Source organism: Actinoplanes sp. NPDC051346, from assembly GCF_040682215.1.
GTDB lineage: Bacteria > Actinomycetota > Actinomycetes > Mycobacteriales > Micromonosporaceae > Actinoplanes.
On the sequence record NZ_JBFBAJ010000001.1, the window covers coordinates 67,363 to 174,050 of the forward strand.

88 protein-coding genes are annotated in these 106,688 nt (G+C 71.2%); 65 read left to right on the plus strand and 23 right to left on the minus strand.

All coding sequences use genetic code 11. The features are described from left to right. Positions 1–170 precede the first annotated feature (170 nt). Positions 171–569, minus strand: coding sequence for a MerR family transcriptional regulator (locus AB0M36_RS00315; RefSeq protein WP_364150108.1), 399 nt, complete (start codon positions 567–569; stop codon positions 171–173). Between the two features lie 1,061 nt (positions 570–1,630). Here AB0M36_RS00315 and AB0M36_RS00320 point away from each other — a divergent pair. From AB0M36_RS00320 to AB0M36_RS00350, 7 genes are all read left to right on the plus strand, one after another. Next, complete coding sequence (locus AB0M36_RS00320) at positions 1,631–3,160, plus strand: amino acid permease (RefSeq protein ID WP_364150111.1); 1,530 nt, start codon at positions 1,631–1,633, stop codon at positions 3,158–3,160. A 73-nt stretch (positions 3,161–3,233) separates the two neighbouring features. Beyond that, a complete protein-coding gene (locus AB0M36_RS00325; RefSeq protein ID WP_364150114.1) occupies positions 3,234–4,580 on the plus strand; it encodes a glutamine synthetase family protein in 1,347 nt (448 codons plus the stop codon). Positions 4,581–4,591: 11 nt separating this feature from the next. Next, positions 4,592–5,953: an aldehyde dehydrogenase family protein gene (locus AB0M36_RS00330; RefSeq protein ID WP_364152142.1), complete on the plus strand. Its 1,362-nt coding sequence runs from the start codon at positions 4,592–4,594 to the stop codon at positions 5,951–5,953. Then, a complete protein-coding gene (locus AB0M36_RS00335; RefSeq protein WP_364150117.1) occupies positions 5,919–6,728 on the plus strand; it encodes a 3-oxoacyl-ACP reductase in 810 nt (269 codons plus the stop codon). The genes AB0M36_RS00330 and AB0M36_RS00335 overlap by 35 nt, the downstream gene beginning before the upstream one ends. Positions 6,729–7,158: 430 nt before the next feature. Continuing rightward, a complete protein-coding gene (locus AB0M36_RS00340; protein WP_364150119.1) occupies positions 7,159–7,872 on the plus strand; it encodes a gamma-glutamyl-gamma-aminobutyrate hydrolase family protein in 714 nt (237 codons plus the stop codon). 285 nt (positions 7,873–8,157) lie between these two features. Further along, positions 8,158–8,907, plus strand: coding sequence for a gamma-glutamyl-gamma-aminobutyrate hydrolase family protein (locus AB0M36_RS00345; RefSeq protein ID WP_364150122.1), 750 nt, complete (start codon positions 8,158–8,160; stop codon positions 8,905–8,907). A 216-nt stretch (positions 8,908–9,123) separates the two neighbouring features. After that, a complete protein-coding gene (locus AB0M36_RS00350) occupies positions 9,124–12,714 on the plus strand; it encodes a SpoIIE family protein phosphatase (protein WP_364150125.1) in 3,591 nt (1,196 codons plus the stop codon). Here the strand turns inward: AB0M36_RS00350 and AB0M36_RS00355 are convergent. Continuing rightward, positions 12,701–13,018 carry an STAS domain-containing protein gene (locus AB0M36_RS00355; RefSeq protein ID WP_364150128.1) on the minus strand — a complete coding sequence of 106 codons (318 nt, stop codon included), beginning with the start codon at positions 13,016–13,018 and terminating at the stop codon, positions 12,701–12,703. The genes AB0M36_RS00350 and AB0M36_RS00355 overlap by 14 nt on opposite strands. 87 nt (positions 13,019–13,105) lie before the next feature. Between AB0M36_RS00355 and map the strand changes: the two genes are divergently transcribed. Continuing rightward, on the plus strand, positions 13,106–13,963 hold the full coding sequence (gene map, locus AB0M36_RS00360) for a type I methionyl aminopeptidase (protein ID WP_364150131.1): 858 nt from the start codon (positions 13,106–13,108) through the stop codon (positions 13,961–13,963). Here map and AB0M36_RS00365 read toward each other — a convergent pair. The 3 genes from AB0M36_RS00365 to AB0M36_RS00375 are packed head-to-tail and all read right to left on the minus strand — an operon-like array spanning position 13,960 to position 15,598. Then, positions 13,960–14,673: a nucleotidyltransferase domain-containing protein gene (locus tag AB0M36_RS00365; protein ID WP_364150134.1), complete on the minus strand. Its 714-nt coding sequence runs from the start codon at positions 14,671–14,673 to the stop codon at positions 13,960–13,962. The two genes, map and AB0M36_RS00365, sit on opposite strands and share 4 nt — an antisense overlap. Positions 14,674–14,732: 59 nt before the next feature. Continuing rightward, the gene (locus AB0M36_RS00370) at positions 14,733–15,155 is read right to left on the minus strand and encodes a DUF4439 domain-containing protein (protein WP_364150137.1); all 423 of its coding nucleotides are present in this window, start codon (positions 15,153–15,155) and stop codon (positions 14,733–14,735) included. Then, entirely contained in the window at positions 15,152–15,598 is a 447-nt protein-coding gene (locus AB0M36_RS00375; RefSeq protein ID WP_364150140.1) for a hypothetical protein, read from the minus strand. Before AB0M36_RS00375 ends, AB0M36_RS00370 begins: the two co-directional genes overlap by 4 nt. Positions 15,599–15,839: 241 nt before the next feature. Here AB0M36_RS00375 and rimP point away from each other — a divergent pair, with 241 nt between their 5' ends. The 10 genes from rimP to truB all read left to right on the plus strand — a co-directional run bounded on the left by rimP (position 15,840) and on the right by truB (position 27,289). Then, the gene (rimP, locus tag AB0M36_RS00380; protein WP_364150143.1) at positions 15,840–16,517 is read left to right on the plus strand and encodes a ribosome maturation factor RimP; all 678 of its coding nucleotides are present in this window, start codon (positions 15,840–15,842) and stop codon (positions 16,515–16,517) included. Then, positions 16,514–17,530, plus strand: a complete 1,017-nt coding sequence (gene nusA, locus AB0M36_RS00385; protein WP_364150146.1) for a transcription termination factor NusA — start codon at positions 16,514–16,516, stop codon at positions 17,528–17,530. The genes rimP and nusA overlap by 4 nt, the downstream gene beginning before the upstream one ends. Before the next feature lie 52 nt (positions 17,531–17,582). Further along, positions 17,583–17,891 carry a YlxR family protein gene (locus AB0M36_RS00390; protein WP_364150149.1) on the plus strand — a complete coding sequence of 103 codons (309 nt, stop codon included), beginning with the start codon at positions 17,583–17,585 and terminating at the stop codon, positions 17,889–17,891. 107 nt (positions 17,892–17,998) lie between these two features. Beyond that, positions 17,999–21,058 (plus strand): translation initiation factor IF-2, encoded by a 3,060-nt coding sequence (infB, locus tag AB0M36_RS00395; protein ID WP_364150152.1) that lies wholly within the window; start codon positions 17,999–18,001, stop codon positions 21,056–21,058. Between the two features lie 64 nt (positions 21,059–21,122). Continuing rightward, complete coding sequence (locus tag AB0M36_RS00400) at positions 21,123–22,148, plus strand: SAM-dependent methyltransferase (protein ID WP_364150154.1); 1,026 nt, start codon at positions 21,123–21,125, stop codon at positions 22,146–22,148. A gap of 54 nt (positions 22,149–22,202) precedes the next feature. Beyond that, the gene (locus AB0M36_RS00405) at positions 22,203–22,496 is read left to right on the plus strand and encodes a DUF503 domain-containing protein (RefSeq protein WP_364150157.1); all 294 of its coding nucleotides are present in this window, start codon (positions 22,203–22,205) and stop codon (positions 22,494–22,496) included. Positions 22,497–22,908: 412 nt separating this feature from the next. Then, a complete protein-coding gene (gene rbfA, locus AB0M36_RS00410) occupies positions 22,909–23,379 on the plus strand; it encodes a 30S ribosome-binding factor RbfA (protein ID WP_364150160.1) in 471 nt (156 codons plus the stop codon). Continuing rightward, a complete protein-coding gene (locus AB0M36_RS00415; RefSeq protein WP_364150162.1) occupies positions 23,376–24,413 on the plus strand; it encodes a bifunctional oligoribonuclease/PAP phosphatase NrnA in 1,038 nt (345 codons plus the stop codon). Before rbfA ends, AB0M36_RS00415 begins: the two co-directional genes overlap by 4 nt. A 526-nt stretch (positions 24,414–24,939) precedes the next feature. After that, a complete protein-coding gene (locus AB0M36_RS00420; protein ID WP_364150164.1) occupies positions 24,940–26,259 on the plus strand; it encodes an MATE family efflux transporter in 1,320 nt (439 codons plus the stop codon). Positions 26,260–26,407: 148 nt separating this feature from the next. Then, a complete protein-coding gene (gene truB, locus AB0M36_RS00425) occupies positions 26,408–27,289 on the plus strand; it encodes a tRNA pseudouridine(55) synthase TruB (protein WP_364150167.1) in 882 nt (293 codons plus the stop codon). A gap of 20 nt (positions 27,290–27,309) precedes the next feature. On the opposite strand, the gene AB0M36_RS00430 is transcribed toward truB, so the two are convergent. Further along, complete coding sequence (locus AB0M36_RS00430; protein WP_364150170.1) at positions 27,310–27,720, minus strand: response regulator; 411 nt, start codon at positions 27,718–27,720, stop codon at positions 27,310–27,312. Continuing rightward, on the minus strand, positions 27,717–30,341 hold the full coding sequence (locus AB0M36_RS00435; RefSeq protein ID WP_364150173.1) for a response regulator: 2,625 nt from the start codon (positions 30,339–30,341) through the stop codon (positions 27,717–27,719). The genes AB0M36_RS00430 and AB0M36_RS00435 overlap by 4 nt, the downstream gene beginning before the upstream one ends. A gap of 81 nt (positions 30,342–30,422) precedes the next feature. On the opposite strand from AB0M36_RS00435, the gene AB0M36_RS00440 reads away from it, so the two are divergent. From AB0M36_RS00440 to dapB, 6 genes are all read left to right on the plus strand, one after another. Then, positions 30,423–31,355 (plus strand): bifunctional riboflavin kinase/FAD synthetase, encoded by a 933-nt coding sequence (locus AB0M36_RS00440; protein WP_364150175.1) that lies wholly within the window; start codon positions 30,423–30,425, stop codon positions 31,353–31,355. A 160-nt stretch (positions 31,356–31,515) separates the two neighbouring features. Continuing rightward, the gene (gene rpsO, locus AB0M36_RS00445; protein WP_023561775.1) at positions 31,516–31,785 is read left to right on the plus strand and encodes a 30S ribosomal protein S15; all 270 of its coding nucleotides are present in this window, start codon (positions 31,516–31,518) and stop codon (positions 31,783–31,785) included. A gap of 193 nt (positions 31,786–31,978) precedes the next feature. Next, a complete protein-coding gene (locus AB0M36_RS00450) occupies positions 31,979–34,321 on the plus strand; it encodes a polyribonucleotide nucleotidyltransferase (protein WP_364150178.1) in 2,343 nt (780 codons plus the stop codon). Between the two features lie 8 nt (positions 34,322–34,329). Then, positions 34,330–35,661: a pitrilysin family protein gene (locus AB0M36_RS00455; RefSeq protein WP_364150181.1), complete on the plus strand. Its 1,332-nt coding sequence runs from the start codon at positions 34,330–34,332 to the stop codon at positions 35,659–35,661. Between the two features lie 146 nt (positions 35,662–35,807). Then, entirely contained in the window at positions 35,808–36,776 is a 969-nt protein-coding gene (locus AB0M36_RS00460) for a phosphatase PAP2 family protein (protein ID WP_364152145.1), read from the plus strand. A gap of 31 nt (positions 36,777–36,807) precedes the next feature. Further along, on the plus strand, positions 36,808–37,566 hold the full coding sequence (dapB, locus tag AB0M36_RS00465) for a 4-hydroxy-tetrahydrodipicolinate reductase (RefSeq protein ID WP_364150183.1): 759 nt from the start codon (positions 36,808–36,810) through the stop codon (positions 37,564–37,566). Here dapB and AB0M36_RS00470 read toward each other — a convergent pair. Both AB0M36_RS00470 and AB0M36_RS00475 read right to left on the minus strand, forming a co-directional pair. After that, positions 37,555–39,531, minus strand: a complete 1,977-nt coding sequence (locus AB0M36_RS00470; protein WP_364150185.1) for a glycogen debranching N-terminal domain-containing protein — start codon at positions 39,529–39,531, stop codon at positions 37,555–37,557. The two genes, dapB and AB0M36_RS00470, sit on opposite strands and share 12 nt — an antisense overlap. 3 nt (positions 39,532–39,534) lie before the next feature. Further along, entirely contained in the window at positions 39,535–40,095 is a 561-nt protein-coding gene (locus AB0M36_RS00475) for a GNAT family N-acetyltransferase (protein WP_364150188.1), read from the minus strand. A gap of 102 nt (positions 40,096–40,197) precedes the next feature. Here AB0M36_RS00475 and AB0M36_RS00480 point away from each other — a divergent pair, with 102 nt between their 5' ends. From AB0M36_RS00480 to AB0M36_RS00505, 6 genes are all read left to right on the plus strand, one after another. Further along, positions 40,198–41,421, plus strand: coding sequence for a crosslink repair DNA glycosylase YcaQ family protein (locus AB0M36_RS00480; RefSeq protein WP_364150190.1), 1,224 nt, complete (start codon positions 40,198–40,200; stop codon positions 41,419–41,421). A gap of 96 nt (positions 41,422–41,517) precedes the next feature. Next, complete coding sequence (locus AB0M36_RS00485) at positions 41,518–42,099, plus strand: DUF2752 domain-containing protein (protein ID WP_364150193.1); 582 nt, start codon at positions 41,518–41,520, stop codon at positions 42,097–42,099. Between the two features lie 87 nt (positions 42,100–42,186). Then, complete coding sequence (dapA, locus tag AB0M36_RS00490; RefSeq protein ID WP_364150196.1) at positions 42,187–43,083, plus strand: 4-hydroxy-tetrahydrodipicolinate synthase; 897 nt, start codon at positions 42,187–42,189, stop codon at positions 43,081–43,083. 17 nt (positions 43,084–43,100) lie between these two features. Next, positions 43,101–44,789, plus strand: a complete 1,689-nt coding sequence (locus tag AB0M36_RS00495) for a ribonuclease J (protein ID WP_364150198.1) — start codon at positions 43,101–43,103, stop codon at positions 44,787–44,789. A gap of 90 nt (positions 44,790–44,879) precedes the next feature. Further along, complete coding sequence (locus tag AB0M36_RS00500; RefSeq protein WP_364150201.1) at positions 44,880–46,226, plus strand: S1 family peptidase; 1,347 nt, start codon at positions 44,880–44,882, stop codon at positions 46,224–46,226. 79 nt (positions 46,227–46,305) lie between these two features. Further along, a complete protein-coding gene (locus AB0M36_RS00505) occupies positions 46,306–46,710 on the plus strand; it encodes a DUF2784 domain-containing protein (protein WP_364150204.1) in 405 nt (134 codons plus the stop codon). Here AB0M36_RS00505 and AB0M36_RS00510 read toward each other — a convergent pair. After that, positions 46,639–47,055: a YbjN domain-containing protein gene (locus AB0M36_RS00510; protein ID WP_364150207.1), complete on the minus strand. Its 417-nt coding sequence runs from the start codon at positions 47,053–47,055 to the stop codon at positions 46,639–46,641. The genes AB0M36_RS00505 and AB0M36_RS00510 overlap by 72 nt on opposite strands. Positions 47,056–47,141: 86 nt before the next feature. Here AB0M36_RS00510 and AB0M36_RS00515 point away from each other — a divergent pair, with 86 nt between their 5' ends. The 7 genes from AB0M36_RS00515 to AB0M36_RS00545 all read left to right on the plus strand — a co-directional run bounded on the left by AB0M36_RS00515 (position 47,142) and on the right by AB0M36_RS00545 (position 55,044). Further along, a complete protein-coding gene (locus tag AB0M36_RS00515) occupies positions 47,142–49,715 on the plus strand; it encodes a DNA translocase FtsK 4TM domain-containing protein (protein ID WP_364150209.1) in 2,574 nt (857 codons plus the stop codon). Between the two features lie 26 nt (positions 49,716–49,741). After that, positions 49,742–51,226, plus strand: a complete 1,485-nt coding sequence (gene rimO, locus AB0M36_RS00520) for a 30S ribosomal protein S12 methylthiotransferase RimO (protein WP_364150212.1) — start codon at positions 49,742–49,744, stop codon at positions 51,224–51,226. After that, positions 51,223–51,822: a CDP-diacylglycerol--glycerol-3-phosphate 3-phosphatidyltransferase gene (gene pgsA, locus AB0M36_RS00525; RefSeq protein WP_364150214.1), complete on the plus strand. Its 600-nt coding sequence runs from the start codon at positions 51,223–51,225 to the stop codon at positions 51,820–51,822. Before rimO ends, pgsA begins: the two co-directional genes overlap by 4 nt. A gap of 62 nt (positions 51,823–51,884) precedes the next feature. Beyond that, complete coding sequence (locus AB0M36_RS00530) at positions 51,885–52,373, plus strand: CinA family protein (protein ID WP_364150217.1); 489 nt, start codon at positions 51,885–51,887, stop codon at positions 52,371–52,373. A 177-nt stretch (positions 52,374–52,550) separates the two neighbouring features. After that, positions 52,551–53,096: a helix-turn-helix transcriptional regulator gene (locus tag AB0M36_RS00535; protein ID WP_364150220.1), complete on the plus strand. Its 546-nt coding sequence runs from the start codon at positions 52,551–52,553 to the stop codon at positions 53,094–53,096. A gap of 281 nt (positions 53,097–53,377) precedes the next feature. Beyond that, on the plus strand, positions 53,378–54,229 hold the full coding sequence (locus AB0M36_RS00540; protein ID WP_364150222.1) for a PspA/IM30 family protein: 852 nt from the start codon (positions 53,378–53,380) through the stop codon (positions 54,227–54,229). A gap of 53 nt (positions 54,230–54,282) precedes the next feature. Continuing rightward, positions 54,283–55,044: a hypothetical protein gene (locus AB0M36_RS00545; protein WP_364150225.1), complete on the plus strand. Its 762-nt coding sequence runs from the start codon at positions 54,283–54,285 to the stop codon at positions 55,042–55,044. A 7-nt stretch (positions 55,045–55,051) separates the two neighbouring features. Here AB0M36_RS00545 and AB0M36_RS00550 read toward each other — a convergent pair whose 3' ends face one another. Further along, positions 55,052–55,882, minus strand: a complete 831-nt coding sequence (locus AB0M36_RS00550; RefSeq protein WP_364150227.1) for a DNA-formamidopyrimidine glycosylase family protein — start codon at positions 55,880–55,882, stop codon at positions 55,052–55,054. A gap of 48 nt (positions 55,883–55,930) precedes the next feature. Then, positions 55,931–56,716: an SAM-dependent chlorinase/fluorinase gene (locus AB0M36_RS00555; RefSeq protein WP_364150230.1), complete on the minus strand. Its 786-nt coding sequence runs from the start codon at positions 56,714–56,716 to the stop codon at positions 55,931–55,933. A gap of 81 nt (positions 56,717–56,797) precedes the next feature. Here AB0M36_RS00555 and AB0M36_RS00560 point away from each other — a divergent pair, with 81 nt between their 5' ends. The 3 genes from AB0M36_RS00560 to AB0M36_RS00570 all read left to right on the plus strand — a co-directional run bounded on the left by AB0M36_RS00560 (position 56,798) and on the right by AB0M36_RS00570 (position 58,680). Further along, a complete protein-coding gene (locus tag AB0M36_RS00560; protein WP_364150233.1) occupies positions 56,798–57,727 on the plus strand; it encodes an LLM class F420-dependent oxidoreductase in 930 nt (309 codons plus the stop codon). Positions 57,728–57,819: 92 nt separating this feature from the next. Next, positions 57,820–58,413 (plus strand): GNAT family N-acetyltransferase, encoded by a 594-nt coding sequence (locus AB0M36_RS00565; RefSeq protein WP_364150236.1) that lies wholly within the window; start codon positions 57,820–57,822, stop codon positions 58,411–58,413. Positions 58,414–58,491: 78 nt separating this feature from the next. Continuing rightward, entirely contained in the window at positions 58,492–58,680 is a 189-nt protein-coding gene (locus tag AB0M36_RS00570) for a hypothetical protein (protein ID WP_364150239.1), read from the plus strand. Between the two features lie 111 nt (positions 58,681–58,791). Here the strand turns inward: AB0M36_RS00570 and AB0M36_RS00575 are convergent, their stop codons facing one another. After that, entirely contained in the window at positions 58,792–63,342 is a 4,551-nt protein-coding gene (locus AB0M36_RS00575) for an ATP-dependent helicase (protein ID WP_364150242.1), read from the minus strand. A 175-nt stretch (positions 63,343–63,517) separates the two neighbouring features. On the opposite strand from AB0M36_RS00575, the gene AB0M36_RS00580 reads away from it, so the two are divergent. The 7 genes from AB0M36_RS00580 to AB0M36_RS00610 all read left to right on the plus strand — a co-directional run bounded on the left by AB0M36_RS00580 (position 63,518) and on the right by AB0M36_RS00610 (position 71,756). Continuing rightward, positions 63,518–64,348, plus strand: coding sequence for a DUF4397 domain-containing protein (locus AB0M36_RS00580; protein WP_364150245.1), 831 nt, complete (start codon positions 63,518–63,520; stop codon positions 64,346–64,348). Continuing rightward, the gene (locus tag AB0M36_RS00585) at positions 64,345–65,004 is read left to right on the plus strand and encodes a class F sortase (RefSeq protein WP_364150248.1); all 660 of its coding nucleotides are present in this window, start codon (positions 64,345–64,347) and stop codon (positions 65,002–65,004) included. The genes AB0M36_RS00580 and AB0M36_RS00585 overlap by 4 nt, the downstream gene beginning before the upstream one ends. A gap of 60 nt (positions 65,005–65,064) precedes the next feature. Next, complete coding sequence (locus AB0M36_RS00590) at positions 65,065–66,783, plus strand: protein kinase (protein ID WP_364150251.1); 1,719 nt, start codon at positions 65,065–65,067, stop codon at positions 66,781–66,783. A 118-nt stretch (positions 66,784–66,901) separates the two neighbouring features. After that, positions 66,902–68,401 (plus strand): M28 family peptidase, encoded by a 1,500-nt coding sequence (locus AB0M36_RS00595; RefSeq protein WP_364152148.1) that lies wholly within the window; start codon positions 66,902–66,904, stop codon positions 68,399–68,401. Between the two features lie 99 nt (positions 68,402–68,500). Beyond that, entirely contained in the window at positions 68,501–69,868 is a 1,368-nt protein-coding gene (locus AB0M36_RS00600; RefSeq protein WP_364150254.1) for a hemolysin family protein, read from the plus strand. Next, complete coding sequence (locus AB0M36_RS00605) at positions 69,865–70,926, plus strand: hemolysin family protein (protein WP_364150257.1); 1,062 nt, start codon at positions 69,865–69,867, stop codon at positions 70,924–70,926. Before AB0M36_RS00600 ends, AB0M36_RS00605 begins: the two co-directional genes overlap by 4 nt. Before the next feature lie 23 nt (positions 70,927–70,949). Next, positions 70,950–71,756, plus strand: coding sequence for a sporulation protein (locus AB0M36_RS00610; RefSeq protein WP_364150259.1), 807 nt, complete (start codon positions 70,950–70,952; stop codon positions 71,754–71,756). Positions 71,757–72,815: 1,059 nt separating this feature from the next. On the opposite strand, the gene AB0M36_RS00615 is transcribed toward AB0M36_RS00610, so the two are convergent. Beyond that, positions 72,816–74,057, minus strand: coding sequence for a bifunctional pyridoxamine 5'-phosphate oxidase family protein/GNAT family N-acetyltransferase (locus AB0M36_RS00615; protein ID WP_364150261.1), 1,242 nt, complete (start codon positions 74,055–74,057; stop codon positions 72,816–72,818). Positions 74,058–74,103: 46 nt separating this feature from the next. Here AB0M36_RS00615 and AB0M36_RS00620 point away from each other — a divergent pair, with 46 nt between their 5' ends. From AB0M36_RS00620 to recA, 4 genes are all read left to right on the plus strand, one after another. Further along, positions 74,104–75,450 (plus strand): aminotransferase class I/II-fold pyridoxal phosphate-dependent enzyme, encoded by a 1,347-nt coding sequence (locus AB0M36_RS00620; protein WP_364150263.1) that lies wholly within the window; start codon positions 74,104–74,106, stop codon positions 75,448–75,450. An 89-nt stretch (positions 75,451–75,539) separates the two neighbouring features. Next, a complete protein-coding gene (locus AB0M36_RS00625; protein WP_364150266.1) occupies positions 75,540–76,202 on the plus strand; it encodes a UdgX family uracil-DNA binding protein in 663 nt (220 codons plus the stop codon). 303 nt (positions 76,203–76,505) lie between these two features. Beyond that, a complete protein-coding gene (locus AB0M36_RS00630) occupies positions 76,506–76,706 on the plus strand; it encodes a DUF3046 domain-containing protein (RefSeq protein ID WP_364150269.1) in 201 nt (66 codons plus the stop codon). Positions 76,707–76,904: 198 nt separating this feature from the next. Then, a complete protein-coding gene (gene recA, locus AB0M36_RS00635) occupies positions 76,905–77,951 on the plus strand; it encodes a recombinase RecA (protein WP_364150272.1) in 1,047 nt (348 codons plus the stop codon). A gap of 468 nt (positions 77,952–78,419) precedes the next feature. Here recA and AB0M36_RS00640 read toward each other — a convergent pair whose 3' ends face one another. Next, positions 78,420–78,758 (minus strand): hypothetical protein, encoded by a 339-nt coding sequence (locus AB0M36_RS00640; protein ID WP_364150275.1) that lies wholly within the window; start codon positions 78,756–78,758, stop codon positions 78,420–78,422. A gap of 423 nt (positions 78,759–79,181) precedes the next feature. Between AB0M36_RS00640 and AB0M36_RS00645 the strand changes: the two genes are divergently transcribed. After that, entirely contained in the window at positions 79,182–79,913 is a 732-nt protein-coding gene (locus AB0M36_RS00645) for a regulatory protein RecX (RefSeq protein ID WP_364150278.1), read from the plus strand. A 175-nt stretch (positions 79,914–80,088) separates the two neighbouring features. Here AB0M36_RS00645 and AB0M36_RS00650 read toward each other — a convergent pair whose 3' ends face one another. Continuing rightward, positions 80,089–80,670 carry a dihydrofolate reductase family protein gene (locus AB0M36_RS00650; protein WP_364150281.1) on the minus strand — a complete coding sequence of 194 codons (582 nt, stop codon included), beginning with the start codon at positions 80,668–80,670 and terminating at the stop codon, positions 80,089–80,091. An 840-nt stretch (positions 80,671–81,510) separates the two neighbouring features. On the opposite strand from AB0M36_RS00650, the gene AB0M36_RS00655 reads away from it, so the two are divergent. The 3 genes from AB0M36_RS00655 to rny all read left to right on the plus strand — a co-directional run bounded on the left by AB0M36_RS00655 (position 81,511) and on the right by rny (position 86,376). Next, positions 81,511–82,299 carry a hypothetical protein gene (locus AB0M36_RS00655; RefSeq protein WP_364150284.1) on the plus strand — a complete coding sequence of 263 codons (789 nt, stop codon included), beginning with the start codon at positions 81,511–81,513 and terminating at the stop codon, positions 82,297–82,299. Between the two features lie 574 nt (positions 82,300–82,873). Next, the gene (locus AB0M36_RS00660; RefSeq protein WP_364150287.1) at positions 82,874–83,812 is read left to right on the plus strand and encodes a hypothetical protein; all 939 of its coding nucleotides are present in this window, start codon (positions 82,874–82,876) and stop codon (positions 83,810–83,812) included. An 839-nt stretch (positions 83,813–84,651) separates the two neighbouring features. Further along, positions 84,652–86,376 carry a ribonuclease Y gene (gene rny, locus AB0M36_RS00665; RefSeq protein WP_364150290.1) on the plus strand — a complete coding sequence of 575 codons (1,725 nt, stop codon included), beginning with the start codon at positions 84,652–84,654 and terminating at the stop codon, positions 86,374–86,376. A 216-nt stretch (positions 86,377–86,592) separates the two neighbouring features. On the opposite strand, the gene AB0M36_RS00670 is transcribed toward rny, so the two are convergent. The 4 genes from AB0M36_RS00670 to AB0M36_RS00685 form a co-directional block, all read right to left on the minus strand. Beyond that, positions 86,593–87,507 (minus strand): amino acid ABC transporter permease, encoded by a 915-nt coding sequence (locus tag AB0M36_RS00670; protein ID WP_364150293.1) that lies wholly within the window; start codon positions 87,505–87,507, stop codon positions 86,593–86,595. Then, the gene (locus AB0M36_RS00675; protein ID WP_364150296.1) at positions 87,504–88,178 is read right to left on the minus strand and encodes an amino acid ABC transporter permease; all 675 of its coding nucleotides are present in this window, start codon (positions 88,176–88,178) and stop codon (positions 87,504–87,506) included. The genes AB0M36_RS00670 and AB0M36_RS00675 overlap by 4 nt, the downstream gene beginning before the upstream one ends. A gap of 157 nt (positions 88,179–88,335) precedes the next feature. After that, a complete protein-coding gene (locus AB0M36_RS00680) occupies positions 88,336–89,190 on the minus strand; it encodes a glutamate ABC transporter substrate-binding protein (protein ID WP_364152151.1) in 855 nt (284 codons plus the stop codon). Between the two features lie 54 nt (positions 89,191–89,244). Then, complete coding sequence (locus AB0M36_RS00685) at positions 89,245–89,991, minus strand: amino acid ABC transporter ATP-binding protein (RefSeq protein ID WP_364150299.1); 747 nt, start codon at positions 89,989–89,991, stop codon at positions 89,245–89,247. Positions 89,992–90,236: 245 nt separating this feature from the next. On the opposite strand from AB0M36_RS00685, the gene AB0M36_RS00690 reads away from it, so the two are divergent. The 3 genes from AB0M36_RS00690 to AB0M36_RS00700 are packed head-to-tail and all read left to right on the plus strand — an operon-like array spanning position 90,237 to position 93,614. Then, complete coding sequence (locus AB0M36_RS00690; protein ID WP_364150302.1) at positions 90,237–90,617, plus strand: hypothetical protein; 381 nt, start codon at positions 90,237–90,239, stop codon at positions 90,615–90,617. A gap of 37 nt (positions 90,618–90,654) precedes the next feature. Then, positions 90,655–92,145: a tRNA (N6-isopentenyl adenosine(37)-C2)-methylthiotransferase MiaB gene (miaB, locus tag AB0M36_RS00695; RefSeq protein WP_364150305.1), complete on the plus strand. Its 1,491-nt coding sequence runs from the start codon at positions 90,655–90,657 to the stop codon at positions 92,143–92,145. A 41-nt stretch (positions 92,146–92,186) separates the two neighbouring features. Further along, a complete protein-coding gene (locus tag AB0M36_RS00700; protein WP_364150308.1) occupies positions 92,187–93,614 on the plus strand; it encodes a GGDEF domain-containing protein in 1,428 nt (475 codons plus the stop codon). 114 nt (positions 93,615–93,728) lie between these two features. Here the strand turns inward: AB0M36_RS00700 and AB0M36_RS00705 are convergent, their stop codons facing one another. Next, positions 93,729–94,937, minus strand: a complete 1,209-nt coding sequence (locus AB0M36_RS00705; RefSeq protein ID WP_364150311.1) for a DUF349 domain-containing protein — start codon at positions 94,935–94,937, stop codon at positions 93,729–93,731. A 172-nt stretch (positions 94,938–95,109) separates the two neighbouring features. Here AB0M36_RS00705 and miaA point away from each other — a divergent pair, with 172 nt between their 5' ends. The 4 genes from miaA (at position 95,110) to AB0M36_RS00725 (ending at position 98,579) form a co-directional block, all read left to right on the plus strand. Next, positions 95,110–96,033: a tRNA (adenosine(37)-N6)-dimethylallyltransferase MiaA gene (gene miaA / locus AB0M36_RS00710; RefSeq protein ID WP_364150313.1), complete on the plus strand. Its 924-nt coding sequence runs from the start codon at positions 95,110–95,112 to the stop codon at positions 96,031–96,033. Positions 96,034–96,041: 8 nt separating this feature from the next. Further along, a complete protein-coding gene (dapF, locus tag AB0M36_RS00715; RefSeq protein ID WP_364150316.1) occupies positions 96,042–96,884 on the plus strand; it encodes a diaminopimelate epimerase in 843 nt (280 codons plus the stop codon). Beyond that, positions 96,884–97,687: a glycerophosphodiester phosphodiesterase family protein gene (locus tag AB0M36_RS00720; protein ID WP_364150319.1), complete on the plus strand. Its 804-nt coding sequence runs from the start codon at positions 96,884–96,886 to the stop codon at positions 97,685–97,687. The genes dapF and AB0M36_RS00720 overlap by 1 nt, the downstream gene beginning before the upstream one ends. 112 nt (positions 97,688–97,799) lie before the next feature. Further along, entirely contained in the window at positions 97,800–98,579 is a 780-nt protein-coding gene (locus AB0M36_RS00725; protein ID WP_364150322.1) for a hypothetical protein, read from the plus strand. A gap of 268 nt (positions 98,580–98,847) precedes the next feature. Here the strand turns inward: AB0M36_RS00725 and AB0M36_RS00730 are convergent, their stop codons facing one another. After that, positions 98,848–100,305, minus strand: a complete 1,458-nt coding sequence (locus AB0M36_RS00730) for an NAD-dependent malic enzyme (protein ID WP_364150325.1) — start codon at positions 100,303–100,305, stop codon at positions 98,848–98,850. A gap of 174 nt (positions 100,306–100,479) precedes the next feature. Here AB0M36_RS00730 and hflX point away from each other — a divergent pair, with 174 nt between their 5' ends. After that, positions 100,480–101,874, plus strand: a complete 1,395-nt coding sequence (gene hflX, locus AB0M36_RS00735) for a GTPase HflX (protein WP_364150328.1) — start codon at positions 100,480–100,482, stop codon at positions 101,872–101,874. A 260-nt stretch (positions 101,875–102,134) separates the two neighbouring features. After that, complete coding sequence (locus AB0M36_RS00740) at positions 102,135–104,090, plus strand: hypothetical protein (protein WP_364150331.1); 1,956 nt, start codon at positions 102,135–102,137, stop codon at positions 104,088–104,090. Positions 104,091–105,091: 1,001 nt separating this feature from the next. Here the strand turns inward: AB0M36_RS00740 and lexA are convergent. Continuing rightward, positions 105,092–105,814 carry a transcriptional repressor LexA gene (gene lexA, locus AB0M36_RS00745; protein WP_364152154.1) on the minus strand — a complete coding sequence of 241 codons (723 nt, stop codon included), beginning with the start codon at positions 105,812–105,814 and terminating at the stop codon, positions 105,092–105,094. A 411-nt stretch (positions 105,815–106,225) separates the two neighbouring features. Between lexA and AB0M36_RS00750 the strand changes: the two genes are divergently transcribed. After that, entirely contained in the window at positions 106,226–106,483 is a 258-nt protein-coding gene (locus AB0M36_RS00750) for a LysM peptidoglycan-binding domain-containing protein (RefSeq protein ID WP_364150334.1), read from the plus strand. The last annotated feature ends 205 nt before the right edge of the window (positions 106,484–106,688 follow it).

Below are 106,688 nucleotides of genomic sequence, written 5' to 3' on the forward strand. Positions count from 1 at the left end.
CCGGTTGGTCGCGGTGCTGGTGGGTCCGGTGCCGGTCGGGCCGCGGAGTGCCGGTTGGTCGCGGTACTGGTGGGTCCAGTGCCGGTCGGGCCGCGGAGTGCCGGTTGGTCGCGGTACTGGTGGGTCCAGTGCCGGTCGGGCCGCGGTGCTGTGGGGTCGCGGTGCTGGGGCTATGGCGCGGTGGGGGAGTGGTCGGTGCGGGGTGTGGGGTAGTAGCTGGTGGTAGCGATGTCGGGGTGTGTCGGAGTGGGGATGTTGGCATCGTGGTCGGCGGTGAGGGTGCCGCCGAGCTCGATGATCCGGCGGTGGGCCGCCGCGAGCCGGTCTTCCAGGGTGACGATGCGGCAGGCGGCCGTCAGGAGGATCCCCTCGTCGAGGAGATGGCGTACCCGGCCGGCCAGCCAGAGCTGATGCCGCGAATACCGCCGATGGCCGCCCAGTGAGCGCTGAGGCTCGATCAACCCGGCCGTTCCCAGGCTGCGCAGGAATGCGGGCGTCACGCCGAGCATGTCGGCGGCACGTCCCATCGTATACGCCGGGAAGTCGGCGTCGTCGAACGCAGTACTCATCGAGCCTTCCGAAGGGGGACGACACATAGGGGGCGACGTGCAAGGGAGCGACACAAGGGGCATACACAAGGACGCGGGTGAGGGGAGGTCGCTGGGAGGACGAGCCTGGGAGGCAGGCGGCTGAGGGAGAGCGCTGGGGGCGGCTGGGAGGACGAGCCTGGGAGGCAGGCGGCTGAGGGAGAGCGCTGGGGGCGGCTGGGAGGACGAGCCTGGGAGGCAGGCGGCTAGAGGGACGCGACTGGAAGCAGGCAACTGGGGACGCGAAGACCGAGGCGGCGCGACCAAGAGCGAGACATAGTCCAAGGCCCCGGCGGGTTACCGGGGCCTTGGTTCTTCAATTCTGGTGCCGACCGTCGTCGGCACGGCCGTTCCGCCTGCGTGCCGCTAGCGGACGGCCGGAGTGATGGGCATCGGCTGCGATCACCTCTTGTCGATTTGGGGACGTGGTGATTACGCGTTGCTGCGGTATCTCGTCCTCCTTAACCAACTCAGGGTCTGTGCCAGTTGCGTGCCGGCTGTGCGTGGCCGACCACCCGATACTAGGCCCGCCACGTGTCAATTTCTAGACTCGCCGCTGTAGATTTTTCGGCCGAGAAGCTGAGCAAGCCGAGAAGCTGAGCAAGCCGAGAAGCTGAGCAAGCCGAGAAGCTGAGCAAGCCGAGCAAGCTGACGGAGTCAGGAGCGGAGCGACCCGAAAGCCGAGGAGCGGCAGCGCGGGGCGGGCGCATGGCACAGCGCATCGCTGTGTCGAGAGAGAGGTGACCGCGCCCCGCGCCGCCGCGGGTGGGAGCGCCGTGCGGCGGCTCCCGGGTGTTCGCGATGCCTGCCGAGGGCTCGCGCGCCGTGGTGCGGCGTCAGAACACCGGCAGGGCCGCGCGTGTCTCGCGGGTGAGCCCGCGTCGCGCATTGGTTGACCCTGACATGCGTACGAGTGTGCGTGTTGTGCTTCGCGCTGGGCAACGCAATTACGGGGACTCATTGACGGCTGTCGCGCCACGGGTGGATCATCACCCAACGGCGGTGGCCCAGGTCACAGCTGCCACTCGGTCTAGGGAGCCTGTATGAGCGCTGACCCTGTCCCCAGCACCGACGAAGAACGGCTCGCCCAGCTCGGCTACCAGCAGGAACTGCATCGCCGACTGTCCGGCTTCTCGAACTTCGCGGTCTCCTTCTCGATCATCTCGATTCTCGCCGGCGCGATCACGTCGTACGGCGTCGCCATGAACGCCGGTGGGCCGCTCGCCATTACCCTCGGGTGGCTTTTCGTCGGGATCATGGTCACCTTCGTGGCGTTGGCGATGGCGGAGGTCTGTTCCGCCTATCCGACCGCGGGCGCCCTCTACTGGTGGGCCGCCGCCCTTGCCAAACGCAACAAGGCCGCCTGGGCCTGGTTCGTCGGCTGGTTCAACTTCCTCGGCGAGGTCGCCGTCACCGCCGCGATCGACTTCGGTGCGGCGATGACCACCGCCGCCTTCCTGGGTCTGACCTTCGACATGGAGGTGACCGCGCCGCGGATCTTCCTGATCTTCCTGGTCATCATCGTGGTGCACGGCCTGCTCAACACGTTTGGCGTGAACCTGGTCCGGTTGCTGTCCGATGTGAGTGCTTGGTGGCATCTCGTCGGGGTCGCCGTCATCGTTGTCGTGCTCGCCGTCGTGCCTGACAACCACAAGCCGATCTCGGAGGTCTTCTTCGAGGTGCAGAACTCCACCGGCTTCACGTTCGCCGGTGCGGGTGCCTATGCCGTTCTCGTGGGGCTGCTGATGGCGCAGTACACGTACACGGGATATGACGCTTCGGCGCACGTGGCGGAAGAGACCCACGACGCGGCGCGGGCAGCGCCGCGCGGCATCGTGATGTCGGTGGTGGTCTCGGTCATCGCCGGCTTCGTCTTGCTGGTCGCCATCACGTGGTCCATCCAGGACTACGAGGCGGAGCGTACGACCCTGCTCGGCCTGCCGCCGGCCCAGATCTTCATCGACGCCGTCGGACACGACCTCGGGACCTTCCTGCTGTTCATCTGCATGGTCGCGCAGTGGTTCTGCGGCATGGCATCGGTCACCGCGAACTCGCGGATGGCGTATGCCTTCGCCCGTGACGGCGCGCTGCCCGGCTCGCGGTTGTGGAAGCAGGTCAACCCCCGCACGGGTACGCCGACGAACTCGATCTGGCTCTGCGTGACGCTGAGCACCCTCCTGGTGCTGCCGTCGTTGTGGAACACGACCGCCTACCTGGCGGCGACGTCCATCGCCGTCATCGGCCTCTACATCGCTTACGTCGGCCCTGTGCTCCTGCGGCGGCTCAGCCCGGACTTCCAGCCGGGTCCGTGGCATCTTGGCCGGTGGAGTGCGCCGATCGGGTGGATCGCCATCGTCTGGGTCGGGATCATCTGTGTGCTGTTCGTCCTGCCCACGACCAGTCCGGTCACGGCCAAGACCTTCAACTACACGATCGTCGCCGTACTGGTCGTCGTCGGCGCCGCGGGCGTCTGGTGGTTCGCGAGTGCGCGGAAGTGGTTCACCGGGCCCAAGCAGAACCTCATCGAGAAGGCGGCGCACGGCGAGCAGACCATGCCGACCCCACCGGAGTGATCATCCATCGTCGGGCCGGGTCCCCGGCCCGGCCCGACGAGAAATGTCAGCCCCATGCGATAGGACTGCACCCATGGAACTCGAGGACCTCGCCGTCGCCGTCGACAACGGCAGCATCGACACGGTGCTGCTCGCACTCACCGACATGCAGGGCCGCCTGCAGGGCAAACGGCTACACGGCCGCTACTTCATGGATGAGGTGGTCTCCGGAGGCAGCGAGGGCTGCAACTACCTGCTCGCGGTCGACGTCGACATGAACACCGTCGGCGGTTACGCGATGTCGTCGTGGGACAGCGGCTATGGCGACTTCGTCATGCGCCCCGACTTCGACACGCTGCGGCCGGTGCCGTGGCAGCCCGGCACGGCCATGGTCCTTGCCGACCTGGAGACCACCGACGGCCAGGCGGTTTACGCCTCGCCCCGACAGATCCTGCGCCATCAGCTCGACCGGTTGGCCGCGCACGATCTCACCGCGTTCGCCGGGACGGAGCTCGAGTTCGTCCTCTTCCGCGACACCTACGAGCAGGCGTTCGCGAAGAACTACCGCGATCTTCAACCCGCCAATCAGTACAACGTGGACTACTCGCTGCTCGGCACCGCCCGGGTGGAGCCGCTGCTGCGCCGCATCCGCAACGACATGGCCGGCGCCGGGCTGGTCCCCGAGAGCGCCAAGGGTGAGTGCAACTTCGGGCAGCACGAGATCGCCTTCCGCTATGCGGATGCGCTCGCCTGCGCCGACAACCATGTGATCTACAAGAACGGGGCCAAGGAGATCGCCGCCCAGGAGGGCATGGCGCTGACCTTCATGGCCAAACCCAACGCCCGCGAGGGCAACTCCTGCCACATCCACTTCTCGCTGCGGGGGCGCGACGGCCGTTCGGCGATGCTCGGCGACGGTCCCGCCCACCTGTCGGTCACCGGGCAGCGGGTGCTCGCCGGACTGCTCGCCACGATGCGGGAGCTCAGCCTGCTCTTCGCGCCGAACATCAACTCCTACAAGCGATACCAGCCGGGCTCCTTCGCGCCGACGGCGCTGCGGTGGGGGGTCGACAACCGGACCTGCGCCCTGCGGATCGCCGGGCACGGCCAGGGCATGCGGGTGGAGAACCGGGTGCCGGGCGGCGACGTGAACCCCTATCTCGCCATCGCGGCGCTCGTCGCCGGCGCGCTGCATGGGATCGAGAACGACCTGTCCCTCGAGGACGAGTTCCAGGGCAACGCCTACGACGACGGCGCCGCGCCCCGGGTGCCGACGACGCTGCGCGACGCCCTGGAGTTGTGGGAGCGTGGACCGGTGGCTACGGCGGCGTTCGGGAGCGAGGTGGTCGCGCACTACGCGAACATGGCCAGGGTGGAGCTGACCGCCTTCGACGCCGCGGTCACCGACTGGGAGCTCCGCCGAGGCTTCGAAAGAATGTGAGTGGGTGAGTGGTGGACAGCAGTGAGGTGCTCGATCCGGCGAGCGGTGGGGTGCTGGCGACCGTGCAGGCGTTCGGGGTGGCGGAGACCGATGCCGCGATCGAGCGGGCACAGCGGGCTTTTCTGTCGTGGCGGCAGGTGGCGCCGGGGGATCGGGCCCGGTTGCTGCGGCGGTTCGCCGCGGTCGTGGACGAGCATGTCGAGGAGCTCGCCGGGCTCGAGGTGAGCAACGCCGGGCACACGATCGGCAACGCGCGCTGGGAAGCGGGCAACGTTCGCGACGTTCTCGACTATTACGCGGCCGCGCCGGAGCGGCTGTCCGGGCGGCAGATTCCGGTGCCCGGCGGCATCGACGTGACCTTTCATGAGCCGCTCGGCGTGGTGGGCATCATCGTGCCGTGGAATTTTCCGATGCCGATCGCCGGGTGGGGGTTCGCGCCGGCGCTGGCCGCGGGTAACACCGTCGTGCTCAAGCCGGCCGAGCTGACCCCGCTGACCGCGATCCGCCTCGAAGAGCTGGCGTTGGAAGCGGGGCTGCCCGAGGGCGTGTTCACGGTGGTGCCGGGCAAGGGCAGCGTCGTCGGGCAGCGGTTCGTCGCGCATCCGGCCGTGCGCAAGGTCTGCTTCACCGGGTCCACCGAGGTCGGAAAGTCGATCATGGCGGGCTGCGCCGATCAGGTGAAGCGGGTGACCCTCGAGCTGGGCGGCAAGAGCGCCAACATCGTCTTCGCCGATGCCGATCTCGAACGTGCCGCGGCCGCCGCGCCGGGCGGGGTCTTCGACAACGCCGGGCAGGATTGCTGCGCACGGTCGCGGCTGCTCGTGCAGGAATCGGTGTACGAGCGGTTCCTCGCGCTCCTCGAGCCGGCCGTCAAGGCCTTCCGGGTGCAGGACCCGAGTCTCGACACCGCCGAGATGGGTCCACTGATCTCGGCCGCCCACCGGGACAAGGTGGCCTCCTACACCGCCGCGGCAGAGGTGGCCTTCACCGGCGAGGCGCCGAGCGGCGACGGATGGTGGTTCCCGCCGACCGTCCTGCTCGCCCGCTCGTCCAGCGATCCGCACTGGCGCGAGGAGGTCTTCGGGCCGGTGCTGTCGGTCATGCCCTTCCGCGACGAGGCCGAGGCGATCGAGCTGGCCAACGACACCGAGTACGGGCTCTCCGGCTCCCTCTGGACCCGCGACCTCGGCCGGGCGTTGCGCATGGCGCGGGCCGTGGAGACCGGCAACCTCAGCGTCAACTCGCACTCGTCGGTGCGCTACTGGACGCCGTTCGGTGGGATGAAGCAGTCCGGGCTCGGCCGTGAGCTGGGCCCCGACGCGCCACTGAGCTTCACCGATGTCAAGAACGTGTTTATCTCGACGGACAGCTGAGAGGGTCGGCGTGGAACGTTTGCAGGATCGGGTCGCCGTTGTCACCGGGGCCGGCAGCGGCATCGGGCTCGCGACCGTGCGGCGGTTCGCCGCCGAGGGTGCCAGGGTGGTCTGCGTCGACATTTCGCCGGACGCGGGCAAGGCCGCCGCCGATGAGGTGGGCGGCGAGTTCGTCGCCTGCGACGTCAGCGACGAGGAGGCGGTGCGGGCACTCTTCGACGGGGTGGCCGAGCGGCACGGCCGGGTGGACATCGCCTTCAACAACGCGGGCATCTCCCCGCCCGATGACGATTCCATCCTGGTCACCGGGATCGAGGCCTGGGAGCGGGTGCTCAAGGTCAACACCACCAGCGTCTTCTTCTGCTGCAAGTACGCGATTCCGCACATGCGGCGTCAGGGGAAGGGCTCGATCATCAACACGGCGTCGTTCGTCGCGCTGCTCGGTGCGGCGACGTCGCAGATCGCGTACACGGCGAGCAAGGGCGGCGTGCTGGCCATGACGCGCGAGCTCGGCGTGCAGTTCGCCCGCGAGGGCATCAGGATCAACGCGCTGTGCCCGGGGCCGGTGGCGACGCCGCTGCTCATGGATCTGTTCGCCAAGGATCCCGAGCGTGCGGCCCGGCGGCTCGTGCACGTGCCGATGGGCCGCTTCGCCGAGCCGGAGGAGATCGCGGCGGCGGTCGCCTTCCTGGCCAGCGACGACGCGTCGTTCATGACGGCCGCCCAGTTCGTCGTGGACGGCGGCATCACCGGGGCCTACGTGACGCCGCTGTGAGTCACGATCTGGCACAGCCAATCCGTGATGGTTTGTTTAAAACGATCAGTCCGGGGGCACCGATCGTTCACGCGCTGCTCAGGCAGCGCGCAGGGGTCGAATCCCCGCCGGTGCACGCTTCGATCGCTGCGCCGGTGGGAGGCACGGGCCCGGGCGCGGCGCCAGCCCTCAGGGACCGGCGTCGCGCGCTCGTGTTGTCGGGAGACCACGCCGACCACGCGGCACAACCACCGCCGAGCTCGCCGGCCAGCCGCCGCGCCTGCACGACCGCCAGGTCAGGCCCTAAGCCGGCCAGTTGCCGCGCCTGCACGACCGCCGGGTCAGGGCCTAAGCCGGCCAGTTGCCGCGCCTGCACGACCGCCGGGTCAGGGCCTAAGCCGGCCAGTCGCCGCGCCTGCATCACCGCCGGGTCAGGGCCTAGGTTGGCCTGATGCGTCCCGTCATTGGCATCACCACCTACGTGGAGCCCGCCAGCTGGGCGGTGTGGCATGACCTGCCCACCGCGCTGATTCCCCACGACTACGTGGCCGCCGTGACCGCCGCCGGCGGCCGGGCGGTGCTCCTGCCGCCCGACGACCTCGACGCCGACGTGCTGCGGGTTCTCGACGGCCTGGTGCTCAGCGGCGGCGCCGACCTCGACCCCGAGCTGTACGGCGCCCGCCCGCAGCCGCTGACCGTCACGCGGCCCGACCGCGACTCGGCGGAGTTGCTGCTGGCGCGGGCCGCACTCGACCTCGACCTGCCGGTGTTGGGGATCTGCCGGGGAATGCAGCTCCTGGCCGTGGCCGCCGGCGGCTCGCTGCACCAGCATCTCCCCGACGTGCTGGGCCACGACCGGCACCGGCCCGCTCCCGCCGTCTACGGGCGGCAGGAGGTGCGCTTCACCGAGGGCAGCCGGATCGCCGGCCTCATGGGTGAAGACCGCGAAGTGCACTGCTACCACCATCAGGGTGTCGCCGACGCCGGCTCGCTGACAGTCACCGGACACGCGGACGACGGCGGAGTGGAAGCGGTCGAGGACCCGACGCGGTCCTTCGTCGTCGGCGTCCAATGGCATCCGGAAGTGACGCGCGACAAACGGTTGTTCGGCGCGCTCATCGCAGCCGCGTCCCGCCGCGGGGGACTTGCGCACCCGATGGGGTGAACGACGGAATTCGCCGGAATTCGTAGGCCGCCGACCGTGTTGGAAATGAGCGCCGCTCCCCACTCGTCGACGACGATGTCGCTGGCCGGGGTCTGGCTGGTGTGGGGTGATTCGGACGGAATCGGCCGGATGGGAACGCCGTGACGGCGCGAGGAAAACGTCGGTGATCAACAGATTGCGACGGGCGGCGATGGGTTATGGAAAAGCCGACCGCCCAATTCCCCCTAAGGCCTCGCATTCGCCGGCCGATAGCGAAGACCTGGAGACCCGAGGAGGTTCGCACGTATGCGCAGGCCTTTGATCGGACTGACCTCGTATGCCGAACACGTGAAGTACAACGGCAACGACGTCATGGCCGGGATGCTCCCCATGTCCTACGTCAAGGCCGTGCACGCCACCGGCGGGCGAGCGGTTCTGATCACCCCCGACGATCCCGACACCGACGTGATCGAGTCGCTCGACGGCATCGTCTTCGCGGGCGGCGGCGATGTGGACCCTTCGCACTGGGGCGCCGAGCCGCATCCGGCGACCGATACCGACCCCGTCCGCGACCTCTCCGAGCTGATGCTGATGCGGGCCGCGCTCGACGCGGACCTGCCCGTCCTCGGGGTGTGCCGGGGCATGCAGCTGATGGCGGTCGCGACCGGCGGATCGCTGCACCAGCACCTTCCCGACCTGGTCGGCCACGACCGGCACCGAGCCTCTCCCGGCACTGACCCGCTCGCAGCGGACTCCTCGTCGTTCGGCCGGCACGACGTCGAGGTGCGGCGCGGCTCGCGGGCCATGGCTCTGCTCGGGTCGCACCTCACCGTGAATTCCTTCCACCACCAGGCGGTCGATGATCCCGGCACCTTCACGGTCAGCGGCTGGTGCCCCGACGACCGGATCGTGGAGATCCTCGAGGACCGCGACCTGACCTTCGCCCTGGGCGTGCAGTGGCACCCGGAGCGGACCCGCGACCTACGGGTCTTCGCCGCGCTGGCCGAGGCAGCCGCCCGCCGCTCGGGACTGGGCCGGTCAAGCCTCGCCGCCTGATCCCGCGCCCGCCGCGCTCGGGACTGGGCCGAGCAAAAGACTGGGCCGAGCGAGGAACTGGGCCGAGCAAAAGACCGCGCCGAGCGAGCCTGATCCCGCGCCCGCGACCGGCAGGGGCCGGGGTTGCCAGGCGGGCGCGGCTGGTTACCGTTACCGTGCAATTTTCACCAGCGCTGTGCCGATCACGACCGGTCCAGCACCAGTTCTGGAGGATGCATGGGCGGCGCCCTGCCGGAGCGGCTCCGGATGGCGTTCGAGCGCGGCGGCGAGATGGGCCGCCGGATGCTCGCCCTGGACTGGGCGGCCACTCCGCTGGGCGTACCCGCGCGGTGGCCCGAGGAGCTCGCCAACGCCGTGGCGACGATGCTCGCCTCGAAGGCGCAGATCGTGCTCTTCTGGGGGCCCGACCACTGCGCGCTCTACAACGACGCGTACATCACCACGATGGGCAGCAAGCATCCCGGACACCTGGCCCGCCCCGGGCGGGAGATGTGGGCCGAGACGTGGTCGCTGCTGCAGGACCTCTTCGACGGGGTGACCGCGGCCGACGAGGCGTACTACGCCGCCGACCATCCGTTCATGCTCGAGCGGTACGGCTTCCTCGAGGAGACGTACTTCGACATCTCGTACGACCCGATCCGCCGCGAGGACGGCACGGTGGGCGGCGTGTTCTGCATCGTCAGTGACACCACCCGGCGGGTGCTCGCGGACCGCCGGGTCCGGACGCTCAGCCGGCTCGGCTCCCTGCTGGCCGATTCGCCGGATCAGGCGGCGCTCGGCGCCCAGGCGGCGCGGGTTCTCGGCGAGAACCGAGGCGACGTGCCGTTCGCGGCGCTCTATCTGGACGACACCGCCGACGATGGCGTCCCCCACGGGACGCTGCGCCGGGTCGTCGAGGAAGTCATACGCACGAACCGGCCCGCCGAGCTGCCGGTCGTCGCGGTCACGGGCTCGCCGCCGCCGTCGGCCGCGGACCAGGCCCTGGTGCTGCCGGTCGGCATGGGCGGCAGCGACGTCGGCGTCCTCGTTGTCGGGATCAGCCGCTACCTGGCCCTGGACGGCGGGTACCGGGACTTCCTGGATCTCGTCGCCGCGCAGATCTCCCGGGCCGTGACGAATCTGCGGACGTACGAACAGGAACGCCGCAGGGCCGCCGAGCTGGCCGCGCTGGACGCGGCGAAGACGAACTTCTTCTCGAACGTCAGCCACGAGTTCCGGACCCCGCTGACCCTGATCCTGGGCCCGCTCGAGGACCTGCTGGCGAGCCGGGGCCTCGGCGACGAGCTGCGGGACCGTCTGCTGCCGATGCAGCGCAACGGTCTGCGTCTGCTGAAGCTGGTCAACACCGTGCTCGATTTCTCGCGGCTGGAGTCGGGGCGGCTGCGCGCGGCGTACCTGCCCACCGACCTTGCCGACTATACGGCGCGATTGGCCAGCACGTTCCGCTCGGCCGCCGAGCGGGCCGGTCTGGACCTGCGTGTCGACTGTCCCCCGCTGAGCGGGCCGGTCCACGTCGACCGCGAGATGTGGGAAAAGATCGTCTTCAATCTGCTCTCCAACGCCGTCAAGTTCACCCGGTCGGGCGGCATCACCGTCCGCCTCGGCGAACGGTTCGGCTCCGCGGTGCTGGAGGTCGAGGACACCGGCATCGGCGTCAGCGAGGAGGATCAGCAGCTGCTGTTCGATCGCTTCCACCGGGTCACCGGGACCTGGTCGCGCAGCCACGAGGGTACGGGCATCGGCCTGGCCCTGGTCCGCGAGCTGGCCGAGATGCACGGCGGCACGGCGACCGCGCGCAGCGAACTCGGCGCCGGGAGCACGTTCACGGTGACCCTTCCGCTCGGCACGGCGCACCTGCCCGCCGATCGGATCGTCGACGAGCGCACCGCGGCCTTGCCCGACGAGCAGGCCCGCCTCTATGTCGAGGAGGCGCACTGGTGGCTCGGCGACACGGGATCGGAACCGGGCCCTCCGGCGCCGCCCGGCGAGGTGGAGGACGGCCGCCGGGGTCGGGTGCTGCTCGTCGACGACAACGCCGACCTGCGGGACCACGTCGCGCGGCTGCTGAGGCCGTACTGGGAGGTCACGACCGCCGTCGACGGCCAGGAAGCCCTCGAGCAGGCCCGATGCGAGCCGTTCGACCTGGTGCTCACCGACGTGATGATGCCGCGGCTGGACGGGTTCGGCCTGATCAAGGCGTTGCGCGCCGACGAACGTACGCGGGACGTCCCGATCGTCGTGCTCTCCGCCCGGGCGGGCGAGGAGTCCTCTGTCGAGGGACTGTCCGCGGGTGCCGACGACTATCTGATCAAGCCCTTCTCGGCCCGCGACCTGACCGCACGCGTACGGGCCAATCTGGAGCTGGGACAGCTGCGCCGACAGATCATCAGCCGGCTGCGCGGCCTGGTCGACGCGGCGGCGGCGGTCAACACCGTGCGGACCACCGCCGAGGTGCTCGAGGTGGCCGCCCGGCATGTCGCGGCGATGACCTCGGCCGGCCGGGTCGTGATGACCGCGCCCGGGGCCCGCGCCGAGGTGGTCGGCGGCGGCACCGGGTCGGCGGACCCCGACACCGTTCTGCCGTTGCCGGACACCGCGGGTGCGACGCTCGGCGAGCTCATGGTCTGGTCCGGTGCCGACGGCGAGCTCGAGCCGGTGCTGCTGACCCAGCTGGCCCGCCTCATCGGCCTGCGCCTGGAGAACGCCCGCCTCTACGAGGCCGAGCACCGGATCGCCAGCACGTTGCAGCACAGCCTGCTGCCGCAGTCGCTGCCGCGGGTGCCGGGTGCGATCGTGGCGAGCCGCTACCTGCCCGGCAGCAGCGAGGCCGAGGTCGGCGGCGACTGGTACGACGTCATCCAGGTCCCCGGCGACCAGCTCTTCCTCGTCATCGGTGACGTGGTCGGCAAGGGGGTGCAGGCCGCCGCGGGGATGGGACAGCTGCGCAACGCGCTCCGGGCGTACATTCTGGAGGGTTTCGACTGCGGTGAGGCCTTGACCCGCCTCAACCGGCTGGTGGACAACCTGGGTCGGCGGCAGTTCGCCACCGTGGTGTGCGTGCGTTTCGATCCGCGGACGCGGGAGCTGCACTACTCCGCGGCGGGACACCCGTCGCCGGTGCGTGCCGCGTCCGGGCAGGAGGGCGAGTTCCTCTACACCTCGGCGTTGGGGCCACCGATCGGGGCGCTGGCGGCCTCGACCTATCCGACGCTGCGGGCCGAGCTGGCACCCGGCGACCGGCTGCTGCTCTACACCGACGGCCTGGTGGAGGACCGGCGGCAGGGCATCGACAGCGGTCTCGCCGAGCTCCGCGCCGACCTGGCCAAGCCGGCCGACCACGTCGAGGATCTGCTCGACAACCTGCTGACGAAGGCGGCCCGGCACAGCCGTCGCGACGACATCGCGCTGCTCGCGTTGCAGGCCACCGAGCCGCGCGAGTTCGTGCTGCGGCTTCCGGCCGATCCGACCCGGCTCAGCGTGCTGCGCCGGCGGCTGGAGGACTTCCTCACCGGCAACGAGGTGCCGGAGAACGACATCTTCGACCTGATGGTGGCGATCTCGGAGGCGGCGGCGAACGCGATCGAGCACCCGATCGACCCGGTCGAGCCGATGATCACGGTGCGGGTCTCGGTCGACGAGGAGGCGGTGACCGCGACCGTCCGCGACACCGGCAGGTGGCGTCCCGCGACCGGGCCGAGCTTCCGCGGCCGGGGGCTGGCGCTGATCGGCGCCCTGTCGGAGCTGACGGTGACCCGCTCGGAGACGGGCACCTCGGTGACTCTGCGCCGGCCGGTCAGTCGCGCCTGACCAGCCAGGGCTGCCCGCTGAGGCCGGAGATGTCGAGCACCCGCCGGACCTGCGCGGAGGCGATGACCTCGAGGGCGGTGGGGAAGCGCTCGGCGAGTCGGATCAGCGTGTGGATCGCCGCCGAGTCGAAGAAGGTGACACCGCGCAGGTCGAGCGTGACGGCGCGGGCGTCCTCGTCGGTCGCCGCCTGGAACATCCCGTCCGCGGTCAACATGTCGACCTCCCCGGTCACCACCACGGTGAGGCGGTCGCCGGCCACCGACGTGGTGGCCGAGAAGATGCTCTCGGGGTCGTCTTGATCCACGCTGACACGATTACACAGGGGCCCAGGAGCGGCAACAACCCGTGCACGCCCGCGGAACGGTCCCGGCGGCGGCGATAGGCTGGTGCCATGACCGTTCGTGCCCCGCTCACCCCGGGAAAGCTCGCGCCTTGGCGGGCGGTGCCGCCGCAGATCGTCCGTCCCGAGTACGTCGGCAAGAAGCGCCCGAAAGAGTGGCGCGGTTCGCACGTGCAGACGCCGGAGACGATCGAGAAGATGCGGATCGCGGGGCGGCTCGCCGCGCAGGCGACGCAGCTAGCCGGTGAGCACTGCAAGCCGGGCGTCACCACCGACGAGATCGACCGCGTGGTGCACGAGTTCCTCACCGACCACGGGGCGTACCCGTCGACGCTGGGCTACAAGGGCTTCCCCAAGTCGTGCTGCACCTCGCTCAACGAGGTGATCTGCCACGGCATCCCGGACAGCACGGTGCTCGAGGACGGCGACATCGTCAACGTCGACGTCACCGCGTACATCGGGGGCGTGCACGGCGATACGGACGCGACGTTCTGCGTGGGCGAGGTCAGCGAAGAGGCCCGGCTGCTGGTCGAGCGCACCCACGAGGCGATGATGCGCGGCATCCGCGCGGTGGCGCCGGGACGGCGGATCAACGCCATCGGCCGGGTCATCGAGGCGTACGCCCGCCGGTTCGGCTACGGCGTGGTGCGCGACTTCACCGGCCACGGCATCGGCGAGACCTTCCACAGCGGGCTCTACATCCCGCACTACGACAACCCCCGGCTCGACACCGTGATGGAACCGGGCATGACCTTCACCATCGAGCCGATGATCACCCTCGGCACCCACGAGTACGAGATGTGGGGCGACGGCTGGACGGTCGTCACCAAGGACCGCAAGTGGACGGCGCAGTTCGAGCACACGCTGGTGGTCACGGAGGACGGCTTCGAGATCCTGACGCTGCCCTAGCCGTCGAAGAGGGCACCCAACGGGCCGTCGACCGGGCGGCCGCGGGCGGTGAGCTCCTCCGCCTGCGACTTCAGAACCGCGCCCAGCTCGGTCATGTCGGCGCCGGCCAGTCCGGCGCGCTTCACCGCGTCGGCCCGACTGCGGTAGTACGTGCGGGTGAGCAGCCCGGTGACCAGCGCGGCGTGGAGGCGGGCCTCGGCCATCAGCACGAGGGCGCCGTCGGTCTCGTACCACTCGGCGAGCCGGACAGCGCGGGCGTGCGCGGCCGAGGCGATGCACCAGTTGCGCCGGGCGAGCCCGCTGAACTCCGCCGGCCGGGTCTCGGCCAGCCGCGCGAGATGCCCGTCGCGCTGAGCGGCGAACCATCCGCCCGGGTCGAACAGGTCCCGGGTGGTGAGGTAGCGGTCGGCCTCCAGCGGCCACCGGTGCGTCAGCTCCCGCGACCGGCGCAGCCCCTCGTCGCCGGTCGCCACGCTCAGGTCGACCAGGATGCCGTCGACGCGGCGCAGAGCCGCGCGGGGACCGGCCGCCGGACGGTAGGTGACGACGAACAGGTTGACGTCGCTGCCGTCGGCGTCGTCGCCGTGCGCCATCGAGCCGTGCACGGCGATGGCCCGCACCTCCGCCGACCACCGCCGCAGGATCACGTCGCGCAGTCGGGTGGCCAGATACCACCGCGGGTTGGCCAGGTCGATCTCGTCCAGCGACACCGCTTGATTCTCGGGTACGGGACCCGCGAGTGGAAGATCCTCGATGCTTGCCGTCCGCCTCAGGGGCGTCCGGGCCACGCCAGTGTCGCCGGGGTGACCGAACCGCGCCGCCGCCACCGGGCCGCGCGGACCGCGGCGTCGGTCAGGGCGCTCAGCGCGGTCGACCGGTCGCCGCCCTCGGTGACCGGCAGCACCGCCCGCCACGCCTGGGCCACGCGGTCCTCGACCTGGATCGCCAGCTTGAGCGCGCTCTTGCGGTCGGTCACCGCGAAGGGCAGCTCGTAGCCGGCCGGCGCCGGTGCCGCGCTCGCCTGCACCGCCGCGAGCTTGCTGACCAGCACGTCCCGCCGGTCGCGGTGCGTGGCCTCCGACGCGCGCGCCTCGGTCAGGTCACTGTCGCGGGTGAGCTTGACGCCCAGCACCCCGTACGCGTAGATCGCCGCTTCCTCCGCCGCGAGGGCGGCCGCCAGCTGGGCGTTCACCGCAGCGCCTCGGCGTGGGCGGCCCGTGCGGCGGCGATCGACCCGGTCAGGGCCGCGCGGTCGGCCGGCGCCGTACGGCACGCGGCGGTCGCGGTCTTCTGCGCCGCCTGCTCGGCCTTGCGGAGCGACGCCACGGACTGGGCGTCGCCGGGAGGCTCGGAGGGGGCGGCCGACGGCAGAGCGACGCCGATGACGCCGGCCAGCTCGGCGGCGTGGGCGCGGTGGTCGTCGGCGAGCGGGCTCAGCCTGTCGCGCAGGTCCGGCTCCGCGACGATGGCGCGGTCGTAGGCGGAGGCCAGACGCAGCGCCTGGTCCAGCACGGGTTGCAGCGCGTCCGGCTGTGGCGCCGGGTCGGAATCTTCGTCGAAGAGCCCGCATCCCGCGACCGCGGACACGCCCACGGCCGTTCCCGCGGCCGCGCCCAGGAGCTGACGTCTTTTCACGCCGCCAGTCAACACCATGGCCGCACGTCCGAGACCCGCCCGGGGAGCGCTCCCCGGCCGGGTACACCGCTGACCTGCGCATGGCGCCGAATCGGTGCGGCGGCGGCCGGGTCACGGGCCGGGCACGTTACGCTCTGCGTCAGCCTCCGGGGACATGGCCCCGGTGGCGTGCCGGTGTTTCCGGCGATCGGACGGCGGGCGGCCTGCCACCCGCCGTACTCGAGCAGAAGGGTTGGGCCCGATGACGCAGCGTGGTCGCGCCGGCGCCCGGCCGGCGAACCGCCGCTCCGGGAACCGGGGCCGGGACGCCTCCGATGACAATCGCCCTCCGGCCGCGCCCCGGATCGACCTCGTAGCGGCCCGCGCCCGGGTCCGCGCGGTGATCGAGCCCGTGGTCGTCGCGGCCGGGTTCGACCTCGAAGAGGTGAACCTGTCCCGTGCGGGCCGGCGGCACCTGCTTCGGGTGCTTGTGGACGCCGACGGCGGGATCAGCCTGGACGATGTGGCCGTGGTCTCCCGGGAGATCTCGGCGGCGCTCGACGCGGTCGAGGAGTCCGAGGGCGAGCTGCTCGCGGGCGAGTACCAACTCGAGGTCGGCTCGCCCGGTGTGGACCGGCCGCTGACCCTGCCGCGGCACTGGCGGCGCAACGTGGGTCGGCTGGTGACGGTCGCCGTCGCGGGCCGGTCGTCGACCGGTCGCGTCACCGCGGCCGACGATGCCGGGATCGTGCTGGACGTTGACGGCACGACGAGCGAGGTGGCCTACGCCGACCTGGGCCCGGGCCGGGTGCAGATCGAGTTCAAGCGGCTCGACGAGGCGGTCTTCGCCGACGAGGACGACAACGACGAAGACGCCGACGATGACGATGACGAATCTGACGACGTAGACGACGAGGATGGGGAGGGCGAGGACAAGTGAACATCGACCTCGCGGCGCTGCGCGCCCTGGAGCGCGAGCGGGAGATCCCGTTCGACACGATCCTCGCAGCGATCGAGACGGCGCTGCTGACGGCGTACCGGCACACGGACGGGGCGGAGAGCCACGCCCGGGTGGAGATCGACCGCAAGAACGGCGCGGCGCTGGTCTACGCCCAGGAGCTCGACTCCGAGGGGACGATCGTCCGGGAATGGGACGACACCCCGCACGACTTCGGCCGCATCGCGGCCATGACGGCGAAGCAGGTCATTCTGCAGCGCCTGCGCGAGGCCACCGACGAGGTGCACTTCGGCGAGTACGCCGGGCGCGACGGTGACCTGGTCACCGGCATCGTGCAGGCCGACGCGGCCCGCGCCGAGAAGGGCATCGTCATCGTCGACCTCGGCAAGCTCGAGGCGGTGCTGCCCCAGGCCGAGCAGGTGCCGGGGGAGACGTACGACCACGGTTCGCGGATCCGCGCGATCGTCGTGCACGTGGCCAAGGGCTTCCGCGGACCGCAGATCACCCTGTCGCGGTCGCATCCGGCCCTGGTGAAGAAGATGTTCGCGCTCGAGGTGCCGGAGATCGCCGACGGCACGGTGGAGATCGCCGCCATCGCGCGTGAGGCAGGTCACCGTACGAAGATCGCGGTCCGCTCGACGGTCCCCGGGGTCAACGCCAAGGGCGCCTGCATCGGTCCGATGGGTCAGCGGGTCCGTGCCGTCATGAGCGAACTGCACGGCGAGAAGATCGACATCATCGACTGGTCGGAGGATCCCGCGCAGTTCGTCGGCAACGCGCTCTCGCCGGCGAAGGCCCTGCGTGTGGAGGTCGTGGACGCCGGGGCGCGGACCGCCCGGGTGATCGTGCCCGACTTCCAGCTCTCGCTGGCGATCGGCCGGGAGGGGCAGAACGCCCGCCTCGCGGCCCGGCTGACCGGGTGGCGCATCGACATCCGTCCCGACAACGAGCCGGCGTCGGCCGCGGAGCGCGATGCCGCCGAGACCGGAAGCTGACCGGATACGCGGATCCCGGGTCCGAGGGGTAGACTTTTCGGAGGTCGGCCCGATGCGAACGTGCATCGGCTGTCGCTCACGCGCGCTGACCTCCCATTTGCTGCGGTTCGTCGCGGTGATGGTCGGAGATGGTTTCCGGCTTGAGCCCGATCCGAGCCGTCGGCTGCCGGGTCGGGGAGCGCACCTGCATCCTGATCCGGCCTGCTTCGCGCAGGCGGAGCGGCGTCGCGCCTTCGGGCGGGCGTTGCGTCTCACCGGTGTTGCTGACACCGGCTTGCTTGCCGAGCACATCCGCGCGGTCATGCCGCCCGGAACGACCGATGACGAGGCGTCAGAGCCCCGTCACGACCCAGCAAGGTAGGACGACCGACATGAGCACACGATGAAGTCCCTGAAATGACCAGGCTTCAAGTGCAGGAGTGAGGTCGCTGCGGGTTTGGCTCGCACGACCTCGAAGTGAGGAGTGCAGTGCCAGGTAAGGCCCGCGTACACGAGCTCGCGAAGGAGCTCGGGGTCGACAGCAAGACCGTTCTCGCCAAGCTCAAGGAGATGGGCGAGTTCGTCAAATCCGCATCGAGCACGGTCGAGGCCCCGGTGGCCCGGCGGTTGCGTGGTGCCCTCGACGCCCAGGGTGGTGGCGCTCCGGCGGCCCCCGCCGCGGCGGCCCCGAGTGCGCCCGCGCCCAGCGCGCCCCGTCCCACCCCTACCAGCGCACGGCCGCAGCCGCCGCGCCGGCCCGCCGCCCCTGCCGCGGGTGCACCCAGTGCGCCCGTGTCCCCGGCGCCGAGCCCCGGCCCGACGGTCCGGCCCAAGGCGCCGGTCCCCGGCCGCCCGGGTCCCACGCCCGGCCCGGTCGCCAAGCCGGCGAGTGCCCACGACATCGAGGTGGCGGCCGCCGAGGCACGCGCCTCGGCGCTCAAGGCCGAGCAGGAAGCCGCGGTGAAGGCGGCTCAGGCCGCCCGTACCCGTGACGCCGAGCGTCGGGCGCAGCAGCCCCCGGCCGACGGCACCTCGCGCCCGCGTCCGCCGGGCCCGGGCACGGTTCCGCCGCGTCCCGGCTCGCCCGCGGCCGCACGTCCCGGCACGCCGGGCGCACCCGCCCCGGGTCGTCCCGGTCCGGGCGGCGCACCGCGTCCGCCGGCGCGCGGTCCCGGTAACAACCCGTTCGGTGTCTCCGGTGGCGGTGCCCGTCCGACCCCGTCGGCGATGCCGCGTCCCAACCAGCCGGGCATGCCGCCGCGGCCGAGCCCTGCCTCGATGCCGCCGCGGCCCAGCCCGGCGTCCATGCCCGCGCAGCGTCCCGGTCGTCCGGCGGGTCCCGGCGGCGCCGGTCGTCCCGGTGGTCCCGGCGGCGGCCGTGGCGGTCCCGGCGGCGCCGGTGGTGGCGGCGGTTACCGTGGCGGTCCCGGTGGGGGCGGCGGCGGTGGCGGTGGCTACCGCGGCGGTCCCGGTGGCGGTGGCGGCGGTGCCGGTGGCGGTTTCCGTCCCGGTGGCGGCGGCGGTGCCGGTGGCGGTTTCCGTCCCGGTGGCGCCGGCGGCGGACCGGTCGGTGGCGCTCCGGGTCGTCCCGGTGGCGGCGGCCGTGGCCGTGGCGGCGGTGCCGCGGGTGCCTTCGGGCGTCCGGGTGGCCGGCCGACCCGCGGCCGCAAGTCGAAGAAGCAGCGGCGTCAAGAGTTCGACAACCTGTCGGCTCCGGCCATGTCGTCGGGCGCGCCCCGCGGCAACGGCCAGGAGATCAGGCTGTCGCGCGGCGCGTCGCTCTCCGACTTCGCCGACAAGATCAACGCCAATCCGGGTTCGCTGGTCCAGGAGATGTTCAACCTGGGCGAGATGGTGACGGCGACGCAGTCGTGCTCCGACGACACGTTGCTGCTGCTCGGCGAGCACCTGGGCTTCGACGTGCAGATCGTCAGCCCCGAGGACGAGGACCGCGAGCTGCTCGCGCAGTTCAACATCGACCTCGACGCCGAGATCGCCGAGGACCGCCTCGTCACCCGGCCGCCGGTCGTGACCGTCATGGGTCACGTCGACCACGGTAAGACGAAGCTGCTCGACGCGATCCGCAAGACCAACGTGGTCGCCGGCGAGGCGGGTGGCATCACCCAGCACATCGGCGCCTACCAGGTCGTCGTCCCGCACAACGGCGAGGACCGCGCGATCACCTTCATCGACACCCCGGGCCACGAGGCGTTCACCGCCATGCGTGCCCGCGGTGCCCAGGTGACCGACATCGTGATCCTCGTGGTCGCGGCCGACGACGGCGTCATGCCCCAGACGGTCGAGGCGTTGAACCACGCCAAGGCCGCCGAGGTGCCGATCGTGGTCGCGGTCAACAAGGTCGACAAGCCGGACGCCAACCCGGAGAAGGTCCGGCAGCAGCTCGCCGACTACGGCCTGCTCGTCGAGGAGTACGGCGGCGACACGATGTTCGTCGACGTGGCCGCCAAGCCGGGCATCGGCATCGACGACCTGCTCGAGGCCGTGCTGCTGACCGCTGACGCGTCGCTGGAGCTCACCGCTCCGATCGACGGGCCGGCGCAGGGTGTCGCGGTCGAGGCCCACCTCGACAAGGGCCGCGGCGCGGTTGCCACGGTCCTGGTCCAGAAGGGCACGCTGCGGGCCGGCGACTCGATCGTGGCGGGTGGCGCGCACGGTCGCGTCCGCGCCATGCTCGACGAGAACGGCAACCAGGTCCCCGAGGCGGGTCCGGCGCGTCCGGTCCTCGTGCTCGGTCTGACCTCGGTGCCGGGTGCCGGCGACACGTTCCTGGCCGCCGAGGATGACCGCACGGTCCGGCAGATCGCCGAGCAGCGGCAGGCACGCCGCCGCGCGGCGAGCTTCGCCAACTCGAAGGGCAAGGCCACGCTCGAGACGCTCATGGAGCAGCTCAAGGAGGGCGAGAAGACCTCGCTCACCCTGGTGCTCAAGGGCGACGGCTCGGGTTCGGTCGAGGCCCTCGAGGACGCGCTGTTCAAGATCGAGATCCCGGACGAGATCCAGCTCAAGGTCATCCACCGCGGCGTCGGTGCGATCACCGAGAGCGACGTCAACCTGGCGTCGGCCTCCTCCGAGGCCATCGCCACGATCATCGGCTTCAATGTCCGGGCCAGCAACAAGGTCAAGGAGATGGCCGACCGCGCCGGCGTGGAGATCCGCTACTACAGCGTGATCTACCAGGCCATCGAGGAGATCGAGGCGGCGCTCAAGGGCCTGCTCAAGCCCGAGTACGAAGAGGTCGAGCTGGGCACGGCGGAGATCCGCGAGGTCTTCCGCTCGTCCAAGATCGGTCTCATCGCGGGTTGTATGGTCCGCTCGGGCCTGCTCCGTCGCAACGCCAAGGCGCGCATCCTGCGCGACGGTGTCGTGGTGGCGGACAGCGTCACGATCAGCTCGCTCAAGCGGTTCAAGGACGACGCCACCGAGGTCCGCGAGGGCTTCGAGTGTGGTCTGACGCTCCAGGGCTTCGGCACGCCGCAGGTCGGCGACGTGATCGAGACCTTCGAGATGCGCGAGAAGCCGCGGTCGTAACAACCCCGGCATGATCACGGCCCCCGGTGCTGAGGCACCGGGGGCCGTTGTCTTTACTACTGGGATGTCCCGCTACGCCCTGCTGCTCGCCCCCTCCGCCAACCGCGTCTACGCCGACCAGGCCGGCCGCCTCTCCCTAGCGGAACTGGCGGCGTTCTCCCCGGTGCTCTCCGGCCCGCTCACGGATCTCGCGGAGACCACCATCGGTGGCGTCGGCTACCTCACCTTCTCCGGCGAACTCGACCCGCGGGACATCGCCTACCTGTCCAACCTGTCGGCCGGCTACGCCCTCTTCACGCGGGTCGAGGACGACCTGCTGCGCCCGCTCACCCTCAGCCCGCTGGCCCGCTACGACAGCGACCTCATCACCATCCCGAAGTACGCCGGCAAGACCAACGAGCAGTTCACCAAGCTGCTGCTCAACCTGACGCTGCTCGCCTCCGCCTTCGCGCCGAAAATGCTCGACGGCCGGCTCACGGTCTGCGACCCGCTCGCCGGCCGCGGCACCACGCTCAACCAGGCCCTCATGTACGGCTACGACGCGCTCGGCATCGAGATCGACGGTAAGGACGTGGAGGCGTACAAGCTCTTCCTGCAGACCTGGCTCAAGCGCAAACGGCTCAAGCACACCGCCGAGCTCGTTCCCGTACGGCGCCAGGGCCGCCGCGCCGCCCGCCGCCTCGAGATCACGCTGGCGGCGAGCAAGGAGGACCACAAGGCGGGAGACGTGCAGAAGGTGACGGTGCTGCACACCGACACCACCCAGATCGACGGCCTGCTGCGCCCCCACTGCGCCGACGTGGTCGTCGCCGACCTGCCGTACGGCGTCGCCCACGGCAGCTACGACGACGAGGGCGGCATGTCCCGGCGCCCGCTCGACCTGCTCGAACGAGGCGTACCGGCCTGGCGGAGCCTGCTACGCCCGGGCGGCGCGATCGGCCTCTCCTGGAACCTCAAGGTCGCCAAGCGCGAGCTGGCCGAGGACATCCTGATCGCCAACGGCCTGGAGATCGTCGCCCACCAGGAACTGAGCCACCGCGTCGACCAGGGCATCGAACGCGACGTCCTGGTGGCCCGCAACCCGGCCTGAGCCGCCGGCTAATTCGGATGATCTTGTCGGAGGGTTGGCGTAGTCTGCTCGCTGATGTACACGGAGACCGCGCTCTTTGACCTGCTCCTGCCCGGCGACTCCCGATCGCTGAAGCAGAAGCGCTCCTATGTCCGGCCGATCATCGCGATGCTGCGCAAGTTCGAGGTCAGCGTCGCCGAGGTCGGCATGCACGATCTGCACGCGCGGGCCCAGATCGGGGTCGCCGTGGTGGCGGCCGAGCCCAGCCAGGCCCGGGCCGTGATCGACACGTGTGAGAACCAGGTGGCGGGACGGCCCGAGATCGAGCTGCTGTCGGTCCGCCGTCGCCTCTACGGCGCCGACGACTGAGTTCGCCCGCGGCTTGGGCGGCGCGTGGGTTCGCTCGCGGCCTGGTCGGTGCGTGGCGGGGCGTTCTGGCCCGCGTGGGCTGATGCTGGCGTCGAGCGGCTGCCATGCCGGTCGCGTGTGGTGTCATGCCGCCCGCGTGTGGTGCCGCGCCGGTCGCGTTCGGTGCACGCTGGCTTTTGGCGGCGCATTGCGTCTTTCTCTGGCGGGGCCGATGTGCCGCTTGGGCGCCTGGCATAGGCGTCGCGCGCCTGGGTGTTTGCTGCCTTGCGGACCTGCGTGTCTGATGGGCGGGCCGGTGGGATGGTGGTGACGCACCGGCGGGACGTTCGGGCCTGGGCGGTCATGGGTAGGCTCTCTGCGTTGGGCGGGGGTTGGACTTACCCCGGAGGCACGGTTGTCGGAGGTGGGCGATATGTCGGACCCGGCCAAGACGCGACGGCACGCGGAGCGGGTGCGGGAGCTGGTGGCTTCGTTGGTGCGCGAGATCAAGGATCCCCGGCTCGGCATGGTGACGGTCACCGACGCCCGGATCACGGGTGACCTGCGGGACGCCCACGTGTACTACACCGTGCTGGGTGACCAGACCGAGCAGGCCTCGACCGCCGCGGCGCTGGAGAGTGCCAAGGGGATGCTGCGCAGCAGGGTCGGGCACGCGCTCGGGCTGCGGCACTCGCCCAGTCTCACGTTCGTGCTGGACAACGTGCTGGACCACGCCAAGGAGATCGACGACCTGCTCGCCGCGGCGCGGCACCAGGACGCTGAGGTGCAGCGGCTGGCCGCCGGCAAGCAGTATGCGGGGGATCCTGACCCGTACAAGTCCGACGACGAGGACGATGACGACGAGGCGGCCGACGATCGGGTGGGCGCCGAGGAGAAACGGTGACGGAGACGGTCGCCAGGACCGTGCCCGTGAGCGTTTCCGAGGCGGACTGGGCCGACGCCGCACGGACGGTGCGGGAGCTGGCCCCGGCCGGCCGGGTGCTGCTGATCTGCCACCTGAACCCGGACGGGGACGCGCTCGGCAGCATGCTCGGCTTCGCGCTGGGCCTGCGCCGGCTCGGCGTCCGTGACCTGCAGGCCACCTTCCCGGGTGACTTCGAGATCCCGGAGCCGTTTACCGGCCTGCCCGGCCTGGACCTGCTCGTGCCGCAGGCTCAGGCGTACCCGGATCCCGATCTGCTCCTGATCTTCGACGTGGCCTCCGAGTCCCGGCTCGGCGGCCTCGCGGACCGGTTGGCGACGGCCCGGGCCACCGTCGTGCTCGACCATCACGCCTCCAACACCCGCTTCGGCGGCGTTCACCTGGTCGATGCCACCGCGGCGGCGACCGCTGTGGTGGTCGAGGAGCTGCTCGATCGGCTCGACGTGCCGCTCGACGCGGAGATCGCGGAATGCCTGTATGTCGCCCTGGCGACCGACACCGGGTCGTTCCGCTTCGACATGACCACGCCGCGGGTGCACGAGATGGCGGCTCGGTTGATCGCGACCGGGCTGCGGCCGGGGGAGATCAGCCGGCGCATCTTCGACAGCCGGCCGTTCGGGGCGATGAAGCTCTTCGCCGACGTGCTCGGCCGCGCTCAGCTCGATCCCACCGCGGCGGCCGGGCACGGCATGGTCTGGACGTACGCGACGCTGGACGACCTGGCCCGTCACGGGCAGCGCCCGTATGTGCTGGATGCCCTCATCGACCCGGTCCGGTGCGTGGCCGAGGTGGACGTGTCCGTCGTGGTCAAGGAGATCGCCGAGGGCGAGTGGGCGGTGTCGCTGCGCAGCAAGGGCGCGGTCGATGTCAGCGCCGTGGCGGTAGCGCTGGGCGGCGGCGGCCACCGCCTCGCCGCCGGATTCACGGGCTACGGCACGCCGGGCGACGTCGTGGTCGCCGTTCGCGAGCAGCTCGACGCTCACCTGCTCGTCTAGCAGCCGCGCGGACGCAGGCGCGGCCCATGGGACGCGCCTGCGGTGGAGCGTCTATCAGCACGACTTCGGCGATCTTTGCGTGATGGGTGTCCCGCTGTGCGGGAAGCATGGGGCACAGAGCGAGACTGAACGATAGCTTGGGTTAACGGTGATTTGGTTTTCGCGAGGTCCCGATCATGGCCCGCCGCGATGACCTCGAGCCACCCGGATGCACCCATCCGGGTCGCGTCGCACGCCACCCGTCCGGTGATCCCGGGCCGGCTTCAGCGGCGCCCCGCTCGAACCGATTCTGTGGGAGGTCCACGCTCATGGCCGCCAAGCCGAAGCCCCAGTCGTCCGAAGACACCCGCGAGCAGGCCCGTCGGGCGCTGCAGACATCCATGGACACGCGTCAGTAACTGACGTCCCGCGGTGCGGCACGCCGGCAGGCTGTCGGCGTACCCGCGTCGTGGTCCTGAAAGCGCGAGGTCGGTAACTAGCGTTCTGCCTTGCGCTCCTTACGACGTGGCGGGCATCATCTGTGTCCATGGGCCCGTCCGCCGTGGTCGCCGACCACACCACCCTCACGCGCATTGCCGCGTTGGCTCTGCCGGCCCTGGTGGTCCTCGCCGCCGAGCCGCTCTACGTCCTGGTGGACACCGCTGTGGTGGGCCACCTCGGCCGGGTTCCCCTGGCCGCGGTGGCCGTCGGCGGCACGGTCATGTCGTTGGCCGTCTGGTTCGGCACGCTCATGGCGTACGGGACGACGGGCCGCGCCGCCCGCCGGTTCGGCGCCGGTGACCGGACCGCCGCCGTCGCCGAGGGGGTCCAGGCGTCCTGGCTGGCGCTGACGACCGGCGTCCTGCTGATCGCCTTCGCCCAGATCTTCGCCGACCCCCTGTGCCGCGCCCTCGCCGGTGACCCGCAGGCCGCCGACGCCGCCGCGGGGTGGCTGCGCATCGCCGTGCTCGGCGCCCCGGGGCTGTTGCTCGCCGCGGCCGGCAACGGCTGGATGCGCGGCGTGCAGGACACCCGTCGCCCCCTCTGGTTCGTCCTCGGCGCCAACGTGCTGTCCGCCGTGCTCTGCCCGCTGCTGGTCTATCCGGTGGGCTGGGGACTCACCGGTTCCGCGATCGCCAACGTCGTCGCCCAGTCCGTCACCGGCGGCCTCTTCCTGTGGGCGATCGTTCGGGAACGCGCGCCGCTGCGGCCGGTGCCGGCCGTCATCGGCAACCAGTTGCTCCTCGGCCGCGACCTGCTGCTGCGCGGTGCCGCGTTCCAGGCCTGCTGGTTGTCGGCGACCGCGGTAGCGGCCCGCTTCGGGGTGGCCGCGATCGGCGCTCACCAGATCGCATTGCAGCTGTGGTTCTTCGCCGCGCTGGCCCTCGACGCGGTGGCGATCGCCGCCCAGTCGTTGGTGGGCGCGGCGCTCGGCGCCGGCGACGAGCGCGTCGCCCGCGACGTGGCCCGCCGGGTCACGCTCGTCGGCGGGGTCGCCGGGGTGGCCTTCGCGGTGCTCGCCGCGGTCGGCGCCGGCGTGATCCCCGCGCTCTTCACCGGCGATCCCTCGGTGCACGATCAGGCGGCGGTGGTGTGGCCCTGGTTCGTGGGCATGCTCCCGTTCGCCGGCGTCGTCTACGCCCTCGACGGGGTGCTGATCGGTGCCGGTGACGTCGGCTACCTGCGCACCATGACCCTGGTGGGCGCGCTGGGCGGCTTTCTCCCGCTGATCTGGCTCGCGTACGCGTTCCAGTGGGGTCTGCCCGGCATCTGGGCGGGCCTCGCCATGTTCACGCTGGTCCGCCTCGTGGCCCTCCTGATCCGCTGGCGCGGCCCCCGTTGGGTGGTTCTCGGCGCCACCCGCTGACAGCGGTCGGCCGGTGGCGACCGACGGCAATGAACCGCGACCCGCTGCCAGCCGAGGCCGGGCGCGACAAAGCGGTCCTGCCCGCGGCCCGGCGACCGGGGTGGTCCTGGGCGCGAGTGCTCGACGGCGGTCTGGTTGGGTGGAGGCCGTGAATGCGGACGGTCTCATCGTGGTGGACAAGCCGGGCGGGATGACCTCCCATGACGTCGTCGCCCGGATCCGGCGGCTTGCCCGGACCCGGCGGGTCGGGCATGGCGGCACCCTTGATCCGATGGCCACCGGCGTGCTGGTGATCGGGGTCAACCGGGCGACGCGGCTGCTCACGTACGTGATCGGCGCGCGTAAGACCTATCAAGCCACGATCCGGCTGGGACAGACGACCGTCACCGACGACGCCGAGGGCGACGTGACCGGCACCGCCTCCGCCGCGGACGTCGCCGATGAGGGCATCCGGGCCGGGTTGGCCGCGCAGACCGGCGAAATCGATCAGGTGCCGAGCGCGGTCAGCGCGATCAAGGTGAACGGGCAGCGGGCGTACAAGCGGGTCCGGGACGGCGAGGAAGTCGAGTTGGCGGCCCGCAGGGTCACCGTTCACCGCCTCGATGTGGGGGAGATCCGCCGCCACGACGAGGTCGTCGACGTCGACGTCGAGGTGGAGTGCTCCAGCGGCACCTATATTCGGGCCATCGCCCGCGATCTGGGTCGCACGCTCGGGGTCGGTGGTCACCTCACCGCACTGCGGCGTACGGCCGTCGGCGGCATGTCGCTGGCTGAGGCGGCCACGCTCGAGCAGTTGGAGGAGCGCGCCCCGGATGTGGTCTCGCTGCCGATGGCCGAGGCGGCACGCCGGGCGTTCCCGCCGCGTGAGGCGTCCGAGGAGGAGGCGCGGGTGCTCAGCCACGGCGGACCGCTCGCGCCGGTGGGCATCGAGGGCCCCTACGCGGTGTTCGGCCCGGCCGGTGAGCTGCTGGCCGTGGTCTCCGAGCGCGACGGAAAGGCACGCGCGGAGATCGTGCTGGCACCCGCCTGAGCGGGGCGGAGCAAGCCCGGCTAATCGCTCCGGGCCAGATATTTGGCGACGACGGCGACCAGCTCCGCCGCCGCGTACGGCTTGTCGAGGAAGCCGTCGCAGCCCGCCTCCAACGCCGCCGCCCGGTCCTGCGGCAGCACGCTCGCCGTCACCGCCACCACCGCCGGGCGCGGGCGACCCGCGGTGGCGGTGCCGGCGGCCAGTTCGCCGGCGAGTGCTAGTCCGTTGCCGTCGGGCAGGTTCATGTCGAGCAGCACCAGGTCGACGTCTTCGCGGCCGAGTTGGGTGCGTGCGGTCGCCAGGCTCGGCGCGTCCAGGACCTCGGCGGCGCGCACGGCCTCCACGTCGGCGCGGGCGAGGACTGCCTTGACCAGGGTGCGGTTCAGCTCCTCGTCCTCGACCAGCAGGATGCGCGGATTCTCGGCCGTCACGGCTTCTCCTTGTCCAGGTCGTTACGCACGCCCAGCAGCGGCGCGAGCTTCTCCGAGCCGGCGCCACCGGCCATCGCGGCGGCCACGACGCCGCCCGCCATCGCCGTTGCCACCAGGGAGGCGTCTCCCGCGGCCGGGGTCAGGCCCAGCACCGGCGTGTTGCGGGTCGCCGGGTCCTGTTCGATCGCGGCCAGCATGCTGAAGCCGTCGACCTCCTGCCCCTGCATGTCGCAGACGATCAGGTCGAAGTGGCCTTCGCGGCTTCTCGCCAGCCCGTCGTGGCCGTTCGCCACGGCGACCACGTCGGCGCCGCCGGCGCGCAGGCCGTCCTCGATCGCCTGGCGGATGGTGTCGTCGTGGTCGACCACGAGCACGCGCGGAGCGGGGCGGCTGGCGACCGCCCGGGCCAGCGCCCCCAGGAGCGCGGGCTGGTCGACCGGCTTGACGAAGTAGTCGTTGGCGCCGAGGGCGAGCCCGGCCTGCCGCTCGTCGAGGATGGTGGCGAAGAAGACCGGGATGTCGGAGAGCCTCACGTCCGCCTTGAGCCGCCGGAGCACCTCGAAGCCGTCCATGCCGGGCAGCCCGACGTCGAGGACGACGGCGTCGGGCGGCCGCGCTCCGGCGGCGGTGAGGGCCGCTTCGCCCGTGCCGGCCACGTCGACGTGGTAGCCCGCGTGCTCGAGCTGGGTCTTCAGCAACTCGGCGGCCTGCGGGTCGTCCTCGACCAGCAGGACCCGTGGGCCCTCGCCGGGGCGTACCGGGGTCTGTGAGCTGACCACGGGCGCGGCGGGCAGCCGCACGGTGAAGGAACTGCCCTTGCCCGGCGCCGAGATCAGTGAGATCTCTCCGTCGTGGGCTTCGACCAGCCGCTTGGTCAGCGCGAGCCCGAGGCCGGTGCCGGCGCGTTGCCGGTCCGGGTCGCCGACCTGTTGGAATTCCTCGAACACCTTCGCCTGGTCGTCGGCCGCGATGCCGACTCCCGTGTCCGTGACGGTCACCGTCACGGTGTCGCCGGTGTCCGCCGTCGTGACGGTGATCCGGCCGCCCTCCTGGGTGAACTTGATCGCGTTGGAGAGCAGGTTCTCCACGATCTGTCGAAAGCGCACCCGGTCGGCGCTGGCGGTGGCCGGGGCCAGCGCCGTCTCGATGGTCAGGTCCTTGTTCGTGATCAGCGGCGAGAGGCCGGTCAGCAGCTCCTCCACGGCGGCGTCGACCCGCAGCGGGGCGAGCCGCAGCTCCAGCCGCCCGGCCTCGACCTTGGCCAGGTCGAGGATGTCGTTGATCAGGCCGAGCAGGTGTCGGCCGCTGGTGTGGATGTGGTCCACCCAGTCCGCCGGGACCCGGCGGCGGTCGCCGTCGGGTTCCTCCATCCGCATGAGGTCGCTGAAGCCGATGATCGCGTTGAGCGGGGTACGCAGCTCGTGGCTCATGTTCGCCAGGAAGGCGCTCTTCGCCTGGCTGGCCTGGGTCAGGGCGTCCACCGACGCGCTGAGCTCGTCGGCCATCCGGCGTTGCGCGTCGAGGACCGCCTGCCGTTCGGCGAGGATGCCAGCCTGCCCGCCCAGCAGGGCCAGCAGCCGCAGGTCGTCGTCGCTGAACAGGCCGCGGTGCCGGTTGAAGAGCAGCACCGCGCCCTCCGACTCGGGGGGCACCGGCATGCTGAGCACAGTCACGAAGTCGTCGCCGAGGTCGCCGAAGTGCTGGACCAGCGCCGGGTCGCCCTCGCGGAGCCGGGCGGGGTGCCCGGAACGGATCAGCGCGGTCAGGTCGGTGAAGCTGAGGTCGTCGGGCGGCGTGATCGGCGGCCCGGCGTAGGCCGTGGGCGTGAGGAGCCCGTCGCTGCGCGGCATGAGGACGGCTACGGCGTCGGCGCCGGTCTGCACCCGCATGATGTCGGCGTATGTCTGCCAGACCTCGGCCCGGCCGCTGACCTGGGCCCGCAGCAGGCGTTCGGTGACCGACTGGGCGGCCATGGCGGAGAAGGCGCGGCGCAGCCAGCGCGGCGGGACGAACGCGATGAGGTAGCAGATGCCGGAGGCCAGGGCGAGCATCCGGCTGATGACGCTGAACGCGGGATCCGCACCGGGCAGCGACCCGATCCCGATGAGCACGATCATGACGCCGAAGGCGAGTGTCGCGCCGGCGGCGATGGTGAGTCGGGCGCGGTTGGCCCCGGTCCGGATCCGGGCCTTGCCGTAGAGCAGACCCGCCGCGACCAGCTCGGTGACCAGGAAGGTGCTCACCGCGGTGAGCACCCAGCCCGGCGGCAGCGGGCGGGGGAGGATGAACAGCGGCGCGGTGGTTGCGACGTAGGTCACCGGCACAGCGATCCGCAGCCAGCGCGGCACCGGGCGCAGCCGGCCGGCGAGGCGGACCGTCAGGTAGGGCTGGGCCAGCAGAAAGGCCGACGAGACCGAGCCCACCCACAGCGGCAGCGCGCTGTCGCTGATCCTGCGGATCACATCGATGCAGAACAACAGCGTGCAGGGAGCGAAGACGAGCGTGACGTCGCGTTGCAGCGGATCCCGACGTCGGAGGTAACCGCGGAGCGCGCGGACGAACAGGACGACAAAGGTGAACTCGGTCGCCAGCGTGATCAAGGCACTCCAATTGATGTGCATATCAGGACCAACTCTACCGTTTCAGGCACTCGCGGAGACCGATACGCTTACGCCCGGGAACGCACAGGGGAGGCACGGAAGATGCAGCGGTGGCGCGGGTACGAGTCGGTGCCCGGCGGATTGGGCCGTTCGGTGGTGACCATCGGCGTCTTCGACGGGGTGCACCGCGGCCATCAGGCGATCATCGGGTACGCCGTGAAACGCGCCCGCGACCTCGGCCTGCAGTCCGTCGTGGTGACCTTCGATCCGCACCCGGCCGAGGTCGTCCGCCCCGGCTCGCATCCGGCCGTGCTGACCGAGGCGGTCCGCAAGGCGGAGCTGATCGAGCGGCTGGGCGTGGACGCGCTCTGCGTGGTGCCCTTCACCCCGGCGTTCTCGCACCTGGGCCCCGAGGAGTTCGTGCACGACGTGCTCGTGGACGCGCTGCACGCCGCGGTCGTCGTCGAGGGCGACAACTTTCGGTTCGGGCACCGCGCCGCCGGCGACATGGCCCTGCTGGCTCGGCTCGGGCGCACCTTCGGCTTCACGGTCGAGGAGGCGCCGCTGGTCACCGAGGACGGGCTGGTGTTCTCCTCCACGTACATCCGCAGTTGTGTCGACGCCGGGGACGTCCGGGCCGCGGCGGAGGCGCTCGGCCGCCCGCACCGGCTCGGTGGCGTGGTGGTGCGTGGCGACCAGCGCGGTCGCGAGATCGGTTTCCCCACCGCCAACCTGATGTGCCACCGGTACGCCGCCATTCCGGCCGACGGGGTCTACGCCGCCCGGCTGGTCCGCGGCGGTGACCAGGGCGGTCCGCTGAACGCCGCGGTGTCGGTCGGCACCAACCCCACGTTTTCCGGCCGGGAGCGTCGGGTCGAGGCCTTCGTGCTCGATTTCGACGGCGACCTCTACGGTGAGCGGGTCAGCCTGGACTTCGTCGCCCACCTGCGTGAGCAGCGCGTATATACCGGCATCGACCCGCTGGTCGCGCAGATCCGGCAGGACGTCGCACAGACCCGCGAGTTGCTGAGCTGAAAGGCCTTCAGTCCGGTTTCGGGCGGTGGGCGGGGCGGTCGGATGGGGCTGGTAGGGTTGACACCGGACCGGCTTATTCGGTCCACGGTCCCGCCTGCCTGCCCGACGCCGCGGGCCGCGGGGATACCGATCTCACCGGCAACACAGAATCACGGAGAACATGGCGCTCGATCAAGAGACCAAGACCAAGATCATGACCGAGTACGCGACCCTGGAGGGCGACACCGGCTCTCCCGAGGTTCAGGTCGCGATGCTCACCAAGCGGATCGCCGACCTCACCGAGCACCTGAAGGTGCACAAGCACGACCACCACAGCCGTCGTGGTCTGCTGCTGCTGGTGGGCCGTCGCCGCCGTCTGCTCAACTACGTACAGAAGAAGGACATCGCGCGCTACCGGACGCTGATCGAGCGTCTCGGCCTGCGCCGCTGATCTGACGGGGGAGTGGCCGAGGTGGCCGCTCCCCCGAGCTTTACCCCACGGACCCGCGCGGCCGCAGACACACGGCACCGGTCCTCGGTAGTGGTTCCCGGGCCAGAATCCCGGGCACTTCGATCGAAGACCGGCCACGCTGTAACCGCGCTGTAGAGACCGCCGGGTCCTCGACGAAGGAGTACCGCACCACATGACAGAGCACAACGCTCTCGGCACCGAATCTCGCACCGCCGTCATCGACAACGGATCGTTCGGCACCCGCGAGGTCGTCTTCTCCACCGGCCGCCTGGCCAAGCAGGCCGCCGGCTCGGTCATCGTCCAGCTGGGCGAGACCACCGTCCTGTCGGCCACCACGGCCGGCAAGACCCCGAAGGAACACTTCGACTTCTTCCCGCTCACGGTGGACGTCGAGGAGCGGATGTACGCCGTCGGCCGCATCCCCGGCTCGTTCTTCCGCCGCGAGGGCCGGCCGAGCGAGGACGCCATCCTCACCTGCCGCCTGATCGACCGGCCGCTGCGCCCGTCGTTCACCAAGGGCCTGCGCAACGAGGTCCAGGTCGTCGAGACTATCCTCGCGCTCGACCCGCAGCACCCCTACGACGTCGTCGCCATGAACGGCGCCTCGATGTCCACCAAGCTCTCCGGCCTGCCGTTCAGCGGCCCGGTCGGCTCGACGCGCGTGGCGCACGTCGAGGGCCAGTGGGTCGCGTTCCCGACCCTGGAGGAGCTCGAGCGGGCCACCTTCGACATGGTCGTCGCGGGCCGCGTGCTCGCCGACGGCGACGTCGCGATCATGATGGTCGAGGCCGAGGCCACCCCGCACGCGATCAAGCTGATCCAGGCCGGCGCCACCGCGCCGACCGAGGAGGTCGTCGCCAGCGGGCTCGAGGCCGCCAAGCCGGCCATCCGCGAGCTCTGCCGCGCGCAGAGCGAGCTGGCCGAGGTCGCCGCGAAGCCGGTCCAGGAGTTCCCGGTCTTCCTCGACTACCAGGACGACGTCTACGCCGCCGTCGCCGAGGCCGCCAAGGGTGAGCTCGCCGACGCGCTGAAGATCGTCCAGAAGGCCGACCGCGAGGAGGCGCTGGACCGCGTCAAGGCCAAGGTCGTCGAGGCCGTCGGCCCGCAGTTCGAGGGTCGCGAGAAGGAGATCAGCGCGGCGTTCCGCTCGGTCACCAAGTCCGAGGTGCGCCAGCGGGTGCTCCGCGACCAGGTCCGCATGGACGGCCGTGGCCCGCGCGACATCCGGCCGCTGTCCGCCGAGGTCGGCATCCTGCCCCGCGTGCACGGCTCGGCGCTGTTCGAGCGCGGCGAGACCCAGATCATGGGCGTCACCACGCTGAACATGCTGCGCCTCGAGCAGTCGCTGGACACCCTCGCTCCCGAGAAGTCCAAGCGCTACATGCACAACTACAACTTCCCGCCGTACTCGACCGGTGAGACCGGCCGGGTGGGCTCGCCGAAGCGCCGCGAGATCGGGCACGGCGCGCTCGCCGAGCGGGCCCTCGTGCCGGTGCTGCCGACGCGCGAGGAGTTCCCGTACGCGATCCGCCAGGTCTCCGAGGCCCTGAGCTCCAACGGCTCGACCTCGATGGGCTCGGTCTGCGCCTCGACGCTGGCTCTGCTCAGCGCCGGTGTGCCGCTGAAGGCGAACGTCGCCGGCATCGCCATGGGCCTCATCTCCGACGAGGTCGACGGCAAGACCCAGTACGTCACGCTGACCGACATCCTCGGCGCCGAGGACGCGTTCGGCGACATGGACTTCAAGGTCGCCGGCACGCCGGAGTTCGTCACCGCGCTGCAGCTCGACACCAAGCTCGACGGCATCCCGTCGGACGTGCTGGCCGCCGCCCTGCAGCAGGCGCACGAGGCCCGCGCCACGATCCTCGCGGTCATGGACGAGGCCATCAACAGCCCGGCCGAGATGAGCGAGTACGCCCCGCGCGTCACCAGCGTCAAGATCCCGGTCGACAAGATCGGCATGGTCATCGGCCCCAAGGGCCAGACGATCAACGCTATCCAGGACGAGACCGGCGCCGACATCTCGATCGAGGACGACGGCACGATCTACGTCGGCGCGACCAACGGCCCGTCGGCCGACGCCGCGGTGGAGCGGATCAACGCCATCGCCAACCCGACCCTGCCGAAGGTCGGCGACAAGTTCCTCGGCACGGTGGTGAAGACGGCCGCGTTCGGCGCGTTCATCTCGCTGCTGCCCGGCCGCGACGGCCTGCTGCACATCTCCAAGGTGGGCGACGGCAAGCGCGTGGACAAGGTCGAGGACTTCCTCAACGTCGGCGACAAGGTCGAGGTCTCGATCGCGGACATCGACAACCGCGGCAAGATCTACCTCGACAAGGTCCGCCCCGAGGGCGAGGCGGCTCCCGAGGGCGACGCGCCCGCGGCGTCGGACAAGCCCCGCGAGGAGCGTGCTCCCCGCGGCGACCGTGGCGAGGGCGGCGGCGACCAGCCCCGTCGTCGCCGGTCGCGCCCGAGTGGCGACCGTGGCGGCGACCGCGGTGGCGACCGCGGCTAAGTCACCACATGACAGCGAATAACCGCGGGCCGGCCGAAAGGCCGGCCCGCGCCATAACCAGGACCCTCCAGGACGGCATCCGCCACACCACCCTCCCGAGCGGCCTGCGCATCATCACCGAGTCGATCCCGACCACCCGCAGCGCCGCCCTCGGCGTGTGGGTCGGGGTCGGCTCCCGCGACGAGACGCCCACCCTGTCGGGCGCCTCCCACTTCCTCGAGCACCTGCTCTTCAAGGGCACCGAGAAGCGCACGGCCCTGGACATCTCCTCGCAGATCGAGGCCGTGGGCGGCGAGACCAACGCCTTCACCACGAAGGAGTACACCTGCTACTACGCGCGGGTGCTCGACGCCGATCTGCCGCTGGCCGTGGACGTGCTCTGTGACGCCGTCGCCAACTCGGTGCTCGAACCGGCCGACGTGGAGACCGAGCGTGGCGTGATCCTCGAGGAGATCGCCATGCACGACGACGAGCCCGGCGACGAGGTGCACGACGTCTTCTCCGAGGCGATCTTCGGCGCGGGCACGCCGCTCGGCCGGCTGATCTCGGGCACCGAGACGACCATCGCGCCGATGACCCGCGCCCAGATCAACCGCTTCTACCGGGCCCGCTACCGGGCGCCGCAGATCGTGATCACCGCGGCCGGGAACCTCGACCACGGCAAGGTCGTGCGCCTGGTCCGCGCCGCGCTGGCCGGCACCGCGCTCGACACCCCGGGCACCCCGGCCGGGCCCCGCGACGCGGCGCGGAAGCAGAAGGTCAAGCCGCCGACGACGGTCGTGCGTCACCGGGACACCGAGCAGGCCCACCTGGTGCTCGGCTGCGAGGGACTCGCCCGCGACGACGACCGCCGCTTCGCCCTCGGCGTGCTCAACAACGTGCTGGGCGGCGGCATGTCGAGCCGCCTGTTCCAGGAGATCCGCGAGAAGCGCGGACTGGCGTACTCCGTCTATTCGTACGGCAGCCAGTACGCCGACGCCGGCGTCTTCGCGGTCTACGCGGGCTGTGCCCCGGGCAAGGCCGAGGAAGTGCTCGCGCTGATCCGCGCCGAGTTGGCCGTCGTGGCCGCGGAGGGCATCAGCGCCGCCGAGTTGGCCCGGGGCAAGGGCATGGCCAAGGGCACGTACGTCCTGGGTCTCGAGGACACCGGTTCGCGGATGAGCCGCCTGGCCAAGTCCGAACTGCTCTACGGCGACATGCTGGGCGTCGACGAACTGCTGGCCCGGGTCGACGCCGTCCAGCTCGACGAGGTCAACGCGCTGGCCGCCGAGCTGCTCTCCCGCCCCATGTCGCTGGCCGTCGTCGGCCCGTTCGACGACGGAGCGTTCTCGGCCCGTTAGGCCCGGTCCTGCCGATCATGACGGCAGGACCGCCCTAGCCCGTTTCCGTTCGACCGCTAACCTGGGACGCCGTGACCACCCTGAGCCCACCACCCCCCGTCGCCGAGTCGATCTCCGCCGGCCGCCGCAAGCGCCGGATCATCGGCATGCTCGTGTGGGCCGCGCTGTTCGCGGTCGGCACCTACTTCATCGGCGTGCCGACCAGCGACCCGCTGATCGCGTTCGGCTGGCTCTGGCTGGCCACCATCGCCTGGCGCAGCGAGCTGCCCTGGCGCCAGCACCTGCTGTTCCTGCGCGACTGGCTGCCGATCGTCCTGCTGCTGTTCGTCTACAACATCTCTCGCGGGTACGCCGACGGGGTGCTCGACACCCACGTCACCGAGCTGATCGACGCCGACGAGGTGATGTTCGGCTGGGCCACCGGCGGCGAGGTGCCCACCATCTGGCTGCAACAGCACCTCTACGACCCCGGCGCGGTCCAGTGGTGGGAGGTCGCGGTCTCCCTGGTGTACGTCTCGCACTTCCTCGCGGTGCCGACCATCGGCGTGATCCTCTGGTTGCGGCAGCGGCAGCAGTGGGGGCGCTTCATGCGCCGCTGGTTCACCCTGAGCATCGCCGGGCTGATCACCTACTTCCTGTACCCGGCCGCGCCGCCGTGGTGGGCGTCGGTGCACGGGCAGCTCGACGAGCACGTCGCGCGGATCTCCACGAACGGGTGGAACGCGATCGGTCTGCACAGCGCGGGCAACTCCCTCAACGCGCTGCAGGTCGAGGCGTCGAACCCGGTCGCGGCCATGCCGTCGCTGCACACCGCGTACGCGCTGATGGCCGTCGTCTTCTTCCTGCCGATGGTGGCGAAGCGGTGGTGGCCGCCGCTGCTCGCGTACCCGTTGGCGATGACGTTCACCCTGGTCTACTCCGGTGAGCATTACGTGATCGACGTGCTGGTCGGCTGGGCGTACGTGGGCGGGGTGTTCCTGGCGGTCGGCGCGGCCGAGCGGTGGTGGCGCGACCGGCGTGAGGTGCCCGCGGAGCGGGGAAGCCTGGACGAACCCGGCCAGGACGTGGTCGTGGGCAGCGACGGCGCGGTGGTGCCACCGGGTGCCGACCGCTGATCGCCCAGGACCGGTGGGTTAAATTGTCCGCGTGACAGACGAGCGTGAACCGATCCGGGTCGGCGTCCTCGGTGCCCGCGGCCGCATGGGCCTCGAGGTGTGCAAGGCGGTCGACGCCGCCGACGACCTCGAACTCGTGGCCATGGTCGACCAGGGTGACTGGTTGTTCAACGCCTCCGACGCGGGCGCCCAGGTGCTCGTCGACTTCACCACGCCCGACGTGGTGATGGACAATCTGCACTGGGCCGTCGATCAGGGCATCAGCATGGTCGTCGGCACCAGCGGCTTCACCAACCAGCGCCTCGACCGGGTCCGCTCGTGGCTGTCACACAAGCCCGGCGTCGGCGTGCTGATCGCCCCCAACTTCGGCCTCGGCGCGGTGCTGATGATGCAGTTCGCGGCGCGGGCGGCCCGCTACTTCGAGTCGGTCGAGATCATCGAGCAGCATCACCCGCGCAAGATCGACGCACCGAGCGGCACGGCCGTGCACACCGCCAGGCTGATCGGCGCGGCCCGCGCCGAGGCGGGCCTCGCGGCGATGCCCGACGCGACCAAGGAGGAGATGTCCGGCGCCCGCGGCACGGAGGTCGACGGCGTCCGCATCCACTCGGTGCGGGCGGCGGGCCTGGTGGCCCACCAGGAGGTGTTGTTCGGCGCGAAGGGCGAGACGCTCACCCTGCGGCACGACAGCCTGGACCGCGTCTCCTTCATGCCCGGCGTGCTGCTGGCCGTGCGCACGATCCTGAACCGTCCCGGCCTGACGCTGGGCCTCGACGCGCTACTGGACTGACAGCCCCGGGGGCAGGCCGTCGATCGTCGCGCCGGCCGCGTCCACCGCGACGTCGACCGGCGCTCCGGCGATCATCAGCCCGGTGATCTCCAGCGGGCCGAACGGCAGCCCGGGGAGTGGCTCCAGCCGTACCCGTCCGCCCGGCACGTCGGGCGTCAGTCCCACGGCGGTCCGCAGCATGAGGATCGAGGCCGCCGCCGACCACGCCTGCGGGCGGCATGCCGTCGGGTACGGCAGCGGCTTGCCGAGATCCCGGCGGGCGTCCCCGGAGTGCAACTCGGGCAGGGAAGAGTCGAACGCCTCGGCCGCGGCGAGCAGCCCGTCGATGAGCGTCGCCGCCGCCGTCGGGAAGCCCGCCCGCGCCATGCCCGCCGCCACGATGGCGGTGTCGTGTGCCCACACCGACCCGCAGTGGTACGACTGCGGGTCGAAACCCCGGTCCCGCGCGGACATCGTGCGCAGGCCGTACCCGCCGGACATCGACTCGGCGGACAGGGCGGCGACCACGGCTTGTTCCTCGCCCGCGTTGAGCATCCCGGTGCCGAGCAGATGGCCGATGTTGCTGGTCAGGGAGTCGACCGGGCGCTTGTCACGGTCCAGGGCCAGGGCCGGGTAGCCGCAGTCGACCCAGAACCGGGCCCGGAAGCGGTCGGCCAGCGCCGCCGCGTAGCCGCGCCACCGGTCGCCACCGGGCCGGCCGAACGCGTCGAGCAGGTCCGCGCCGTCCAGGGCCGCGCGGTGGGCGTACCCCTGCACCTCGGCCAGCGCGATCGCAGGCTCGGCCAGGCGCCCGTCGCGGAAGCGCACCGCGTCTCCGGAGTCTTTCCAGCCCTGGTTCGCCAGGCCGCGGCCGCTGGCGTCGAGATACTCGACGAAGCCGTCGTCGTCAGGGTCGGCGTGGTCGGCGAGCCAGCCGAGTGCCGCATCGAGGGCGGGCAGCAGTTCCGCGACCGACGCGGCGGGCAGGCCCCAGCGCCAGGCGTCGTGCAGCAGGCTGATCCACAGCGGCGTCGCGTCGATCGTCCCGTAGTACGCGGCCGGCAGGCTGAGGTCCGGCAGCCGAAGCCCCCGCCGCCGCAACTCGTGCATGATCTTGCCGGGCGCCTCGCCGGAGACCGCGTCCACCCGGACGCCCTGGCGCCGGGCCAACACCCGCAGCGTTCCCAGGGCCGGGCCGGTGCCGAGCGGCAGCAGCATCCGGGCGGCCCAGATGCTGTCGCGGCCGAAGAGCGTCAGATACCAGGGCGCCCCGGCGCCGAGGTACGTGTCCTCGCCGTCGCTCAGTCGCAGTGCCCGCAGGTCGTCCAGGGAGCGGGCGATGAGCCGGCCCAGCCGCGGATCGCCCGTCGTCACCCGGGCCGGACTCCAGTCGTGCTCGCGGACGCTCGGGTGTACGGCGGCGGACGGGTCGTCTATCCGTACGGTGACGGTCAATTCCCGGGTCTCGCCGGGCTCGAGCGTCACCGCCCAGCTCAGCCGCCCACCCCGCGCGGTGCCGTCGTGGGTGGCCGTCACGGTGATGCCGTCACGCACCCAGACCAGCGAGTCGGCGACCTGGGGTGGCAGTGGTGTGCCGGTGCCGCCCGACCGCACCACCTCGAGCGGCGCGAGGTCGACCGCCAGCTCCAGCGTGACCGTGCAGCGTGCCGGGTCCGCGCCGCCGGAGAGCGTGATCAGCTCCGTCACCGAGGCGGGGGAGACGGTGCGGGTCCGCCGAATCCGGATCGCGGCCGCGTCGAGCCGGCGGGCGATCCCGACGAAGTGGGTGGTGCTCGCGTCCGCCGAGGCGTAGCCGATCGGCTCCGGCTCCCGACCGTCGAGCCGGAGGACGGCCTCGGAGAGCATTCGCGCGTCGGCGTGGAAGACACCCTGCACACCCGTGGCACGGATCTGCCCGTCGGTCCCGCTCAGCGCGGACAGCGGTGCCGCGAGGTTGACGACGAGGTCGTGCAGCAGCGGCTGCACGGCTCAGGGCTGGAGCGAGACGTGCAGACGAAGCTGATTGACCAGCATGTCGTCGACATCCAGGGCGCGGGTCGCGCCGTCGGGTTCCCAGCCGGTCGAGATCAGGAACTTCTGCATCGCCGGATCGGCGTCATAGGCCCAGGCGACCGCGGACGCGAACCCGTCCTCGCGCCACAGGTCCACGGTGGCCGCCAGCAGCCGGCTGCCGTGCCCGCGCCGGCCCCAGCGCGGCTCGATGAGCAGATCGGTGACCGCCGCGACATCCTCCGCCAGCGGCGGCTCCTCGGGAGCCAGCGCCTGCTCGTCGGCGGGTCCGGCGGCTGCGAAACCGACCACGGTCTGCGCCGTGTCGTTCTGCTCCACGGCGATCATCACCCGGTGCCGCGGCGACGGCGCCGCCTCGATCGCCTCGGTCCAACCCCGCGCCAGGTAGACCTCGTCGAGGTTCGCCAGCACGTGCGCCGGAAACATCCTCCGGTACGCGGTACGCCAGGTGGAGAGCTGAATGCGGGCGATCTCGCCGGCGTCCGAGGGACGGGCCGGACGGACGAAGCCGAGTGCCATGCCCGGCAGCCTACAGAGGGCGGGAGTAGCGCGGCTCGGGCAGTTCCACGCGGCTCGGCGGCGCGGCGATTTCTGTCGTACCCCTGGGTTAGCGTCGCCGACGTGGCCATTCCCGAGAGTCTCTCCGTCGCGCAGGCCCGCCGCATCGCGCTGGCCGCGCAGGGTTTCACCGACCCCGCACCCGGCGGCGCCACCGATCTGCGCCACCTGCGGCGGGTGCTGCGGCGGCTGCACCTGATCCAGATGGATTCGGTCAACGTGTTGCAGCGGGCCCACTTCATGCCGCTCTACAGTCGGCTGGGACCGTATGATCCGGGTCTGCTGGAGCGGGCCGCCTATCGCAACCCCCGGGAGCTCTTCGAGTTCTGGGGCCATGAGGCGTCGCTGATCAGCGTCGACCTCCAGCCGCTGTTCCGGTGGCGCATGGAGCGGGCGAAAGAGTATGCGTGGGGTGGCATGGTCCGCATCGCCACGCAGCAGCCGGAGTTGATCGACCGGGTCCTGCGCGAGGTCCGCGAGCGGGGCCCGATCACCGCCGCGCAGATCGAGCACGACGTGCCCCGCACCAAGGAGCACTGGGGTTGGAACTGGTCGGCGGTCAAGCAGGCCCTCGAGTGGCTCTTCTACACCGGCCAGGTGACCGCCGCCGAGCGCACGACCTCGTTCGCCCGCCGCTACGACGTTCCCGAGCGGGTCCTGCCCCGCCGGGTGCTCGACGTCGCCACCCCGGCGCCGCAGGACGCGTTCCGGGCCCTCGTGCGGCTCTCGGCGCGGGCGCTCGGCGTGGCCGCCGAGCCGGAGCTGCGCGACTACTTCCGTCTGCCGCTCGCCGGCTTCAAGCAGGCGCTGGCCGAGCTGGTGGAGGACAAGGTCCTGCTCCCGGTGACGGTCAAGGGCTGGAAGCACCCCGCCTACCTGCACCACGAGGCGAAACTTCCCCGGCGGGTGCGCGCGGCGACGCTGGTGAGCCCCTTCGACCCGCTGATCTGGGAACGCGGCCGCACCGAGCGCCTGTTCGCCATGAACTACCGCATCGAGATCTACGTCCCCGCCGCCCAGCGGCTGTATGGCTACTACGTGCTGCCGTTCCTGCTCGGTGACCAACTCGCGGCCCGCGTCGATCTCAAGGCGGACCGCAAGGCCGGGGTCCTGCGGGTGCCGGCGGCCTGGCTCGAGCCGGACGCCGAGCCGGAGGAGACGGCGCAGGCCCTGGCGGTCGAGCTGCGTCGGCTCGCGGCCTGGCTGGGGCTCGACACCATCGCGGCGCCGGAGCGCGGAGACTTCGCGGCGGCGCTGAAGGACGCCCTGAAAACGGACCTTCCATGACACCGCCGACGACTCGTCGCGCCGCCGCGAGGGCATCGACAGCGCGGCCCTCGCCGGGGCGGCAGCCGGTGCCACCTCCGGTGTACCGTGGCGGCCATGAGCAGTGCGACCGAGCCGGCGGCTCCCTGGCAGCCGGACGCGCCGCATCTGGCCTCTGAGCAGGGCACCCAGCTTCCGACGCAGGGCAACGCCCAGCCGTGGGCGGGCTACCCGCCCTACCAGGAGCCGCGGCAGGATCGGTTCACCCGTTTCCTCGTGCGCAAGTGGCACACGTCGCCGCTGTGGGTCGCCCCCGTCGCCACGCTCGTCTGCATGGCCGGAGCCGTCGGCTACACCTTCGCCACCCATCCCACGGAGGCGAACGCCGGCGCGCCGCCGAGCTGCCTGCTGAAGTACACGACCGGATTCGACTGCCCCGGCTGCGGCGGCACCCGCGCGGCCTGGTTCCTGCTGAACGGCGACCTTCCGGCGGCGGCCCGACACCACCTGCTCTTCGTCTTCGCCGTCCCCTTCCTGCTCTACATGTACGTCGCCTGGGCCGGCAAGCGCCTCTTCGACTGGCGGCTTCCTCAGCTCACGCTGTCGCCGGTCGTGATCGGGGTCTTCGTCGCGGCATGGGGGGTCTTCAGCGTCCTGCGCAACCTGCCCTGGGCGCCGTTCGCCGACTTCTACGTCTGACCGGCGCCTCCGAGACGCGCTCCCCGGGTGCTCCGGCGAACCGAAGCCCAAGGGCGCCGCGAAGTGACGTCCGATAAGTTGTTCGGTATGACGCCTGACCCCGCGCGGCCCTTCGGCCGGTTGATCACGGCCATGGTGACGCCCTTCTCCGCCGACGGCTCGCTCGACGCGGAAGGGGCCGCCGCCCTCGCCACCTACCTGGTCGACGAGCAGCGTCACGACTCCCTCATCCTCAGCGGCACCGGCGGCGAGTCTCCGACGACCACCGACGCCGAGAAGGAGACGCTCATCCGGGTCGTCGCCGAGGCGGTCGGTGACCGGGTGCGGATCATCGCGGGCGTCGGCACCAACAACACCGTGCACACCGTCGAGCTCGCCCGGGCCGCCGAGAAGGCCGGTGCCCACGGCCTGCTGGTCGTCACGCCGTATTACAACAAGCCGCCGCAGGCCGGGCTGGTGCGGCATTTCACCAGCGTCGCCGACGCGACCGGGCTGCCGATCATGGCCTACGACGTCCCGCACCGGTGCGGCGTGGCGATCGAGACCGAGACGATGATCCGGCTCGCCGAGCACCCGCGCGTCGTGGCGGTCAAGGACGCCAAGGGTGACGTCGCCGCCAGCTCGGACGTGCTGCGGCGGACCGATCTCGCGTACTACGCCGGCGAGGACGCGGCGCTTCTTCCCTGGCTCGCGGTCGGTGCGGTCGGTGTCGTGGGCACCTCCACCCACTTCGTCGGGGCGCGGACCAAGGACATGATCGAGGCGTACGAGCGCGGCGACGTCGCCGGAGCCCTCGCCCTGCACCAGCGGCTGCTGCCGATGTTCACCGGAATCTTCCGCACCCAGGGCACGATCCTCGTGAAGGCCGGCCTGCGGGCCCGGGGCCTTCCCGCCGGCCCGGTGCGGCCGCCGCTGGTCGAGGCCACCGACGCGGAACTGAACCAGCTACGCCAGGACGCCTCGGCGGCTGGCGTGGACCTCTGACAAACGGAAAGTCACCCATGAGCCAAGCGCACGCTGAGCTGGATCCGCCCCCGCCGCTTCCGGAGGGCGCCCTGCGCGTCATGCCGCTCGGTGGTCTCGGCGCCATCGGCCGCAACATGACGGTCTTCGAGTACGACGGCAAACTGCTGGTCATCGACTGCGGCGTGCTGTTCCCCGACGTCGAGCAGCCGGGCGTCGACCTGATCCTGCCCGACTTCGCGCCGATCCTGGACCGGCTCGAGGACGTGCAGGCGATCGTGCTCACCCACGGGCACGAGGACCACATCGGCGCGGTGCCCTACCTGCTGGCGCACAAGCCGGACATCCCGCTGGTCGGGTCCGAGTTCACGCTCGCGCTCGTCGAGGCGAAGCTGGCCGAGCGGCGGCTGGACCCGTACACGCTGACCGTCAAGGAGGGCGGGCGGGAGCGGCTCGGACCGTTCGAGTGCGAGTTCTTCGCGGTCAACCACTCCATCCCGGACGCGCTCGCCGTCGCCGTGCGCACCCCGGCGGGCCTGGTGCTGCACACCGGCGACTTCAAGATGGACCAGGTCCCGCTCGACGGCCGGATCACCGACCTGGCCGGGTTCGCGCGGCTCGGCGCCGAGGGCGTGGACCTGCTGCTGTCGGACTCCACCAACGCGGAGATCCCCGGCTTCGTCACCCCCGAGCGCGACATCGGCCCGGTGCTCAACGCGATCTTCGGCAAGGCCAGCGGCCGCGTCATCGTGGCGAGCTTCGCGTCGCACGTGCACCGCGTGCAGCAGGTCATGGACGCCGCCTACGAGTACGAGCGCAAGGTGGCCCTGATCGGCCGCTCGATGGTCCGCAACATGGGCATCGCCCGCGACCTGGGCCTGCTGCGCATCCCGGACGGGCTGATGGTCGGCCTGGACGAGGCGACGAACCTGCCGCCGGACGAGATCGTCTTCATGTCGACGGGTTCGCAGGGCGAGCCGATGAGCGCGCTGGGTCGCATGTCGACCGGCGACCACCGGCACATCACAATCGCGCCGGGCGACACCGTCGTGCTGGCCAGCTCGCTGGTCCCCGGCAACGAGACCTCCGTCTACCGGGTCATCAACCAGCTCGCCCGGGCCGGCGCGACGGTGGTGCACAAGGACACCGCCAAGGTGCACGTCTCCGGCCACGCGCCGGCCGGGGAGCTGCTCTACCTGCTCAACGTCGTACGCCCGAGCAACCTGATGCCGGTGCACGGCGAGTGGCGCCACCTGCGCGCCCACGCGCAGCTCGGCATCGAGTCCGGGGTGGCACCCGATCGGGTGGTGCTCTGTGAGGACGGAGACGTCGTCGACCTGGTCGAGGGGCACGCCCGGCACGTCGGCCGGGTCAAGAGCCGCTACGTGTACGTGGACGGGCTGGCCGTCGGCGACGTGAGCGACTCCCTGCTGACCGAGCGCCGCATCCTCGGCGACGGCGGCTTCATCTCCGCCACCGTGGTGATCGACTCGGTCACCGGCAAGGTGGTCGGCGAGCCCACCATCATGGCCAAGGGCTTCTCGGAGGACCCCGAGGCGTTCAGTCCGGTGCTGCCGTTGCTCATCGCCGCGCTGGACCGCTCGGCGGAAGAGGGAATCACCGACACCCACCAGTTGCAGCAGGTCGTGCGCCGCACGGTGGGCCGCTGGGTCAACGACGCATACCGTCGCCGCCCGATGATCGTCCCCACCGTCGTGGAGGTCTGAAACCTTTTTTGAACCCTTTCGGGCTCCCCTTCGTATCGATGGGCACGGCGGTGCCGCCCCCACGGCACCGCGATGCGAGGGGAGTACCGAATGCAGCGCAGAACGGTCGTGGCAATCGCGGCGACGGTGACGGCGGCGGGAGCGGCGGTGGCATTCACCCTGCCGTCGATGGCCGGTACGCAACCGACGCGGCGCGCCACCGCGCAGTCCGCGGACACGGTGGCGCCGCAATTGCTCGCCGCGATGAAGCGCGATCTCGGCCTCAGCGCCGACGAGGCCACCGCCCGGGTGCAGCGGGCGAAGTGGGCCAGCGGCGTGAGCGCCCAGCTGCGGGGCGCCTCCGGTGACTCGTACGGCGGGGCCTGGCTCGGCAAGGACGGCACCACGCTGAACATCGCGATCACCGACCCCAGCCTGGCCGGCAAGGTCCGCGCCGCCGGCGCCGAGCCCAAGCTGGTCAAGCGCAGCGTGGCGCAGCTCGACGCCGCCAAGCGGGCGCTGGACGCGACCGCGACGAAGTCCGATCGCGCCCTGCCCGGCTGGTACGTCGACGTGGCGTCGAACCAGGTCGTGCTGCAGGCGCTGCGCGGCGACGGCGACCGGGCCTGGGCGCTCGCCGAGGAAGCGGGCCTCCCGGCTTCCGCGGTGCGGGTCACCACGGTGAAGGCGCAGCCGAAGCCGCTGGCCGACGTGATCGGCGCCCAGGCGTACTTCATCGGCCAGGCGCGCTGCTCGATCGGTTTCGCGGTACAGGGCGGCTTCGTCACCGCCGGGCACTGCGGCGCCGAGGGCACGGCGACCACCGACCTCGAGGGTCTGCCGCAGGGAGAGGTCGTGGACTCGGTCTTCCCGGGCAACTCCGACCTCGGCTTCGTGCAGACCGGTGACAACGTGCAGTTGCAGCCGTTCGTGGATGACTTCAACGGCAACGCGCTGCCGGTGGGCGGTTCCGCCGAGGCGCCCGTAGGCGCGGCGATCTGCCGCTCCGGCTCCACCACCGGCACCTTCTGCGGGACGATCCTGGCGAAGAACCAGACGGTGAACTACCCGGAGGGTGCGGTCACCGGCCTCACCCGTACGGACGTCTGCGCCGAGGGCGGCGACTCCGGCGGCCCGTGGCTTTCGGGCGACCAGGCGCAGGGCGTCACCTCGGGTGGCTCCGGCGACTGCACGGTCGGCGGCGAGACGTTCTTCCAGCCGGTCAACGAGATCCTGGAGCGTAACAACCTGACGCTGCTCACCACCGGTGGCGGCGCCGGCGGCGGCCAGCAGGGCGGCGACGAGCAGGGTGGCGGCCAGCAGGGTGGCGGCCAGCAGGGCGGCGGCCAGCAGGACGACGACGAGCAGGCCGGCGAACAACAGGGCAACAACGGAAACGGCAAGGGCAAGGGCAACGGTCAGAACCGGGGCCGGGGGCTGCTGAACAGCCACGGCTGAGTCCTCACACAGACGTGCTGCCCGCGTAGGTCATCCTCCGTCCTACGCGGGCAGCGCTGTGTCTTATAGCGTTCACGCCGTGGGATACACGCTGCTGATCGTGGCCGCCGTGAGCGCGCACTACGCGTTCCTGGCGTTCGGCGTCTTCGGCGGCTTTGTGGCGTGGCGCTGGCCCCGGCTGATCTGGGTGCAGGCCGCCGCCGCGCTCTGGCTCCTGGCCGTCGTCGTGGTGGGGCTGGAATGCCCGCTCACGTGGATCGAGGACCGTGCCCGGGAGGGGCGGGGCCAGGCGCCGCTCGCGAGCGGCTTCCTCGACAACCACGTCGCCGGGATCTTCTATCCGCACGGCTTCGAGTGGCTCGCCCAGATCGTGGTGGTGGCGCTGGTGCTGACCTCGTGGATCGGCTTCGCGCTACTTCAGCGCTACAACCGCCTCCGCCAGCTCGATGCCCGTGGCGATGCCGCAGATCATCACCTGGTCTAGCTGCTCCGGCGTGACGCCGTGCTCGAAGTCGGCGCCCACCTCGCCCACCACCCGCACGACGCCGTCGTCGCCGGTGTGCACGTAGGCCTTCGGCCAGAGCCGGTCGTGGTTCCAGGCGTTGCAGAACGCATAGAGCTGGGGCACGTCGTCGGTGCTGAACTCGGCCTGGGCCAGCGCTCTGACCTGGAAGATCTCGGCGTTCTTGCCGAGCCGGAAGAAGTAGATCAGACAGTCCTGCCAGTTGCCGCCCACGTCGCCGTCCTCGTCGACGAAATGGGCGAACTCGCGGGCGGTCAACGCCGAGATGATCAACTCATTGGTCAGCGGCTGCAGGGGCGCGGGCATGTCCTGATCTTAATCCGCGGAAAAAGCGAAAACTGGTCACGGTGCGGCGCGCGGGCCCGTGGGCGCGGCGAGGTTACGGTGGGGACATGGCGGGCCGTACTCCTCCGGCGAGCCGGGGCCGTGCCGCGTCCAAGGGCGGCTCCGCGTCGGCGCGTGCCCGTCAGCCGGGTCGGCAGCCCGTCCGCAAGGCCGCGGCGGCACCCGCCCGCAAGTCCACTCCGGCGCGGAAGTCCACTCCGGCGCGAAGCCGGGCCCGCAGCGCCACCCGGGCGCGTCCCAGCGTCGGCGCGGCCGTCGCCGGGGGCATCGGCCGCGGTGTCGGCGCCGTCTGGATGGGCCTGGCGCACAGCGTCGGCTGGGTCGCCCGTGGCGTCGGTCGGCAGGCGGCCAGCGCCAAGGAGATCGATCCGGAGCACCGTCGCGACGGCGCCGGCCTCCTCATGCTCGGCCTGGCCATCCTCGTCGGCGTCGCGGTCTGGTTCGGCTCGGCCGGGCCGGTGGGCACCTGGCTCGCCGACGCGGTGCGGCTCTTCTTCGGCGGCATCGGCGTCCTGCTTCCGCTTCTTCTGGTGTACGGCGCCGTCCGCTTCATGCGCAAACCCGCCGACCCGGAGCACCGGGGCCGGTCGGTGGTCGGCTGGAGCGCCCTCGTGGTCGCCATGGCGAGTCTGCTGCACATCGCCCAGCGCCCCGCCGACGACGTCGAGCTCACCAGCTCCGGCGGCCTCCTCGGCTACGGCGTGGGCGCGCTGCTCGAGCGCGCGGTGACCGGTTGGGTCGCCGTACCGTTGCTGATCCTGCTCTTCGTCTTCGGTCTGCTCGTCATCACCGCGACGCCGATCAACCGGATCCCCGAGCGGCTGTTGCTGCTGACCGACGTGCTGCTGGGCCGGTCGACCGCCCGGGCGCCGCTGCCCGAGCCCGAGCTGTCCGACCTCGACCTCGGCGCGGAGTCGCCCGAGGAGACGCCGGAGGGCCCCAAGCCCCGCCGTCCCGCCCGCCGTCGCCAGGGGTCGCTCGCCGACCTCGGCCTGGGGCCGTCGGAGGACGGGGACGGCGGCGACGAGATCCTGCACGACACGGTCGCCGTGCCGCGTGGCGCCAAGCTTCCGGCCAGCCGCGCGCCCGAGCCGCCGGAGCACTCGCCGCTGCCGACCCGGGCCGAGCAGCTGGAGATCTCGTCGGTGCCGGGCGACTACCGGCTGCCGCCGCCGAACCTGCTCGGCAAGGGCAGCGCCCCGAAGACCCGCAGTCGCGCGAACGACGAGATCATGGCGGCGCTCACCGGCGTCTTCGACCAGTTCAACGTCGACGCGCAGGTCACCGGCTTCACCCGGGGTCCGACGGTCACCCGCTACGAGGTCGAGGTCGGCTCGGGGGTGAAGGTCGAGCGGATCACCCAGCTCTCGCGCAACATCGCGTACGCCGTGAAGTCGCCCGACGTGCGGATCCTGTCGCCGATCCCGGGCAAGAGCGCCGTCGGCGTCGAGATCCCGAACACCGACCCGGAGAACGTCTCGCTCGGCGACGTGCTGCGCTCGCGCGCCGCGACGGCCGACCACCACCCGATGCTGGTCGCGCTCGGCAAGGACATCGAGGGCGGTTTCGTCGTCGCCAACCTGGCGAAGATGCCGCACATCCTCATCGCGGGCGCCACCGGCGCCGGCAAGTCCTCCTGTCTGAACACGCTGCTGGTCTCGCTGCTGACCCGGGCCACCCCGGACGAGGTGCGGCTGCTGCTCGTCGACCCCAAGCGGGTGGAGATGACCGCCTACGAGGGCATTCCGCACCTCGTCACGCCGATCGTCACCAACCCCAAGAAGGCGGCCGACGCCCTCGAGTGGGTCGTCCGCGAGATGGACATGCGCTACGACGACCTCGCCGCCAACGGGGTACGCCACGTCGACGACTTCAACCGCAAGGTCCGCAGCGGCGAGATCACGGCGCCGCCGGGCAGCGAGCGGGTCATGAAGCCGTACCCGTACCTGCTGGTGATCGTCGACGAGCTGGCTGACCTGATGATGGTCGCGCCGCGCGACGTCGAGGACTCGGTCGTCCGCATCACCCAGCTCGCCCGCGCGGCCGGCATCCACCTGGTGCTGGCCACCCAGCGGCCCTCGGTCGACGTGGTGACCGGCCTGATCAAGGCCAACGTCCCGTCCCGGCTGGCGTTCGCCACCAGCTCGCTCGCCGACTCCCGGGTCATCCTCGACCAGCCCGGCGCGGAGAAGCTCCTCGGCCGCGGCGACGGCCTCTTCCTGCCGATGGGCGCCTCCAAGCCGATCCGCATCCAGGGCGCCTGGGTGGAGGAGAAGGAGATCGCCCAGGTCGTCAAGTTCTGCAAGGACCAGCGCGAGCCGGAGTTCCGCGAGGACGTCACCACCCCGGCGGCGAACAAGAAGAAGGAGATCGACGAGGAGATCGGCGATGACCTCGACGTACTGATCCAGGCGATCGAGCTCGTCGTCACCTCGCAGTTCGGCTCGACCTCGATGCTGCAACGCAAGTTGCGTGTGGGGTTTGCCAAGGCGGGCCGCCTGATGGACCTGATGGAGACCCGCGGCATCGTCGGACCCTCCGAGGGCTCCAAGGCGCGCGACGTGCTGATCAAACCGGACGAACTGGAAGAAACTCTCGCCACCCTCCGCGTAGACGACTGAGCTGGGACAGCCGGTAACCTTGGCGGGTGTCCGTGACTCCTCCTCCCCGCCGCGTTGCTCTGCTCACCCTCGGCTGTGCCCGTAACGAGGTCGACTCCGAGGAGCTCGCCGCGCGCCTCGACGCCGGGGGGTGGGAGGTCAGCACGGACGCCGAGGGCGCCGACGTGGTGGTCGTCAACACCTGCGGCTTCGTCGAGAAGGCCAAGCAGGATTCCATCGAGACGCTGCTCGCGGCCGCCGACACCGGGGCCAAGGTCGTCGCCGCCGGCTGCATGGCCGAACGGTACGGCCGGGAGCTGGCCGACAGCCTCCCCGAGGCGCAGGCCGTACTGGGCTTCGACGACTACACCGACATCGCCGCCCGGCTCGACGGCGTGCTGGCGGGCGAGAAGTTCGACGCGCACACCCCCCGGGACAGGCGCGAGCTGCTGCCGCTGACCCCGGTCCACCGCCAGGCCGCGAAGGTGGTCGTGCCCGGTCACGCCACCGTCGACGACCACACCCCCGCCCACCTGCGCAAGGTGCTGCGCCGCCGGCTCGACAGCGGGCCGGTCGCCAGCCTGAAACTCGCCAGCGGGTGCGATCGCCGGTGCTCGTTCTGCGCGATCCCGGCCTTCCGCGGGGCGTTCGTCTCCCGCGATCCGCAGGAGCTGCTCGCCGAGGCGGAGTGGCTGGCCGGCACGGGCGTGCGCGAGCTGGTGCTGGTCAGCGAGAACAGCACCTCCTACGGCAAGGACCTCGGCGACCCGCGGGCGCTGGAGAAGCTGTTGCCGCAGCTCGCCGCCGTCGACGGCATCGTGCGGGTGCGGGCGAGCTACCTGCAGCCCGCCGAGACCCGGCCGGGCCTGGTCGAGGTCATCGCCACGACGCCCGGGGTCGCCGCCTACTACGACCTGTCGTTCCAGCACTCGAGCGAGCCGGTCCTGCGCCGGATGCGGCGGTTCGGCTCGACCGAGCGCTTCCTGGACCTGCTCGCCTCGGCGCGGGCCCTCGCTCCCGAGGCCGGCGCCCGCAGCAACTTCATCGTCGGCTTCCCGGGCGAGACCCGGCAGGACGTCGACGAGCTGGTGCGCTTCCTCACCGAGGCGCGCCTCGACGCCATCGGCGTCTTCGACTACAGCGACGAGGACGGCACGGAGGCTGTCGGACTCTCCGGCAAGGTGCGCGAGGACACCATCAAGCGTCGGTACGCCCGGATCAGCGACCTCGCCGACGAGCTGTGCGCCCAGCGTGCGGAGGACCGCCTCGGCTCGCTGATCGAGGTCATGGTCGACACCGTGGAAGCGGGCGAGATCGAGGGCCGTGCCGAACACCAGGCGCCCGAGGTGGACGGCTCGACCACGCTGGTCGCGGGCGACGCCCAGGTCGACCTCGCCGCGCTGCGCCCCGGCGACTTCGTGCGGGCCCGGGTGACGGCCACCGAGGGCGTCGACCTGATCGCCGTCCCCGTCGAGATGATCTCGGCGGCGCGGCCGGTTTCCTCCGTGCCGACGGTGGCGACCGCGCCATGACCGACGAGCCGGTGCCGGTCGCCGCCGGAAGGCGCGTCCCGCTCAACAACCCGGCGAACATGCTGACGGCCGTCCGGATCGTGCTCGTCCCGGTGTTCGTGGTCTTCACCGCGATCTCGGAGACGGCCGGCAGCACCGGCTGGCGCATCGCCGCCTGCCTGACGTTCTGCGTGGCGTCGGCGACGGACTTCGCGGACGGCTGGATCGCCCGTCGCTACGAGCTCGTCACCTCGTTCGGCAAGGTGGCGGACCCGATCGCCGACAAGGCCCTCACCGGCAGCGCGTTGGTCCTGCTGTCGGCGTACGACAGGCTTTCCTGGTGGGTGACGGGGTTGATCCTGCTTCGCGAGTGGGGCGTCACCGCGCTGCGGTTCTGGGTGATCCGCTACGGCATCATCCCGGCCAGCCGCGGGGGCAAGCTCAAGACGGCGCTGCAGATCCTGGCGATCGCGTGGCTGCTCTGGCCGGTGCCGGCGCCGTTCGACGTGGTGGGCACCTGGCTGATGGTGGCGGCCCTGCTGATCACCATGATCACCGGCGCGGACTACGTCCTGCAGGCGCTGCGCATCCGCCGGCGGGCCGTCCCTCGGTCCTGATTCGCCCGACTAACCGGGGCTTTTGGGGGCAATACGACGGGTCCGTGAGAACGAGGGGGAACATGGATACCGGAGTAGCCGCGGCGGCGGCCGTACACGCGCTCGTGGACCGTGGTCAGACGCTGGCGGTGGCGGAGTCGCTCACCGGGGGATTACTGGCGGCCACCGTTGTGGAGATCCCCGGGGTCAGTTCGGTGTTCCGGGGCGGGGTCGTCGTGTATGCGACAGATCTCAAGCATGTGCTCGCGGGCGTACCCGAGGATCTTCTGGACGAGCGCGGCCCGGTGGATGCGGACGTGGCGCGAGCCATGGCCGAAGGCGTCCGGAGCCGCTGCGACGCCGATTGGGGACTGGCGACGACCGGCGTGGCCGGACCCGAACCGCAGGACGACAAGCCCGTCGGCATGGTGTTCGTCGCGGTCGCCGGCCCCGACCGCACCCAGGTCCGCCAGCTCAAGCTCGACGGCTCGAGGGCCGACATCCGGCACGAGACGATGACGTCCGCCCTCGCGCTCCTCGTCGATGAGCTCCGGGAATCCGGACCGGCGTGACCGGCCTGACCGTGACGTCACATATTCGTCGGGATCGTCTCAACAGTCCCGTGGGCACCCCTGGAGGCCCGCCCATCCCGGAATTCGGCGGGGCGGGATGTCGGCGTCGCCCGCACCGGGTACGGTTGCGGGAAGCCTCCGGCGGCTGCCGGCGGCCCCGCCGCAGGAGGAGGTGCCATGGTCCTGCTACGCCGGGTAATCGGTGACGCACTTCGGGCGCGCAGGCAGGGACAGCACCGCACGCTGCGTGAGGTGTCGACCGCCGCCAACGTGAGTCTCGGATATCTCTCCGAGATCGAACGCGGCCAGAAGGAAGCCTCGAGCGAGCTGCTGGCCGCGATCTGCGAGGCGCTCGGCGCCCGCCTTTCCGAGGTGCTCGGCGAGGTGAGCGGCACGCTCGCGCTCGCGGAGGGCATGACGGGCGTGCTCGTGCCCGTGGAACACGCACCGGCACAGACGACCGGCTCCGCCGTCGGATCGGTATCGGACACCAAGACCGCCTCAGCCGGCACCCGTGCCGCCGCCGCGGCGCAGGCCGCCGCGGCCGGCGCCCAGGCAGCCTCGGCCGGCACGAGGGTCAAGCAGCAGGTCAAGGAAGCGTCGCCGGTGCGTCAGGTGACGACCGACGGTGCCGTCTCGGTCTCCGTCCGCCAGGAGAACCCGCTCAAGGCCACGCTGCGCACCCGTCGCAAGCGCGAGCGTGACGTGGTGTGCGCGGCCTGATCGCCGCCCGTCCCTTCGGTCCCGCGCCACGGATGCCCCGGCGGCATCCGTGGAGTCGGCCGCGCTCGTGATCGTCAAGGTCGCAGGGCCGTCGCCGGAACGCCGTCGGGCGCGTAGCCTCGACCGTGGGGGATCCCCCTGGAACACCCTGAGATCTCCCCGAGGTCACGTGACGCCGGTAGCGAAGAGCTGACACGATGGAGCCCGCGCCATCGTGAAGACCCCTCGGGCTCGCGTCGGTGGCGCGTCAGATGCAGCGACATTGAGGGGATACCGCGGATATGGCGAACCCGTTCGTCAAGGGCTTTCGGTACATGATGGCGCTCTTCGGCGCGAAGATCGACGAGTATGCCGATCCCAAGGTGCAGATCCAGCAGGCCATCGAGGACGCCCAGCGCCAGCACCAGGCGCTCGTGCAGCAGGCCGCGGCCGTGATCGGCAACCAGCGCCAGCTCGAGATGAAGCTGTCACGGCAGATGTCCGAGGTCGAGAAGCTGCAGGGCATGGCCCGCCAGGCGCTGGTCCTGGCCGACCGCGCCCGCGCCGGCGGCGATGAAGCCGAGGCCCAGAAGTACGAGTCGACGGCGCAGACGCTCGCCACCCAGCTCGTCTCCGGCGAGCAGTCGATGGAAGACCTGAAGACCCTGCACGACCAGGCGCTCGGCGCCGCCGGCCAGGCCCGCAAGGCGGTCGAGAACAACGCGATGGTGCTCCAGCAGCGCATCGCCGAGCGCTCCCGCCTGCTGAGCCAGCTGGAACAGGCGAAGATGCAGGAAACCGTCGCCAAGTCGCTCGAGTCGATGTCGTCGCTGGCGGCGCCGGGCAACACCCCGTCCCTGGACGAGGTCCGCGACAAGATCGAGCAGCGCTACGCCAACGCCATGGGCCGGGCCGAGCTCGCCTCCAACTCGGTCGAGGGCCGCATGCTCGAAGTGCAGAAGTCGAGCCTCGACCTGGCCGGCTCCTCGCGCCTCGAGCAGATCCGGGCCAGCATGGCGGGCGAGAAGCTCGGCGGCACCCCGGCCCAGCCGGCGGTCGAACAGGCCCCGGCGGCGGACCCGGCCGGAGTCGCCCGCCTGGACGAGATCCGGGCCAGCATGAACAAGCGGGGAGACACGTCGGCCGCGGGCTGACCGTCGCGGTCGACCGGAAGCTCGAGCTAAGAAGCGGAAAAGGGGAGCGGACGGTGGACGACAGGACCAGATACTTCCGGCGGCTCAGGCGCCTGCGCGGTGCGGCGCGGCGGTGGAGCGTCATCGGAGGTGGTCTGACCGCCGCCACCGCCGTGCTCACGCCATATGCCGGAATCGGGATCGCGGATGCCGCCTGGGCCGCGTCCGCCGGGGCCTCCGTGGCCCTCGCCTGGTGGCGGTGGAGCGACCACCGGCAGCTCGCGGCGATCCCGGCGCCGCCGGCCCCTCCGCCGGCCCTGCCGGGCCAGCGTCTGGTCGCCGCCGTGGAACGCTTCCCGGCCGGCCGGCAGGTGATCCAGGAGGTACGCCGCCAGCGCAACCGGTACGCCGTCCGCGGCTCCGCGGTGGCACAGGCCTGGGACCGCCTGGATCGCGCGTCCACCACGCTCACCGGCCTGACCGGCCGCCTGACCGGGCCCGGCGAGAGCGCGGCGCTCGAGGCGGCCGTGGCCGAGCAGTGGCTTCGCGACCTCGGGCAGCGCGTGGCGAGCGTCGAACGAGCGTTCCCGTTGGCGGCGACGGATGGCCGCACAGCCCTGGAACAGTCGCACGAGAGCCTGGCGAAGCAGTTCACCGAGGGCGTGACCGCCTACGAACGGCTGGTCGCGGCGGCGGCGAGCTACGTCGCCGAGGACGGCCACCCGGTCACCGGGCAGCACCCGGCCCTGGCCAGCCTCATCGACGCGACCGACCGGCTGCGCGGCCTCGCCGAGGGCCTGTCCGAGCTGAAGCGCCCCTCCACGCCCGCCGTCTGAGGACCGGTCAGGGCTCTGGTTGGCAGCGGGGACACCAGTAGGTCACGCGGTCGTCCTGGTCCGCCTTCCGGATCGCCGTACCGCAGCGGCGGCAGGGTTGGGCTCTGCGGCCGTACACATAGCTGGTCTGGCCCTTGCGCAGTGAGCCCGTCGTCGTCTGCGTCCAGCGGCCGCGGTTCGAGGCCAGGAGTTTCTGCGCGAGGGTGACCGTCGCGGTCAGGTCCGGGACGTCGGCGACCGGGGTCCACGGCCAGAGGCCGCGCAGGAACAGGGTCTCCGCCTTGTAGAGGTTGCCCACCCCGGCGAGGTTGCGCTGGTCGAGAAGCGCTTCCGCGATGCTGGCCTGAGGTTTCGCGGCGATGCGGCGCACGGCCTCCGCCGGATCCCAGTCCGCGCCCAGCAGGTCCGGACCGAGGTGACCCACGAGGGTGTCCTCCTGGTCGGTCGCGACGAGCGTGACGTCGTGGAGGTGGTAGCCGACCGCGGCGGAACGTTTCGTTCTCAACACCACGCGGATCAGGTGGGTCGGTCGGCCGGTCCAGCGTTCGCCCGGAGCGTACGCCCGCCAGGCGCCGTCCATGCGCAGGTGCGAGTGCAGGGTCATCGCACGGTCGCCTCGGGCGAGGCCTTCGCGGGCGAGGCCTTCGCGGGTCAGGTCTTCGCGGGTCAGCCGGAGGAGTAGGTGCTTGCCTCGGCTGGCCGACTCGGCGACGGTCCAGCCGGTCAGGTCGGTGGTCGCCAGCCGGGGCACCCGGAAGTCCGATCCGGTGAGGACGTCGCCGGTCAGCGCGCGCTCCAGCACGCGGGCGGTGTTCCAGACGGTGTCACCCTCGGGCATGCCCACCATCCTGCCCCGAGGCGGGCCCGGCAATCATCGCGGCCGCGATCAGCGCTCCGCTATGCGGACCACGTCGCCGGGGCGGACCGAGAGGACGACGACCGCGCGGCCGCCGTTGACCGCGATGGCGACCCGGCCGGCCGAGTCCTCGTACACGATGAGTTCGCCCTTGTCCGCGTCGCCGAATGTCTGGGCGCGCCGGGCCTTGACCCCGCAGACCACCAGGTCCGGCCCGAGACCGGTGAGCATCGCGCCGCCGGCCGCGAGCTGCACGTTGCCGAACCGGTCGACGGTGACGACCTCGGCCTCGATCCAGCCGTCGCCGAGGGCCACGATCGGGTCGGGCAGGCGAATGACGGACTTCGGGTCGACCGGCGTCCCCGCGTCGGTCAGCGAGGCGCCGAGCGCGAGTTGCGCGGCCACCGGGGAGAAGATGTCGCGGCCGTGGAAGGTGCGGGAGACGTCGCCGAGGAACCACTCCGAGTTGGTCAGCTCCACCACGGTGTCCAGCCCGCCCAGGGCCTCCGCCGCCCAGACCAGCAGGCCGTTGTCCGGGCCGACGAGCAGGCCGTTCGGGGTGCCGATGGCGATGCCGCGACGCTCGGTGCCGACCCCCGGGTCGACCACGCCGACATGGACGGACAGCGGCAGGTGCGGCGCCGTCTGCGCCAGCACCGCGGCGCCGCGTGCGACGTCGGCCGGCGGCACGTGGTGTGTGACGTCGATGACACGTACGGCGGGAGCGTAGCGCGCGATCACCCCGTGGCAGGCTGCGGCGAAACCGTCGAAGGTGCCGTAGTCGGTGGTGAGGCTGATCCATCCATAGGTGCCCATGGGGAGTTACGTTACTGCCCCGGCACGCTCTGTGTGTGATAGGTCCGGCGGGCGCGTCGCAGAGTCTGGCAGGGTTGGTCCATGCGTCTCGTCATCTTCACCGAACCCCAGCAGGGTGCCTCCTACGACGACCTGCGCCGGGTGGCCCAGCTCGCCGAGGAAGCCGGATACGACGGCTTCTTCCGTTCCGACCACTACCTCGCTATGGGCGGCGACGGCCTGCCCGGTCCCACCGACGCGTGGGTGACGCTCGCCGGGCTCGCCGTGCAGACCTCCCGCATCCGGCTCGGCACGCTGGTCACCTCGGCGACGTTCCGGCTGCCCGGACCGCTGGCGATCAGCGTCGCCCAGGTCGACGCGATGAGCGGCGGGCGGGTGGAGCTCGGGCTCGGCGGCGGCTGGTTCGAGGCGGAACACACCGGTTACGGCATCCCGTTCCCGCCGCTCGGTCAACGCTTCGACCGCCTCGAGGAGCAGCTCGAAATCGTCACCGGCCTGTGGACGACGCCGCCGGGGCAGAGGTACAGCTTCGACGGCAAGCACTACCAGGTGCTGGACTCGCCGGCGTTGCCGAAGCCGGTCCAGTCCCCGCGTCCGCCGGTCATCGTCGGCGGCACGGGCAAGAAGCGCACGCCGGCGCTGGCGGCCCGGTACGCGGACGAGTTCAATACCCCGTTCGCCCTGATCGAGGACCTGCCCACCATGTTCGACCGCGTCCGGGTCGCGTCGCGCGAGCTCGGCCGCGCCACCCCACCGGCGTTCTCGTCGACCGCGGTCCTCTGCGTCGGCCGCGACGACGCGGAGGTCGCCCGCCGGGCGGCGGCGATCGGCCGCGACGTCGACGAGATGCGCGGCAACGGCGGCATCGTCGGCACGCCCGCTCAAGCGGTGGACATCCTCGGCCGCTACGCCGAAGCCGGCGCCTCCCGGATGTACCTCCAGACGCTGGACCTCAGCGACCTCCACCACCTCGAACTCGTCGCGACGGAGGTCGCGCCGCAACTGTCCTGAGTGCGCGGTCACGGAGCGGCCGGGTAGCCGGCTCGGGCGAGTGGTAGGTGTCGGTTGGCGACCCTGCGAAGCTAGATCGTATAGTCGGCATCGTGGAGATTGTCACCGCACGGCTGGCTTTGCGCCGGCCGGTCGTCTCCGACCTCGACGCGATCTACGAGATCCACCACGATCGCGAGGCGTGTCATCACAATCCGTCGGACCTGCTCGCCACGCGTACGGACGCGGAGAACCTGTACGCCCGCTGGGACGACCATTGGCGCCGGCACAGCTTCGGCTACTGGGTGGTGACCGCCGGGGAGGAACGGACGATCCTGGGTTTCTGCGGCCTCAAGTTCGTAAGGTTCCGCGACCGCGAGGTGCTCAATCTCTTCTACCGTTTCGCCCCAACGGCATGGGGCGCCGGCGTCGCCACCGAGGCCGCGACGGCCGTCGTGCGGTGGGCGGATGAACACCTGCCGGACTGGCCGATCCTCGCCCGGGTGCGCCCTGACAACATCGCCTCGCAGAAGGTGGCGCAACGGGCGGGACTAACCCGCGCGGAAGCGCTCGACGAGCCGGGCGAGGACGGCCTCGACTGGATGTACACCACTCGCTGGCCGGCCGCCGAGCCACGAAGTGATCATCCGACTGGCGGCGTCGGACAACCGAGTGACGCCGGCACCCGACGACACGGCGCCGCCTGACAGCGATCGCCGACGGCCCCTGCATGCTGGGCCGACCGCGGGGGCCGCCTGGTGGGCAGCTCGGCGGCGGTGATGGGGGTGACCGCATGGTGGCTCACCGGCATCGGCGGTGTCTACCTCTTCCTGATCATCTCGTGGCGTGTGGCCTACCTGCCGCACCGCGACTGGTGGCCCCGGGACGACGAGATGCCTCAGTTCCGGTACCTACCGGATCTTTCGCACGTGGGCACATGGCTGCATGCCGACGGCCGTCAGTCGCACACATGAGCTCTCTCCGTCGAGCCGGGAGGAATCGGTGGAGGGCCGTGTCGGAGTTCAGCTCACGACGAGTGGCTCGCCTGGCGTGGTGACCTGAACGCGAGGATGAGAGCCGAGAGCTCAGCCGCGGAGCCGCAGCCCTCGCGGTGTTGCGCGGAATCCCGCCGCCGTCAGCGCGTCCCGCAGCGGCGAGGAGTGCACCGACTCCCCGTCGGCTCGTTCGACCGACATGGCTCCCAGCGCCCCGGATCTCACCGCGGCTGCCAGGGCTTGGCCCGCCGCCACCAGGGCTTCGGGATCGTCCACGAACGACAGTAGGGTGCGGCCGCCGCGTTCCACGTAGAGGATGAGGTCGCCGCCGACGAGGACAACGAGGGCGCCCGCCTTGCGGCCCGCGCGGTGGCCGGTGGCGGGGACCGTTTCGCCGTTGCCGCTGTCGACGACCCTTTCCGGCCAGGGGAGGGCCGCGCCGTACGGGTTGGCCGGGTCGGTGGCGGCCAGGACGACGGCGGTGGCGCCGGCGCGTCTGGTGAGTTCGGCGGGTTCGGTGAGGGCGCGGAGGCGGTCGACCGCGCCCGGCACCGCGAACTGGGCCGCGCCGAGGCCCTCGACGAAGTAGCCGCGCCGGGCCGCGCCGCGTTCCTCCAGGGCGCCGAGCACCGGGTAGACCGCCGCGAATCCTCCGGTGACGCCCTCGGCCATCACCGCGCCCCGGGTGACGACGCCGTGCCGTTCGAGCAGGAGATCCGCGCAGGCCGCGGCGCGGCGGGTGGGGTCCAGGTCGCGGTCGGGCAGGCGCGACCAGCGGCCCGCCATCGACGGTGGGCCGCCGCGCGCCGGCATGGTCGGGCGGCCGGGGCGCCGGTAGCGGGTGCGTGCCGGGGCGGCCTTGGCGCGATGGGCGCCGCTGCCGCCGAGCAGGGCCCGCAGGGGCGCCAGGGTGTCGTTGGTCAGGTGGCCCGCCCAGACGAGGTCCCAGACCGCGGCGGCCAGCCCGGTGTCGTCGGTGGATCCCACCCGGTCGGACAGGTTGCGGAAGAACAGCGCCTGGCCGTCCGCGAGGGCGTCGAGGATCGACTGGTGCAGCGGCGTGGGTGCCAGCTCGTCGGCCGGTGGTGGCAGCAGCAGCGGAGCGCTGTCGGCATAGGCGAGGGTGACCCAGCCGTCGCCGCCGGTGATGCTGCCCGAGCCGGCCCAGAGCACCTCACCGCCGGCGCAGAGCTCGTCGAGCTGCGGCGCCGCATAGTCGGCGACCCGGGCCGGCAGAATCAGGCGCTCCCAGGCCGAGGCCGGGGCGGCCACCCCCTGGAGCTGCTCGATGGCGGCCGCGAGCGCGTCGACGCCACGGGCGTTGCCGCCGATCTGGTGCCAGCGGGGCAGGAAGGCGGCCAGCACCCGGGGTGGCACGGGCTCGATCTCGCGGCGCAGGGCGGCCAGTGACCGGCGACGCAGCAGGCGCAGCACCTCGGCGTCGCACCATTCGCTGCCGGCGCCGCCGGGGGAGAACTCGCCCGCGACCACGCGGCCGGTGGCGCTGAGCCGCTTGAGGGCCTGTTCGACGACGAAGACGCCGAGGCCGAAGCGGGCGGCGCAGGTCGCCGCCGCGAACGGGCCGTGGGTGCGGGCGTAGCGGGCGACGAGGTCGCCGAGCGGGTCGGTGACCGGTTCGAGGTAGGCCTCGGCCACGCCGACCGGCAGGGCGACGCCGAGCGCGTCGCGGTAGCGGCCGGCGTCCTCGACGCCGATCCAGCGCTCCTCGCCCGCGACGCGCACCCGGATGGCCCTGCGGGAGGCGGCGAGTTGCTCTGCCCAGGCCGGGTCGACCGAGCGCGCGGTGAGCTCCTGCGGCGACAGGTCACCCAGCAGGCGCAGCAGCTCCGCGGCGTCCTCGGCGTCGCGCGGGGAACGCTGCGAGGTCAGCCACTGGAGCTGGGCCTCGCTCTCGGTGACGACCGCCGGGTCGAGCAGCTCGCGCAGGTCGACGCGGCCGAGCAACTCGCCGAGCAGGGTGGAATCCAGCGCGAGGGCGGCCGCGCGGCGCTCGGCCAGGGGCGCGTCGCCCTCGTAGAGGAACGCGCCGACATAGCCGAACAGCAGTGAGCGGGCGAACGGCGACGGGCGCTGCGTCTCCGCCTCGACGAGGCGGACCTTGCGGCCGGCGATCTCGCGCATGAGGCCGACCAGGCCGGGCACGTCGAAGACGTCCTGCAGGCACTCGCGGGCCGCCTCCAGCGTCACCGGGAAATCGGCGAACTCGCGTGCCACGTCGAGGAGCTGGGCCGAGCGTTGCCGCTGCTGCCAGAGCGGCTGACGCCGGCGCGGGTCGCGGCGCGGAAGCAGCAACGACCGGGCGGCGCACTCGCGGAAGCGCGAGGCGAACAGCGCCGACGTGCCCACCGACTCCTCGACGATCTGGGCGATCTCCTCGGGGTCGAAGGCGACGAAGTCGGCGCCGGGCGGCTCCTCCGCGGTGTCGGGCAGGCGCACGACGATGCCGTCGTCGGAGGGCATGACCTGGCCGTCGACGCCGTATCGCTCGCTGAGCCGGCGCGCGATGGCCAGCGCCCACGGCGCGTTGACCCGGGCGCCGAGGACGCAGTGGACGGTCATCCGCCAGTCGCCGAGCTCGTCGCGGAAGCGCTCGACCACGATCGTCCGGTCGTCGGGCAGGTTGCGGGTGGATTCCCGCTGCTCCCGCAGGTAGGCGACGAGGTTGTTCGCCGCCCACTCGTCCAGGCCGGAGTCGCGCAGCGACGCGGTGGCCGTCTCGTCGCCGGCCCGGGACAGCCCGCGCAGGCGGGCGCCGATCGCGCGGCCCAGCTCGATCGGACGGCCCAGCGCGTCGCCCTTCCAGAACGGCATGCGCGCGGCGGCGCCGGGCGCCGGCGAGACGAGGACGCGGTCGGGGGTGATGTCCTCGATGCGCCACGAGGTGGAACCGAGCAGGAACACGTCGCCGACCCGCGACTCGTAGACCATCTCCTCGTCGAGTTCGCCGACCCGGGAGGCGCGCTCCGAACCGGCCAGGAACACGCCGAACATGCCCCGGTCGGGAATGGTGCCGCCGCTGGTGACGGCGAGCCGCTGGGCGCCGGGACGGCCGGTGAGCTGGTCGGTCGTGCGGTCCCAGACCAGCCGCGGTCGCAGCTCGGCGAACGCCGTGGACGGATAACGGCCGGAGAGCATGTCCAGCACCGCGTGCAGGGCCGAGTCGGGCAGCTCCGCGTAGGGCGCGGACCGGCGCACGAGGGCGGCGAGCTCGTCGACGTGCCAGGGGTCGAGGGAGACCATGGCCACGATCTGCTGGGCGAGGACGTCGAGCGGGTTGCGCAGGTAGCGCAGCTCCTCGATGGCGCCCTCGCCCATGCGCTCGGCGACGACGGCGCAGGAGACGAGGTCGCCGCGGTGCTTCGGAAAGACGACGCCCCGGGAGATCGCGCCGACCTGGTGACCGGCGCGACCGATGCGCTGCAGGCCGGCGGAGACCGACGGCGGCGCCTCGATCTGCACGACGAGGTCGACGGCGCCCATGTCGATGCCCAGCTCGAGGCTGGAGGTGGCGACCACGGCGGGCAGCTGCCCGGACTTGAGCGCCTCCTCGATCTGTTTGCGCTCCTCGCGCGACACGCTGCCGTGGTGGGCCCGGGCGACCACCGGCGGCGCGCCGCCCGCCTCCCCGGACTGGGCCATGATCTGAGCCGGGGGGCGTGGGGCCGGCGTGAGCTCGCCGCCGGCGCGCTCGAGGGCCAGCTCGTTGATGCGCGCGCAGAGGCGCTCGGCGCCGCGCCGGGAGTTGGTGAAGACGATCGTCGAGCGGTGCGCCTGGATGAGGTCGAGCACCCGCTCCTCGACCGCGGGCCAGATGGAGGGGGAGTGGCGGCCCGCGCCCGGATCGTCGGCGTCGCTGTCGGGGACCTCGTCGAGCCGGGTCATGTCCTCGACCGGGACCTGGACGGTGACGTCGATCGTCTTGGCGCTGCGCGGTTGGACGATCTCGACGTCCTGCGCGCCACCCAGGAAGCGGGCGGTGTCCTCGATCGGTCGCACGGTCGCGGACAACCCGACCCGCTGGGCGGGACGGCCGAGGAGGGCGTCGAGGCGCTCCAGCGAGAGGGCCAGGTGGGCGCCGCGCTTGGTGGCCGCCACGGCGTGGACCTCGTCGATGATGACCGTCTCCACGCCGCGCAGGGACTCGCGGGCGGCGGAGGTCAGCAGCAGGAACAGCGACTCGGGCGTGGTGATGAGGATGTCCGGCGGGGTCCGTGCGAAGGCGCGGCGCTCGTCGGCTGGTGTGTCGCCGGTGCGCATGCCGACCGTGATGTCCGGCGGGGGCACGCCGAGGCGGCCGGAGGCCTGCCGGATGCCGGTCAGCGGGGCGCGCAGGTTGCGCTCGACGTCGACCGCCAGCGCTTTGAGCGGGCTGATGTAGAGGACTCGGCACCGGTGCTTCGGATCCTCGGGGGCACTCTCGTGCGCGAGCCGGTCGAGCGACCACAGGAACGCCGCCAGCGTCTTGCCGGAGCCGGTGGGAGCCACCACGAGCGCGTTGCGGCCGGCGCCGATGGCACGCCAGGCGCCGGACTGGGCGGCCGTGGGCGCGGCGAAGGCGGCCTTGAACCACTCACGGGTGGCGAGGCCGAACTGCTCCAGGACGTCGGGCACGTTCACCATGGTGCCCCGGGGGTGTGACAGAAACGCGGGACCAGGTCAGCCGCCAATCGGACGATGGACCACAGGCCGGGCACCGAGACAGCGGAGGAGCCGAACCGGACGGACCATGGCGCATCTGTAGTGACGTAGGGCACATTGATGCCTGCCACCGTAGGTTCGCCGAACAGGAGGCACCGTGTTGACTCGCATCGCCGCGGTACTCGCCACGCTGGCCGCCCTGACGCTGACCGCGTCCCCGGCCCAGGCCGCCGGCGCGGGCTATGTCCGCCTCGCCCACCTCTCACCCGACACCCCGGCCGTCGACGTCTATCTGAAATCCACCAGCGGCGCGGTCGACGACCGGAAATTCGACGGCGTCGCGTACGGCGCCATGTCCGACTACCTGCGACTGCCCACCGGCACCTACTCGGTGGCCATGCGCAAGGCGGGAGCCGCCGCCAGCACCCCGCCGGTGCTGACCACGCAGGTCACCGTCGACGACGGCGCGGCGTACACGGTCGCGGGCGTGGGCCGCTACGCCGACCTGGGCCTGCGGGTGCTCGAGGACGATCTGCGGCTGCCCGGCCGGGACGAGTCGAAGATCAGGATCATTCAGGCTTCCGTACGCGCACCCGTGCTCGACGTCGGCGGCGCCAACGGCCAGACCATCGCCGACGGGGTCGCGTTCGCCACCACCACCGACTACCGCGAGGTCGACCCGGGCAAGTGGACGGTCAGGGTGCGGCCGGCCGGTGGCGGCAGGAGCAGTGACCTGCCGTGCACCCTCGGCGCCGGCAACGTCTACTCGCTGCTCGTGATCGACGACACCAGCGGTGGCCTCAAGCCGGAGCTGCACATCGACGCGGCCCGCCAGGGCGGCATGCCCCAGGGTGGGGCGGCCACCGGCCGGGGCGGCACCGCGCCGGAGCGTCCGCTGCCGGCGGCGTTGCTGCTGGCGGGGCTCGCGGCCGCGGTCAGCGGAGGCCTCGTCGTCGCCCTCAGGCGGCGTTCACCGACCGCCGGATGACCGTACGCGACACCGCGCGGCGCGCGTTACTGCCCGTCGTGGTCTCGGCGCTGACCGCGGTGGTGGTCGCCACCGGCTACCTGACGCTCCGCGAGCCCTCCGCCGGCGGGGGCCCCGGAGCCACTCCTGATGCCGTCGGGCCCGCTGTGCCCGTACCGTCGAATTGGCCGGAGCCGGACGGCCTGCCGGACCCGTTCCGGACCGCGAAGCCGGCGGCGAGCGGGCCGCCGACCCGCCTGCGGGTCAAGGCCGCGGGCATCGACACCGCGCTGGAGACCCTGCGTCTCGGCGCGGACGGCGAGCTCGTGCCGCCCGAGCGCGACGACCACGCCGGCTGGTACGCGGACGGCACCGCGCCCGGCGACGTCGGCCCGGCCGTGCTCGCCGGCCATGTCGACTCCCGGAGCGGTCCGGCGGTCTTCTACCGGCTGCGCGAGGTCCGCGTCGGCGACCGGATCGAGGTGATCCGCGCCGGCGCGACGATCCGCTTCACCGTCACCGCGACGGCCTGGTATCCGAAGACCGCGTTCCCCACCGAGCGGGTGTACGGGCCCACACCGGACCGTCAGCTCCGGCTGATCACCTGTGGCGGCGTCTTCGACACCAGGCTGCGGTCCTACCGGGACAACCTGGTGGTTTACGCGGTAGCCGGGTGACGCGGTGTCCGGTTAGGCCTAGCACGACTATTCTTCATAGGAAGAGACGGGTGGGGGCCGATGGCGGTCAGGCGGATGCTCATCGCCGGTCGGTATCGCCTGCGCATGCCGGTCGGCGTCGGCGGTATGGGGCGTGTCTGGCTGGCCCGCGACGAGATGCTCGACCGCGATGTCGCGATCAAGGAATTCGTCCCGCCCGACTGGATGACCGACGGCGAGAAGGCACGCTTCCGCAACCGGACGCTGCGCGAGGCGCGCAGCGCAGCCCGCCTCAACCATCCGCACGTGGTCAAGATCTACGACGTCGTGCACGCCATCGACGAGCCGTGGATCGTGATGGAGTACGTGCCGTCGCGTTCCTTGCACCAGGTGATCGCCGAGGACGGGCCCTATTCGCCGCGAGGCGCCGCCCGCATCGGCCTCGACGTGCTGGAGGCCATCACCGCCGCCCACCGCGCGGGCGTGCTGCACCGCGACGTCAAGCCGCACAACGTCCTCATCGGCACCGACGGCCGGGTGGTGCTCACCGACTTCGGCCTCGCCACGTTCGTGGACGACGGCTCGGTGACCGGGCCGGGCATGGTCGTCGGCTCCCCGCAGTATGTGTCGCCGGAACGCGCCCGCGACGGCGCGTCCACGGTGGAGTCCGATCTGTGGTCGTTCGGCGCGACCCTGTACGCCGCCGTCGAGGGACGCTCGCCGTTCGCGCGGGAGAGCGCGATGGCGACCCTGATGGCGCTCGCGACTCAGGAGCCCGATCCACCCACCCGGGCCGGGCCGCTGACCCCCGTGCTGCTGGGGCTGCTGCGGCGCGAGCCGTCGAAGCGCCTCACCGGCGCGGAGGCGGCTCGGCGGCTTCGCGCCGTCCTAGCCGGGGGAGACGGTGGCGCGCGTCCGGTCGTACCGTCCCAGCGAAGGTCGTCCGACGACCAGCATGTGCCGCGGCACATGCGTGACCCCACGCCGGCCGCGAAGGGCCGTGGCGCCGTTTCCGCCTCACCGGGCATGACCTCCGCGTCCCCGCGGTCACGGTCGCGGCTGATCCCGGCCCAACGGGGCACGCCGGTGCGGTCACGCTCGCGGCTGCTCGTCGCCGGGGCCACCGCGGTGGCCCTGCTCGGCGTGGGAGGCGTCGCCGCCGGCCAGGTGCTGCGGGACACCAACGGCGCGGCACCGTCCGGCGCGCCGAGCTCGGTCGCCCCGACCCCGCAGCCCACGTCCTCGTCCGGGACCGGCGGCGGCACGGGTGGCTTCAGCCCGGTCGACTGCCTCGGCGGCTCCTCGACGGCTCAGCGGCGGACGCCACAGCAGGGGGCGAAGAAGCTGCACAAGGGCTGGGCGCTCTACGAGGGCTGGTCCTACTTCACCGAGAACGGCTTCCACATTGCGGTGCCCGACGGTTGGACATACGAACGGATCGGCACGACGCTCTGCTTCCGCGACCCCAGCAACCTGCGGGTGCTCAGCATCGACCCGGCGCGCAACGCCAAGGGCGACCCGGTGAAGGCCTGCCGGGACGAGGCGACCCGGCTGCGGGCCGCCGGCGACCTGCCCGGCTACCAGCAGTACTCGATCAACCGGGTCGTCGCGCTCACCCGGGCCGCGGACTGGGAGTATGCCTACGACAACCCCTCCGGGGTCCGCATGCACGCGATGACCCGCTGGATCGCCTCCGGCGGCAAGGGCTACGCGTTCGGACTGATGACCCGGGAACTGGACTGGCCGGCGAATTTCGCGACCTGGGGAATGATCGTGAGCACCTTCTATACCGACGGTTAGCGGTATGGGCCAAGCGGTATGGATAGATCGCAGTCTACCTCTGTAATGCTCGGCGTGGCCGCTGCTATACCCCCGGCGGCGGCGAACCCGAGCCCCGCGGAGGAATCCCGTGAGAGCAATGCCCCTGATCGGTGCGACGGCGCTGCTGCTCAGCATCGCCGCCGCGGCCCCGGCGCAGGCTGCTGTCGCCGTGGCGCCGCCCGACATCCCGCTCGCCAACGTGAAGAACCACCTCACCCAGTTCCAGTCGATCGCCAACGCCAACGGCGGTAACCGCGCGCACGGCCGGCCGGGCTACCTCGCCTCGGTCACCTATGTGAAGGGCCTGCTCGACGCCGCCGGCTTCCAGACCCAGCAGCAGCAGTTCACGACCAGCGGGGCGACCGGCTGGAACCTCATCGCCGACTGGCCGGGCGGCGACACGAACGACACCCTGATGGTCGGCGCGCACCTCGACAGCGTCACGGCCGGGCCCGGCATCAACGACAACGGCAGTGGCTCGGCGGCCAACCTGGAGGTCGCGCTGGCCGTCGCCCGCACCGGCTTCCACCCCACGCGGCACCTGCGGTTCGCCTGGTGGGGTGCCGAGGAACTGGGCCTGCGCGGCTCGACCTTCTATGTGAACTCGCTGAGCGCGGCCCAGAAGGCGGCGATCGGCGGCTACCTCAACTTCGACATGGTCGCCTCGCCCAACCCCGGCTACTTCCTCTACGACGGTGACAACTCCGACGGCACCGGCTCGGGCCCCGGGCCCGCCGGCTCCGCCGAGATCGAGGACACCCTCGAGGACTACTTCACGTCGATCGGCGTACCGACCCGCGGCACGGACTTCGACGGCCGCAGCGACTACGGCCCGTTCATCGCCAACGGCATCCCCGCCGGCGGCATCTTCACCGGCGCCGAGGGCCGCAAGACGGCCGCCCAGGTGGAACTCTGGGGCGGCACGACGGGCGCGTTCGACCCCTGCTACCACCGCGCCTGTGACACCACCACGAACATCAGCGACACCGCGCTGGACCGTGACTCCGACGCGATCGCGTACGCGGTCTGGACGCTGGCCGACGAGACCGGCACGCCGGGCGAGACGGTCTTCACCGACGACTTCGAGACCGCCAAGGGCTGGACCACGAACGCGGCGGGCACCGACACGGCGACCACCGGCACCTGGCAGCGCGGCGACCCGGCCGCGACCTCGTCGGGCGTCGCGACCCAGCTCGGCAACACGGTCAGCGGCAGCAACGACCTGGTCACCGGCGCCGCGGCGGGCACCAGCGCCGGCACCTATGACGTCGACGGCGGCACCACGACGATCCAGTCGCCGGCGATCACGCTGCCCAGCGGCACCCTCTCGCTGTCGTTCTCGTGGTATCTCGCGCACCTGAACAACGCCAGCAGCGCGGACTACTTCCGGGTCCGTGTGACCTCCGGCACCACCGCCACCACGGTGTTCAACCAGGCAGGTTCCGCCGCCAACCGGGCAGCCTCCTGGCAGAAGGCCACGGTCAACCTTTCCGCGTACGCCGGCCAGACCGTGCGGCTGCAGATCGAGGCCGCCGACGCGAGCACTGCCAGCCTCGTCGAGGCCGCCGTGGACGACGTCGTCATCACCAAGTCCTGAACCCCCGGCCCGGGCGGGATGATCCGTTCCGCCCGGGCTCTCTCCCGCTGATAGTCTTCCTGAGATGAGTGGCAGTATCAGGCCGGGCTCGGCCCGGCCATGTTGATCTTGTTAGGCCTACTGCTCGTCATCGTCGTGACGGCCATGACCGGATACTTCGTCGCGGTGGAGTTCGGCTACGTCGCGGTCGACCGCAAGCGCCTCCGCCAGGAGGCGGAGAGCGGCGACAAGTCCGCCGAACGCGCCCTCGCCGTCACCGAACGCCTCTCGTTCGTGCTGTCCGGCGCGCAGCTCGGCATCACCGTCACCGCCCTGATCGTCGGATATGTCGCGGAGCCGTTCCTCGGTGCCGGGCTGGCGGACCTGCTCGGCGTCGCCGGCGTCCCCGTCGCCGTCAGCCTGCCGGTCTCGCTCGTGCTGGCCCTGCTCATCGCGACCGTCGTGCAGATGGTCCTCGGCGAGCTCGCCCCCAAGAACCTCGCGATCGCCCGCGCCGAGTCGGTCGCCAAGGCGCTGAGCCGCTCCACGCTGATCTACCTGGCCGTCTTCGGCCCGATCATCAAGCTCTTCGACGTGGCCGCGGCCCGGCTGCTGCGCCGGGTCGGCATCGAGCCCATCGAGGAACTGCCCGAGGGCGCCACCGAGGAGGACCTCGAGCAGATCATCGCGGAGTCACGCGCCGAGGGCCACCTCGGCCCGGAGCTCTCCGCCCTGCTCGACCGCGGCCTCGACTTCCGCCGCCGGACGGCCTCCGAGGTCATGGTGCCCCGGGTGGACGTGCACACCGTGCGGGCGTCCGACCCGGCCTCGCAGGTGGTCGCGCTGCTCGACACGGGACGGTCCCGCTTCCCCGTCCAATCGGGTACGGGGGTGGACGAGATCGTCGGCGTCGTCGGCATCGCGGACCTGCTCGCCGTGCCGCCGGCTTCGCGGGACACCGTACCGATCTCGCAGATCGCCGTGGCCCCGCTGTTCGTGCCCGCCTCGCTGCGCCTGCCGGCCGTGCTGGACCGGCTCCGCTCCGGGCACCGCCAGCTGGCCTGCGTCGCCGACGAGTACGGCGGCTTCGCCGGCATCATCACCCTCGAGGACATCGCCGAGGAACTGGTCGGCCCCATCCGCGACGAGGACGACCTGCCGGAGCCGGCCCCGGCCCGCCAGACCGACGGCTCCTGGATCGTGCCGGCCCGCTGGCGCATCGACGAGGTGACCGACGCGACCGGGGTCCCGCTGCCCGAGGGCGAGGACTACGACACCGTGTCCGGGCTGGTGATGGCCCACCTCGGCCGGGTGCCGGAAGTGGGCGACGAGGTGTCCCTGGAATCCGGGGCCGAACTGTCCGTCCTCTCCGTGGACCGCCACGTGCCCGAATCGGTGCGCGTCTCCTCCCCGGCCTTTCCAGGGGTCTCCTCCCGGGCCTTTCCAGGGGTCTCCTCCCCGGCCTTTCCAGGGGAGGAACCCCGATGAGCCCCACCTGGGCCGGCATCGTGTCGGTCCTGCTGCTGACCGGCAACGGCTTCTTCGTCGCCGCGGAGTTCGCGCTGGTGGCGAGCAAGCGCTACCGCCTCGAACACGCCGCCGCCGAGGGCAGCCGCGCCGCCCGCGCCGCGCTGGACGGCAGTCGCGAGCTGTCCCTGATGCTCGCCGGAGCCCAACTGGGCATCACCCTGTGCTCGCTCGGCCTCGGCGCTCTCGCCGAACCGGCCATCGAACACCTGCTCCACCCGCTGCTGCACGCGGTCGGCCTCCCGGACGTCCCCAGCTCGATCATCGCCCTCCTGGTGGCACTGATCGTCGTGACGTTCCTCCACCTGGTGATCGGCGAGATGATGCCGAAATCCTGGGCGATCACCGACCCCGAACGCTCGGCAACCCTCCTGGCGCTGCCCTTCCGAGCCTTCGTCCGACTCGTACGGCCCGCCCTGCTCGCCCTGAACGCCCTGGCGAACGTCGCGCTCAAACCGTTCGGCGTGCACCCGCAGGATCAGCTCGCCCAGGCGCACGGCCCCGAGGAGATGCACATCCTCCTGGAACGGTCCCGGGCGGAAGGACTGATCGGTGCGGAGCAGACCGAGCTGCTGACCAGCATGCTGAAACTCCAGGAGATGAAGGTGGGCGACCTGCTGATCCCGGACGCTCAGCTGGTCACGGTGACCGCGGGCTCGTCGGCCCGCGAGGTCGAGGAGGCGTCACTGCGAAGCGGCCGCTCCCGACTCGCGGTGGTAGCGGCTTCCGCGTCGGACGCGGTCGTCGGGGTCGTCCACGTGCGCGAGGCCGTGCGAGCAACGACATCGGGAACGTCGGCGACGGCCGAGGATCTGATGGACCACCCGTTCACCCTGGAGTCCGCGGTGACCGTGACCGACGCGGTGACGGAGATGCGCGCGGCCCGGGCACAGCTGGCGATGGTCACCCGCGCTGGGGAAAGAGTGGGCTTCGTCGCGTTGGAAGACCTGCTGGAGCAGGTCATCGGGGAATTTGACGACGAGACTGATCCCATACCGGTGGGTCGGCGCATGCGCTGAGGGCTCTTCAGGGGGTACGGGGGATGGTCTTCGAAAAGGTTCTTCGAGCGTTCGGCGTGGGAGGCCCGGCCGTGGACACCGTCCTGGCCAGCCCCGACACCCACCCCGGCGACGAGCTCATCGGCGCCGTCCGCCTCACCGGCGGCGACTACGACGTGACCGTGGAGACCATCGCGGTGGGGCTGGTGACCCGGGTGGAGGCCGAGGACGGCGACGCGCTCATCGAGTTCCACCGGGCATGGGTCGCGGCGGGCTTCACGCTGGCGGCTGGGGAACACCAGGACCTGCCGTTCGCCATCACCATGCCCTGGGAAACGCCCCTGACCCACGCGTACGGGCGAAAGCTCAGCGGAATGTCCTTCGGCCTGCGCACCGAGGTGACCCTGGAAGAAGCGGTCGACGACGGCGACGTGGACATCGTCGCCGTGCATCCGCTCCCGGCGCAGGAAGCGGTGCTGGAGGCGGTCGAGCGGCTCGGCTTCCAGTTCCGGCACGCCGACGTCGAACGAGGAGCGATCTACGGGGTGTGCCAGGACCTGCCCTTCTACCAGGAAATCCAATTCACGCCGCCCGTGGTGTACGCGCGGGAGATGGACGAACTGGAGCTGACCTTCGTGACGGACGCCGAGGGGGTGGAGGTGATCCTGGAGATGGAGAAGCACGGAGGACTGCTTCGCCGCCCTAAGGACAGGTATGCGCGGCTGCGGGTGTCGCACTCGGAAGTTGAGGGGCGGGACTGGGCAGCTGTGGTGGAGGAGGTTGTGCGGGAGGCGCTTGAAGAGGGGCCGGTGCCGGGGATGCCGGAGGGTGGGGGGCTGCACGCGTCCTGAGGCGCTTCACCGTCTTGGCCTGATGCGCCGGCCTATGGCGAATGCCCAGCCCGCCGTCCGTCCGTGCGTCCGTCCGTGCGTCCGTGCGTCCGTGCGTCCGTGCGTCCGTCCGTTCATGCGACTGTGCGTCCGTTCATGGCACTTGTCTGCGTCGACCGTCCATCCGAGCGACTGGCAAGTCATGGCCAGCGCCCGCCAGTCCACGGGGTTTGCCGACGTTGACCGCGCGCCCGCCCGCCTATGGTGACTGGCCGCCCACACCCGCTCCGCGCTCCGCGCGAGACAGCCCAGTCCGCCGGCGCGACCGCGTCGACCGCCCATCCGGGCGACTGGCCGGCCATCGCCTGCGCCAGCGAGTCCACGGCGTGCGCCGACGGCGACCGCGCGTTCGCTCGCCTACGTGACTGCCCGCTCGCGGTCGACCGCCGGCCCACGACCGGCGCCGCGAGTCCACGGCGCCCGCCAACGTCGACCGCGCGCCCGCCCGTGTCGACCGCGCGCCCGCCCGTGTCGACCGCGCGCCCGCCCGTGTCGACCGCGCGCCCGCCCGTGTCGACCGCGCGTCCGCCAACGATGACTGCCCGCCCACACCCCGTCGCCTGCCTGCCCGCGTTGCCCGCCTGTCCGCGTGATCGCGCTACCCGCCTGCGTTGCCGGCCTGCTGGCCGCGTTGCCCGCCTGTCCGCGTGATCGCGTTACTCGCCTGCGTTGCCCGCCTGCTGCCCGCGCGCCATGAGGGCCCGCGCGCGATGACGGCCCACCCGCGAGAACGGTGTGTCGTGGCGCCCGCCCGCGAGAACGTTGTGTCGTGGCGCCCGCCCGCGACAACGGTGTGCCGTGGCACCCGCCCGCCGCCGCTGCCGACCGTTCCCGGGCGTCACCTAGTCAGTCGGCTGGAGTGCGGCGTCGAGTTGCTCGGGGATGCTTGTACCGTCAGGCCGCGTTTCTGGTCCTCCTTGTGGAATTTGATGTCGACCGGGTCCGCCAGGGCGGCGTCCTGGTCAACCCGGCCGCCAGGGCGGCGTCCTGGTCAACCCGGCCGCCAGGGTGCCGTCCTGGTCAACCGGCCGCCAGGCGCGTCTGTAGCCGCTTCTTGGCCGTCGGCCATTCGTCGATCGTCATTGCGAACAGCACCGAGTCTCGCCAGGTGCCGTCTGGTCTGAGCCGGTGCCGGCGGATCAGTCCGTCGCGGCTCGCTCCGAGGCGTGCGATGGCTTGTTGGGAGCGTTGGTTGCGGATGTCGGTGTACCAGAACACCCGCTCGGCCTCGAGGGTTTCGAAGGCCCGCTCGAGCAGTAGAAGTTTGGCCTCGGTGTTCACCCCGGTGCGCCACCAGCGGCGGCCGACCATCGTGTGTCCGATGCCGAGGGAGCCTCTCTCTTCGTCCACGTCGTGGTAGCTCGTCATGCCGATCACTTCGCCGGTGACCGGGTCGCATTGCGTCCAGGTCACGCGCTCTCCCGTCCACTGTTCGCGTGTGGCGAGGGCGACGTGCTCGACCATCTCTTCGCGGGTGCTCGGCCTCGGCGTCGGCAGGAACTGCCATACCTCGTCGTCCGCGAGCGCCGCCATCAGGCCGTCCGTGTGGGATGGATCCAGCGGCTCCAGCGAAACGTGTGTGCCTCGCATCGGCACCGCTGTGGTCCACGGTGAGGTCCTCCTGCCCGGGAGGTAGGACGGGATCGCCGATTCCACGCCGGCGGCCGGCTGTGGTGGACCCGCCACGCGTTGTAAGGGAATCACTCCCGCCCAGTGGGGCAGCGGGACGTCCTCGGGATCGTCGACCACTCCGCCTTTCCGTAGCCGTACGGAAACCTCGGTCAACGGCAGTGAGAGAACGACGGTGGCCGCCAATTCGGGGGTTGTCGGTGGGCGGCTTTCGGCCGTTCGGCCCGCTCCCAGCTTCTCCACCAGGGCCGACATCGCGGCGCTCTTCTCGCTCTCGTCGCTGACCGGTGTGGCGACGCCGTGCGCGACCAGGGACCGGTAGTTGGCGCTGTGGTGGAACTGCGAGCGCGCGTAGACCAACCCGTCCAGGAGAGTCACGGAGACGCAGACCTTGACGCCGTCGGCGCGCGCCGTCAGCCCCAGCCGGCCTCCCGTCGAGGCGTGCAGGTAGAGGGTGTCGCTGACGCGGACATGCATGGTGGGCAGCACCCGGGGCTCGCCGTCGACCACGAACGCCACCGCGCAGTCATACGCCTCATCCAGGACCGCGTGTGCCGAGTCGCGCTCGTAGTGCATGCGGCTGCGAGAGCGGGTCGCCGTCGTGCGGGCGGTGAGCGGGTAGAGATCGGTCACCGTGTCCTCCTTGCCAAATATTCTGTACTAGTACAGAATCAGCGCTGTGACAGCACAATATCAGGTGTCGGGCTCGACCGCCGCAGCGATTTCCGGGAGCATCGAGGCCGGGGTTCGCCGGGGCGACTGGGTCTGGGGCGACGCGCTGCCGCCGATCCGGATCCTCGCCGACGAGCTGCACGTCAGTCCCGCCACGGTCTCGAAGGCGTATGCGGACCTGCGCCAACGCGGCATCGTGGAGACCTCCGGCCGGCGGGGCACGCGCATCCGGCACCGGCCTCCGGTCGCCGGTTCGCGGGCGGCGTTGCGGCTGCCCGTGCCGGCCGGTGCTCTGGATCTGTCGTCGGGGGAGCCGGACGTTCGGCTGCTGCCCGCTCTCGGTGTGCACCTACGAGCGGTGTCCGATGAGGTCGGAGGCCCGTGGGGCTACGCGGCCGCCGGCGCGATGCCGGAGCTCGTCGAGGCGGCGCGTCTCCGCCTGGAGGCCGATGGCGTTCCGATGGCGCAGGCGGCGATGACCGTCACCAACGGCACGCTCGACGCCATTGAACGCCTGCTCACGATCCACCTGCGCCCCGGCGACGCGGTGGCGGTCGAGGACCCCGGCTGGGCGAATCTGCTCGATCTGATCGCCGCGCTCGGCCTGACGCCCGTGCCGGTCGCGATGGACGACGAAGGGCCGCTTCCCGAACACCTGCTGGGTGCGATCGCCGCTGGGGCGCGCGCCGTCGTCATCACCACCCGTGCTCAAAATCCGACCGGCGCGGCGGTCACCGCTGAGCGTGCGGCCGACCTGCGTGAGGCGTTGTCTCTCAGCTCGGGGGTCCTGCTCATCGAGGACGACCATGCCGCCGAGCTGTCCGGCGTGCCGTTGCACTGCGTGGGCAATGCCACCGGTTCCTGGGCGTTCGTCCGGTCGGCCTCCAAACCCTTCGGACCCGATCTTCGGATAGCCGTGATGGCAGGAGACGAGGCGACCATCGCGCGCGTGGCCGGTCGCATGCGGATCGGCACCGGTTGGGTTTCCACGGTGCTGCAGCGCCTGCTGCTTCGGCTCTGGCGGGACGAGGAAGTCGCGGCCAAGACCACGGCGGCCGGCGACAGTTACGACCGTCGGCGTGACGCACTGCGTGACGCGATGACCGCCCGAGGAGTCAAGGCCTACGGCGCCACGGGCATCAATCTTTGGGTACGCACCCCTGACGAGACCCGGCTGGTCACCGCACTCCGCGACGCTGGATATGCGGTGGCGCCGGGATCGCTGTTCCGCCTGGACGCGCCTCCCGGCGTACGGATCACTGTCAGCCCACTCGACGACGAGGTCATCGAGCCGCTCGCCGAGGCCGTGGCGGCCGCCGCGTATCCGCCCGGCGTAAGCATCGTCGGTCGATGACCAGCTCGTGCGTCGGCGTCCGCCGTGCTCAACCCCGTTCAGGTGATACCGCCGAGCGTGGACAGTAGGGGAGCGGGTAAAACGGTGGCATGTCGAGGACCGAGGCTCCGATCGGGGCGCAGCATTTCGTCCCGCCGAACGCACACGAGCTCGATGAGCTCAAGGCCGCCGCCACCCGCTGCGAGGGCTGCGAGCTCTACCAGGACGCCACACAGACGGTGTTCGGCCGCGGCGACGCCCACGCCCGCGTCGTGTTCGTCGGCGAGCAGCCCGGCGACGTCGAAGACCAGAAGGGCCTACCGTTCGTCGGCCCGGCCGGACGGCTGCTGCGCGAGGCGGTCGACGACGCGGGCATCGATCCGACCAACGTCTACATCACCAACGCGGTCAAGCACTTCCGCTTCGAACTGCGCGGCAAGCGGCGCATCCACCAGAGTCCGGGTCCCGCACACATCACGGCCTGTCGTCCCTGGCTCGTGGCGGAATTCGCCCTGCTCAAGCCCGAGCTTGTGGTCGTGCTGGGCGCCACGGCGGCCAAGGCCCTGCTCGGCCCGGCGTTCCGGGTCACCCGGTCCCGTGGGCAGCTCATGCCGTGGCCGGCGTCCGCGCAGCACCCCGAGGACTTCCCGATCGCGGAGATCCAGGCGCTCGCCACCATCCATCCCTCGGCTGTGCTTCGGGCCGACGATCGGGATGCCGCGTACCAGAGCCTGGTCGACGATCTCAAGGTCGCCGCGACGGCCCTGGCCTGACTGCGAGGTCGGCTGGGCCTGCCTGCCTTTCGCGGCCGCGCGGGGATAGTGACTTATCTCTCAGGAGGGCGCTGGGTGACCTCTCCGGCGCTCAGGGTGTTGCGCCAGGCCCAGCTCGCCGACGTTCTCGGGCTGGGCCTCATTCTCCGCTCTGGGGTTGTCTTCGCCTTCATCGGTGACTCCGCCGTGAGCGTCGGCCGACGCCGCCCGACCAGGTCGCTTCCTCGGTCGTGCCAGGTTTGCTTCCACGGTTGTCCCAGGTCGCTTCTTCGGTCGTCGCGGCATCGCGAGTAGGCTCGTTCTGTGCGATTGACGGACTTTTGGCAGCGCCTCGAGCAGGCTTTCGGGCCCGCCTATGCGCGAAGTCTCGCCGCCGATCACGCCTTCTCGGACCTCGGTGGACGGACCATCGACGAGGCCATAGCGCGGGGTGTTGAGACGGCTACGATCTGGCGCGCTGTGGTGGCCACGTACTCCGATCGGGTGCCTGCGCGACTGCACTGAGCACCTTTCGTACGTTTGTTCTGGCGTGTCGCTCGATCGTCGTACAAGTGTTCGGCTATTGTCCTCAGCGGCGTGGTCATCCACAGCTCAGGGCCGGGCGGTCGATTTCTGTCAGACCCAACGTCTAGCGTGACCCGCGTGGTGAACAGAAGCTCATCGGCGAAGACGCCTGCGAAGTCGAGTACAGGGGTGGCGGACATGGTGGCAGGACCCGACCGGGACAAAGCTCTCGATCTGGCGTTGGCACAGATCGACAAGCAATTCGGCAAGGGCTCGGTGATGCGGCTGGGAGAGCGGCCGGTCGTGCAGACCGCCGTCATCCCGACCGGCTCCATCGCCCTGGATGTGGCGCTCGGCGTCGGTGGCCTGCCGCGCGGCCGCGTCATCGAGGTCTACGGGCCCGAGTCCAGCGGTAAGACGACAGTGGCCCTGCACGCGGTGGCCAACGCCCAACGAGGCGGCGGCATCGCGGCCTTCATCGACGCCGAGCACGCGCTCGACCCGGAATACGCCCGTGCCCTCGGTGTGGACACGGACGCCCTGCTCGTCTCGCAGCCCGACACGGGTGAGCAGGCACTCGAGATCGCGGACATGCTGATCCGCTCCGGCGCGCTCGACATCATCGTCATCGACTCGGTGGCCGCCCTCGTGCCCCGTGCCGAGATCGAGGGCGAGATGGGCGACAGTCACGTCGGCCTCCAGGCTCGCCTGATGAGCCAGGCGCTGCGGAAGATCACCGGTATCCTCAACAACTCCGGCACGACCGCCATCTTCATCAACCAGCTTCGCGAGAAGATCGGCGTCATGTTCGGCTCTCCCGAAACGACGACCGGTGGCCGCGCGCTGAAGTTCTACTCGTCGGTGCGTCTCGACGTGCGCCGCATCGAGAGCCTCAAGGACGGCACGGACGTGGTCGGCAACCGCACCCGCGTCAAGGTCGTCAAGAACAAGGTCGCTGCGCCGTTCAAGCAGGCCGAGTTCGACATCATGTACGGCAAGGGCATCTCCCGCGAGGGCTCCCTGATCGACGTGGGCGTCGAGCAGAGCATCATTCGCAAGTCCGGCGCCTGGTACACGTACGACGGTGACCAGCTCGGCCAGGGCAAGGAGAAGGCGCGCGAGTTCCTGAAGGAGAACCCGGACGTCGCCGCCGAGATCGAGAAGAAGATCCTCGAAAAGCTCGGCGTCGGCCAGACCACCGGCGACGCGGCGGGCGGCCCGGAGCTTCCGCCGGTCGACTTCTGACCGATCGCCCGCGCACCTGCGGCGTCTCCGTCGCTTGGGCTTGGTGCCCGCGCGCACCTGCCGGGGAGTTGCTCGCCGCACCCCGTCGCGCGGACTTCCGTCACGCCGCATCCCTCATGTCGCACCCGGTCTCACCCGGTCTCACCCGCCGGCGGCACTCGCTCTCCCTCCCTGGCCAGGCGGCCGGGGAGGGCGGGGCGAACTTCCGCAAGGGTGAGGGACTCAGGAACCACCCGTGACTCGAGGTGGCGTCACGCCGTGACCGGCAGGTTGGTTCAGCGTTGAACGCTCTCCGTGCCGTGCATAGGACGCACTCCGCGCCTCGGGTGTGCACCAGGGCGGCATGCCGCCGAGCGTTGGGCGCTGAATGGTGCCTCGCTGGGTGGTGAGACGGCTGGGCATTGGGGCTGGCTTGGCCGGCAACGCCGCCGACGAGGAGGTGGCAACGGGCCTGCGACCGGGTCTTGTCTATCCCATGACGGTGGTGTGTCCCGCCGCCAGCAATCCGACCATGGCGAGGCCCGGGCCGGTGCCGGTGATCAGGCCTTTCGCCAGCGGGAGGGTGTCCTTCGCGAGGGCCAGGACCACCACGGCGACGACCATGGCCGGAGCAAGGAGCACCTCCAAGAAAACGGGCATGATGGCAAACGCGCGTTCTTCACCGTTCCCGGCGGCCGCGGAGGTAAGGAGGACGAGCGCCGCGATGCCCAGATGCGGAGCCACGCCGCCGAGCATCGCGCGGTTGAAACGCCGGCCGGGCTCCGGGTCCGCGCGCCCCGCCCGCAGGGCCATGCCTACCCGCGTCATGTGCCACCGAAGGTTCACGTCCGTCGCCCGATCTCGAGGCTGCACTGACGGCATCCGTAGGCCATCGAATCGGCGGGTACAGCGCCTGGCTGAGCAGAACACCTGCTCCATCTGGGGCCTAACTCCACACGCCTCTGGAGCGTCTGTCGGATCATGATCGGTCCAAAAGCAGAATGGCGGCCAGGGTGAGCGCGGTGGCTGGCTGGGCGGTTGGGTAGTTCGGTGGTGGCTGGCTGGCCGACTGGGCTAGCTCGGCGGTGGCTGGCTGGGCGGTTGGGTAGTCGCTGGCTGGCTGGGCGACTGGGCTAGCTCGGCGTGGCTGGCTGCTGATTGGGCGCTGGCCGCATGCCTCGTCGGCGGTGTTGTCACACCGGGCTGAGACGATGACCGTGAGCGAGCGTAGGAGTGAGGAGGCGCCGACCGATGGTGGGACGACGTGGGGCGCGGTCCGGGCGAGGCTGGGATGCGATCCCTCCCCGCTCTGCCGATGAGGAGTCCTCTGATCGCGGGAGCTCAGCCGGGGGGCGCGCGGCTGCGGCGCGTGCGTCCGGGGGGACAGCTTGGGGCGGCGGCCGTGGGTCTCGAGGCGAGGGTGTGGATCAACCGCCCACGCCGCCGAAGTCGGAGTCCGAGGTGGCTCGCGAGATCTGTCTTCGGCAGCTTTCTGTACGTCCGCGTACCCGTGCCGAACTAGCCAAGGTGCTGGTTCGGAAGGAGATCTCCGAAGAGGTCATCGCCGAGGTTCTCGACCGTTACGACGAGGTCGGCATCATCGACGACGCCGCATTCGCCCGGGCCTGGGTTTCCAGCCGCCACCACGGGCGTGGCCTTGCCCGGCGGGCGTTGGCCAACGAGCTCCGGCGGCGTGGTGTTGACGCCGACGTGGCGACCGAGGCGCTGGAGGTCCTCGATGAGGATGAGGAAGCAGCGACCGCTCGCGTGCTGGTCGACCGCAAGCTTCGCACCGCGACGGGAACACCGGACCAAATCTTTCGTCGCCTGGTCGGAATGCTGGCCCGCAAGGGTTACCCCGCCGGCGTGGCCATCCGTGCCGTCAAGGACGCGCTTGCGGCCAGGGACGCCGAGGCCGCGGAATTCGCCGATCAGATCGACGCGGACGCGTTGGCTGAGCAGGAGGGCGACACCCTTAATTAGTGGCTCTTCACAGTTGAGGGTGTAGTCGCTGGTCCCCGGGTCGGTGCCGAGGTCTTCCTGCGCCGCTCCGCCTTCGGCTGCCGGACGAGGGACAGCGATGCGCAAACGCAGCCGGAGGCCCGATCTTTGTGTCACCGTTCGCCGGGGGACTTCTTCGCGTACCCGCTCAGATCGGTCAACGGCGCACCCGGTAGCGCAGGTGAAGCACCCGGTTGCCCTGAATCACCACGTCAGGATCCTCCAACATGTGCTGCGCGTCGACCGACCCGAAGTAGCGCTTGCCGGACCCGAACACGACGGGTACGACGTCCATGCGCACCTCGTCGACCAGGCCCGCGGCGAGCACCTGGCCCCCGACGTCGCCAGCGGCAACCTCGACTATGCGGTCACCCGCGAGCTCCTGCGCCTTGGCCACGGCTGCCTCGACGCCGTCGACGAAGTGAAACGGCGCCTCGGGGTCCCAGCCCTCGGGTTCCGGCCGGTGCGTCACGACGACCACGTGGTCGATCCCGCTCGGCGGCTTCCCGTCCCAGCCGTCCGTCATGTCGAAGACGTGGCGGCCGGCGATTGTCACCCCGATCTGGTCCCAGTACGGCCGGGTGTAGTCGTAGGACGTCTGCGACACCTTCACGTAGCCGCTCTCGTCCAACGGGACGTCACCGCTGGTCAACCAGTCGAACAGCGGCCCGGGCTGGTCATTCTCGTCCGCGATGAAGCCGTCCACCGACACCGAGCTGTACATGACCACCTTGCCCACAGGGCTCTCCTCTGCTTCGGGGGTGCCTCCAAATTAGCGTGTCGTGAGCTGTCGCTCTTGTAAGACGACGATCGGCGCATCAGCGTCACCGAAGACACTTTGCATTGTGAAGAGCCCAATTGGTCCGCTGGCACTGACGTCAAGCCCATTCGGCGACGTGGGGTCCGCAAGTTGGAGGCATGGTGGTCTCGCGAATGTGAGCGTCGATAAGGGCCGAGTCTTCCGCTTTCCGCTCTGGCCGCCTTTTGCTCCGGTCTCGCGCGGCCTGGCCCCATGGTGCCGGCGCCCTTTCGGCTATGCGGGGGCTGGTCCCAGTCCCTGGACGGCCCGCCATTCCGGACCGGATTGGGCATCCCGGCCGATGAGTCGAAGGGGGGGCCAGACTCGCTGAGGTGCCCGGCTTCCGCTGTAACTGCCGGCTTCGCTGACGGTGTGCCCGACTTCTCGCTGCGGCCGTCTCCCGCTGACGGTCGCCTGGCTCCCGCTGCCGGTCGTCCACCTCCCGCTGCCGGTCGTCCACCTCCCGCTGCCGGTCGCCCAACTCCCGCTGTAGCTGCCAGCTCTCGCTGATCGCGCCCGACGTTCGCTGGCGGTTCTCGCTTCCGTTGTGACTTGCGCCTCCGCTGCGGCGCTGACTTCCGCTTCAGCACCGTGGTTTCCGCGGCCAAGGGCGCTAATTCTGCACGGAGCGTCAACAAGCGATTCAATTCCGTATTCGGCTCGACCCTATTATCGGCCGTGCATAGAGGTGAACCGACCGCTGCCGGTAACCTACCCCTCCGGACTTTGCGCACTTCATTGTCCACTGAAGACTAACCGGTCTGAAGTACGGGGAGGAACATGCGAACCAATCAGCTCGCACGCCACCGTGGCGTGCGTTCGGCGGTACGGCTCGGCGTCATCGTCGGGGCCATCGGCGTAGCCGGTGTTTCGGGCGCCGCCTCTGCTGCCGCCGCCACCACCGAGCTCAATGCTCGTGGCGTGGTGATGCTCACCGATCCCGCCCCCAAGGTGGCCGACGACTCGGTTACCTCCAAGGCCGTCGGGGACGCCGAAGAACCCGGTGACGACACCCCGGGCGGGGGAGGGGGCGGCACCGAACCGGACAATCCCGGTGACGGTGACTCGGGCACGCCCGGTGGCGGCGACTCCGGGACCCCCGGTGGCGGCGACTCGGGCACGCCCGGTGGCGGCGACTCCGGCACCCCTGGTGGCGGCGACTCCGGCACCCCTGGTGGCGGTGGCGGTGACTCGGGTACTCCCGATGGGGAAAACCCGGGCGGCGGAACTCCTGGGGGCGAGACGCCGGGTGAGACGCCCGGTGGCGGCGGCATCCCGAATGTCCCCACCGACCCGTTCACTCCTCCCACCTTCGGTGGGGGCGCGGGGTCCAGCACCGGCAACGGCGGCGGCTCCGGCAACAACGGCGGCGGCTCCGGCAACAATGGCGGTGTCTCTGGCAATTCCGGCAGTGGCGGGGGCGGTGCCTATGCGGGCGGCGTCGGCGGTCTCCCGGTCACCGGGGTGAACGTTGTCAGCGTCGCGGGCGTTGGTGCCGCGATTGCCGCCGGTGGTGTCGGCCTCGTTTTCCTGACGCGGCGTCGCCGCTCCGGGGAAGCGGACGCCTGACCCACCTTTCCCACCTTGTGCCGGTTGGCTGTGCTTTGGCCGTACGGTGGGATGGTTGTCCGAAGATGGACCCGCGACCCTCCTGGGCTGCGGGTCCATTCTTTTCCGCGGGTCTTCGCGGACGTTTGTCGCTCCGGCTGGCCTGGTAGCCTGCCTCGTCGTGACAGACGACTCCCGCGGTGCTCGACCCGAGGCCGCCTCCCCTCGAGGGGAAGCCGGCGCGACCACGCCACCAGGAGGAGACGTCGATCATCCCGAAGTGGCCGTTCCGCGGCAGTACGGCCCGGATCAAGCGGCGGGCACCACCATGCCAGCATCAGGACCGGTAGCGGGCCCGGCGAGTGCGGGCCCCGCCAGCGTCCCTCCGGCGGACGTCCCCGGGTATCCGCAGGACGCCGGTTATGGCCCCGGCGGCGTTGCTTACGGACCGTTTCACGGCAGCCCTCAGGAGGCGTATCCCACCTCCGGCGGTGCCGCTTGGGTTCCTCCGACCTCTGACGCGGGCCCGACAGGATGGTCCGGCCCCGCGACGACTCCGACGTCGGGAGCCGGCGTCGACCAGTACGGTCTCGACGTGGGTGGGCCCGGCCATTTCGGGCCGGGCGCCGCTCAGGGCCAGTTCGGTCTCGACCCGACCCAGGGCCATGCGGCGACCTCCCCCTTCACCGGAAGCCCGACAGCGGGCATCCCCGCTGCGAGCATTCCGACCGCCGGAAGCCCGACCGCCGGAAGCCCGACCGCCGGAAGCCCGACCGCCGGAAGCCCGATCGCAGGCAACCCGATCGAGGAACGACCGGCCCCGGACCGCTTCGGTTTCGAAGCCAATCCCGGCTACGGCAGCGGCCCCCGCATCGTGCCCACCCCCAAACCGCCCCGCAGCCGCTTCGTCATCCCGGCCCTCGCCGGCCTCGTCACGGGCCTCCTGATCTTCGGCACGGGCGGCTGGTACCTCGGCCGCACCACCGCTCCCGCCGCGAAGCCCACCGCGCCCGTGACCGCCGGTCCGACCCCGTCCCCGAGCACCCAGGGGATCTACGAGCAGAACCAGGTGGCGGTCAATCAGCCGAAGTTCGCCGGTCCGCTGGGTACGGTCGCGCAGGGCTGGCTCCCGCATCTGTCCGGTTGCTCCCGCAGCGGTGAGGACAAAGGCCCCGCCCTGAACAAGGGTGAGAAGGCGCGCGTCCGGTGTGAGATGGACGCGATGAGTGTGATCTTCGTCGAGTACGCCACCACCGCCGACCGGGACAAGGCCCGCGTCGCGACCCTTGGGCAGAACGTCGACGCCCGTACGCTCACTCCCGGGGTCGGCGCGGTCGTCGAGCGGGCTACGCCGTCGGGGCGGACCAACGGCAACTACGTCGAGTACGCGTACAAGGTCTCCGGCCGTACCGTATCCGGAATTTGGTGGGACGACTCGTCCACTCCCGTGGCGGCGTACCTGCTCGCGTTCTGGAAGGATGGCGTGGGCGAGAAATGGGAGCCGATGCGCGATGTGTGGGCCCGCTACGCCTGAATCGTCCCTCGGCCCGCCGCGACCGTACGTGAGCAGGGCGGGTGTGGGTCTGTGCCGAACGTCCCATCCGTGGCCGAATCATGAGTCCTTGACCGAACCGGCTCCCGCGACCTAGCCTCGCGTTACATAAGGTTTGCACGACCATCGCAGGCTAAGCGCACAACATAGATCGCATTACTTTTCGGCATCACTTCCGGTTGGGACGGGGCGCCCGGCGACACCATCGCCGCCAGCGCACCACTGTCCCGGCGGTTGCCGTTCCCGGCGAGACCATCGTCGGGTGCGCGCCTCCGCCGGGGAGGGAACGCTCGGACCGCTCTCCGAGGACGACGCCCGGCGACGCCATCGCCGTCGCGGACCATCTCGGGGGACCGGTCGCTTGGCGGCACCGTCGCCGCAGCGGACCACACCCATCGGCGGACGGCTCGGCAGGCGGCGTCATCGTCGTCGGCGTGCCCACCCGCCGGCCGAGGTGAGCCTTACGGCCACCACCAGCTGACGGCGAACCGGCATCGCGGCGAGACCTCGCCGCAACCCGGTAAGACGGCGACGACATCGGCAACGCCGGCACGACGGTCATCGGCGAACACCGCCGGGCGCCGGGGTGCACTCCGCGCCGCGTACCCCCGGCGATCCTGGCCGCCCGGGCGACGGAGGGGCAAGCGGCGGCCGGCACCGAACGCTGCGGGCGGCACGCCGGCGATCGCACGTGCCTGTGGTCGGCATCCCTATACGCACGAAGCGCGCACGCACCCCGTGAGCGCGGGGTGCATCCTGTGGTGGCGCAGGATGGAAACCGGCCCGCAGACCCCTGCGGCGGCGAAGGGAGAAACGGCGAGATGACGGCCCTGGTATGGGTGCTCATGGTGGCGGTCATCATCCTCGCCACCGCGGTCATAGCCGGCCTGATCTTCGGCGCGCGTGCCCTGCGCCGCCTCCAGGAGGTCCGGTCCGCCGAGAGTGAGAACCGCGAGCGCACCCTGCAGCACGCCAAGGCCAAGGTCGACGACGCGAACGCGAAGGCCGCATCCGTACGCGCGGAAGTCGCCGCCGCCAAGGCCGAGGCGACCGCCGCCCGGGCCGAGGCGCGGCGGGTTCTCGAGTCCGCGCACGAGGAAGCCGACACGATTCTCGAGCACGCGCACCGCCAGGCCGAGTCCGACGCCGAGCAGGTCCGCACGGCCGCCCGCCGCAGCGGCGAGCGGGAGGTGGCGCTGCTCAACACCACGGCCAAGGAGCACGCCGCCGAGGTGGAGCGGCGGGCCGCCCGGATCGACGAGCGCGAACGCCTGCACGCCGAGGAGGTCGAGCGGCTGGTGGAGCGGGAGCGGCGACTGGCCGCCATCGACACCGACCTGTCCGGCCGGGAGGCCGCCCTCGGCGAGCGCGAGGCCGCCATCGCCGACGCCGAGGAGCAGCACCGCCAGGAGCTGGAGCGGATCGCGAGCCTGAGCGCCGAGCAGGCCCGGGCCGAACTGATCGAGAACATCGAGAGTCAGGCCAAGCGGGAGGCCGCGATCCTCGTCCGCGACATCGAGACGGACGCGAAGCGCACCGCCGACACCCGCGCCAGGCACATCGTCGTGGACGCGATCCAGCGCATCGCCAGCGAGCAGACCGCGGAGAGCGTCGTCAGCGTGCTGCACCTGCCGAGCGACGAGATGAAGGGCCGCATCATCGGCCGCGAGGGCCGCAACATCCGGGCGTTCGAGTCGACCACCGGCGTCAACCTGATCATCGACGACACTCCCGAGGCGGTGCTGCTCTCCTGCTTCGACCCGGTCCGCCGCGAGGTCGGCCGCCTGACGCTGGAAAAGCTGGTGCTCGACGGCCGCATCCATCCGCACCGCATCGAGGAAGTCTTCGAAAGCGCGAAGAACGAGGTGGACCGCCTCTGCGAGCGCGCCGCCGAGGAAGCCCTGGTGGACGTCGGCATCACCGACATCCACCCCGAGTTGGCGACGCTCCTGGGCCGGCTGCGCTACCGCACCAGCTACGGGCAGAACGTGCTCAAGCACCTGGTGGAGACCGCCCACATCGCCGGCATCATGGCCGCCGAACTGGGCCTGGACGTGCCGACGATGAAACGTTCCGCGTTCCTGCACGACATCGGCAAGGCGCTCACGCACGAGGTCGAGGGCAGCCACGCGCTGATCGGCGCGGACCTGGCCCGCAAGTACGGCGAGTCCGAGGACGTCGTCCACGCGATCGAGGCCCACCACAACGAGGTGCCGCCGCAGACCGTCGAGGCCGTACTCACCCAGGCCGCGGACGCCTGTTCCGGCGGTCGCCCGGGCGCGCGTCGGGAGAGCCTGGAGGCGTACGTCAAGCGGCTGGAGCGCATCGAGGAGATCGCCGGCGGCAAGGCGGGCGTCGACAAGGTCTTCGCCATGCAGGCGGGCCGCGAGATCCGCGTCATGGTCCGCCCCGAGGACGTGGACGACATCGCCGCCGCCGTCCTGGCGCGCGACGTCGCCAAGCAGATCGAGGAGGAACTGACCTATCCCGGCCAGATCCGGGTCACGGTCGTTCGCGAGTCGCGGGTCACCGAGTTGGCCCGCTGAGGATCAAGTTCAAGATCTGGATGTCGTAGCGGGGTGGTGGGTACAGACCGCTGCTCACGCCGAGGGCCGGGGCGCTCCGAGCAGGGCGCGGGGCGCCCAGAACGCTCGGACCACCCCGGCGACGTGCGTAAGTGGCTGAGCTCAAACCCTCAAACCCCGCGACGCGCCCACGCCGCCACCGGATAACCGGCAGCGGCGTGGAGAGGCCCCGGCCACTCAGCCCTGCGGTTCGCCCATTCCGGCGCCGCCGTCGATGGTGGAGATGGCGGCGGCGTTGTCCGTGCCGTCGACGACGGCGACGATCCGCGGGGCTTTGCCGCTGCGCCGGGTCCGACGCTCCAGCACGCCCGCGAAGAACGTCAGCGACGCGTTCAGCAGGATGTAGATGATCGCCGCGACGATGGCCGCGGCCACGATGTTGCCCTTGTTGGCGCTGAGGGTGTTGACGCCGAGCTGGAGCAGTTCGGTGTAGCCGATGATGTAACCCAGCGCCGTGTCCTTCACCAGGACGACGAGCTGGCTCACGATCACCGGCAGCATCGCGCGCGCCGCCTGCGGCATGAGGATCGCGGACATCACCTGGCTCTTGCGCAGGCCGATCGCGTATCCGGCCTCGCTCTGACCGCGGGGCACCGAGTGGATGCCCGCCCGGAACGCCTCTGCCAGCACGGAGCCGTTGTAGAGGGTGAGACCCGCGACGACCGCCCAGAACGGCGGCATCGGTTCCTCGGTGATGAACGGGATGCCGTAGAAGATGAAGAAGATCATGAGCAGCAGCGGTACGGAGCGGAAGAACTCCACCACCGCGCCGGCCGGAATGCTGATCCACCAGTGGTCCGAGAGCCGCCCCACGGAGAAGATCAGGCCGAAGACCAGCGACAGCACCATGGCGACCGCGGCGGCACTGACCGTTCCCCACAGGCCCGGCAGAATGTAGTCGGTCCAGGTGGAGCTCTCGAGAAAGGGCTTCCAGAGCGGTCCGGCCCACAGGCCCTTGTCGTCGAACTTGCGGTAGATCCACCACAGCAGCCCGACGAGGGCGATGCCGAAGAGGACGGTGAGCGCCGTGTTGCGGGCTCTCGCCCGCGGGCCGGGGTGGTCGTAGAGGACAGCGTCGGTGTTGCTGCTCACCGCTTCACCGCCAGTCGGTTGGCCAGCCAGCCGAAGAGGTAGCCGGTGGGGATCAGGACGGCGGCGAAGGTGCCGGCGAACACGAGGAAGATCTGAATGACCGCACCCTCGTTTTCGTTGATCAGTTGCTTCATCGCGTTCGACGACTCCATCAGGCCGATCGTGCCGACGATCGTGGAGTTCTTCGCCAGCGCGATGAAGACGCTGCCCAGCGGGGCGATCACGGCCCGCCCGGCCTGCGGCAGGACGATCATTCGCAGGGTCTGGAAGAACGACATGCCGATGGCGCGGGCTGCCTCGGCCTGCCCGGCCGACACCGTGTTGATGCCGGAGCGGATCGCCTCGCACACGAAGGCCGCGGTGTAGACGGACAAGCCGACCACACCGAGCCAGAAGATGTTGGGGTCGATGTCGTCGGAGAATTCCAGTCCGAGCGCCGAGTGCAGGCCGAAGAAGCAGAAGAAGACGATCAGCGTCAGCGGCGTGTTCCGGAAGATGTTGACCCACGCGGTGCCGAAGCCACGCAGCACCGGGATCGGCGACACGCGCATCGCGGCCAGCACGACGCCGAGCACCACGGAGCCGACGGTGGCCGACGCGGTGAGTTTCAGGATCCAGAGGAACCCGGTGACGTACGTGTCGATGTTGGTGGGATCGGAGAAGACGTCCATCACCCTCGCTTCCTCGCGACGCCGAAGGAACAGAACCGGCACCGCGGGGGCGCGATGCCGTAGAACAGCGGGCAACGCGGGGAAGCGATGCCGAGGTACAGCGGGCAACAGCGGGCGGGGCCGGCAGTCACACCGGCCCCGCCCGCGTCGCGGTTACTCAGGCGCAGTTCGTCAGCTTGGCGACGTCCAGCGTCGGTGCGGCCTGGCCGCTCTTGCCGAGCGTCTTGTCCCAGGCGGCCTTGTACGAGCCGTCGGTCACCGAGGCCTTCAGGATCTCGTTGATCTTCTTGCAGCCCTCGGAGTCGGTCTTCTTCAGACCGATGCCGTACGGCTCCTCGCTGAACTTCTTGCCGACCACCTTGAACTTGCCGACGTACTGCTCCTGGGAGGCGTAGCCGGCCAGGATGATGTCGTCGGTGGTGACCGCGTCCACGGAGCCGTCGGAGAGCGCCTGCACGCACTTCGAGTACGAGTCGAACTGCTGGAGCTTGGCGTCCTTGTACTCGGTCTGGATCCGCTTGGCCGGCGTGGAGCCGGACACCGAGCAGACCTTCTTGCCGGCCAGCGCCTCGGGGCCGGTGATCGTCGACGCGGTGGGCACCAGCAGGTCCTGACCGGCCACGAAGTACGGACCGCCGAAGTTGACGACCTTCTTGCGGTCTTCGTTGATCGTGTACGTCGCTACGACGATGTCGACCTGACCCTGCTGGATGAACGGCTCGCGGTTGGACGACACCGTGGTCTTGAATTCGATGCCGGTCTCCGGCACGCCCAGGCCCTTGGCGATGATCTTCGCGATCTCGACGTCGAAACCGGTGTAGGCGCCACCGGTCTGCAGGCCGAGACCGGGCTGGTCCGCCTTGGTGCCGACGACGAGCTTCTTGTCGCTGCTCGCCTTACCCACGATGCCGCTGGCCTTACCCGAACCGCTGTCGTCGCCACCGCCGCACGCTGCCGCGGCCATTGCCAGGGCGAAGACCCCGGCCACGGCCGTCAATCGGGTGATGCGCATCGTCACGTTCCTCCTACTGGGAGTACCTCAGAATGGGTGTCCGTCAAGGACGTATCAGTGTGTCAGGATCTTCGAGAGGAAGTCTTTGGCGCGCTCAGTCTTCGGATTCTCGAAGAAGTCGGCCGGGGTGGACTGCTCGACGAGCTGTCCGTCGGCCATGAAGACGACCCGGTCCGCCGCGTGGCGGGCGAAGCCCATCTCGTGGGTCACCACGACCATGGTCATGCCCTCCTTGGCGAGCGACGTCATGACGTCGAGGACCTCGCCGACCATCTCGGGGTCGAGGGCGCTCGTCGGCTCGTCGAAGAGCAGGGCCTTGGGCTGCATGGCCAGGGCGCGTGCGATCGCGACCCGCTGCTGCTGGCCGCCCGACAGCTGGGCCGGAAACTTCTCCGCCTGGCTGGCGATGCCGACCCGGTCCAGCAGCTTCATCGCGCGCTCGCGGACGATCGCGCTGTTTTCGCGCCGCACCTTGATCGGGCCCAGCATGACGTTCTGCAGGATCGTCTTGTGCGCGAAGAGGTTGAAGGACTGGAAGACCATCCCCACCTCGCTGCGCAGCTTGGCGAGGGCCTTGCCCTCGGCGGGCAACTCCTGGCCGTCGAAGGTGATCGTGCCGGAGTTGATCGGCTCGAGGCGATTGATCGCACGGCACAGCGTCGACTTCCCCGATCCCGAGGGTCCGATCACGACGACGACCTCACCGCGATCCACGGAGAGGCTGACATCCTGCAGGACGTGCAACGGGCCGAAGTATTTGTTGACGTGCTCGAGGACGATGAGAGGCTCACTCGTCGTCACCGTCTGACCACCGTCCCGTCGTTGGGTTCACTCGGATGGGGCCACTCTAGGGGGGCGGGGGTATCGGATCGCGCCGAGAATGGTCACGGAGCAGTAACACCGGCGGCATATGCGTCGAAAGGGTGTCCAGGATGAAGGGTATGGCAGACGCCGATGGGACAGATGGCCTCTGGAATTGGTGCGCTCGGGCAACCCTGGAGGCCCAGCATGTCCGACATGCCATATCGGGTGCCCTCCAGCGGCCGGTGACGACCCTGGATGCCCCGGCCGAGGGTGCGGTGCTGTGTGACGTCTGGCACGTCGGCGGCGATTTCCCCACGATGATCGACTGCTACCTCGTGCCCGGCGGGCTCCCCGAGGCGACGATCGCCAGCGCCGCGGCGGTCCGGCTCGGCGCCGACCTCCTGCTGCCGGACGACACCCTCAACCCGACCAGGTACGTCCTGGCCGAGCCCGACGGGACGCTGCGGGCCGTGCACGTCGACGAGACCGAGACCGACGACGGTACGGAGCGACGCCATCTGCGCCCCTGCACCGGCGCCGACCCGGCGTGCGCGGCCGGCCCCGGCTGCTCCCGCTCGCACTGGAAGCCGCAGCCGTCACCGGGGCGACCCGCAGCCGCGTAGGCGCCGGCGCCGCGGGGGACTACCCTGGTCCATTGCCATGACTGAGACTTCGCAGAGCGCCGGGCCCCGCACCTACGACGTGCGCACGTACGGCTGCCAGATGAACGTGCACGACAGTGAGCGCATCTCCGGGCTGATGGAGGACGCGGGTTACGTCCGTGCCGCCGACGCCGACGCGGCGGACGTCGTGGTCTTCAACACCTGCGCGGTCCGCGAGAACGCCGACAACCGCCTCTACGGCAACCTCGGCCACCTGCGTCCGACGAAGCTCAAGCATCCCGGCATGCAGATCGCCGTCGGCGGCTGCCTGGCCCAGAAGGACCGCGGCGACATCGTCAAGCGCGCGCCCTGGGTCGACGTCGTCTTCGGCACGCACAACATCGGTTCCCTGCCCGCGCTGCTCGAGCGCGCCCGGCACAACCAGGAGGCCGAGGTCGAGATCCTCGAGTCGCTCGAGGTCTTCCCCTCGACCCTGCCCACCAAGCGCGAGTCGACCTACGCCGGCTGGGTCTCGATCTCGGTCGGCTGCAACAACACGTGCACCTTCTGCATCGTGCCGTCGCTGCGCGGCAAGGAGAAGGACCGCCGGCCGGGCGAGATCCTGGCCGAGGTGGAGGCGCTGGCCCGCGAGGGCGTCCTCGAGGTCACCCTGCTCGGTCAGAACGTCAACTCCTACGGCGCCGAGTTCGGCGACCGGCTCGCCTTCGGCAAGCTGCTGCGCGCCTGCGGCGAGATCGACGGCCTGGAGCGGGTCCGCTTCACCAGCCCGCACCCGAAGGACTTCACCGACGACGTGATCGCGGCGATGGCCGAGACCCCGAACGTCTGCCACTCGCTGCACATGCCCCTGCAGTCCGGCTCCGACCGGGTGCTCAAGGCGATGCGCCGCAGCTACCGCTCGGAGAAGTTCCTCGGCATCATCGACAAGGTCCGGGCCGCGATGCCGGACGCCGCGATCACGACGGACATCATCGTCGGCTTCCCGGGCGAGACCGAGGAGGACTTCGCGCAGACCCTCGAGGTGGTCCGGCGGGCCCGCTTCTCCAGCGCCTTCACCTTCCAGTACTCGAAGCGTCCGGGCACGCCCGCCGCGACGATGGACGAGCAACTGCCGAAGCAGGTCGTCCAGGAGCGCTACGAGCGGCTGATCGCGACGCTGGAGGACATCACCTGGGCCGAGAACAAGCGCCTGGTGGGGGAGAAGGTCGAGGTCCTGGTCGCGGTCGGCGAGGGCCGCAAGGACGAGCGTACGGGCCGGATGAGCGGCCGGGCCCGCGACGGCCGCCTGGTGCACTTCGCCACCGGAGGCATCACTCCGCGCCCCGGCGACGTGGTCGAGACCGTGGTCACCTACGCGGCGCCGCATCACCTCAACGCCGACGGCGACCCGCAGAGCCATCGGCGCACCCGGGCGGGCGACGCGTACGAGGCCGGCCGCACCCCGCGCCTGCCCGGCGTGGCGTTGGGCCTGCCGACCGTCGGCGTCCCGGCGCCCCTTCCCGCGGCCACCGGCGGCTGCTCGCGGTAGGAGACCCTCAACTCGGTTCCCGCGCGGCCGATGGACCCCCTGTGTCCTCTCGTGGGTATGCCGTGGCGTCCTTCGGCCTCATCGCGGCGTACTGCGCGTTCCCGGCGGATCTGCGGTGGCTGCCGTACCTGCTGGCGACCTTCGCGGCCGTCCCGGCGGTGGCGATCGGACTGCGCCGCAGCCCGGCGGGCACGCGGCTACCGTGGTGGCTGCTGCTCATCGCGGTCGGCTTCCTCAACGCGGGCAACCTGAACTGGGCCTGGTTCGTCTATGTCCCGCCGGAGCCGATCCGCGGCCACCTGGCCTCGGCGGCGCTCTACGCCCTCGGATATCTCTTCCTGCTCGGCGACGCGGTCATGATCGTGCTGCGCCGCGGCCGCCGGGACCTGGGCGGGGTCATCGACGCGGCGATCACGTCGCTCGCCCTCGGCGGCGTGCTGTGGGACGTCGTCTTCCTGCCGTTCCACCAGGCCGCGAACGTGCCGGCGGTCGAGCAGGGCTTCCTGTTCACCGACGTCTTCGTCATGATGGGCATCCTCGGCGCCCTGCTGCGGGTCGCCCTGGTCGACCGGCATCTCGTCGCCGTCTGGCTGCTCGCCGCCGGCCTCGCCACCTGCGTGCTCGCGAACGTCGTCTCGGTGGTCACGGCGGACCCGGTCACCGGCGCGCTGCCCGACTGGACGAACGTGCCCTTCCTGCTCGGGTACGTGTGCCTCGGCGCCGCCGCCCTCCACCCCTCCGCGGTGCTGATCACCGAGCCGGGTCCCGCGCCCGCGGACGACCTGACGGCGGGTCGGCTGATGTTCCTCGGCCTGATGATGGCCCTGATCCCGGTGGTCGGCGGCGGCCGGGCCATGCTGGGTCTCGCGGTCGACGGAGTCCTGATCGCCGTCGGGTCCGCGGTGCTGGTGCCCCTTGTCATGCTGCGCGTCGGACGCCTGGCGGCACAGCGCCGCCGGGCCGAGCAGGCGCTGGTGCGCCTCGCCACCGTGGACCTGCTGACCGGGCTGCCGAACCGGGCGGCCTGCCTGGAGCGGCTCGCCACCGAGCTCGCCACCGACCCCGGCCGGCAGGCGGTGCTCTTCTGCGACCTGGACGGCTTCAAGCCGGTCAACGACCGCCTGGGCCACGCCGCCGGGGACGCGTTGCTGGTCGCGGTCGGCGCACGGCTGCGGGGCGCGGTCCGCGAGACCGACCTGGTGAGCCGCTTCGGCGGCGACGAGTTCGTGGTCATCTGTCACGGCGACGACCCCCGCGCCGCCGTCGAGGCGGTCTGCGAGCGGATCCGCGCGGCGGTCCGCGAACCCATCGGGATCGCCGGCGACCAGGTGCGGGTCGGGCTCAGCGTGGGCGTCGCCTTCGCCGGCCCGGGCGCCACGACCGACGACCTGATCAACCGCGCCGACCTGGCGATGTATCAGGCCAAGCAGTCGAAGGCGCTGGGCGAGCTCAGCCTCGCCCACGCCTGAGAACCGCTGACCGCGCCCAAACGCGGCCGGCCCCGCGCCCAAACGCGGCCGGCCCCGCGCCCAAACGCGGCCGGCCCCGCGCCGAAGCGCGGGGCCGGGCCTGGGAGCGGTCGCTCAGTTGGCCTGCTCGGCCAGGGCCAGGAACTGCTTCTTCGACGCGAGGGCCTGCTCGGCCTCCTTGATGCGACGGCTGTCACCGGCCGCCTGGGCCCGGGCCAGCCGCTGCTCCGCCTCCGCCACCTGCTCACGCATCTGCCGCAGCAGCGGGTTGTCCTGCGGGGTGGTCTTGCGCCACGCCGAGTCCATCGCGACCCGGATGCGCTCCTCGGCCGCGCGCCAACGCCGGTCGAGGGAGGCGGTCGACTCGCGGGGCACGCGGCCCGCGTCGTGCCAGCCGGCCTGGGCGTCGCGCAGCTTGTTCTGCGCGGCGCGCGGGTCCGCGTCGACGTCGATCGCCTCGAGCTCGGCGAGGATGGCCTGCTTCTTCTCGAGGTTGCCCTTGTACTCCGCGTCGCGGGCCGAGAACACCTCGCTGCGGCGGCTGAAGAACGCGTCCTGAGCGGCGCGGAAGCGTTCCCAGAGGCGCTGCTCGGCCTCCTTGGCGGCGCGCGGCGCGGCCTTCCACTCGCTCATCAGCTCCTTGAGCCGGGCCGCGGTCGGGCCCCACTCGGTGGACTCGGCGAGCGTCTCCGCCTCCGTGACCAGCTCCTCCTTGGCGGTCTGCGCCTGCTTGCGCTGGCCGTCGAGGGTGGCGAAGTGCGCGCCGCGGCGGCGGGTGAAGCCGTCCCGGGCGGCGGCGAAGCGCTTCCACAGCTCGCCGTCGGTCTTCTTGTCGACGCCGCGGATCGTCTTCCACTCGTCGAGGATCTCCTTGAGCCGGTCGCCCGCGCTCTTCCAGCCGGTCGCCTCCGCGGCGATCGTCTCGGCCTCCTCGACCAGGGCGGTCTTGCGCGCGAGCGCCTCGGTCCGGGCCACCTCGCGGGCGGCCTTGGCCTCGCCGGCCTTCTCGTCGGCGATCGCGGTCAGCCGGTCCAGGCGGGCGGCCAGCCCGTCGATGTCGCCGACGACGTGTGCCTCGTCGAGGGTGGCCCGCAGGCGCTTGATGCTGGTCAGCGAGTGCGACGCGTCGGCCGCGCCGGACTTCAACCGGGCCTCCACGAGCTCGACCTCGGTGACCAGGTCCGCGAACCGGCGGGCGAAGTGGGCCAGGCCCTCCTCGGGCGTGCCCGCCTGCCATGAGCCGACCACCCGGTCGCCCTCGGCCGTCTTCACATACACGGTGCCGTCGGCATCCACGCGCCCGAAGGTCGTCCAGTCAATCATGAGCCCATCCTCGTTCTCCCGGCGTCGCGAGCCTCGCTGCCCGTGACCGCCGCCATAGCGCAGCCGAATGCCATCTTTCCATCGGCATTCTTTCTCGCGCATTGTCACAGGTCCAACCCGGTTCCGGGGAAGCGCCCACCGATGACCGTGACCAGCCCGTTACGGTGGCTCCGTGCCATTGCTCCCGCCCCCCGGAGTTGTCGCCGTCGTCGGGCCGACCGCGGCCGGTAAGACAGCCCTCAGCCTCGCCCTCGCCCACGCCCTCGGCGGCGAGGTGGTGAACGCCGATTCGATGCAGCTCTATCGCGGCATGGACGTCGGTACGGCCAAACTCCCTGCCGGGGACCGGGAAGGCGTCCCGCACCACGTCCTCGACCTCTGGGACGTCACCTTCCCGGCGAGCGTCGCGGAGTACCAGCGGGCCGCCCGGACGGCCGTCGAGGAGATCGCCGCGCGGGGCCGCGTACCCATCGTGGTGGGGGGTTCGGGGTTGTACATCCGGGCGGTGCTGGAGGACTTCGCTTTTCCCGGCACGGATCCCGATATTCGGGAACGGCTCGAGGCTGAGCTCGCGCGGGACGGCTCCGCGCGGCTGCACGAGCGGCTGCGCGCGGCCGACCCGGCCGCCGCCGCGAGGATCCTGGAGTCCAACGGGCGGCGCGTCGTGCGGGCCCTAGAGGTCATCGAGATGACGGGCGCTCCCTTCACCGCGGCCCTGCCGGAACCGACGCCCTACTACGACAGCGTGCAGATCGGCGTCGACCGCGACACCGAGGAGCTCGACCGGCGGATCGCCGAGCGGGTCGACCTCATGTGGGCCTCCGGCCTGCTGGACGAGGTACGCCGGCTGGACGGCCAAGGCCTCCGCGAGGGACGCACGGCGAGCCGCGCCCTCGGATACCAGCAGGCCCTCGCGCAGCTCGACGGCGAGCTGACCGAGGAGGAGGCCAAGGCCGACACGGTGCGGGGAACCCGCCGTTTCGTCCGCCGCCAGCGCTCCTGGTTCCGCCGGGACCCGCGGATCACCTGGTTCGACGGCGCGTCGCAGTCCCTGACGGTGGACGCGTTGGCGGCCTGCTCAGCGGCTGCGCGATGATGGACCGCGTGTTGTTCACCAAGGGCCATGGCACCGGCAACGACTTCGTCATCCTCCCCGACCCCGACGGGGGGCTCGACCTGACGGCGTCGCTCGTCGCGGCGCTCTGCGACCGCCACCGCGGCCTCGGCGCCGACGGCGTCCTGCGGGTCGTGCGCAGCGCCAAGCACCCGCACGGCGCCGCACACGCGGCCGAGGCCGAATGGTTCATGGATTACTGGAACGCCGACGGCTCGTCCGCCGAGATGTGCGGCAACGGGGTGCGGGTCTTCACCCGCTATCTGATCAGCCAGGACCTCGCGACGGCCGGCCCCGAGGGCCTGCCGGTCGCGACGCGAGCCGGCGTCGTGCACGCGGTCGTCGGCGACCCACTCATCTCCGTCCACATGGGCACCCCCCGGGTGTACGCCGCCAGCACCGCGACCGTGGGTCCGCTGACCGTGCCCGGGCTGGCCGTGGACTGCGGCAACCCGCACCTGGTCAGCGCCCTGCACGACGGCGTGGATCTCTCATCCCTGGACCTGACCAGGGCGCCGGGCCACGACACCGCCCTCTTTCCCGAGGGCGTCAACGTCGAGTTCACCACCCCCGGCGTGCCCGTCGACGGCGCCGACCTGCACGTCCACATGCGCGTCCACGAGCGGGGCTCCGGGGAGACCCACTCGTGCGGCTCGGGCGCCCTCGCGGTCGGCGCGGTGGCACTGCGCGACGCGGGCCGCGAGACCGGCGTCGTCGCGGTCGACGTCCCGGGCGGCCGGCTCCTCGTGACCGCCGACGACCGGGGACGGTGGTGGCTGGCGGGACCGGCGGTGCTGGTGGCCACCGGCGAGGTCGACGTGGCGGCCCTGTGATGGCGGCGCTGCACCGGGTCGCGCACCGCGGCTACTCCGCCGTCGCGCCCGAGAACACCCTTCCGGCCCTCGCCGCGGGAGTCCTCGCCGGGGCGACCTTCATCGAGTTCGACGTCCGCACCACCGCGGACGGCGTGCCGGTGGTCATCCACGACCGCACGGTCGACCGCACCACGGACGGCTCCGGCAAGGTCTGGGAGCTCACCCTCGACGAGATCACCCGGCTGGACGCCGGTTCCTGGTTCTCCCCGGCGTACGCGGGAACGGGCGTGCCCCGGCTGGACCAGGCGCTGGCGCTGCTGCGTCCGGACGCCGTCCTCGCGGACCCGGCGGACGACGCGGGCGTCACCCCGGCGGTCGCCCCGCGCGTCGAGCTGCTGCTGGAGATCAAGCCGCCGGCCACGCTGGAGCAGGTAAAGATCATCGTGGGGCAGGTCGCCGACGCGGGACTGCTCGGCCGTACGGTCATGCAGAGCTTCGACCCGGCCATCGTGCGCCTCATCGCCGAGGCCGCCCCCGACGTACGGCGTGGTCTGCTCCGCGACGGATTCGACACCGCGCAGCTCGAGGTCGCCGCGGAACTCGGCGTCGCCTACTGCAATCCGTCCATGAACGCCGTACTCGGCTCCCCGGAGACCGTCGCGGCCCTCGCGGAGGCCCAGGTGGCGGTCATGCCGTGGACGGCCAACGACCTGACGCTCTGGCCCGACCTGGTCCGCGCCGGAGTGGCCGGCTTGATCACCGACCACGCCGGAGAACTCACCGGCTGGGCGCATGAGCGCTCGCCCGCCGCCGTCTTGTAGGCCGTGGCGCGGCGATACGGTGGCCCGGAACGACGTTTGGGCTAGGTAAAATCTCAGGAACCGGTGGTCGCAGCCAGCCTGAGCCATCGCGGCGGACCTACGATCGTCGACCATGACGCACCCGTGGAGCCCGCCGCCGGGTGGCGGCCGTCCTGACATCCGGCCGGTTCCGGCCCCATCGGCCGGGCCGCACCAGCCGGCGCACCCGGTGGCCTCGCCCAACCCCGGCCCCAACCCCGGCCCCGGTTTCGGCCCCAACCCCGGCCCCGGTTTCGGCCCCAACCTCGGTCCCGGTTTCGGTCCCGGTCACCCGTGGCCCGGCCAGCCCGGCGGTCCGCCGCCCGGATACCTCGTGCCCGTGCCGCGCCCGCCGAAGCCGTTCAGCGTGCGCGTGGCGATGATCCTGACCTGGGTCGGGCTCGCCCTCTCGGGATTGCTGACCGTAGCCGTGATGGTCTACCTCTGGATCGTGCGGGCAGAGCTGAGCACCGGCGATGGCTGGGTCGCGTACATTCCCAGCCTGCTCACCGTGCTGCTGGTCGTCGTGCCGATCAACTGGTTGCTTCCCGCCGTCGGCATCATGATCAACGCCGTCAAAGCCGGGCGCGGCAAGAACTCCGCCCGGGTGGCGCTCGTCTGCCTGCTGGGGTACTGCGTGTTGACCCAGGGAGGCGTTTTCCTCAATGGGCTCTTCTCCGGGGCTGAGGCCCTTGCCTCCTCGGCCGGCGCTGACTACGACTGGGACCTGATGTCGGGGCTGCCGGTGGTCTTCGTCGCGGTGCAGGGGATCTGCGTCCTGCTCGCGCTCGGGATCGGGATCCTCCTGCTGGTGCCGGCCACCAACCGGTACTTCTCCCCGGGGCCCGGCAAGCGCTTCCTCCCGGAGGCCTAGTCCTGCCTCGAGGCTCCGCCGACCCGTCTTCGACCCGCGCCGCCGGCTGTCCCTGGCCCGTCTGCGGCCTGCCGGCCCGGCGTCTGCGGCCTGCCGGCCCGGCGTCTGCGGCCTGCCGGCCCGGCGTCTGCGGCCTGCCGGCTCGGTCTCTGCGGCCCGCCGGCCCGGCGCGTCTCCGGCTCGGGCGCGACCGACTTCCTCGACAGCGCCCGCGGCTCGTCGGATGTGCGCGGCGCGGCCCAAGGCACGTCCGACGAGCGCGTGAGCGTCAGAACATCTCTTCGGGAGCCTCGTCCAGCTCGGTGTGAGGCGCCGCGGCCGCCGGGTGTGCCGGCGTGCCCTTGACCGTGGCGCGGATGGCGGCCGCGACCGCCGGTGTGACCCGCGCGTCGAAGACGCTGGGGATGATCACCGTCGGGTTGATCTTGTCCTCGCCGACCACGTTGGCGATGGCCATCGCCGCCGCCAGCGCCATCTCCTCGGTGAACTCCTGGGCGCTCACGTCGAGCATGCCGCGGAACACGCCGGGGAACGCCAGGACGTTGTTGATCTGGTTGGGCTGGTCGGAGCGGCCGGTCGCGACCACGGCGGCGTGCTGGCGGGCCTCCCGCGGGTCCACCTCGGGATCCGGGTTGGCCAGCGCGAAGACGATCGACTTGTCGGCCATCTTGGCGATGTCGTCACCGGTCAGCAGGTTGGGGGCGCTGACCCCGATGAAGACGTCCGCTCCGGCGATCGCGCCCGGCAGGTCGCCCGAGTAGTTGTCGCGGTTCGTGTGCTCGGCGAGCCACTGCCAGGTCGGCGTCAGGTCGTCCATGCCGCGGTGCAGGGCGCCCCTGCGGTCGTACGCGATGATGTCGCCCACGCCCTGGCGCAGCAGCAGCTTCATGATCGCCGTACCCGCGGCCCCCGCGCCGGAGACGACGACCTTGACGTCCGCGAGGTTCTTGCCGACGACCCGCAGCGCGTTCGTCAGCGCGGCCAGCACGCAGATCGCCGTACCGTGCTGGTCGTCGTGGAAGACCGGGATGTCCAGCAGCTCGCGCAGCCGCATCTCGATCTCGAAGCAGCGCGGCGCGGCGATGTCCTCCAGATTGATGCCGCCGTACGCCGGAGCGATCGCCCGGACGATGTTGACGATCTCGTCGGTGTCCTGCGTGTCGAGCACCACCGGCCAGGCGTCCACCCCGCCGAACCGTTTGAAGAGCGCGGCCTTGCCCTCCATGACCGGCATCGCCGCCGCCGGGCCGATGTTGCCCAGCCCGAGCACCGCCGAGCCGTCGCTGACCACCGCGACCGTGTTGCGCTTGATGGTCAGCCGGCGCGCGTCGGCCGGGTTCTCCGCGATGGCCATGCAGACCCGCGCCACGCCCGGCGTGTAGGCCCGGGACAGCTCGTCACGGTTGCGCAGCGCGACCTTCGACGACACCTCGATCTTGCCGCCCAGATGCAGCAGGAACGTACGGTCGGAGACCTTGCGGACGTCCACGCCGTCCTGTTCCTCCAGGTTCTTGACGACCTGGTCGGCGTGGGTGGAATCGGCGGTGTCGCAGGTGAGGTCGACGAGGACGCGGGTGGGGTCGGAGTCCACCACGTCGAGCGCCGTCACGATCGCGCCCGCCTCACCCACACAGGTGGTGAGCCGGCCGATGGACGAGGCGTCGGCGGTCACGGCGATCCGGATCGTGATCGAGAATCCTGCGCTCGGCAGGCGGGTGGTCACCACGGAAGTCCCTCCGTTGTCAGCGGGTGAATGTTCATATTCTCCCGCTTGAGGGAATGCCGGTGGACATCGCGGTGGTTACTGGTGAGTCAGACACTCTGCGACAACGCCCCGCCGCGTTATGTGGATGCGCCCGGTACCCCCGGCGTGCCACGATCGGGCGGAGGAGGTCACCTTTTGCGAACCGAGCTTTTCGAACCCGACGCCACCACCGGTGAACTGGAGCTGGAGGAGAGGCACTCGCTGCGGCGGGTCGCCGGGCTCTCCACCGAGCTCACCGACGTTACCGAGGTCGAGTACAGGCAGCTGCGGCTCGAGCGCGTGGTCCTGGTCGGCGTCTGGACCGGGGGCTCCATCTCCGACGCGGAGAACTCGCTGGCCGAGCTCGCCGCACTGGCCGAGACGGCCGGCTCCCAGGTGCTCGAGGGCCTCATCCAGCGCCGTTCCCGCCCCGACTCGGCCACCTTCATCGGCCGCGGCAAGGTGGAGGAGCTGCGCGACGTAGTCATCTCCACGGGCGCCGACACCGTCATCTGCGACGGCGAGCTGTCCCCGTCCCAGCTGCGCAACCTCGAGCAGCAGACGAAGGTCAAGGTCGTCGACCGGACGGCGCTGATCCTCGACATCTTCGCCCAGCACGCGAAGAGCAAGGAAGGTAAGGCGCAGGTCGAGCTGGCCCAGCTGCAATACCTGCTCCCGCGACTGCGCGGCTGGGGTGACTCGCTCTCCCGGCAGGGCGGTGGAGCCGGCGGCGGTTCCGGCGGCGGCGTGGGCACGCGTGGTCCCGGTGAGACGAAGCTGGAAACCGACCGGCGCCGGATCAACCATCGCATCGCCAAGCTGCGTCGTGAGATCAAGGCCATGCGCACCGTACGCCAGACGAAGCGTTCGCGCCGCGTCAGCAACGGCGTGCCGGCCGTGGCCATCGCCGGCTACACCAACGCCGGCAAGTCCAGCTTGCTCAACCGCCTCACCTCGGCGGGTGTCCTGGTGGAGGACGCGCTGTTCGCCACCCTCGACCCGACGACCCGGCGCACGGCCGCCGAGGACGGGCGCGTCTTCACCCTCTCCGACACGGTCGGCTTCGTCCGTCACCTGCCACACCAGATCGTCGAGGCGTTCCGCTCGACGTTGGAGGAGGTTTCCTTCGCCGACCTGGTCGTGCACGTGGTCGACGGCGCCCACCCGGACCCGGAGGGGCAGGTCGCCGCGGTCCGCGAGGTCCTGAGCGAGGTCGGCGCCGACCGCATCCCCGAGCTGCTCGTGGTCAACAAGACCGACGCGGCCGACGAGGAGACGCTGCTGCGCCTCAAGCGGACCTGGCCCGACGCGGTCTTCGCCTCGGCCCGCTCGGGGCAGGGCATCGCCGACGTGCACGCGGCCATCGCCCAGCGGCTGCCGCGCCCGGCGGTGGACCTGCGGGTCCTCCTTCCGTACGACCGGGGTGACCTGGTGGCGCGGATCCACCGGAAGGGGCAGGTTCTCGACACCCGGCACACGGACGAGGGAACCGAGCTTCGCGTACGCGTCGACGAGCAGTTGGCGGCGGAGCTGGAGCAGTTCCGCGCCTGACGGCCGCAGCCCGGGCTGGAGCGATCCGGTCCGGGCGGTCCGAATTGGGTTTCTTGCGGCTTTTTGGCCTTTTGGGGCCTGTCGGGAAGATTCGCTCCAGAGTAGAGACCCCGAGAGCCTCGAAGGCGGCTTGGTCGGGGGTTGACACGGGGCCCCAAAATGGCCCGATGTCCTTCGTTCCGTGCCCGGGCGCGCCCCGTCTGACCAGGCGTGATGCACGCGTCACGCCGGTTCGCGACAGCGCATGCGACACTGATCGGATGCGGCGTCTCGTGTTCCCGGCCATCCTGGCTTCCGGGCTGGTGGTGATGGGGGCCGTGCCCGCCTCTGCCGAGCCGGCCCCCGCGGCCACCTCGGCAAAGGCCGCGGCCGGCAAGAAGGTGTGCAAGGTCACCGATCCGCTCCTCAACGAGCTCTCGGGCATCGTGGCGACCGCTGACGGCTATGTCGTGATCAACGACAGCACCGACGCGACGCGCCAGAAGATCTTCTTCCTGAACAAGGACTGCCGCATCGTCGATCAGCAGGACTTCAGCGGTGCCGGTCCGCGCGACACCGAGGACCTGATCCTCTCTCCGGACGGCAAGACGCTGTGGATCGCCGACACCGGCGACAACAACGTGCGCACCAAGGATGCCGACCCCCGAGAGACCATCAGCGTCTGGACGATGCCGGCGGACGGCTCCAAGAAGCCCAAGATCCACCGCCTCGCGTACCCGGCCGGCGACAAGCACGACGCGGAGGCCCTGCTCCTCGACGGCTCCGGCAAGCCGATCATCGTCACCAAGGAAATCACCGGCCCGGCCTACCTCTACACCCCGACCGCCGCCCTCAAGACGAACAACACCGAGGGCGTACCGCTCAAAAAGGTCGGCCAGGTCGAGCTCCCGCGTACGGACACGCAGGGCACCTCCTTCGCCCGGCTCGCGCAGAGCGTGGTCACGGGCGCCGCGGTCGCTCGCGGGGGTCGCAAGGTGGTGCTCCGGACGTACCTGGACGCTTTCGAATGGGATGTCACCAACGGTGACGTGATCGGGGCGCTGAAGCAGAAGCCGAGAGGGACGGGCCTGCCCAACGAGCCGTTCGGCGAGGCGATCACCTACAGCGTGGACGGCAAGACCTTCGCCACTGTCTCGGACTTCGGCCAGCAGGAGGACGAAGAAGCCGTCAACTACATCCTGAGCTACACGCCGGCCACCAAGATCGTCCAGGCGAGCACGAAAACCGCCAAGGACCAGTCTTCCGCCGGACCGAGCTGGTTCTCCGACCTCAGCCTCTCGGACATCACCTACCTCGTCGGAGGCGTGGGCGTCCTAGGCGCGATCCTGGTCGGCGCGGGCGCCTTCGGCATCATCCGGGCCCGCAAGAAGCCACTCCCGGCACCGGCCGCGAAGAGTGCGGACCCCGCCGGCCCCGACCCGACCGACGCGGAAACAGAGCTCCTCACCGTAGGCGGCCCGCCGAAGAACCCGGGCGTCTACGGCGCGGGCGCGGCGGCATCCGGCCCCGGCGTGTACGGCGCCAAACCACCCCAGAAGTCCGGCGGCGTCTACGGAGGCGCTGCGAGCGGACCCGGCACCGGCCCGCAGGGTCGTCCGGGTGCTGCTCAGCCGGCTCGTCCTGGTGCTGTTCAGCCTGGTCGTCCGGGTGCTGTTCCGCCGGGTCGTCCCGGTGTTGCTCAGCCGGGTCGTCCGGGTGGCGCGGGGTCGGGTCGTCCGGGTGCTGCTCAGCCCGGTCGCCCTGGAGTCGCTCAGCCGGCTCGTCCTGGTGCTGTTCAGCCCGGTCGTCCGGGTGCTGTTCCGCCGGGTCGTCCCGGCGCTGCTCAGCCAGGTCGTCCGGGTGCGGGCCGGTCAGATGCTGCCCACCCTGGGCGTCCGAGTGGCGGCTCGCAGGGCCGCCCCACCGGCGGGGGCCAGCCCGACCGATCGGACGGCGCCGCACCGACCCGCCCACCCCAGAACGGCCAGCCCGGCGCCCGCCCCACCGGCGGCGGAACCCCAGGCGGTCGCGGCGGCGTCTACGGCGCCCCACCCGCGCCCCCCACGGCGGCCGGAGGCCGCCAGGCAGGCTCATCCCGCCCCACCGGACCCTTCGGCGCGGGCCCCCGCCCAGGGGGAGCCCCCTCGAACGGCGCGATGAACGCGATGAACGGTGTGCAGCAGCACGACGGGCGCCGGGAGGGGCCGGGCTTCAGCTGGCCTCCACAGAGTCGCTGACGCATAGCCAACTGTGGCGGTGGGCGCTGTAGCCCGCTTGTCTTAGGGGTTTCCGCGGTCGGCTGGTTTCGGCTTGGGGTGGCCGGCTCGCGGTCGGTTGGCTCTTTGGGGTGGCCGGCTCGCGGTCGGTTGGCTCTCCCGTCTGGGTTGGTCGTCTCGCGGCCCGATCATGTTCGCGGTCGTCTCGTGCCCGGCGTGTCGGCTGGTTTCCCTGGGGCAATCGGCTCGCGATCAGCTGGTTTCCGTCCGAGGGGGTCGGCTTGCGGTAGACCGTTTCCGTCGCGGCGTCGGCTTGCGGTAGACCGTTTCCGTCGCGGCGTCGGCTTGCGGTCGGCTGATTTCCGTCAAAGGCGGTCGGCCCGCGGTCATCTGGCTTCCGCTTTGGCGGTCGGCGCACGGCTCCGGCTCTGTTAGCGGCAGCCGCCGTCGTTCGGTTTCACTGGCGATGGCCGCCCGCGGTCAAACTGCTTCCCCGAGCGTGGCCCGCCGCCAACTCGTTCACGACGACCGTTGTTCGATCGTGGCTTCGTCGCCGGCTTTCCTGGTCCGGGCGTGATGCCATTGCTGCCTCGCGGGAGTCGTCGCCGCTGCCTCTGTCGGTGGGCGGATCCGGCGTCCCGGGGAGTGCGCGCGGTCTTGGGCGGCGCCGGCAGAGCGCGGCCCTGGCGGCGCGGGATAGAGGGGGTTCCGGGTGGGCAGCGCCGATCAAAGCTTGGCAGGGGCACGGCCCTCAGGACGGCGGGTCGGAGTCGGGCTCAGCGCCGTGACGGTCCTCGGGACGGCGGGTCGGAGTCGGGCCCGGCGCCGTGACGGTCCTCGGGACGGCGGGTCGGAGTCAGGCCCAGCGCCGTGATGGTCCTCGGGACGGCGGGTCGGAGTCGGGCCCAGCGCCGTGACGGTCCTCGGGACGGCGGTTGGAGTCAAGCCCGGCGCCGTGCCGGAGCGACCGGGCTCTCCTCACCGTCCGTCGAGCGGAACTCAGCCGTCGGTCCGCGCCAGGTTCAGACCCGGCGCAGCACCGCCACGACCCGGCCCATCACCGTCGCGTCATCGCCCGGGATCGGGTCGAACGCCGGGTTAGCCGGCATGAGCCACACGTGCCCATCCCGCTGCCGGTAACTCTTGACCGTCGCCTCGCCGTCGATCATGGCCGCGACGATGTCGCCGACGTTCGCTGTGGGTTGTTGGCGGACGACGACCCAGTCGCCGTTGCAGATGGCCGCGTCGATCATCGAGTCGCCCTTGACCTCCAGCATGAAGACCTCGCCCTCGCCGACGAGCTCGCGCGGCAGCGGAAAGAAGTCCTCCACGGCCTGCTCGGCCAGGATGGGCCCACCGGCGGCGATCCGGCCGACCAGCGGCACATATGCGGGCGCGGGCCGGGCCGAGCGCATCGCCTCGTCGTCGACCATGTCGCTCGGCGAGCGCACGTCGACCGCGCGCGGCCGGTTGGGGTCGCGGCGCAGGAAGCCCTTCTTCTCGAGCTCCTTCAACTGGTAGGCGACGCTGGAGGGGGACACGAGTCCCACAGCCTCGCCGATCTCCCGCACGCTCGGGGGGTAGCCGTAGCGCTCCACCCAGTCCTTGATGAACTCCAGGATGCGCCGCTGCCGGGCGGTCAGGTCGGCGGTGACCAGATCGGGGAACTGGCTGACCACCGGTGTGACCGAACGAAGCTGCGGCGCGTCGGCGCTACGGGCCCGGGCCGGGCTCCGGCGCCGCATGGCCGCCTTGACGTTCGTGGCCTCGGGCTTCGAGTCCTTTTGCTGCTGCCGGCTCGTCCGGTCGTCGGTCGACACGTCCGCCCTCCTTGTCGGCCACGGCCTCGCAGGCCCGTGGTGCGTTCGCGGAGCCGGACCTGCGCCGTGGGGATGGACGTCTGTCCGGCTGACCCCTCTTGAGGAGAACCTATCGGCGGGGTACGACAGATTCAAACATCTGTACGAGTTTCTCTCGGCGTGTCGCCCGGAAGTGCTCGACTTCCGTACGCCTGTTCTGATACACCGTCGTACGGGCGTTCGATCGAACGCCCGTACGAAGACAGTCGGCGAGGAAAGGTATTTGCCGTGGTAGCCACTGGTGTGCGTCCGGGCCGTCCAGCCCCACTGCGGTTGACGCGGCGAGGGCGGATCGTCGTGCTGACCCTGTTCTTCCTCCTGGCGTCGCTCGCCAGCGCAGTGTTGTGGACCACAGCCTCCCGGGCCGACGAAAGACCCCCGGGGCCGACCCGCTCGGTCGTCGTGCAACCCGATGACACGCTGTGGTCCATCGCCGAACGAGCAGTTCCCGAGCGCGCGCCGCGAGAGGTGATCCGCGAGATCCGCGCACTCAACGGCATCGAGCACTTTTACGTGTACGCGGGGGAGACACTGATCGTCCCGCCGAGGGACTGACGCTGGCCACGCCCCGGAGTCACCTCGATGGCCGGTCCGTTGACCGGGCCCAACGCCGGGCCGACGGCCGCCCAGCCGGGCCGACGGCCGCCCAGCAGCGTGCGCAGTGCTGAGCTCCCGGTTGGGCGACTGCGTCGAAGCCGCCCGGCCGACCTCCCGGCGAGGTCATTGGACAACCGGTGCTCCGGCGGGGTCGTTGGGCGAG

Coding starts and splice junctions, on each gene's coding strand:
- AB0M36_RS00315 (WP_364150108.1), bottom strand. CDS start 569: ATGAGTACTGCGTTCGACGACGCCGACTTCCCGGCGTATACGATGGGA.
- AB0M36_RS00320 (WP_364150111.1), top strand. CDS start 1,631: ATGAGCGCTGACCCTGTCCCCAGCACCGACGAAGAACGGCTCGCCCAG.
- AB0M36_RS00325 (WP_364150114.1), top strand. CDS start 3,234: ATGGAACTCGAGGACCTCGCCGTCGCCGTCGACAACGGCAGCATCGAC.
- AB0M36_RS00335 (WP_364150117.1), top strand. CDS start 5,919: ATGTCAAGAACGTGTTTATCTCGACGGACAGCTGAGAGGGTCGGCGTG.
- AB0M36_RS00340 (WP_364150119.1), top strand. CDS start 7,159: ATGCGTCCCGTCATTGGCATCACCACCTACGTGGAGCCCGCCAGCTGG.
- AB0M36_RS00345 (WP_364150122.1), top strand. CDS start 8,158: ATGCGCAGGCCTTTGATCGGACTGACCTCGTATGCCGAACACGTGAAG.
- AB0M36_RS00350 (WP_364150125.1), top strand. CDS start 9,124: ATGGGCGGCGCCCTGCCGGAGCGGCTCCGGATGGCGTTCGAGCGCGGC.
- map (WP_364150131.1), top strand. CDS start 13,106: ATGACCGTTCGTGCCCCGCTCACCCCGGGAAAGCTCGCGCCTTGGCGG.
- rimP (WP_364150143.1), top strand. CDS start 15,840: ATGACGCAGCGTGGTCGCGCCGGCGCCCGGCCGGCGAACCGCCGCTCC.
- AB0M36_RS00390 (WP_364150149.1), top strand. CDS start 17,583: ATGCGAACGTGCATCGGCTGTCGCTCACGCGCGCTGACCTCCCATTTG.
- AB0M36_RS00400 (WP_364150154.1), top strand. CDS start 21,123: ATGTCCCGCTACGCCCTGCTGCTCGCCCCCTCCGCCAACCGCGTCTAC.
- AB0M36_RS00405 (WP_364150157.1), top strand. CDS start 22,203: ATGTACACGGAGACCGCGCTCTTTGACCTGCTCCTGCCCGGCGACTCC.
- rbfA (WP_364150160.1), top strand. CDS start 22,909: ATGTCGGACCCGGCCAAGACGCGACGGCACGCGGAGCGGGTGCGGGAG.
- AB0M36_RS00420 (WP_364150164.1), top strand. CDS start 24,940: ATGGGCCCGTCCGCCGTGGTCGCCGACCACACCACCCTCACGCGCATT.
- AB0M36_RS00435 (WP_364150173.1), bottom strand. CDS start 30,341: ATGCACATCAATTGGAGTGCCTTGATCACGCTGGCGACCGAGTTCACC.
- AB0M36_RS00440 (WP_364150175.1), top strand. CDS start 30,423: ATGCAGCGGTGGCGCGGGTACGAGTCGGTGCCCGGCGGATTGGGCCGT.
- rpsO (WP_023561775.1), top strand. CDS start 31,516: ATGGCGCTCGATCAAGAGACCAAGACCAAGATCATGACCGAGTACGCG.
- AB0M36_RS00450 (WP_364150178.1), top strand. CDS start 31,979: ATGACAGAGCACAACGCTCTCGGCACCGAATCTCGCACCGCCGTCATC.
- AB0M36_RS00455 (WP_364150181.1), top strand. CDS start 34,330: ATGACAGCGAATAACCGCGGGCCGGCCGAAAGGCCGGCCCGCGCCATA.
- AB0M36_RS00460 (WP_364152145.1), top strand. CDS start 35,808: ATGCTCGTGTGGGCCGCGCTGTTCGCGGTCGGCACCTACTTCATCGGC.
- AB0M36_RS00475 (WP_364150188.1), bottom strand. CDS start 40,095: ATGGCACTCGGCTTCGTCCGTCCGGCCCGTCCCTCGGACGCCGGCGAG.
- AB0M36_RS00485 (WP_364150193.1), top strand. CDS start 41,518: ATGAGCAGTGCGACCGAGCCGGCGGCTCCCTGGCAGCCGGACGCGCCG.
- dapA (WP_364150196.1), top strand. CDS start 42,187: ATGACGCCTGACCCCGCGCGGCCCTTCGGCCGGTTGATCACGGCCATG.
- AB0M36_RS00495 (WP_364150198.1), top strand. CDS start 43,101: ATGAGCCAAGCGCACGCTGAGCTGGATCCGCCCCCGCCGCTTCCGGAG.
- AB0M36_RS00500 (WP_364150201.1), top strand. CDS start 44,880: ATGCAGCGCAGAACGGTCGTGGCAATCGCGGCGACGGTGACGGCGGCG.
- AB0M36_RS00510 (WP_364150207.1), bottom strand. CDS start 47,055: ATGCCCGCGCCCCTGCAGCCGCTGACCAATGAGTTGATCATCTCGGCG.
- AB0M36_RS00515 (WP_364150209.1), top strand. CDS start 47,142: ATGGCGGGCCGTACTCCTCCGGCGAGCCGGGGCCGTGCCGCGTCCAAG.
- pgsA (WP_364150214.1), top strand. CDS start 51,223: ATGACCGACGAGCCGGTGCCGGTCGCCGCCGGAAGGCGCGTCCCGCTC.
- AB0M36_RS00530 (WP_364150217.1), top strand. CDS start 51,885: ATGGATACCGGAGTAGCCGCGGCGGCGGCCGTACACGCGCTCGTGGAC.
- AB0M36_RS00535 (WP_364150220.1), top strand. CDS start 52,551: ATGGTCCTGCTACGCCGGGTAATCGGTGACGCACTTCGGGCGCGCAGG.
- AB0M36_RS00540 (WP_364150222.1), top strand. CDS start 53,378: ATGGCGAACCCGTTCGTCAAGGGCTTTCGGTACATGATGGCGCTCTTC.
- AB0M36_RS00550 (WP_364150227.1), bottom strand. CDS start 55,882: ATGCCCGAGGGTGACACCGTCTGGAACACCGCCCGCGTGCTGGAGCGC.
- AB0M36_RS00555 (WP_364150230.1), bottom strand. CDS start 56,716: ATGGGCACCTATGGATGGATCAGCCTCACCACCGACTACGGCACCTTC.
- AB0M36_RS00560 (WP_364150233.1), top strand. CDS start 56,798: ATGCGTCTCGTCATCTTCACCGAACCCCAGCAGGGTGCCTCCTACGAC.
- AB0M36_RS00575 (WP_364150242.1), bottom strand. CDS start 63,342: ATGGTGAACGTGCCCGACGTCCTGGAGCAGTTCGGCCTCGCCACCCGT.
- AB0M36_RS00585 (WP_364150248.1), top strand. CDS start 64,345: ATGACCGTACGCGACACCGCGCGGCGCGCGTTACTGCCCGTCGTGGTC.
- AB0M36_RS00590 (WP_364150251.1), top strand. CDS start 65,065: ATGGCGGTCAGGCGGATGCTCATCGCCGGTCGGTATCGCCTGCGCATG.
- AB0M36_RS00595 (WP_364152148.1), top strand. CDS start 66,902: ATGCCCCTGATCGGTGCGACGGCGCTGCTGCTCAGCATCGCCGCCGCG.
- AB0M36_RS00600 (WP_364150254.1), top strand. CDS start 68,501: ATGTTGATCTTGTTAGGCCTACTGCTCGTCATCGTCGTGACGGCCATG.
- AB0M36_RS00605 (WP_364150257.1), top strand. CDS start 69,865: ATGAGCCCCACCTGGGCCGGCATCGTGTCGGTCCTGCTGCTGACCGGC.
- AB0M36_RS00610 (WP_364150259.1), top strand. CDS start 70,950: ATGGTCTTCGAAAAGGTTCTTCGAGCGTTCGGCGTGGGAGGCCCGGCC.
- AB0M36_RS00625 (WP_364150266.1), top strand. CDS start 75,540: ATGTCGAGGACCGAGGCTCCGATCGGGGCGCAGCATTTCGTCCCGCCG.
- recA (WP_364150272.1), top strand. CDS start 76,905: ATGGTGGCAGGACCCGACCGGGACAAAGCTCTCGATCTGGCGTTGGCA.
- AB0M36_RS00640 (WP_364150275.1), bottom strand. CDS start 78,758: ATGACGCGGGTAGGCATGGCCCTGCGGGCGGGGCGCGCGGACCCGGAG.
- AB0M36_RS00645 (WP_364150278.1), top strand. CDS start 79,182: ATGGTGGGACGACGTGGGGCGCGGTCCGGGCGAGGCTGGGATGCGATC.
- AB0M36_RS00655 (WP_364150284.1), top strand. CDS start 81,511: ATGCGAACCAATCAGCTCGCACGCCACCGTGGCGTGCGTTCGGCGGTA.
- rny (WP_364150290.1), top strand. CDS start 84,652: ATGACGGCCCTGGTATGGGTGCTCATGGTGGCGGTCATCATCCTCGCC.
- AB0M36_RS00675 (WP_364150296.1), bottom strand. CDS start 88,178: ATGGACGTCTTCTCCGATCCCACCAACATCGACACGTACGTCACCGGG.
- AB0M36_RS00680 (WP_364152151.1), bottom strand. CDS start 89,190: ATGCGCATCACCCGATTGACGGCCGTGGCCGGGGTCTTCGCCCTGGCA.
- miaB (WP_364150305.1), top strand. CDS start 90,655: ATGACTGAGACTTCGCAGAGCGCCGGGCCCCGCACCTACGACGTGCGC.
- AB0M36_RS00705 (WP_364150311.1), bottom strand. CDS start 94,937: ATGATTGACTGGACGACCTTCGGGCGCGTGGATGCCGACGGCACCGTG.
- AB0M36_RS00720 (WP_364150319.1), top strand. CDS start 96,884: ATGGCGGCGCTGCACCGGGTCGCGCACCGCGGCTACTCCGCCGTCGCG.
- AB0M36_RS00725 (WP_364150322.1), top strand. CDS start 97,800: ATGACGCACCCGTGGAGCCCGCCGCCGGGTGGCGGCCGTCCTGACATC.
- AB0M36_RS00740 (WP_364150331.1), top strand. CDS start 102,135: ATGCGGCGTCTCGTGTTCCCGGCCATCCTGGCTTCCGGGCTGGTGGTG.
- lexA (WP_364152154.1), bottom strand. CDS start 105,814: ATGCGGCGCCGGAGCCCGGCCCGGGCCCGTAGCGCCGACGCGCCGCAG.